86 protein-coding genes, 2 tRNA genes and 1 pseudogene (1 of these 89 only partly in view) are annotated in these 86,816 nt (G+C 68.3%); 49 read left to right on the plus strand and 40 right to left on the minus strand.

Annotated elements, in window-relative coordinates; translation table 11 throughout:
- The 4 genes in view from KBZ19_RS13290 to KBZ19_RS13305 are tightly spaced (at most 13 nt apart) and all read right to left on the minus strand, a layout consistent with a single transcriptional unit that may run on beyond the window.
- On the minus strand, positions 1-440 hold the beginning of the coding sequence (locus tag KBZ19_RS13290) for a YcjF family protein (protein ID WP_255101266.1). The gene continues 1,150 nt to the left of window position 1, outside the view; 440 of the gene's 1,590 nt are visible here — the first part of the coding sequence; the start codon lies at positions 438-440; its stop codon lies off the left edge, out of view.
- Positions 440-2,623, minus strand: coding sequence for a transglycosylase domain-containing protein (locus tag KBZ19_RS13295; protein WP_399220312.1), 2,184 nt, complete (start codon positions 2,621-2,623; stop codon positions 440-442). The genes KBZ19_RS13290 and KBZ19_RS13295 overlap by 1 nt, the downstream gene beginning before the upstream one ends.
- Positions 2,607-3,083, minus strand: a complete 477-nt coding sequence (lspA, locus tag KBZ19_RS13300) for a signal peptidase II (protein WP_255101267.1) — start codon at positions 3,081-3,083, stop codon at positions 2,607-2,609. The genes KBZ19_RS13295 and lspA overlap by 17 nt, the downstream gene beginning before the upstream one ends.
- Before the next feature lie 13 nt (positions 3,084-3,096).
- Positions 3,097-3,672: a biotin transporter BioY gene (locus KBZ19_RS13305; RefSeq protein WP_094513125.1), complete on the minus strand. Its 576-nt coding sequence runs from the start codon at positions 3,670-3,672 to the stop codon at positions 3,097-3,099.
- A 61-nt stretch (positions 3,673-3,733) separates the two neighbouring features.
- Here KBZ19_RS13305 and KBZ19_RS13310 point away from each other — a divergent pair, with 61 nt between their 5' ends.
- Positions 3,734-3,997 (plus strand): NAD(P)H dehydrogenase assembly family protein, encoded by a 264-nt coding sequence (locus tag KBZ19_RS13310; RefSeq protein ID WP_255101268.1) that lies wholly within the window; start codon positions 3,734-3,736, stop codon positions 3,995-3,997.
- Here KBZ19_RS13310 and KBZ19_RS13315 read toward each other — a convergent pair.
- Both KBZ19_RS13315 and KBZ19_RS13320 read right to left on the minus strand, forming a co-directional pair.
- Entirely contained in the window at positions 3,943-5,286 is a 1,344-nt protein-coding gene (locus tag KBZ19_RS13315; protein WP_255101269.1) for a pitrilysin family protein, read from the minus strand. The genes KBZ19_RS13310 and KBZ19_RS13315 overlap by 55 nt on opposite strands.
- Entirely contained in the window at positions 5,283-6,626 is a 1,344-nt protein-coding gene (locus tag KBZ19_RS13320) for a pitrilysin family protein (RefSeq protein WP_255101270.1), read from the minus strand. Before KBZ19_RS13320 ends, KBZ19_RS13315 begins: the two co-directional genes overlap by 4 nt.
- A 52-nt stretch (positions 6,627-6,678) precedes the next feature.
- Between KBZ19_RS13320 and KBZ19_RS13325 the strand changes: the two genes are divergently transcribed.
- From KBZ19_RS13325 to KBZ19_RS13375, 11 genes are all read left to right on the plus strand, one after another.
- Positions 6,679-7,422, plus strand: coding sequence for a phycocyanobilin:ferredoxin oxidoreductase (locus tag KBZ19_RS13325; protein WP_255101271.1), 744 nt, complete (start codon positions 6,679-6,681; stop codon positions 7,420-7,422).
- Positions 7,365-8,330 carry an HlyD family efflux transporter periplasmic adaptor subunit gene (locus tag KBZ19_RS13330; protein ID WP_255101272.1) on the plus strand — a complete coding sequence of 322 codons (966 nt, stop codon included), beginning with the start codon at positions 7,365-7,367 and terminating at the stop codon, positions 8,328-8,330. The genes KBZ19_RS13325 and KBZ19_RS13330 overlap by 58 nt, the downstream gene beginning before the upstream one ends.
- Positions 8,331-8,346: 16 nt before the next feature.
- Positions 8,347-9,531, plus strand: coding sequence for an ABC transporter permease DevC (gene devC / locus KBZ19_RS13335; RefSeq protein ID WP_255101273.1), 1,185 nt, complete (start codon positions 8,347-8,349; stop codon positions 9,529-9,531).
- 86 nt (positions 9,532-9,617) lie between these two features.
- A complete protein-coding gene (locus KBZ19_RS13340) occupies positions 9,618-10,313 on the plus strand; it encodes a DevA family ABC transporter ATP-binding protein (protein WP_255101319.1) in 696 nt (231 codons plus the stop codon).
- Positions 10,314-10,535: 222 nt separating this feature from the next.
- The gene (locus KBZ19_RS13345; RefSeq protein WP_011129965.1) at positions 10,536-10,691 is read left to right on the plus strand and encodes a hypothetical protein; all 156 of its coding nucleotides are present in this window, start codon (positions 10,536-10,538) and stop codon (positions 10,689-10,691) included.
- A 113-nt stretch (positions 10,692-10,804) separates the two neighbouring features.
- Positions 10,805-11,737 carry a glycosyltransferase family 2 protein gene (locus KBZ19_RS13350; protein ID WP_094513120.1) on the plus strand — a complete coding sequence of 311 codons (933 nt, stop codon included), beginning with the start codon at positions 10,805-10,807 and terminating at the stop codon, positions 11,735-11,737.
- 143 nt (positions 11,738-11,880) lie between these two features.
- Positions 11,881-12,594, plus strand: coding sequence for a 30S ribosomal protein S2 (rpsB, locus tag KBZ19_RS13355; protein ID WP_094513119.1), 714 nt, complete (start codon positions 11,881-11,883; stop codon positions 12,592-12,594).
- A gap of 62 nt (positions 12,595-12,656) precedes the next feature.
- The gene (gene tsf, locus KBZ19_RS13360; RefSeq protein WP_094513118.1) at positions 12,657-13,319 is read left to right on the plus strand and encodes a translation elongation factor Ts; all 663 of its coding nucleotides are present in this window, start codon (positions 12,657-12,659) and stop codon (positions 13,317-13,319) included.
- Between the two features lie 31 nt (positions 13,320-13,350).
- Positions 13,351-14,937, plus strand: a complete 1,587-nt coding sequence (locus KBZ19_RS13365; RefSeq protein WP_255101274.1) for a hypothetical protein — start codon at positions 13,351-13,353, stop codon at positions 14,935-14,937.
- Entirely contained in the window at positions 14,934-17,459 is a 2,526-nt protein-coding gene (gene recG / locus KBZ19_RS13370; RefSeq protein ID WP_399220348.1) for an ATP-dependent DNA helicase RecG, read from the plus strand. Before KBZ19_RS13365 ends, recG begins: the two co-directional genes overlap by 4 nt.
- Before the next feature lie 22 nt (positions 17,460-17,481).
- Complete coding sequence (locus KBZ19_RS13375) at positions 17,482-18,231, plus strand: M15 family metallopeptidase (protein WP_255101275.1); 750 nt, start codon at positions 17,482-17,484, stop codon at positions 18,229-18,231.
- Here the strand turns inward: KBZ19_RS13375 and KBZ19_RS13380 are convergent.
- On the minus strand, positions 18,165-18,542 hold the full coding sequence (locus tag KBZ19_RS13380; RefSeq protein WP_255101276.1) for a hypothetical protein: 378 nt from the start codon (positions 18,540-18,542) through the stop codon (positions 18,165-18,167). The two genes, KBZ19_RS13375 and KBZ19_RS13380, sit on opposite strands and share 67 nt — an antisense overlap.
- On the minus strand, positions 18,536-20,299 hold the full coding sequence (locus tag KBZ19_RS13385) for an NADPH-dependent assimilatory sulfite reductase hemoprotein subunit (RefSeq protein WP_255101277.1): 1,764 nt from the start codon (positions 20,297-20,299) through the stop codon (positions 18,536-18,538). Before KBZ19_RS13385 ends, KBZ19_RS13380 begins: the two co-directional genes overlap by 7 nt.
- A 189-nt stretch (positions 20,300-20,488) precedes the next feature.
- On the opposite strand from KBZ19_RS13385, the gene glyS reads away from it, so the two are divergent.
- Positions 20,489-22,657, plus strand: a complete 2,169-nt coding sequence (gene glyS, locus KBZ19_RS13390) for a glycine--tRNA ligase subunit beta (RefSeq protein WP_255101278.1) — start codon at positions 20,489-20,491, stop codon at positions 22,655-22,657.
- An 84-nt stretch (positions 22,658-22,741) separates the two neighbouring features.
- Here glyS and chlP read toward each other — a convergent pair whose 3' ends face one another.
- Positions 22,742-24,142: a geranylgeranyl reductase gene (chlP, locus tag KBZ19_RS13395; protein WP_255101279.1), complete on the minus strand. Its 1,401-nt coding sequence runs from the start codon at positions 24,140-24,142 to the stop codon at positions 22,742-22,744.
- A 128-nt stretch (positions 24,143-24,270) separates the two neighbouring features.
- Here chlP and KBZ19_RS13400 point away from each other — a divergent pair, with 128 nt between their 5' ends.
- From KBZ19_RS13400 to KBZ19_RS13435, 8 genes are all read left to right on the plus strand, one after another.
- A complete protein-coding gene (locus KBZ19_RS13400) occupies positions 24,271-25,014 on the plus strand; it encodes a D-alanyl-D-alanine carboxypeptidase family protein (RefSeq protein WP_255101280.1) in 744 nt (247 codons plus the stop codon).
- A gap of 61 nt (positions 25,015-25,075) precedes the next feature.
- A complete protein-coding gene (gene typA / locus KBZ19_RS13405; RefSeq protein WP_094513110.1) occupies positions 25,076-26,884 on the plus strand; it encodes a translational GTPase TypA in 1,809 nt (602 codons plus the stop codon).
- Positions 26,885-26,892: 8 nt separating this feature from the next.
- On the plus strand, positions 26,893-27,288 hold the full coding sequence (locus KBZ19_RS13410; RefSeq protein ID WP_255101281.1) for a DUF309 domain-containing protein: 396 nt from the start codon (positions 26,893-26,895) through the stop codon (positions 27,286-27,288).
- An 85-nt stretch (positions 27,289-27,373) separates the two neighbouring features.
- Positions 27,374-27,937 (plus strand): LptA/OstA family protein, encoded by a 564-nt coding sequence (locus tag KBZ19_RS13415; RefSeq protein WP_255101282.1) that lies wholly within the window; start codon positions 27,374-27,376, stop codon positions 27,935-27,937.
- A complete protein-coding gene (gene lptB / locus KBZ19_RS13420) occupies positions 27,934-28,662 on the plus strand; it encodes an LPS export ABC transporter ATP-binding protein (RefSeq protein WP_094513108.1) in 729 nt (242 codons plus the stop codon). The genes KBZ19_RS13415 and lptB overlap by 4 nt, the downstream gene beginning before the upstream one ends.
- Positions 28,663-28,682: 20 nt before the next feature.
- Entirely contained in the window at positions 28,683-29,858 is a 1,176-nt protein-coding gene (locus tag KBZ19_RS13425; RefSeq protein WP_094513107.1) for an LptF/LptG family permease, read from the plus strand.
- Positions 29,859-29,912: 54 nt separating this feature from the next.
- Positions 29,913-30,845 carry a c-type cytochrome biogenesis protein CcsB gene (gene ccsB, locus KBZ19_RS13430; RefSeq protein ID WP_094513106.1) on the plus strand — a complete coding sequence of 311 codons (933 nt, stop codon included), beginning with the start codon at positions 29,913-29,915 and terminating at the stop codon, positions 30,843-30,845.
- A 55-nt stretch (positions 30,846-30,900) separates the two neighbouring features.
- Positions 30,901-32,403, plus strand: a complete 1,503-nt coding sequence (locus KBZ19_RS13435; RefSeq protein ID WP_255101283.1) for a glycosyltransferase family 39 protein — start codon at positions 30,901-30,903, stop codon at positions 32,401-32,403.
- Between the two features lie 28 nt (positions 32,404-32,431).
- Here the strand turns inward: KBZ19_RS13435 and rpe are convergent, their stop codons facing one another.
- Positions 32,432-33,115 (minus strand): ribulose-phosphate 3-epimerase, encoded by a 684-nt coding sequence (gene rpe, locus KBZ19_RS13440; RefSeq protein WP_255101284.1) that lies wholly within the window; start codon positions 33,113-33,115, stop codon positions 32,432-32,434.
- Between the two features lie 186 nt (positions 33,116-33,301).
- Between rpe and glpX the strand changes: the two genes are divergently transcribed.
- The 7 genes from glpX (at position 33,302) to KBZ19_RS13475 (ending at position 40,288) form a co-directional block, all read left to right on the plus strand.
- Positions 33,302-34,306 carry a class II fructose-bisphosphatase gene (gene glpX / locus KBZ19_RS13445; RefSeq protein WP_094513103.1) on the plus strand — a complete coding sequence of 335 codons (1,005 nt, stop codon included), beginning with the start codon at positions 33,302-33,304 and terminating at the stop codon, positions 34,304-34,306.
- A gap of 10 nt (positions 34,307-34,316) precedes the next feature.
- Positions 34,317-35,627 carry a glutamyl-tRNA reductase gene (locus tag KBZ19_RS13450; protein ID WP_094513102.1) on the plus strand — a complete coding sequence of 437 codons (1,311 nt, stop codon included), beginning with the start codon at positions 34,317-34,319 and terminating at the stop codon, positions 35,625-35,627.
- Positions 35,628-35,705: 78 nt separating this feature from the next.
- Complete coding sequence (locus tag KBZ19_RS13455; protein ID WP_255101285.1) at positions 35,706-37,001, plus strand: glucose-1-phosphate adenylyltransferase; 1,296 nt, start codon at positions 35,706-35,708, stop codon at positions 36,999-37,001.
- An 86-nt stretch (positions 37,002-37,087) separates the two neighbouring features.
- A complete protein-coding gene (gene gndA, locus KBZ19_RS13460; protein WP_255101286.1) occupies positions 37,088-38,503 on the plus strand; it encodes an NADP-dependent phosphogluconate dehydrogenase in 1,416 nt (471 codons plus the stop codon).
- Complete coding sequence (gene pgl, locus KBZ19_RS13465) at positions 38,503-39,237, plus strand: 6-phosphogluconolactonase (protein WP_255101287.1); 735 nt, start codon at positions 38,503-38,505, stop codon at positions 39,235-39,237. Before gndA ends, pgl begins: the two co-directional genes overlap by 1 nt.
- Positions 39,237-39,815 carry a CIA30 family protein gene (locus tag KBZ19_RS13470; protein WP_255101321.1) on the plus strand — a complete coding sequence of 193 codons (579 nt, stop codon included), beginning with the start codon at positions 39,237-39,239 and terminating at the stop codon, positions 39,813-39,815. Before pgl ends, KBZ19_RS13470 begins: the two co-directional genes overlap by 1 nt.
- Positions 39,812-40,288, plus strand: a complete 477-nt coding sequence (locus tag KBZ19_RS13475) for a hypothetical protein (protein WP_255101288.1) — start codon at positions 39,812-39,814, stop codon at positions 40,286-40,288. The genes KBZ19_RS13470 and KBZ19_RS13475 overlap by 4 nt, the downstream gene beginning before the upstream one ends.
- Here the strand turns inward: KBZ19_RS13475 and ilvD are convergent.
- The 8 genes from ilvD to KBZ19_RS13515 all read right to left on the minus strand — a co-directional run bounded on the left by ilvD (position 40,285) and on the right by KBZ19_RS13515 (position 48,275).
- Positions 40,285-41,955 carry a dihydroxy-acid dehydratase gene (gene ilvD / locus KBZ19_RS13480; protein ID WP_094513096.1) on the minus strand — a complete coding sequence of 557 codons (1,671 nt, stop codon included), beginning with the start codon at positions 41,953-41,955 and terminating at the stop codon, positions 40,285-40,287. The genes KBZ19_RS13475 and ilvD overlap by 4 nt on opposite strands.
- A 169-nt stretch (positions 41,956-42,124) precedes the next feature.
- The gene (locus tag KBZ19_RS13485) at positions 42,125-42,427 is read right to left on the minus strand and encodes a hypothetical protein (protein ID WP_094513448.1); all 303 of its coding nucleotides are present in this window, start codon (positions 42,425-42,427) and stop codon (positions 42,125-42,127) included.
- A gap of 35 nt (positions 42,428-42,462) precedes the next feature.
- The gene (locus KBZ19_RS13490) at positions 42,463-43,977 is read right to left on the minus strand and encodes a GMC oxidoreductase (RefSeq protein WP_255101289.1); all 1,515 of its coding nucleotides are present in this window, start codon (positions 43,975-43,977) and stop codon (positions 42,463-42,465) included.
- Positions 43,974-44,585: a heme-copper oxidase subunit III gene (locus tag KBZ19_RS13495; protein ID WP_255101290.1), complete on the minus strand. Its 612-nt coding sequence runs from the start codon at positions 44,583-44,585 to the stop codon at positions 43,974-43,976. Before KBZ19_RS13495 ends, KBZ19_RS13490 begins: the two co-directional genes overlap by 4 nt.
- 3 nt (positions 44,586-44,588) lie before the next feature.
- A complete protein-coding gene (locus tag KBZ19_RS13500; protein ID WP_255101291.1) occupies positions 44,589-46,277 on the minus strand; it encodes a cbb3-type cytochrome c oxidase subunit I in 1,689 nt (562 codons plus the stop codon).
- A gap of 5 nt (positions 46,278-46,282) precedes the next feature.
- A complete protein-coding gene (locus KBZ19_RS13505; protein WP_255101292.1) occupies positions 46,283-47,206 on the minus strand; it encodes a cytochrome c oxidase subunit II in 924 nt (307 codons plus the stop codon).
- Positions 47,203-47,778, minus strand: a complete 576-nt coding sequence (locus KBZ19_RS13510) for a DUF2231 domain-containing protein (protein ID WP_094513091.1) — start codon at positions 47,776-47,778, stop codon at positions 47,203-47,205. The genes KBZ19_RS13505 and KBZ19_RS13510 overlap by 4 nt, the downstream gene beginning before the upstream one ends.
- On the minus strand, positions 47,778-48,275 hold the full coding sequence (locus tag KBZ19_RS13515; protein ID WP_094513090.1) for a DUF2231 domain-containing protein: 498 nt from the start codon (positions 48,273-48,275) through the stop codon (positions 47,778-47,780). Before KBZ19_RS13515 ends, KBZ19_RS13510 begins: the two co-directional genes overlap by 1 nt.
- Before the next feature lie 180 nt (positions 48,276-48,455).
- Between KBZ19_RS13515 and KBZ19_RS13520 the strand changes: the two genes are divergently transcribed.
- The gene (locus KBZ19_RS13520) at positions 48,456-48,983 is read left to right on the plus strand and encodes an HdeD family acid-resistance protein (RefSeq protein ID WP_255101293.1); all 528 of its coding nucleotides are present in this window, start codon (positions 48,456-48,458) and stop codon (positions 48,981-48,983) included.
- Here KBZ19_RS13520 and KBZ19_RS13525 read toward each other — a convergent pair.
- The 4 genes from KBZ19_RS13525 to KBZ19_RS13540 all read right to left on the minus strand — a co-directional run bounded on the left by KBZ19_RS13525 (position 48,967) and on the right by KBZ19_RS13540 (position 55,446).
- A complete protein-coding gene (locus KBZ19_RS13525) occupies positions 48,967-49,107 on the minus strand; it encodes a hypothetical protein (protein WP_255101294.1) in 141 nt (46 codons plus the stop codon). The genes KBZ19_RS13520 and KBZ19_RS13525 overlap by 17 nt on opposite strands.
- Positions 49,108-49,195: 88 nt before the next feature.
- Positions 49,196-51,064: a gamma-glutamyltransferase gene (gene ggt / locus KBZ19_RS13530; protein WP_255101295.1), complete on the minus strand. Its 1,869-nt coding sequence runs from the start codon at positions 51,062-51,064 to the stop codon at positions 49,196-49,198.
- Positions 51,051-54,926: a hydantoinase B/oxoprolinase family protein gene (locus KBZ19_RS13535; RefSeq protein WP_255101296.1), complete on the minus strand. Its 3,876-nt coding sequence runs from the start codon at positions 54,924-54,926 to the stop codon at positions 51,051-51,053. The genes ggt and KBZ19_RS13535 overlap by 14 nt, the downstream gene beginning before the upstream one ends.
- 28 nt (positions 54,927-54,954) lie before the next feature.
- Complete coding sequence (locus KBZ19_RS13540; RefSeq protein WP_094513087.1) at positions 54,955-55,446, minus strand: YajQ family cyclic di-GMP-binding protein; 492 nt, start codon at positions 55,444-55,446, stop codon at positions 54,955-54,957.
- Between the two features lie 123 nt (positions 55,447-55,569).
- Here KBZ19_RS13540 and KBZ19_RS13545 point away from each other — a divergent pair, with 123 nt between their 5' ends.
- Both KBZ19_RS13545 and KBZ19_RS13550 read left to right on the plus strand, forming a co-directional pair.
- Positions 55,570-56,637 (plus strand): serine hydrolase, encoded by a 1,068-nt coding sequence (locus KBZ19_RS13545; RefSeq protein ID WP_255101297.1) that lies wholly within the window; start codon positions 55,570-55,572, stop codon positions 56,635-56,637.
- A gap of 40 nt (positions 56,638-56,677) precedes the next feature.
- Entirely contained in the window at positions 56,678-57,151 is a 474-nt protein-coding gene (locus tag KBZ19_RS13550; RefSeq protein WP_399220329.1) for an MAPEG family protein, read from the plus strand.
- A 72-nt stretch (positions 57,152-57,223) separates the two neighbouring features.
- Here KBZ19_RS13550 and KBZ19_RS13555 read toward each other — a convergent pair whose 3' ends face one another.
- On the minus strand, positions 57,224-58,141 hold the full coding sequence (locus KBZ19_RS13555) for an SPFH domain-containing protein (RefSeq protein WP_094513085.1): 918 nt from the start codon (positions 58,139-58,141) through the stop codon (positions 57,224-57,226).
- 87 nt (positions 58,142-58,228) lie between these two features.
- On the opposite strand from KBZ19_RS13555, the gene KBZ19_RS13560 reads away from it, so the two are divergent.
- Positions 58,229-58,648 carry an NfeD family protein gene (locus KBZ19_RS13560; protein ID WP_094513084.1) on the plus strand — a complete coding sequence of 140 codons (420 nt, stop codon included), beginning with the start codon at positions 58,229-58,231 and terminating at the stop codon, positions 58,646-58,648.
- 17 nt (positions 58,649-58,665) lie between these two features.
- Here the strand turns inward: KBZ19_RS13560 and KBZ19_RS13565 are convergent, their stop codons facing one another.
- The 3 genes from KBZ19_RS13565 to ebsA are packed head-to-tail and all read right to left on the minus strand — an operon-like array spanning position 58,666 to position 60,732.
- The gene (locus tag KBZ19_RS13565; RefSeq protein ID WP_094513083.1) at positions 58,666-59,178 is read right to left on the minus strand and encodes a DNA recombination-mediator protein A; all 513 of its coding nucleotides are present in this window, start codon (positions 59,176-59,178) and stop codon (positions 58,666-58,668) included.
- A gap of 50 nt (positions 59,179-59,228) precedes the next feature.
- Positions 59,229-60,338 (minus strand): phosphotransacetylase family protein, encoded by a 1,110-nt coding sequence (locus tag KBZ19_RS13570; protein ID WP_255101298.1) that lies wholly within the window; start codon positions 60,336-60,338, stop codon positions 59,229-59,231.
- Between the two features lie 37 nt (positions 60,339-60,375).
- The gene (gene ebsA, locus KBZ19_RS13575; protein ID WP_255101299.1) at positions 60,376-60,732 is read right to left on the minus strand and encodes a type IV pilus biogenesis protein EbsA; all 357 of its coding nucleotides are present in this window, start codon (positions 60,730-60,732) and stop codon (positions 60,376-60,378) included.
- Positions 60,733-60,886: 154 nt separating this feature from the next.
- Here ebsA and KBZ19_RS13580 point away from each other — a divergent pair, with 154 nt between their 5' ends.
- Entirely contained in the window at positions 60,887-61,618 is a 732-nt protein-coding gene (locus KBZ19_RS13580) for an NAD-dependent epimerase/dehydratase family protein (RefSeq protein ID WP_255101300.1), read from the plus strand.
- A gap of 49 nt (positions 61,619-61,667) precedes the next feature.
- Here the strand turns inward: KBZ19_RS13580 and map are convergent, their stop codons facing one another.
- Positions 61,668-62,567, minus strand: coding sequence for a type I methionyl aminopeptidase (gene map / locus KBZ19_RS13585; RefSeq protein ID WP_255101301.1), 900 nt, complete (start codon positions 62,565-62,567; stop codon positions 61,668-61,670).
- 116 nt (positions 62,568-62,683) lie between these two features.
- On the opposite strand from map, the gene KBZ19_RS13590 reads away from it, so the two are divergent.
- The 7 genes from KBZ19_RS13590 to gltX all read left to right on the plus strand — a co-directional run bounded on the left by KBZ19_RS13590 (position 62,684) and on the right by gltX (position 66,051).
- Positions 62,684-62,971 carry a peptidase gene (locus KBZ19_RS13590; protein WP_399220334.1) on the plus strand — a complete coding sequence of 96 codons (288 nt, stop codon included), beginning with the start codon at positions 62,684-62,686 and terminating at the stop codon, positions 62,969-62,971.
- A 42-nt stretch (positions 62,972-63,013) separates the two neighbouring features.
- Entirely contained in the window at positions 63,014-63,463 is a 450-nt protein-coding gene (gene rplS, locus KBZ19_RS13595; RefSeq protein ID WP_094513430.1) for a 50S ribosomal protein L19, read from the plus strand.
- Positions 63,464-63,526: 63 nt separating this feature from the next.
- A tRNA-Trp gene (locus KBZ19_RS13600) sits at positions 63,527-63,599 on the plus strand.
- A gap of 36 nt (positions 63,600-63,635) precedes the next feature.
- Positions 63,636-63,824, plus strand: coding sequence for a hyperconserved protein Hcp (locus KBZ19_RS13605; RefSeq protein WP_006043540.1), 189 nt, complete (start codon positions 63,636-63,638; stop codon positions 63,822-63,824).
- Between the two features lie 48 nt (positions 63,825-63,872).
- Positions 63,873-64,391 (plus strand): NADPH-dependent FMN reductase, encoded by a 519-nt coding sequence (locus KBZ19_RS13610; RefSeq protein ID WP_255101303.1) that lies wholly within the window; start codon positions 63,873-63,875, stop codon positions 64,389-64,391.
- 99 nt (positions 64,392-64,490) lie between these two features.
- A tRNA-Asp gene (locus KBZ19_RS13615) sits at positions 64,491-64,564 on the plus strand.
- A 35-nt stretch (positions 64,565-64,599) separates the two neighbouring features.
- Positions 64,600-66,051, plus strand: a complete 1,452-nt coding sequence (gene gltX / locus KBZ19_RS13620; RefSeq protein WP_255101323.1) for a glutamate--tRNA ligase — start codon at positions 64,600-64,602, stop codon at positions 66,049-66,051.
- 61 nt (positions 66,052-66,112) lie between these two features.
- Here gltX and KBZ19_RS13625 read toward each other — a convergent pair whose 3' ends face one another.
- Both KBZ19_RS13625 and KBZ19_RS13630 read right to left on the minus strand, forming a co-directional pair.
- On the minus strand, positions 66,113-67,285 hold the full coding sequence (locus KBZ19_RS13625) for a cation:proton antiporter (protein WP_255101324.1): 1,173 nt from the start codon (positions 67,283-67,285) through the stop codon (positions 66,113-66,115).
- A gap of 196 nt (positions 67,286-67,481) precedes the next feature.
- Positions 67,482-67,730 carry a hypothetical protein gene (locus KBZ19_RS13630; protein ID WP_094513077.1) on the minus strand — a complete coding sequence of 83 codons (249 nt, stop codon included), beginning with the start codon at positions 67,728-67,730 and terminating at the stop codon, positions 67,482-67,484.
- 313 nt (positions 67,731-68,043) lie between these two features.
- Here KBZ19_RS13630 and polA point away from each other — a divergent pair, with 313 nt between their 5' ends.
- Positions 68,044-71,154, plus strand: a complete 3,111-nt coding sequence (gene polA / locus KBZ19_RS13635; protein ID WP_261346609.1) for a DNA polymerase I — start codon at positions 68,044-68,046, stop codon at positions 71,152-71,154.
- A 105-nt stretch (positions 71,155-71,259) separates the two neighbouring features.
- Positions 71,260-72,756: a cysteine--tRNA ligase gene (gene cysS, locus KBZ19_RS13640; RefSeq protein WP_255101304.1), complete on the plus strand. Its 1,497-nt coding sequence runs from the start codon at positions 71,260-71,262 to the stop codon at positions 72,754-72,756.
- 93 nt (positions 72,757-72,849) lie between these two features.
- Here the strand turns inward: cysS and KBZ19_RS13645 are convergent, their stop codons facing one another.
- The gene (locus KBZ19_RS13645; RefSeq protein WP_094513074.1) at positions 72,850-73,068 is read right to left on the minus strand and encodes a hypothetical protein; all 219 of its coding nucleotides are present in this window, start codon (positions 73,066-73,068) and stop codon (positions 72,850-72,852) included.
- 105 nt (positions 73,069-73,173) lie between these two features.
- On the opposite strand from KBZ19_RS13645, the gene KBZ19_RS13650 reads away from it, so the two are divergent.
- Positions 73,174-74,415, plus strand: coding sequence for a 1-deoxy-D-xylulose-5-phosphate reductoisomerase (locus KBZ19_RS13650; RefSeq protein ID WP_255101305.1), 1,242 nt, complete (start codon positions 73,174-73,176; stop codon positions 74,413-74,415).
- Entirely contained in the window at positions 74,412-74,804 is a 393-nt protein-coding gene (locus tag KBZ19_RS13655) for a ferredoxin (RefSeq protein WP_094513072.1), read from the plus strand. Before KBZ19_RS13650 ends, KBZ19_RS13655 begins: the two co-directional genes overlap by 4 nt.
- Here KBZ19_RS13655 and KBZ19_RS13660 read toward each other — a convergent pair.
- From KBZ19_RS13660 to KBZ19_RS13670, 3 genes are read right to left on the minus strand one after another with little or no spacing between them, the layout of a single operon-like run.
- Positions 74,783-75,826: an alpha/beta fold hydrolase gene (locus tag KBZ19_RS13660; RefSeq protein WP_255101326.1), complete on the minus strand. Its 1,044-nt coding sequence runs from the start codon at positions 75,824-75,826 to the stop codon at positions 74,783-74,785. The genes KBZ19_RS13655 and KBZ19_RS13660 overlap by 22 nt on opposite strands.
- A gap of 14 nt (positions 75,827-75,840) precedes the next feature.
- Complete coding sequence (locus KBZ19_RS13665; protein ID WP_255101306.1) at positions 75,841-76,548, minus strand: SDR family oxidoreductase; 708 nt, start codon at positions 76,546-76,548, stop codon at positions 75,841-75,843.
- On the minus strand, positions 76,548-76,724 hold the full coding sequence (locus KBZ19_RS13670) for a hypothetical protein (protein ID WP_198948295.1): 177 nt from the start codon (positions 76,722-76,724) through the stop codon (positions 76,548-76,550). Before KBZ19_RS13670 ends, KBZ19_RS13665 begins: the two co-directional genes overlap by 1 nt.
- Positions 76,725-76,884: 160 nt before the next feature.
- Between KBZ19_RS13670 and KBZ19_RS13675 the strand changes: the two genes are divergently transcribed.
- Entirely contained in the window at positions 76,885-78,444 is a 1,560-nt protein-coding gene (locus KBZ19_RS13675) for a DEAD/DEAH box helicase family protein (protein WP_255101307.1), read from the plus strand.
- A gap of 39 nt (positions 78,445-78,483) precedes the next feature.
- Here KBZ19_RS13675 and infA read toward each other — a convergent pair whose 3' ends face one another.
- Complete coding sequence (infA, locus tag KBZ19_RS13680) at positions 78,484-78,753, minus strand: translation initiation factor IF-1 (RefSeq protein ID WP_094513069.1); 270 nt, start codon at positions 78,751-78,753, stop codon at positions 78,484-78,486.
- Positions 78,754-79,809: 1,056 nt separating this feature from the next.
- Between infA and KBZ19_RS13685 the strand changes: the two genes are divergently transcribed.
- Positions 79,810-80,490, plus strand: a complete 681-nt coding sequence (locus KBZ19_RS13685) for a pseudouridine synthase (RefSeq protein ID WP_233133030.1) — start codon at positions 79,810-79,812, stop codon at positions 80,488-80,490.
- Positions 80,491-80,512: 22 nt separating this feature from the next.
- Here KBZ19_RS13685 and KBZ19_RS13690 read toward each other — a convergent pair whose 3' ends face one another.
- From KBZ19_RS13690 to KBZ19_RS13705, 4 genes are all read right to left on the minus strand, one after another.
- Positions 80,513-80,728, minus strand: a complete 216-nt coding sequence (locus KBZ19_RS13690; RefSeq protein ID WP_094513068.1) for a hypothetical protein — start codon at positions 80,726-80,728, stop codon at positions 80,513-80,515.
- A 538-nt stretch (positions 80,729-81,266) separates the two neighbouring features.
- A complete protein-coding gene (locus tag KBZ19_RS13695; protein WP_094513067.1) occupies positions 81,267-82,229 on the minus strand; it encodes an NAD(P)H-binding protein in 963 nt (320 codons plus the stop codon).
- Between the two features lie 64 nt (positions 82,230-82,293).
- Positions 82,294-82,392 (minus strand): cytochrome b6-f complex subunit PetM, encoded by a 99-nt coding sequence (gene petM / locus KBZ19_RS13700; protein ID WP_094513066.1) that lies wholly within the window; start codon positions 82,390-82,392, stop codon positions 82,294-82,296.
- Between the two features lie 18 nt (positions 82,393-82,410).
- Positions 82,411-83,445, minus strand: coding sequence for a N2,N2-dimethylguanosine tRNA methyltransferase (locus KBZ19_RS13705; protein WP_399220341.1), 1,035 nt, complete (start codon positions 83,443-83,445; stop codon positions 82,411-82,413).
- A gap of 111 nt (positions 83,446-83,556) precedes the next feature.
- Here KBZ19_RS13705 and KBZ19_RS13710 point away from each other — a divergent pair, with 111 nt between their 5' ends.
- Positions 83,557-84,495 carry an alpha/beta fold hydrolase gene (locus KBZ19_RS13710; protein WP_315856363.1) on the plus strand — a complete coding sequence of 313 codons (939 nt, stop codon included), beginning with the start codon at positions 83,557-83,559 and terminating at the stop codon, positions 84,493-84,495.
- A gap of 71 nt (positions 84,496-84,566) precedes the next feature.
- Entirely contained in the window at positions 84,567-85,097 is a 531-nt protein-coding gene (gene ilvN, locus KBZ19_RS13715) for an acetolactate synthase small subunit (RefSeq protein WP_094513065.1), read from the plus strand.
- A gap of 6 nt (positions 85,098-85,103) precedes the next feature.
- Here the strand turns inward: ilvN and KBZ19_RS13720 are convergent, their stop codons facing one another.
- Positions 85,104-85,814, minus strand: a complete 711-nt coding sequence (locus KBZ19_RS13720; RefSeq protein ID WP_255101328.1) for a peptidylprolyl isomerase — start codon at positions 85,812-85,814, stop codon at positions 85,104-85,106.
- A gap of 5 nt (positions 85,815-85,819) precedes the next feature.
- A complete protein-coding gene (locus KBZ19_RS13725) occupies positions 85,820-86,431 on the minus strand; it encodes a photosystem I assembly protein Ycf4 (RefSeq protein ID WP_255101309.1) in 612 nt (203 codons plus the stop codon).
- A 259-nt stretch (positions 86,432-86,690) separates the two neighbouring features.
- On the opposite strand from KBZ19_RS13725, the pseudogene KBZ19_RS13730 reads away from it, so the two are divergent.
- Positions 86,691-86,816 (plus strand): annotated as a pseudogene (locus KBZ19_RS13730) (photosystem II D2 protein (photosystem q(a) protein)); the annotation flags it as partial.

An 86,816-nucleotide genomic window follows, 5' to 3' on the forward strand; every position in this document is an offset into this window, starting at 1 on the left:
ATCAGGGAGGTCTTGCCGGTGGAGCCGGTGCCGAACACCACCAGCTCGAGATCACCACGGGCCAGCTCCGCCTCCACCCGTTCCCGCTCCTGCCGCAACGCCACGCGCGCCACGTCGTCCCGGACCCGTTCGAGCACCTGATCGATCGCCTGCAGCTGCCGTTCGGCCGCCTCCTGGCGGTTGCCGGGCGCCACGGCCGGCGGTGGCGGCGCTGCCGGCGGGGGGCGGCGGCGCCAGGCCAGCAGCCAGGGGCCGGCAAAGCGGGCCACCAGCAGCACACCACCACCGAGCAACAGCAGGGTGACCGGGCCCACCAGCCAGGCCGGCAGCAGGTAGCTGAGTTGCCAGAGCAGATTGTTGACGGCCTGGATCAGCACGGAGGCCGCCACGACGGCGGCCAGCGCCACCGCCAGCCAGATCCAGAGGTGGAAGCGGGGCATCAGCGCCGGGCGACGGCGGCTGGGGTGCCGCTGGGCGCCGCCCGCATGATGTCGCCCCAGAGGGCAGCGGCCTGGGCGCTGGAGCCACCGGTGGGGCGGTTGTCGTCGTTGCCGAGCCAGATGCCCATCACCATGTGCCGGCGCGGTTCGAAGCCCACGAACACCAGGTCACGCGCCTCGTTGGTGGTGCCGGTCTTGCCACCCTCGTTGCCACCCAGGTAGGCGGCAGTGCCGGTGCCGGAACGCACCACCGCGCGCATCATCCCTTGCATGGCCTTGGCCGTCTGGGGTTTGACCACTTGCCGCCCCGGGCTCACGCTTCTGGCAGTACGGGCCCGCTGCTCGCGACAGCGGGCGCTGTCGAGGCCGGCACAGGTTTCGGCATCGGTGAGGCGGCGGATGGTGCTGGGCGCATGCCACACCCCGTCGTTGACCACAGCCGCGTAAGCGGCGGTGAGCTCGGTCAGCACCACCTCACTCTGGCCAAGGGCCAGCCCGGGAACGGCATGCAGCGGCGAGGTGATGCCGAGGTCTCGGGCCGTCTGCTCGACCGCCTCCAGCCCGACGCGGCGGGCCAGCCGCAGCGCGGCGGTGTTGCTGCTCATCGCGAAGGCCTGCCGCTGGCTGATCGCGCCGCGGCAGGTGCTGGCGAAGGATTGCCCCGCCCAGGTGAGCGGGCCGCAGTCGATGCCATCGCCGGGCTTGGCACCACGCTCCAGCGCCGCCACGTAGGTGAACAGCTTGAAGGTGCTGCCGGGCTGCCTGAGGGCCATGCTGGCCCGGTTGAACTGGCTGCGGCGGTAATCGCGGCCGCCGGCGATCGCCAGCATCCCGCCGCTGCGGCTGTCGAGCACCACCACCGCCCCTTCCGAGGCGCCGCCGCGGGCCAGGGCCCGCCGCAGCTGGCGCTCCACCACCTGCTGCAACGCCGGATCAAAGTGGGTCTCCACCAGGAAGTTGCCCTCCACGGCCACCTCCGCACCCACCAGGGTTTCCAGATCAGCGCGCACCTGATCGGTGTAGAAGGGCGCCGGGCGTCCCTGGCCACTCCGGCAGGCCTTGGGGCCGAGCTGAATCGGCCGGCGGCGGGCCTGGCGGGCCTGATCAGCGCTGATCTTTCCCGTGTCGGCCATCTTGGCGAGCACGGCATTGCGCGCGTCCAGCGCCGCCTGGGGATTGGAGCAGGGATCGTGGCCGTTCGGCGAAGGGAGCAGACCCACCAGCAGGGCCGCTTCATCCAGATCGAGCCTGGCGGTGGGTTTGCCGAAGTAGCTGCGGGCGGCATCCTCGAAGCCCCAGCCCACGCCCAGATACACCCGGTTGAGGTAGCTGAGCAGCAGCTCGCTCTTGCTGAATCGGGCTTCCAGCTGCAGCGCCACCAGCAGCTCGCGCCACTTGCGGGCCAGGGTCTCGCCCTGTCCCACCTGATCGGGGTAGAGGCTGCGGGCCAGCTGCTGGGTGAGTGTGCTGCCCCCCTCCAGCACGCGCCCGCCCAGCAGGTTGGTGACCAGGGCGCGACCGGTGCCGATCGGATCCACCCCCGGATGCCACCAGAAGCGGCTGTCCTCACTGGCCAGCAGCGCATCCCGCAGCACCGGCGGGAAATCGGAGAGGTTCTTGTTCTCGCGGTGTTCGCGCGAATCGGCTGATTGCAGGGGCCGGTTGGCGCGGTCGTAGAGGGCCAGCGGGCCCCGCACCGGCGCCAGGCTGCCGCGCAGCGGCAACTGCAGCACTGACAGACCCAGCAGCAGCAGGCCGGCCCCGGCAGCGCCCGCCAATGCCAAGGTGCCGGCCCGGGCCAGGCGCAGCAGCCGGGGCATGGGTCGCCGCTGGAACACCAGTTCTGGCAACCCCGGCTCCGAGGGCGGGCCGAGCCGCACCACGTCGCCGTCCCGCAGGAGCAGTGCAGTCACCCGGCTGCCGCGCCAATAGAGGCCGTTGGTGGAGTTGTCATCGCGGATCAGCCAGTCACCGCCCACCTGCTCCAGCAACGCGTGCTGCTTGCTCACCGCCGGATGGTCGATGCCGACCTCCAGGCGGTTATCGCGGCCGATGCGATAGAGGCCGCCGTAGAGCGCCAACCGGCGTGAGGGCTGACCGGGGAGGAACACCTCCAGCACAGCGCCTCCCGCTTCGGGCGGCTGCGCCAGGCGCTGCTTCAGGCGCTCAAGTCCCGCGACCACGGCTCTCCTCCAGCAGGTCGAGCGCCAGGCAGATCACGGCCACGTTGATCGCCACATCCGCCAGGTTGAACACCGGAAAGCGCACCGGCACCAGTTCGAGAAAATCCACCACCCAGCCGAGCCGCCAGCGGTCGAGGCCATTCCCGAGCGCGCCACCCAACAGCGCCCCCACCCCCAGCCACTGCCAGCGGCGCAGGCTGCTCTGGCGCTGGATCCACACCCCCAGGCCGATCGCTACCACCAGGCTCACCAGCGCCAGCGCCTTGGTGGAGCCGGTGAACAGGCTGAAGGCGGCGCCGGTGTTGAAGACGAGGCGCAGGCGCAGCAGACCGGGCAGCAAAGGGCTGCTGGAGGTGCCGGAGAGGGCCGACAGGGCCCAGGCCTTGCTGGCCTGATCGAGCACCAGCACCACCAGGGCGGTGATCCAGGCGGCGCGGCGGCGATGGCCGGCGAGGCTCATGACGGCCCCCCGTTCACGAGCTGACCAGCAGCAGCCGGCGCAGCGGCACGGCCAGCACCGCCACGGCGCAGCAGAGCATCAGCTGGGGCAGCAGCGGACCGAGGCTGTAGGCGAGCAGCAGATCGCCCAGGCCCCCTCCCCAGCGGCCCACCAGTCCACCGAGCAGCAGGTAGGCGAGGCCGCACAGCTGGATCACCCCCAGGCCGAACAGCGCCGCCCCCATCAGGCGCAGCAGTTCGCCCATGCCGGGCTGGCTGGCCAGGCGGCCGCTCAGCCAGGCGGCCGGGATGAAACCGGCCAGAAAGCCGAAGCCCGGATCGAGCAGGTAGGCCATGCCGCCACCGGTGTGGAACACCGGCAGCACCAGCAGGCCAAGGCTCAGGTAGGCCACCGCCGCCAGCAGGGCCGGCCGTGGGCCGCACACCAGGGCAGTGAGCAACAGGGCCGGCACCTGTGCGGTGACCGGCAGTTCGCGCAGGGCGTAACCCCCATCCACGAAGGGCATGGCAACGGCGACACGGATCAGGCCGCCGCTGATGATCAGCAGAAGTCCGACGATGGCGCCGCTGCAGTTGGCTAAGGCCCGCAAGCAAGGGAGATCTGGTTGGCTCCATCCTGCTGTAGTGGGGGGCAGCTGCACAGCCTTGCCAATGGACGAACCGCCATTCCCTGCCTATGCCGTCGGTGCCCTGGTGCAGCTGGGCGAGCGGCCGGCCTATCTCAAGACCGCCGACCCGATGCCGATGCTGCGACCGCCCGATCTGGTGGACAGCGGAGAGGTGGGTCAGGTGGTGAGCCTCAGAGCACTGGGACAGCTGGCCGTGCGCTTTCGGCGTGGCACCTTTCTGCTGGAGCCCGATCAGCTCTGCGCCGCCGCTGAAACGGACCCCCCTGCCGAACGCCCCAACGGGTGAGCGGCCCAGGCCCGTTCCGCCATGGCGAGGGCGCCAGCTGGACCGCACAGGCTGAGGCTGGGGGCTGCCAGCAAACTGCGCGCCACTTGCTGCAGAGCGTGGGGGGTGAGCGCTTCGGCGCGGACCACCGCCTCATCGGCGTAGGACCAGGGCAGGCCATGGCCGAGCACCAGCGCCTGGCGATCGGCCACCTGGCCACCAGTCTGGCGGCCAACCGCAGCGGAACCGCGGAACTTCGCGAGGGCGAGCTGCCACTCCGGGAGGGTGAGGGGTTGATCCAGCAGCCGCTGCCATTCGTTCAGCAGCTCGGTGGTGGCCAGCGCCGCCCGCTCGGCTGAACTGGAGAGGTGGCAGACGAACGGGGCGGCCCCGCGGCGAGCCGGCAGGTGCACACCCACGTCGTAGGCAAGGCCGTGCTCTTCGCGCAGGGCCACGAACAGCCGGCTGGACATGCCCACACCGAGATGGCACTGCAGCAGGCGCAGAGCCAGGGAGCGGGGATCGGCCAGGGGCACCGTGGCGGCTCCGAGCATCAGCACCAGCTGCTCGGTGTCCTGCTCCACCGTCACCAGCTCAGGGCCGCCGCAGCCTGCGGGGCCGGCGCCGGGCTGCGGCGCAAAGGTGGTCCAGGGAGAGGGTTCCTGACCCTCATCCGCCACCTCCAGCAGATCCCTCACCGCCTCGGGCGGTTGGCCCGCCATCACCAGCACCGCCCCCTGCGAGCCGAGCCCGGCGGCGGCCTGCGCTAACCGGGGCCGCTCCACGGCGGCGAGCTCATCGTCCACACCCAGGGGGTCATGGCCGTAGCCCCCCTGGCCGTAGAGCTGGCGGCGCAACAGATCGTGGGCCTGCTGGAACGGATCTTCCCGCTGGCGGGCGAGGGTCTGCAGGTTGAGCTGCCGCTCAAGGCTGAGCTGATCCGGCGCCAGCCACGGGCTGCGCACCATGGTGTGCAGCAGCGGCAGCACGGCAGAGGCATCGGCCGTGGCGCACTTGAGGCTGATCACCAGGGCGTCTTCGCTGGCTTCGCAGCGCAGTTCATCGCCGAGGCCCTCCACCAGATCGGCAATCGCCTCGCCACTGAGGTTTCCGCAGCCGCGGGTGAGCAGGCCGGCCAGCAGCTGGGCGCGACCCCGCTGACCGGGCGGGTCGGCAGCGCTGCCGCCCCTGATCCAAAGGCGCGCCGACAGGATCGCCGGGCCAGGGCGCCGGCTCACCCAGACCGGACAGCCGCTGCTCAGGGTGAAGGTGTCAGGCGCCGGCAGGGGGGGGATGGGAGGAATGCTCATGCGGGCAGGGCCAGCACACGGCAGGCGCGCTCAGGGGCGAACAGGGGCAGGATCTCAGCGTGCAGCCGTTGCGGCGTCCAGAGCCGCAGCCGTTCGAGCGGCTCCTGCAGTGGCTCCAGCCGCCCCCAGAGGCTCTGGTTGCCGATCAGCCCCGCCACCGGCGAAGCCGCCTCCAGACCAAAGCGATAGCCGTTCGCCACCAGCCGCTGGGCCCGCTCCCACTCGCTGGTGCTGGGGGGCGTGGCGCTGAGCTCCTGCCAGACCTTGCCGATCTCCGCCTCCACAGCCTCCGCCTGATCGGGTTCGCAGACGGCTTCGAGCAGGGCCAGGCTGCCGGCCTCGAGCACGTTGAGATCGAGGTCAACACTTTCCACCAAGCGCAGATCCTCCCGCAACCGCTGCACCAGACGGCTGCGGCGTCCCTCCGCCAGCAGGGTGGTGAGCAGGTCAGCGCCGGCCGTGGCCTCCAGATCGGCAGCGGCGGGCAGTTGCCACACCATCAGCAGACGGGCCGCCTCCAGGCGAGGGAGCCGGAGGGTGTGGCGGCCGGGCTGCAGCGCGAGGACTGGGGCAGGAGCGGCCGAGGGCGCAGAAGCAGGGGCCGATGGGGTGGCTGGTGTGGTGGTAGCAGGGGGCTCGCCGGGTCCGGCACTGGCGGAGAGGCCTGCAGGATCAGCCAGGTCGGCCAGGGCGCTGCCCGCCACCATGGCCTCGAGATCCAGGCCATCGAGGGCACCGGCCACCGCCAGGCTGCAGGCGCTGGGCCGGTAGCCGCGCCGGTGGAAGGCAGCCATGCGCTCGGGGTTGTGGCGGGTGAGGGCCTCGCGCTCACCGAGAATCGCCAGTCCGTAGGCATGACCTGGGCAGGCCAGCGCCAGCAGCCGCTGGAAGGCCACGTCCTCCGGCTGGTCTTCGCTCTGGGCGAGTTCTTCGAGCACCACCTGACGCTCCATGTCGAAATCGGAGGCCTCCAGGCGCGGGTGCAGCACCAGATCCAGCAGCAGATCGAGGGCTTCCGCCGCCGCCGGCGGTGGAATCAGCACGTGGTAGTGAACGTCATCGAAGCCGGTGGCGGCATTGCTGCTGCCGCCGAGCGCCTCGATGCGCTGATCGAACGCTCCAGGGGCAAGGGTTTCGCTGCCCTTGAACACCATGTGCTCGAGGAAGTGGGCCAGGCCGGATTCGGCCGCCTGCTCGCTGGCGCTGCCGGCGCGGCACCAGAAATCCAGGCAGACCACCGGCGCCTGCTCCTGCCGCACACTCACCACCGGAACGCCGTTCTGGAGATGGAAGGCCTGGGGCGTCGGCAGGGCCTCATGCAGGGCAGGCAGGGAGCTCAACGGTTCAGATCCTGGCCGTGGGAAGATCAGCATTCTGCTGGCTGAGGCTGCATTGGCGAGCGCCACGATCCCAGCCACCGGCGGGGTGCACCCCTTGGTGGACACGCTGGCGGCAGCGATCCGCAGCAGCTGGCAGGCGTTGCCAGAGCTGGAGCCGCTGGCGATCGCCGACGACCTGGAGGCGATCAGCGGCAGCCTCGATGGCGAGCGGCTGTTCATCCACAACGAGCTGCGCCGCTGCCGCGGTCTGCGCAAGCTGCATCTGGAAACCGCCCGGCTGGGGGCCGGCCTGCAGATCCTTCACTGCGTCTACTTCCCTGATCCCCGCGCCGATCTGCCGGTGTTCGGCGCCGACATCGTGGCCGGGCCGGCGGGGGTGTCCGCCGCGATCGCCGATCTCTCCCCCACCCGCGGTGCGCTGCCGGAGGGCATCGCCGGGGCCCTGGCGGCCCTGCCGGTGCACCCCTTCAGCCAGCCACGGGAGCTGCCGCCCTGGGGCACGATCTTCTCGCCCTACGTGCGGTTCGTGCGCCCGGTAACCGCCCAGGAGGAGGGCTGGTTCATTGAAGAAGTGCAGGGCTTTCTGGCGGTGCTCTCGGCCGCAGCCCAGGCCGCCCACTTTCAATCCTGGGACGATCCAGCTACGGTTGCCCGGTATCACGGTCAGCTGTCGTATTGCCAGCAACAGAAACGAAACGACAAGACGCGACGGGTGCTGGAGAAGGCCTTCAGCCCAGCGTGGGCCGACCGGTACATCGAGGAGCTTCTGTTCGACGATCCGCCGGAGCTTCCCTGACTCCCGGCCGTCCCCGCGCCCTGCGCCTCGCGATCGCGGCGCTCGTGGTGGCGGGCGTGGCTGCGGTGGCCTGGCAGTTCCGCCCGAAGCCGGCACCCACGCCGGCACCCGTCGCCAGCAGCCGGCCTGCCGTGGTGGATGCCATTTCGGCGCTGGGCCGGCTCGAACCGGCCGGTGACATCCGCAATCTGGCGGCACCGATGTCGGAGATGGGCGGCAGCCCCCGCATCTCCGAGCTGCTGGTGCAGGAGGGCGACAGCGTGGCGGCGGGGCAGTTGCTGGCGCGCTTCGACAATCGCCCTTCGCTGCTGGCCCGGCGCAGCCTGGAGCGCAGCCGCATCGCCAACTTGAACCGCAGGGTCGCCGTGCTGGAGCGTGAAGTGAACCGCTACCGCCAGCTCGCCCGCAATGGCGCCGTCGCCGCCTCCGAACTGGAAACGCGCGAACTCACGCTGCTGGAGCTGCAGGGCAACCTGCGTGAAGCCCTTGATCAGATCGCACGCACCGAAACCGATCTGGTGAACAGTGAGTTGCGTGCTCCGATCAGCGGCACCGTTCTGAACGTCGAAGCCCGGGCGGGCGAGCGGCCCGGCGACAAGGGCATCCTCCAGATCGGCGCCAGCGACCGCATGGAAGTGGTGGCCGAGGTGTACGAGAGCGACATCCGCCGGGTGAAGCTCGGCCAGACCGCCAGCATCAGCAGCGAGAACGGCGGCTTCGATGGCAGCCTGCGCGCCCGCGTGATCCGGATCAGTCCGCAGGTGCAGCAGCGGGAGGTGCTCGCCACCGATCCCACCGGCGATGCCGACGCGCGGGTGGTGGAGGTGCGGCTCGCGCTGGATCCGGCCGATACCGCGAAGGTGCGCAACCTCACCGGAACCAAGACGATCACCCGCTTCGACCCATGAGCCGGAGCCTGCCGTGATGCGCGTCCCCTTGCTCGGGGATCTCTGGGCCGCCCGGCGCATCCCCCTGGCCTGGCTGCTGCTCACCCGTCAGCCCATGCGGCTCCTGGTGGCGCTGGCGGGGATCAGCTTCGCGGGCATCCTGATGTTCATGCAGCTGGGCTTCCGCGACGGCCTGTTCGACGCCAGCATCACAATCCACCGGCTGTTCGACGCCGACCTGGTGCTGATGAGCCCGCGCACGATGAGCTCGATCAGCATGTCGAGCTTTCCGCGCCGCCGGCTCGTGCAGGCCCTCGGTGACCCTGCGGTGCAGGGGATCACCCCGGTGCACTGGAGCTTCCTGCTGTGGCGCAACCCTGAAACGCTCGCCACCCGTCAGATCCTGGCGCTTGGCTTCGAGCCGAACGATCCCCTGTTCACCGACCCGGGCCTGGCAGCCAAGGCGAAGCTGCTCACCCAGCGCGACAGGGTGCTGTTCGATGAGGCCTCAAGGCCGGAGTTCGGACCGGTGGGTCCGTGGTTCCGCGAAGGGAAGACGGTGGAAACAGAGGTGGATGGCAAACGGGTGCGGGTGGCAGGCCTGGTGGCCCTGGGCCCCTCCTTCGGCGCCGACGGCAACCTGATCACCAGCACCGAAACTCTGCTGCGGCTCAAACCCAACACCCCGCCGGGGGCGATCGAACTGGGCCTGATCCGCCTTCGGCCCGGCGCTTCCCCAGAGGTGGTGCAACAGCGGTTGCGGGAGCGGCTGCCCGCCGACGTGACGGTGTTCACCAAGCAGGAGTTCGAGGAAGCCGAGAAGGACTACTGGCGCACCAGCACCGCGATCGGGTTCATCTTCACGCTCGGTGCCGCCATGGGCTTCGTGGTGGGCTGCGTGATCGTGTACCAGATCCTCTACAGCGACGTCAGCGACCACCTGCCCGAGTACGCCACCTTGATGGCGATGGGCTACCCGCTGGTGACCCTGCTGGGGGTGGTGGCCCGGGAGGGCATCCTGCTGGCCGTGCTCGGCTATGTGCCGGCCTACGCCGCCGGCACCGGCCTTTACCACCTGGTGCGCTCCGCCACGCGCTTGCCGGTGGGGATGGAAGCCAGCCGCTCCCTGTTGATCTTCGGCCTGATCCTGGTGATGTGCATGGGCTCCGCAGCCCTGGCCATGCGCAAGCTCGGCGATGCCGATCCTGCCGAAATCTTCTGAGCCCTGCGCCGATGTCCCCTGTCACCCGCACCGTCACGAGCCCAGCCGACTACGGCAGAGCCGATGCCAGCGCCAACGCCTCGGCCATGGTGGAGATCAGCGGCCTCTGCCATTCCTATGGCAAGGGAACGATGCGCCGGCAGGTGATCCAGAACGTGGGTCTGCGCATCGACCCGGGCGAAGTGGTGCTGCTCACCGGCCCGTCGGGATGCGGGAAAACCACGCTGCTCACGCTGGTGGGGGCGCTGCGCCAGGTGCAGGAGGGCCACGTGCGTGTGCTGGGCCAGGCCTTGGAGAACAGTGGCCGCGGCGAGCGACAGCGATTGCGGCGCCGCATCGGCATGATTTTTCAGGGCCACAACCTGTTGCGTTGCCTGACGGCCGAGCAGAACGTGCAGATGGGGGCGGATCTGCTGCCGGGGCTGGGCTACCGCGCCCGCCGCGACCAGGCCCGCGAATGGCTGCGGGCCGTGGGGCTCGGCGATCACCTGGGCAAGTTGCCCCACGACCTCTCGGGCGGTCAGAAGCAGCGGGTGGCGATCGCCCGGGCCCTGGCCACCCATCCACGCCTGCTGCTGGCGGATGAACCCACCGCCGCCCTCGACAGCCAGAGCGGCCGCGAGGTGGTGGAACTGCTGAAGCGCCTGGCGCGCGAGCAACAGTGCGCCGTTTTGATGGTCACCCACGATCCGCGCATCCTTGATGTAGCCGACCGGCTCGTGAAAATGGAAGACGGTCGCCTGTCGTCCGCGCCACTGGCGATCGCTGCGACAGCGCACTGAGGGGCGGCCCGGAAGCTGCGCTCCAGCGGAGCAGCTGACTACAGCTGTGAGCTGCGGCGGTGAACTGCTGCCATGAGCTTCAGCTGAGCTGCCGCAGTGAAACTGGGCCGTCTGAAACGTCAGCGATCCAGGGCAGTGCGAAAGGGAACCCATGGCGGCTCGCGCTGAAGCCGCTCGGAACCCATTGGCTAGAGTGAACGATCTCCCGTACCCAGGTCGTCCATGGCGAAACGCCGGAACCTCAAAAAGGAAAAGCAGGAACGTAACCGCTCCTACGCCCGCAAATTCAAGAAGCGCAAGCTCCGCAACGACGGTCGCGGTGAAGGTGCCGGCAACGGTGTCACCGGCACCGCCAACAACGGTGGCGCCGCCGACTGAGCCGTCGCGCCACGCCCCTTGATCAATGGAAAGGGATCCTGCGGGGTCCCTTTTTTTGCCTCTCGATTCGCCCTCCCCTCCGGCTTCCCCCGTCCTCCCTTCGTTTCAGGCGCATGTTTCTCAGCGTCGTCATTCCCACCTACAACCGCCGGCCCATCCTCGAGAAGGCACTCACCGCGCTGGAGCAGCAGCGGCTCGGAGCCCCGATCGAGGCCTACGAAGTGGTGGTGGTCGACGATGGCTCCACCGATGACACCCCCGCCTGGCTGCGCCAGGAGGCCGGCCGCTTCCCCCACGTGCGGCTGGTGGAACAGGACCATGGCGGTCCGGCGGAAGGGCGCAATCGGGGCGTCGCCCATGCCCGCGGCGATGTGATCGTGTTCATCGACAGCGATCTGGTGGTGAATGACGGCTTCCTGCTGGCCCATGCCGAGGCCCTGGTCGCCTACTGGGAGCGGCACGGCCACCGCCGTTGCTTCACCTACGGCGCGGTGATCAACACCTCCAACTTCGAGGACCCGCGCAGCGAACCCCACAAGCTCAGCGATCTCTCGTGGGCCTACTTCGCCACCGGCAATGTGGCGATCGACCGGGCACTGCTGGAGCAGGCCGGCCTGTTCGATACCGGCTTCCGGCTCTACGGCTGGGAAGACCTCGAACTGGGCGAACGGCTAAGGCAGCTCGGGGTGGAGCTGGTGCGCTGCCCTGAAGCGGCGGGGTATCACTGGCATCCGGCCCTGCGCCTGGAACAACTGCCCGATCTGGTGCGCATCGAGCAGGAACGGGCGCGCATGGGCCTGGTGTTCTACCGGAAGCACCCCACCCGCAGGGTGCGCTTCATCATCCAGTTCACCTGGTTGCACCGGCTGCTGTGGGAGGTGCTCACCCTGGGCGGGCTGGTCAACGAACGCACGCTGCGGCCCCTGCTGGCCTGGTTGATCCGCCGCGGCCAGCCGGGGCTGGCGATGGAGCTGCTGCGGCTGCCACTCAACCGGCTTGGCGTGCGGGCTCTTTACCGGGAAGCAAGGGCCGCAGGGCTGCGCTGAAGGCCCGTTTGGTAATTTGAGTGGTCCCCACAAACCGCACACCTGTCCGTTTCGGGTGTTCACACGATCAAGGGCGCCTCTTTCTCGAGTCGCTTCGTGCTGAACCCAGGCAGGTGGAGGCGAACCCGAAACCCTCCCCACCCATGGCTGTCGTAACCCTCTCCGAAATGATGGAGGCGGGTGCCCACTTCGGGCACCAAACCCGCCGCTGGAATCCCAAGATGTCGCGCTACATCTATTGCGCGCGCAACGGGGTCCACATCATCGATCTCGTGCAGACCGCCGTCTGCATGAACAACGCCTACAAATGGACCCGCAGCGCCTCGCGCGCTGGCAAGCGGTTCCTGTTCGTGGGCACCAAGAAACAAGCCTCCGAAGTGATTGCCCAGGAGGCTGCCCGCTGCGGCGCCGCCTACGTGAACCAGCGCTGGCTGGGCGGCATGCTCACCAACTGGAGCACGATGCGCGCTCGCATCGATCGCCTCAAGGATCTGGAGCGGATGGAGTCTTCCGGCGCCATCGCCATGCGGCCGAAGAAGGAAGCGGCTGTGCTGCGGCGCGAGCTGGAGCGGCTGCAGAAGTATCTGGGTGGTCTGAAGAACATGCGCCGCCTGCCGGATGTGGTTGTGCTGGTGGACCAGCGCCGCGAAACCAACGCCGTTCTGGAGTGCCGCAAACTCGACATTCCCCTGGTGTCGATGCTTGACACCAACTGCGACCCCGACCTGGCCGACGTGCCGATCCCCTGCAACGACGACGCCGTGCGTTCCGTGCAGCTGGTGCTGGGCCGCCTGGCCGATGCGATCAACGAAGGTCGCCATGGTGCCCAGGAACCCCGCGACGACGATGAGGGCTGAGGCCCTCCTCCGCCTCCCTCAGCCTCTTCACTCTCTCTCCCTTCTCCCCCTCCGTTTCTGTCATGGCTGAGATTTCAGCAAAGCTCGTCAAGGAACTGCGCGAAAAAACCGGCGCAGGGATGATGAACTGCAAGAAGGCACTGGCCGAAAACGCCGGTGACATGACCAAGGCCGCCGAATGGCTGCGCCAGAAGGGCATTGCCACTGCGGAGAAGAAAGCCGGCCGTACAGCAGCGGAAGGGGCGATCGGCAGCTACATCCACACCGGCGCTCGCGTCGGTGTGCTGCTTGAACTCAACTGCGAAACCGACTTCGTCGCCCGCGGTGATGTGTTCCAGGAGCTGCTGCGCAACGTGGCGATGCAGATCGCCGCCTGCCCCAACGCCGAATACGTGAGCACCGAGGAGATCCCCCCGGAAATCGTCGAGCGCGAGAAAAGCATCGAAATGGGCCGCGATGATCTTGCCGGCAAGCCCGACAAGATGAAGGAGAAGATCGTCGAGGGACGCATCGGCAAGCGGCTCAAAGAGCTCGCGCTGCTGGAGCAACCCTTCATCAAGGACAGCGCGATCACTCTGGCCGAACTGGTGAAGCAGGTGGCCGGTCAGGTCGGTGAAAACATCCAGGTGCGGCGCTTCACCCGTTACACCCTGGGTGAGGGCATCCAAGTCGAAGCCAGCGATTTCGCCGCTGAAGTGGCGGCCATGAGCGGCCCGAGCGCTTGAGCGGCTCCGCCGGAGTCCTCCTCTCCGTGGAGTGTCAGCCTTGGAATCCAGCGCCACGGCACTGACGGAAGCCCAGGCCCACCTGCACCAGCTGCGCCAGCGCATGGAGCAGAGCAATCAGGCCCTGTATCGGGATCTGGCCCTCTACCTCCAGGTGCTGAGGGCCGGCTTGCCGCAGGCAGTCCTGCAGGCCACCTTTCACCTGGCCACCCAGGTGGTGCCGGCGCGCTACACGGCGCTCGACACCGCCGAGCGGCTTGGACTGCAGCAGCGCCTGCAGCAACTGGTGCAGCGCTGCAACGCTCTGCTCACGGTGGAGCAGCTGATCGTGCTGGCACGCCAGGTGCGCTCTGAACAGCAGCGCCTGCGGCGGCGGGAGCAGCGGCGTCTGCTGGCCGCCATGGCTGCTGCCGCTGGGGAAGCTACAGAGTCTTCCCATGGCGATGACACCCCTGGCCCATCCGGCGACGGCTCTGGCCAAGACTCCGGCCAGGCGATGGGCTTGCCCCGCGGTTCCGTGCAGCTGGGCATGGATCTGCCGCTCAGTGCCGATCTGTTCGCCGCCGGCCTGCCGGGCCTGAGCGGGCTGTCCGGCCTGGCCGCGCTCACCAGCGGCAGCGAGGAGGAAGGCGGCCGCGCCGCTGCGTACGGCGGCGGCGACACGGAGGACGAGGATGAGGACGACGCGGACGATGACGACGCGCACAGCGGCCACCACGATCCAGACGGCGCCGATGCGGACGACGGGCAGAGCTACGACGCCCAGAGCTACGACGACGCAGACGAAGACGACACCGACGATGACGCTCTCATCGACGCCGACCCCGAAGATGACGACGCCGATCCAGACGGTGTAGGCCGAAACGACGACGTCCGAGACGATGCTGGCCGCAGCCACCGCCGGCACAGAAACCGCTCAGGCGGCAGCCAGGGAGATCGTGCCGCCACTCAGGCCGCCAGTGGTTTCGACGCCGGCGGCGAACCCGCCCATGTGTTCCAGGCGCTGTTCGCGATGGCCAGCGAGGCGATGGGGCGCCTGCCTGCTCCGGCCAGGGACACCGACAACGACGGCGATCAGGATCTCGATGACGACAGCGAGGGGAGCGCCGTATCAGCGTCCGCCTCGCCTACCGGCCCAGACGACTGCAGCGAGGCGCCCTATCTGTTGCCGCGCCAGCCGCTGGAGCTGCTGCACTGGTGGGGCGCCTTCGACCTCGCCCTGCAGCGGCGCCTGCGCAATCTCTCGCACGCGATCAACCTCGAATTGCTGCGCCTGGGCCTCACGCGCAGCCTGCTGCCGGCGAGCCTGCTGGATGCGGTGCTGCGCGGGCAGATCGAAGCACTGCCAGCTCCCGCCAACCTGCTGCGTCTGTCTCTGCCCTTCAGCACCGATGGCATGGCCGCGCCGATGGAAGCGTTCGGTCTGCTGCTGCGCGGCCCTGATCTCGAGGCTGAGCAGCCGCGGCTGCGCACCAGCCGGCGCCGGCTGGAAGAGCGGCGCAGCGAACTGCGCACGGTCGCCCGGAACTACCGACACTGGCAGCGGCGCACCCTCGCCCTGGAGGCGGAGCAGCAGTGGTTGCAGGACAGTCGGATGGCAGGTCCGGGTCAGCCCTGACCCCAGGCTCGCCAGCGGGCGATTGGCTGGCCACCCTGCAACAGGCCCTGAGGGTGGAGGCGGAACGCGGTTTCGGCGACCTGCAGGGCCGCCACGAGTGCTTCAGCGCCTTCCTGGCCCGCAGCTTCCGCCAACCACCGGACGGCCTGACCCAGCGACCGGAGGATCAACGCGCCCTGGCCGAGCTGGCTGCCGGCTTTGAGGGCTACAGCGGCCTCAGCCCCGCCCGCCGGCAGACCCTGGTGCGCCAATGCCGCGAGCGGCTGCATGCCCTGCGCCGCTCCTTCGACCCGCCGACCACCGTGGCGCCGCCGCGGCTGCCGCGGCGCGAGGCGCCCGCGCCTGCGGCAGGCAGCAGAGGTGCAACCAGCGGCGATGCACGCACCAGCGGCGTAAGCAAGGGCCAGGCGGCCATCGAACCCGACACGCCGCTGGGGGCGATCCGTGGCATCGGCGCCAAGACCGCCACCCAGCTCGCCGCCATGGGGTTGCTGCTGGCCCGTGATCTGGTGCGCCACTACCCCCGCGACTACGTCGATTACGCGAACCTGGCGCGGATCGGTGCCCTGCGCGCCGGCGAGACGGCCACCGTGGTCGCCACGGTGAAGCGCTGCCATGCCTTTGCCAGCCCGCGCAATCCCAACCTCTCGATCCTGGAGCTGCAGCTGCAGGACATCACGGGCCGGCTGCGGGTGAGCCGGTTTCTGATCGGCAAGCGCTTCAGCACGCCGGGTTGGCTGAAGGGCCAGCAACGCCAGTTCCCGCCCGGCTGCACGGTGGTGGCCAGCGGCCTGGTCAAGGACTCGCCCTACGGCCCCTGCTTCCAGGATCCGCTGATGGAGGTGCTGGAGCGCCCGGATGCGCCGCTGCGCTCCGATCGCATCGGCCGGCTGCTGCCGGTCTACGCGCTCACCGAAGGCCTGAACGCCGAGCGCTTGCGGCAGGCCCTGCGCGTCGTGCTGGAGGCGGCGGTGCGTTGGCCCGATCCCCTGCCGGCCGGTCTGCGCCAGCGGGAAGCACTGATGGGCCGTGGGGAGGCGCTGCAGGGGTTGCACGATCCCCGCGACCGGGATCATCTGCAGGCCAGCCGTCACCGGCTGGTGTTCGATGAGTTTCTGCTGCTGCAGTTGCGGCTGCTGCAGCGACGCCTGCAGCAGAGCCGCCGGCCCTCCACGCCGCTCTCGGTGAACACGGGCGCCGGCAGCCTGGTGGGCGGCTTCCTGGCGCTGCTGCCCTTTCCCCTCACCGCCGCCCAGCAGCGGGTGCTGGCGGAGATCCGCGCCGACATGGCCCGGGGCCAGCCGATGGCACGTCTGGTGCAGGGGGATGTGGGCAGCGGCAAGACCGTGGTGGCCATTGCCGCCCTGCTCACGGCGATCGAAGCCGGTTGCCAGGGGGCCTTGATGGCTCCCACCGAAGTGCTGGCCGAGCAGCATGCCCGCAAACTCGGCGACTGGCTGCCCCAGCTGCATGTGCGCGCGGCGCTGCTGACCGGCTCCACTCCGCAGCGGCGGCGCCGTGAGCTGCTGCAGGACCTGGCGAACGGCCAGCTGCAGCTGCTGGTGGGCACCCACGCCCTGCTGGAGGATCCGGTGCAGTTCGCCCGGCTCGGTCTGGTGGTGGTCGATGAGCAGCACCGCTTCGGGGTGCGGCAGCGCGACAGGCTGTTGGGGAAGGATGTCCAGCCCCACCTGCTCACCATGACCGCCACCCCGATCCCCCGCACCCTGGCGCTTTCGGTGCACGGAGATCTTGAGGTGAGCCAGATCGATGCGTTGCCTCCCGGCCGCACCCCCATCCGCACGCGGCTGCTGCGCAGCGGGGAGCGCCAGGAGGCCTACAGGCTGATCGCCGAGCAGGTGGCACTGGGGCAGCGGGCCTATGTGGTGCTGCCGCTGGTGGAGGAATCCGAGAAGCTCGACCTGCGCTCGGCGGTGGAGGTGCACCGCCAGCTGAGCGAGGAGGTGTTCCCGCAGCTGCGGGTGGGGCTGCTGCACGGCCGCATGGCCAGCAGTGAGAAGCAGGAGGCGATCACTGCCTTCGCCAGCGGCGCCTGCGATGTGCTGGTGGCCACCACGGTGGTGGAGGTGGGTGTCGACGTGCCGGACGCGAGCGTGATGGTGATCGAGCACGCCGAGCGCTTCGGCCTGGCCCAGCTGCATCAGCTGCGGGGGCGGGTGGGCCGCGGTGCCGCCGCCTCCCACTGCCTGCTGATCAATGACAGCCGCAACGCCGAAGCCCGTCAGCGGCTGGAGGTGCTGGTGCGCAGCAGCGACGGCTTCGAGATCGCCGAAATGGACCTGCAACTGCGGGGCCCCGGGCAGGTGCTCGGCACGCGCCAATCGGGGCTGCCCGATCTGGCCCTGGCCAGCCTCACGGAGGATGGCGCCGTGCTGGAACAGGCACGGGCCGTGGCGCAGGGGCTGCTGGCGGCGGATCCGGAGCTGCAGCGGCACCCGGGCCTGGCCCTGGCCCTGGCCGAACAGCGCCAGCGGCACGCGGAAGCGGCTCGCTTGAATTGAGCCTGTCCCCTGGTCTGCCGCCGTGCCGCGTCCCTGGAGCTCGGTCCCGATCGAAGACAACGGCGAACCGCTGATCCCACTCCCCCCCGAGCTGCTCCGGCTCGAGCCTCACCCTTATGCGGCTCTCGGGGCCCCCTATGGCCAGGCCGGCTGCCCCTTCCGCCTGCGCCAGGGGGTGGTGGAGCGTCTGCTGCAGGCTCAGGACGCCCTGCAGCAGCAGCAGAATGGCTGGCGGCTGGCCGTGTTTGATGCCTGGCGGCCGCTGGCGGTGCAGGCCTTCATGGTGGAGCACGCACTGCGGGAGGAATGCCGAGCCCGTGGGGTGGATCCCGAGCGGCCGGGGCCGGAGCGCGAGGCCGTGGCCGCAGAGGTGGGCCGCTTCTGGGCCCCGCCCAGTGCCGATCCAGCCACACCGCCGCCGCACAGCACAGGGGCAGCCGTGGATCTCACCCTGGCCGGGCCGGCAGGCGCGCTGCTGGGAATGGGCGGGGACATCGATGCGATCGGCGCGGTCTCAGAGCCTGGGCACTACGCCGACGCTGCCGCAGAGGATCCCACCGGCCCAGCGGCGAGCTGGCACCAGCGACGGCTGCTGCTGCAGGCGGTGATGGCGGCAGCTGGGTTCAGTCAGCACCCCAACGAGTGGTGGCACTTCAGCCATGGTGATCAGCTGTGGGCCTGGCGCAGCGGCGCTGCGCAGGCCTGCTACGGGCGCTGGACAGGCGCTGGGTCTGGAGAGGGCACGGTGGCGGTGGGCAGCGGCATCAGCTGAAACTCGCGCCAGATCTGCTCCGCCTCCGGCCGGCTGAGATGGCCGAGAGCGGCGCAGCGTTTCAAGGTGGCCTCGCCCATCTCCAGTTGCACCTCCCGCAGGCGGGCCAGCACCTTCGGAGGTTGGCTGGCGAACTGGTTGAGCTGGCGCCGGTAGGCGGCCAGCAGGTTGTCGCTCTTGCAGGTGAGGGGATCCGGCTCGAACGTCTGCACCGGGACGGCAGGTGTGCGTCGGTCCTGGCTGAGGGCTGCGGGCCCGGCCATGGACAGGGCGGCGAGCACAAGAGCGAGCCGCAGCGGTCGGATCAACATCCGACCAGGGCCTCACGCACGGCCACATCACCCAGCTGGGCCACGTGCTCACCGAAGCTGCGCCTCCCACCGGCCGCCTTCCAGCCCCGCAGCAGGGGTTCAAGGGTGCTCTCCAGTTCCGCCAAGGGCATCCGCTCCAGGTAGGGACTGGCCAGACGGGTGAGGTTGGGGGTGCCCCCCAGCCAGAGCTGGTACTGCTCCACGCCGCTGCCCACTAGACCGATCTCCGCCATGTAGGGGCGGGCGCAACCATTGGGACAGCCGGTCATGCGCACGAGCACGGGTTTCTCGATCTCCAGGCGCCGCAGCAGGGCATCGAGGCGATCGAGCACCTCAGGAAGGATGCGTTCCGATTCGGTGATGGCCAGACCACAGGTGGGCAGGGCCGGGCAGGCGATCGCATGGCGGGCCAGCAGATCGGGAGCTTCGGGGGCCTGGAAGCCGAGCTCCGCCAGGGCGGAGCGCACCGAACTGCGCTGGGGGGTGCCGATGTTGCAGAGCAGCAGGTCCTGGTTGGGAGTGAGCCGCACCTCCAGCTGGTAGGTCTCCACCAGCTTTCGCAGCCCCTGCTTGCGCTCGCCTTCGAGGCGGCCACAGAGCAGGGGCAGGCCCACGAACCAGAGATTGGCGCTCTGGCGATGCCAGCCCAGGTAGTCGGCGAGGCGGGGGGTGGGCTCGTTCTGCAGGCCGCGGATCGGATGGGGGAAATAGCGCTTGAGCTCCTGCTTGAACCAGGCGATGCCCCGGTCGTGGATCAGGTACTTCATGCGGGCGTGGCGCCGCACCTGGCGGTCGCCGTGGTCGCGCTGCAGGGCAGCGATCGCCTGGACGAGATCGAGCACATGCTCGGCAGCCACGTAGCCGAGCGGATCGGCAGTGCGCGCAAAGGTTTCGTCCTTGTTATGGGTGCGGCCCATGCCCCCACCCACGTAGGCGTTGCAGCCCCTGAGGCGCCCACTCGGATCGGTGAACACCACCAGGCCGATGTCCTGGGTGAGCAGATCCACGGAGTTGTCGCCCGGCACCGTGACGGCCACCTTGAACTTGCGCGGCAGGTAGGTGCCGCCGTAAAGGGGCTCGGAGGCATCACCGCTGAACAGGGCTCCTTCGCGCTGGCGCTCGCGTGCCTCACGCACCGGCTTGTCGGGCTTGAAGCGGTAGCTGTGATCCCCTTCCACCCAGAGGTCGAGATAGGAGCCCTCGGCGGCCTCCGGCGACAGCAGATCGGCGATCTGATCCGCCAACCGACGCGCGGCGGGGTAGCCCCCCTTCTCGAAGGGGGCAGCGGGGGCCATCACGTTGCGGTTGATGTCACCGCAGGCCGCCAGCGTGGAACCCAGCGCGCGCACAATCGTGCCGATCACCTCGCGCAGATCGGCCTTGGCGATGCCGTGCATCTGGAAGGCCTGGCGGGTGGTCACCCGCAGCGTGCCGTTGCCGAGGTTGTTGGACAGGTCGTCCATGGCCAGATAGAGCGGCACCGGGATGCGCCCGGCGGGGCTGCGTAGCCGCAGCATCATTTGCCAGTCCTTTTCACGGCCCTTCTGGCGGTTGTCGCGGTTGTCCTGCTGATAACTGCCGTGAAACTTGAGGATCTGGACGGCGCCGTCCGTGAAGAACGGCTTGTCGTTCTCCAGTTCGGTGGCCAGCGGCTCCTTGAGATGGCCGCTGGCCGCCTTGAGCAGCTCGAACTTGGTGGGTGGCAGGTCGTTGGCAGTCGCTGGTTGCCCAGCCGTTGATTGCCCAGTGGCAGCCAACGGTTGCCCTGCTGCAGGCTTGGTGGATCCACCCTCTGAAGGGCCGCCCTCAGCCTCCCGTTCCCCCACGGACTTGCGAACACGGTTGGGGGTCACGGTCACGTTGGTGCTACCAGGTTGTTTGAAGGTAGCGAAGCAGCCGCGTCGTCACTGGCGTTCAATACAGTCGGTGGCTGTTGAGACACTTGCGTGGCCACGTTCCTGCTGGAGATCGGCACCGAGGAACTGCCGGCGGATTTCGCCCGGATGGCCCTCCCTCAATTGGAGCAGCAGGTGCGCCAGGCACTGAGCGCGCACAAGCTGCCGCTGGAGTCGCTGTGGTGCAGCAGCACGCCCCGCCGCCTCGCCGTGTGCGTGAGTGGCCTGCCGGAGCGCCAGGCCGATCAGGAAGAGGAGCGCAAGGGCCCACCGGCGGAGCAGGCCTTCGTGAACGGGGAGCCGGCTCCCGCCGCCATCGGCTTCGCCCGGCGCTGCGGCGTGGCCGCCAGCGAACTTGAAGTCCGCCAGACCCCGAAAGGGCCGTTCGTCTTCGCCCGCCTGCGGCAGCAGGGGCAGCCCACCTTCGAGCTGCTGAGCGGCCTGATTCCCGGCTGGATCGATGCCCTGCAGGGAAGGCGCTTCATGCGCTGGGGCCAGGGAGACAGTCGCTTCAGCCGGCCGGTGCGCTGGCTGGTGGCCCTGCTTGATGAGCGGGTGATTCCCGTGCAGTTGCCGGCTACCGATCCCTGCATCCGGAGCGGCCGCCTCAGCCGCGGCCACCGACTCGTGCAGTCGGAGGTGTCGATCACGGCGGCGTGCACCTACAGGCAGGAGCTGGCCGCCGCCGGGGTACAGGTCGACCGCCAGCTGCGCGCCCAGTGGATCCGTCAGCAGCTGGAGGCGGCAGCCACCGCCGCCGGCGCCCGGCCCGATCTGCCGGAGGCGCTCTTCGAGGAGCTGGTCGATCTGGTGGAGAGCCCCTCGCTGATTGAAGGCAGCATCGATGCGCACTTCCTTGCCCTGCCCCCCGAGGTGCTGAGCACGGTGATGCGTTCCCACCAGCGCTATGTGCCACTGGAGCCTGTGGGCGCCCAGGCGGATGTTCTGGCGCTCTCGGCCCGGTCCTTACTGCTGCCCAGGTTTCTCTGCATCGGCAACGGCCTGGAGGCGGCGGCCTCAACAGTGCGCCGGGGGAACGAACGGGTGCTGCGGGCGCGGCTGGCCGATGCCGCCTTCTTCCTGGACGCAGACCGCCGGGTGAGCAGTCACAGCCGCCTCAGTCAGTTGGAGCGGGTCACGTTTGCTGAAGGCCTGGGCAGCCTGAAACAGCGCGCCGAACGAATCTGCTGGCTCACCAACACCCTGTTGGAGGCACTGGCGTTAGCGGACGACGACGCCGAAACCGCCCGCTGCGCCGCCGAACTCTGCAAGCACGATCTGGTCAGCCAGATGGTGGGCGAATTCCCGGAACTGCAGGGGGTGATCGGGGCGAAGTACGTGCTGGAGGAAGGCGAATCGCGCGGCGTGGCCCTGGCTGTGCTGGAGCACTACCTGCCGCGTGGTGCCGGCGATCGCCTGCCCAGCTCCGCTGCCGGAGCGGTGGTGGCGATGGCGGAGCGCCTGGAGCTGCTGCTCAGCATCTACGCCAAAGGGGAGCGGCCGAGCGGGTCTTCCGATCCCTACGGGCTGCGGCGGGCCGCCAACGGGCTGCTGCAGGTGCTCCACGCCCAGGGTTGGCGCCTTGATCTGAACGCGCTGCTGCAGGGCGCCACGGCGCACTGGCAGGCGCTGCTGCCAGGCCTTGGGGTGGATTCCGTCGCCCTGTCACTGGAGCTGCAGGAGTTTCTGCGCCAGCGGCTGGTGGCCCAGCTGGAGGAGGAAGGCTTCGATGCTGACCTGGTAAGGGCGGTGGCGGGTGCCACGGTCCAAGGGGAACGCCTGCTGCGCCAACCCATCGACGCCTGGGAGCGGACCCAGGTGTTGGCGGACCTTCGGGCGAGCGGCGCCCTCAAGGAGGTTCAGGCCGTGGTGCAGCGTGCGGCGCGGCTGGCGCAGCACAGCGAGCTCAGCGGCCAGGTGCTACGGGCTGATGGCGTGGTGGAGCCAGCCCGCTTCACTGCCAGCAGCGAAGCGCAACTGCTGGCAGTGGTGCAGGACATTGAGCCGCTGGCCTGCGGAGAGGCAGGCAGCATCGACTACAGCGGTCTCGCCGCAGCCCTCGGCCAGGGTGCGGGAGCGCTGGCGGCCTTCTTCGATGGCGAAACGAGCGTGATGGTGATGTGCGACGACATGGCCGTGCGCACCAACCGGCTGAATCTGCTGGCGGTCCTCACCAATCAGTCAGAGGTGCTCGCCGATTTCAGTGCCCTTGATGGGTGATCGGCGCTGCCTGTCAACGACAAAAGACCGCCAAGACTCCCCCTGGATTTGGGCAGAGCCCCAGTGAGGCGCTGAGGAGTCAGTTCAGTGACCCATCAGGGCAGGTTCCCGTTCCTCGGCTTCGGTCACGACGGACCCTGCCGCTGACGGGGTGGGGGCGATGTCGGCGGCCAGCCCCTCAGCCTGACGGGGCTGCAGGGAACCGGTGGCGGCGAAGAGCTCCATCTCTGCCTGGGTGCGGACAGCGCTCTTCACCGGCTGGTAGCCGGCGGGGGCCAGCGCCTGGCCGCGAAGCACGGAGCCGAGGGTGAGCAGGGTGAGCTTGATCTGCTGCCACGGGTTCATCATCACCACCCGCTTGTAGAGGTAGCTGTCGAAGGTGAGACGCTGCACATCTTTGTCATCGCACATTTCAACGAAGGCCTCGCGGGCAGCGTCGTTGCGATAGAAGATGTTTTGCAGAAGCTCAAGAACTTTGTAGGTGGCACCGTATTTGCGGTCCCACTTCTTGATGTAGACCTTGAGATCTTTTTCGGTGGGAATCGTTGCTCCAGAGCTGCTGGCTGCCACGATCTGTTCGGCGCACATGCGGCCACTCTTGGCGGCGAAATAGATTCCTTCACCGGAACTCTTGGTCACGTAGCCGGCGGCATCGCCCACCAAGGCCATGCGACCCACCACCCGACGCGGGCGGGGATGCTCAGGGATCGGGTGAGCTTCCACCTTGATCACCTCACCATTGAGCAGGCGGGCGGAGGCCCGTTCCCGAATGCCCTTCTGGAGCCCCTTGATCAAGGCCTGGTTGACCTGCATGGTGCCGGTTCCAACGGCCACGTGGTCGAACTTGGGGAAGACCCAGGCGTAGAAGTCCGGGGACACATCGGTGCCCACATACATTTCTGCGAGGTCTTCGTAGTAGGACATCTCCTCCTTGGGAAGACGGATGCGCTCCTGAAAGGCAATGGCAACGTTGTAGTCGCCGGCATCCATCGCCTTGGCAACGCGGCTGTTGGCCCCATCGGCGCCGACGATCAGATCCACTTCGAGAGTCTTGATCTCACCGGTAGGGCCACCGGAGGAATAATCGGCATACTTGAGGGTATAAGGGCCCTGGCGGTTCTTGCCGGTGTCGATGCTCTGAACCAGCCCGTTGACGAGGTGGGTGCCAAGCTCGGCGGCCCGATTGCGCAGGAAGCCATCAAGCACTTCGCGGCGGCACATGCCGATGTATTCATCGGCGTTGTCCAGATGGATATCCACCTCACGATTGGAGGGCGAGATCATCTTCATGTTGCGCACCTTGCGGTCGATGATCGACTCCGGCAGGTCGAATTCATCAACCATGCAGAGCGGAATCGCACCACCGCAGGGCTTGGCATTATCAAGCTTTCGCTCAAACAACCAGGTTTCGATGCCCGCCTTGGCGAGGACCTCCGCAGCACAGGAACCGCTTGGGCCGCCACCCACCACTGCGACTCGCAACATCTTGAAACCTGCTCCGCTGGAACGATCCTGGGCTGGAAGCTAACACTCCTGTTCCGGCTTTTGAGGCGCCGAAGGGCCTGGCCCCTACGATTGTTTCAAGCTTGTAGCCCCGTCCTTTGCCCCCGCGAATGTCCGCGCGTCATCAGGGCGACGACATCCCGGTGGCTCAGCGCTCTCTGCGCCCCGGACCACCCCGGGGACGATCGCTGCGCGCGGTGCTCGGCACCGTGATGGTGCTGGTGGTGGGCGGTGGCGCGCTGGGTTTTCGCTTCCGCGAGCCGCTGGTCCAGTTGCTCACCCCTCCCCCCGTCCCCGGGATCGATGCACGGCTGGGCAGCGATGGGCGGCTGCTGGGCCACTTCCCCTATGCGGAAGCGCCGACGGACCAGCTCACCAACGTGGCGCCGGGCCTGATGCTGCATACAGAGGCTGCCGTCGAGCTGCTCGCCATGCAGCGGGAAGCGGCCGCCGATGGGGTGGATCTGCGCTTGCTGAGCGGTTTCCGCTCAGTGGATCTGCAGCAGCAGATTTTCTTTGGTGTCAAATCGGAGCGCAACCAGAGCGCCGAGGAGCGCGCCCAGGTGAGCGCCCCACCGGGTTTTTCCGAGCACAGCACCGGCTACGCCGTCGATCTCGGCGATGGCGGCCGGCCCGCCGCCAACCTGAGTGTCGACTTCGAGCGCACTCCCGCCTTCCGCTGGCTGCAGGAGAATGCCAACCGCTACCACTTCAAACTCTCGTTTCCGCGCGGCAATGCCCAGGGCGTGACCTACGAGCCATGGCACTGGCGCTTCGAGGGATCAGCGGAGGCGCTGCGGATGTTCGAACCGGCCCGACAGCTGCAGGGATCTGAGCGGAGCGGGCTGGGATAGGGTGAAGGTTCATTGCAACCGGTAGTGGTTGCGTCAGAAAGGATTGAAGGAGAGATCACGCATGAGCGCCGCTTCCCAGAGCGCACCGATTCGCAATATCGCGATCATCGCCCACGTTGACCACGGCAAGACCACGCTCGTGGATGCCCTGCTTCAGCAGTCGGGGATCTTCCGGGACGGCGAGGCTGTGCCCACCTGCGTGATGGACTCGAACGACCTGGAGCGCGAGCGCGGCATCACGATCCTCTCCAAGAACACCGCGGTTGATTACGCCGGCGTACGCATCAACATCGTCGATACACCCGGACACGCCGATTTCGGCGGCGAGGTGGAGCGGGTGCTCGGCATGGTGGATGGTGCCCTGCTGATCGTGGACGCCAACGAGGGGCCCATGCCCCAGACCCGCTTCGTGCTCAAGAAGGCGCTCGAGCAGGGCCTGCGTCCGATCGTGTTCGTCAACAAGATTGACCGCGCCCGCGTCGACCCGGAACAGGCGGTCGACAAGGTGCTGGATCTGTTCCTGGAGCTCGGCGCCGACGACGACCAGTGCGACTTCACCTACCTGTTCGGCAGCGGCATGGGGGGCTACGCCAAGCCCGACATGGCCACCGAGAGCGAAACGATGAAGCCGCTCTTCGACGCCATCCTGCGCCATGTGCCGCCGCCGGTCGGAGACCCTGAAAAGCCCCTGCAGATGCAGGTCACCACGCTCGACTACTCCGACTTCCTGGGTCGGATCATGATCGGCCGCATCCACAACGGCACCATCAAGGCCGGCCAGAGCGCCGCACTGATCCGCGACGACGGCAGCATCAAGCGCGGCCGGATCAGCAAGCTGCTCGGCTTCCAGGGCCTGCAGCGGGTGGAGATTGAGCAGGCCAGCGCCGGCGATCTGGTGGCCGTGGCGGGCTTCGATGAAGTGAACATCGGCGAAACGATCGCCTGCCCCGATCACCCCGAAGCGCTGCCCTTGATCCGGGTGGATGAACCCACCCTCCAGATGACCTTCGTGGTCAACGATTCCCCCTTTGCCGGCAAGGAAGGCAAGTTCGTCACCAGCCGTCAGCTGCGTGACCGCCTTCAGAAGGAGCTGCTCACCAACGTGGCGCTGCGGGTGGAGGACACCGACTCCCCTGATCGCTTCTCCGTGAGCGGCCGTGGTGAGCTGCACCTGGGCATCCTGATCGAAACCATGCGCCGCGAAGGCTATGAGTTCCAGGTGTCCCAGCCGCAGGTGATTTTCCGCACGATCGACGGCACACCATGCGAGCCGGTGGAAACCCTGGTGATGGACGTTCCCGAAGATGCGGTGGGCTCCTGCATCGAGAAGCTCGGCACCCGCAAGGGCGAGATGCAGAACATGGAAACCGGCAACGACGGCCGCACCCAGCTGGAATTCGTGGTGCCGGCCCGCGGCCTGATCGGTTTCCGTGGTGAGTTCGTGCGCGCCACCCGCGGCGAAGGAATCATGAGCCACTCCTTCTTCGAATACCGCCCCATGCAGGGGGATTTCGATGCCCGCCGGAACGGCGTACTGGTGGCTTTCGAAGAAGGCACCGCCACCTTCTACGCGCTCAAGGGCGCGGAGGATCGGGGCCAGTTCTTCATCACGCCTGGCACCAAGGTCTACAAGGGCATGATCGTGGGCGAACACAACCGGCCGCCCGATCTTGAGCTGAACGTCTGCAAGGCCAAGCAGGTCACCAACATCCGCTCGGCAGGCGCTGAAGTGCTCGACACGCTTCAATCCCCGATCCAGATGACGCTTGAGCGCGCGCTTGAGTACATCGGGCCGGACGAAATGCTGGAAGTGACCCCGGAATCGATCCGGCTGCGCAAGCTGCCGGTGAAGAAGGCCGCCAAGCGATGAGCCAGGGGATGGCGTCCCGCCACCCCGGCCCAGTGCCCCCCGCCGACGACCTGACCGCAGACCCCCGTCTGCAGATGGCCGCAGGGCTGTTCAACGCGGGTGAGTGGTACGCCTGCCACGACGTGTTCGAGGAGATCTGGCACGAAACCCAGGGGCCCGACCGAGCCGCGCTTCAGGGATTTCTGCAGATCGCTGTGGCCCACCTGCATCTGCAGCGCGGCAACCAGCGTGGAGCCACGCTGCTGCTGGGTGAAGGGCTGGGCCGGCTGGCACCGTTTCCGGCCGACGCCCTCGGCTTCAACCTCACCCTGCTGCGCGCCCGGGTGGCTGACCGGCTGAACTGTCTGCAACAGGGGAATGACCCAGGGGCCCTCCCCCTGCCAGTGTTGACGCCAGCTGCCTGACCCGCAGACCCCCTGCCGCGAAGCTCGCTCCCTGAGCCGGATGCGGGACTCCCACGCCCGCCCCCTTCCTGCCCCTGCCGGAACCATGCCTGAGATGCACCGACGCCGTCGCCCCCCCCTCGCTACCGCAGGGGCGGCACTAATGCTCGCGCTCTGGAGCCTCCATTCCCCCCTGGCGCGGGCGCTGCCGCTGGGGTCGCAGGTGCCCGAAGCGCCCCAGTTGCCGCGGCCGGCGGGCGCCGCACCGGGGGCCCCGATGCCCACCTCGACGTCAGCCCCTGAAGGAACGGTGCTCACGCCGCAGGCACCGATCACGCCCACCGGCCTGGTGACGATCGAATCGGACACGCAGCGCGCTGACAACAGCACCGGCATCGTGACCGCCACCGGCAACGTGAGGATTCTTTACCCCGATCGGCGCCTGGCCGCCACCGCCCGCCAGGCCCAGTACTTCACCCGGGAGGGGCGCATCGTGCTCACCGGCGATGTGGACGTGGTGCAGGAAGGCGGCAACCTGCTGCGCGCCGAACGGGTGGTCTACCTGGTGGACACCGAACGGGTGCTGGCCCAACCCACCGATGGCAAGCAGGTGTTCAGCCAGCTAAGGATCCAGCAGAACGCTCAGCCTGCTGGGCCAGCAGTGCCATGAGCCTTGTGTTGGAAGGGGTGGCCCTGAGCATCGGAGGCCGCCCTCTGGTCAAGGGGGTGACCCTCGCCCTGGAGCCCGGCGAAGTGGTCGGCCTGCTGGGCCCCAACGGCGCCGGCAAGACCACCACCTTCAACCTCGTCACCGGCTTGCTCAAACCGGATCGGGGCCGGGTCGTGCTCGATGGGAAGCGGGTGGAGCGGCTGGCCATGCCGGAGCGAGCCCGTCTGGGCATCGGCTACCTGCCCCAGGAGCCGAGCGTTTTCCGGCAGCTGAGCGTGCGCCAGAACCTGCAGCTCGCCCTGCAACAGAGCGGCGCTCCGGTAGCGGGGCGGCGGGAGCGCGTCGAGCAGTTGGTAGAGGAGTTCCACCTGACCAACTTTCAGCACCGCCGTGGCTTCCAGCTGTCTGGAGGAGAGCGGCGCCGCTGCGAAGTGGCGCGCGCCCTGGCGGTGGGCGAAGCGGGCCCGCGCTACCTGCTGCTGGATGAACCCTTCGCCGGCGTCGATCCGCTCGCCGTTGCCGACCTCCAGACCCTGATCGGCACCCTGCGGGATCGCAACATGGGTCTGCTGATCACCGATCACAACGTCCGGGAGACCCTCTCCATCACCGACCGCGCCTACATCCTCACGGAAGGCAGCCTGCTGGCCTCCGGGCCTTCGGCTGAGGTGGCCAGCAACCCGCTTGTGCGCCAGCACTACCTGGGGGAGGGCTTCCAGCTGTGACACTTGCTCATGAACCCGTGATGGCGCCCAAGCGGCTGCTGCGCCCCGTACTGCTGCTCTGGGAGCGCCTGCCGCTGATGGACCGTTGGCTGAGCGGTGAACTGCTCGGCCCGCTGCTGTTCGGCGTGGCGGCCTTCACCACGGTGTCCCTGTCGGTGGGGGTGGTGTTCGAGCTGGTGCGCCGGGTGGCGGAATCAGGCTTGCCGGTGACGGCGGCGATGCAGGTGCTGGGCCTGCGCCTGCCGGGATTCCTGGTGCTGTCGTTTCCGATGGCCACCTTGATGGCCACACTGCTGGCCTACAGCAGGCTGTCGGGCAACAGTGAGCTCACGGCTCTGCGCAGCATCGGCGTGAGCACCAGCCGCATGGTGATGCCGGCCCTGGGCGTGGCACTGCTGATGAGCCTGCTCACCTTCACGTTCAACGACCTGATCGTGCCCGCTGCCAACCTCCAGGCGGCCGACACACTCAACGAGGCCCTGGGCAGGTCGGTGGCCACGGAGAAGGGCAGCAACATCATTTACTCACGCTTCAGCCTGCGGCCCGCCAAGGATGATTCCGGCGCCGACCGCTACCTCTCTCAGCTCTTCTATGCGCGCAGATTCGAGAAAGGGGAGATGCAGGATGTGACGGTGCTCGATTTCACCCGCGAGAACGGCACCCAGATCCTGCAGGCCAAGCAGGGAATCTGGAATGCGGAGCAGGGCATGTGGGAATTCAGGGACGGCCAGGTGGTGCTGGTGGGAGGGGCGGAGGGCTCCACCACATCCGCCAGGTTCGACCGCTACCTCTATCCGCTCGATCAGGGGCCGCTGAAACTGGCTGCCCTGCCCAAGGATGCCGCCAGCATGTCCGTGGCCGAAGCCCTGCGCGCCGAGCAGTTGCTCAGAGAGGCCGGCGACCAGAAGGAGGCCCGCCGGATGCGGGTGCGCATTCAGGAGAAATTCGCCTTCCCCACCATCTGCCTGGTGTTCGGGCTGATCGGCAGCAGCCTGGGCGTGCGCCCGGATGCCCGCACCAGCCGCAGCCAGGGGTTCGGCATCAGCGTCCTGCTGATTTTCTCCTACTACCTGATGTCCTTCATCTTCAGTTCGCTGGGGGTGAAGGGCACCCTGGCCCCCTTCCTGGCAGCCTGGATGCCCGTGTTCATCGGTCTGGCGGGTGGCCTTGTGCTGCTCCGACAGGCCAGCCGCTGATCTCCCTGCCCGCCAGGCAGACTGACCCAACCGCTTCTGGGAATCGTGCTTTCTGTGACCGATCCGGTTCTGACCCTCGCCCTGATCGCCTTCGGCCTGCTGCTGGTCGCTCTGCCGCTGGCCTTCTGGAGTTTGAGCGGCGGCCGTTCGAGCACGGTGGTGCGCCTGCTGGTGGCCGGCGCCAACGTGAGCCTCACCGCCCAACTCACACTGCGCTGGTGGGAATCGGGACACTTCCCGATCAGCAATCTCTACGAATCGCTCTGCTTCCTGGCCTGGGCCTGCACGCTCACCCAGCTGCTGGTGGAGCGCTCCTGGGCTTCCCCGCTGGTGGCGGCGGCAGCGACACCAATGGGTCTTGGCTGTGTGGCCTTTGCCAGCTTCGCCCTGCCCGACCGCCTGCAGGCGGCCTCCCCACTGGTGCCGGCCCTCCGCTCCAGCTGGTTGGTGATGCATGTGAGCGTGATCATGGTGAGCTACGCCGCCTTGCTGGTGGGTTCACTCCTATCGGTGGCCGTGCTGTTCACCGAGCGGGGCCGCCAGCTGGAGCTGCGCAGCAGTTCGATCGGCAGCGGCGGCTTCCGCCGCGCCCAGCTGGCCGCGGTGCCGGGGGGCGGCGAGGCCAGCAGCGGCCAGGGCCTGGAGCTGAGCAGCGTGGCCATCGGCGTGAGCGAACAGCTCGACAGCCTCAGCTACCGCACGATCACGGTGGGCTTCCTGCTGCTCTCGGTCGGTCTGGTGAGCGGCGCCGTGTGGGCCAATGAGGCCTGGGGCAGCTGGTGGAGCTGGGACCCGAAGGAAACCTGGGCCCTGATCTGCTGGCTCGTCTATGCCGCCTATCTGCACACCCGGCTAAGCCGCGGCTGGCAGGGCAGGCGACCGGCCCTGGTGGCCTCTGCCGGGCTGGTGGTGATCGTCGTCTGCTACATCGGCGTGAACCTGCTGGGCATCGGCCTGCACAGCTACGGCTGGTTCCTCGGTGACTGAGTCTCAGCCTTTTCGGCGGCCAAGAACGCTCCCCCCAGCGCTCCTGCTGCCCCTGGTGCTGCTCGGCGGGTTGGTGGTTCGGCTGGCACTGGCCATGGTGCTGCCGCCCGGCTACGACGAGGCCTATTACCTCTTCTACGGCCGCCATCCGGCCCTGAGCTACTTCGACCATCCCGCCGCGGTGGGGCTATGGGCCTGGGTGGGAACCCGGCTCGGCGGTTCAATTCTGGCTCTGCGGCTGCCTTCCCTGCTGAGCTACACCCTTGCACTCGCCCTGCTAATCGGCGCGACCGAGCGCTGGTTCGGCCGGCGCGCGGCCCTGCTCAGCGCCGTGCTGGGCAGCGTCGCTCCGGTCCTGTTCCTCTGCGGCGGCCTGCTGTTGCTGCCGGACAGCCCCCTGGTGCTGGCCCTCGCGGCCCTGCTCTGGTGGCTGTCACGACACCCCCGGGTGGTGCCCGTTTCACCCCGGGAGGCGATCGTCCTCGGTGTTCTGCTGGGGTTGGTCACCCTTGGCAAGTACCAAGGCCTGCTGTTGTTGCTCTCCCTGCTGGCCTGGTGCCTGGCCAACGGGGAACGCCGGCGCCACTTCCGCAGCTTCTGGCCCGGCCTGGCCCTGCTGGTCTGGCTGCTGGTGTCGACGCCGCTTTGGCTCTGGAACCTCAACAACGGCTGGGTCACCTTCCTGTTCCAGGGTGGCCGGATCGGCGCAGGGGGGGGCTATGACCTGGCGGCCCCGCCCCTGTTTCTCCTCTCCCAACTGGTGCTGCTCTTCCCCACGATCGGGGTGGTGCTGCTGGTGGCGTTGCGGCCCCGATCCCGCCGTGATGGCGCCGCCGTTTACCGGCAGCTTCTGCGCTGGCTGGTGGTGCCGCAACTGGTGGTCTTCCTTTTGCTTGCTGGTCGCATGCAGGTGCTCTCCAGCTGGTTGGTGCCGGCCTGGTGGCTGCTGCTGCCGCTGGCAGGAGACTGGCTGGCCGGGCCCCACGATCGGCGGTGGCGGGGCTGGATCGTGGCGGGAGCCTGGGGCACGGCCCTGATCTTGCCAGCGCTGCTGCTCACCCTGGCCCTACAGGTGCGCTGGGGGGTGCTCGACGCCTGGTTGCCCCCGGGGCTCGACCCCTCGACCCAGTTGATGCCTGCAGACAGCCTGCGGAGGGACCTCCGCCGCAACCCCGTCGTCTGGAAGGCCCTGCAAGAAGCCAGCCTGATCGCCGGCAACCGCTACGACCTGCCGGGCTTTCTGGCTCTGGCGCTGGGATCGCAGCTGAATGCCGACTACACCACCTTCAACAACGATTCCAGGGGATTCGCCTGGTGGCAACCGCCCACTGGCTACCGGGGTGCCAGTGGGGTGCTGTTCGGCATCGTGGATCCCGGCAATCCCCTGGTGCGAGAAGCTTGGCTGCCTCAGCTGGGGAAGGTGGAGCCCCTGGGGACCGTTGAGATTCACCGCGCTGGCCGCCCGGCTTTGCAGTTGGAATTCAGCCGTTTTGGCCCCTTGCCCAGCCCCTGGCCCCGTCGTTACGGTCCCAATTCGGCACCGGAGAGGCTCCCGTAACGGCTTCCATACCGGCCCTCAATAAACGTCAGACCAGCACGGTCTCGGTCCGGCGGCTATGGCGAATAGCGGCGATCGCTTCGCAGTAATCAGGCGCGTTGAACACGGCCGAACCGGCCACGATCGCGTTGGCACCGGCTTCCACCACCTGCCAGGTGTTGTTGGCCTTGAGACCGCCATCCACTTCGATCCAGGGATCGAGGCCCCGTTCGTCGCACATACGTCGCAGGCGGCGTACCTTTTCCACGGCTGAGGGGATGAAGCTCTGGCCGCCGAAGCCGGGGTTCACGCTCATGATCAGCACCAGGTCACAGAGCTCGAGGCAGTACTCGAGGGTTTCCAGCGGTGTGCCGGGGTTGAGCACCGCACCGGCCTTCTTGCCCAGATCCTTGATCTGGCCGAGGTTGCGGTGGAGGTGAGGGCAGGCTTCCACCTGTACATAGATGTGATCGGCGCCCGCCTTGGCGAAATCGCCCACATAACGCTCGGGCTCCACGATCATCAGGTGCACATCGAGCGGTTTCTGCGTGACGGGGCGCAGGGCTTCGACGATCAGTGGGCCGATGGTGATGTTGGGGACGAAGCGTCCGTCCATCACATCCACATGGATCCAATCGGCCCCCGCCTCGTCAACGGCCCGCACTTCGTCGCCGAGACGGGCAAAATCTGCAGACAGGATCGACGGGGCGATCACCAGAGGCTTGGTGCTCATGGCTGGGGCCACCGGGGCAAGAGATCCACACCATTGTAGGAAGAGGCCGGTACCGGCCCCCCAGCCGCTGGCCGCCCCATGGGGCGCTGATACAGTCGCCACGGCCAGAGACCGAAACAAACCTGCTGCAGCTGGTCTGCCGGTTCTTGCTTCGGCACCGCCGCTCCCTCCCCCTGCCGGACTTTTGTGGATCGCACCCTCATTCAGGAACTGCTTGAAGTCGTCGAGCAGGCCGCCATCGCCTCTGCGCACCTGACCGGCCTCGGCAAGAAAGATGAAGCCGACGCTGCTGCCGTGGAGGCCATGCGCCTGCGGATGGGCAGCATCGCCATGCAGGGCCGGATCGTGATCGGCGAAGGGGAGCGCGACGAAGCCCCGATGCTCTACATCGGTGAGGAAGTGGGCAGCGGCACCGGTCCCGGCGTGGATTTCGCCGTCGACCCCTGCGAAGGCACCAACCTCTGCGCCAACGCCCAAGACGGCTCGATGGCCGTGCTGGCCGCTTCCGACCGCGGTGGCCTTTTCAATGCGCCCGACTTCTACATGAAGAAGCTGGCGGCACCGCCGGCCGCCAAAGGCAAGGTGGACATCCGCAAGAGCGCCACGGAAAACATCGCCATCCTCAGCGAGTGCCTCGGCCTGCCCGCCAATGAGCTAGTGATCGTGGTGATGGACCGCGCCCGCCACAAGGATCTGATTGCCGAGATCCGCGCCACCGGCGCCCGGGTGAAGCCCATCAGCGACGGTGACGTGCAGGCGGCCATCGCCTGTGGCTTCTCCGGCACCGGCACCCATTGCCTGATGGGCATCGGCGCTGCTCCGGAAGGGGTGATCTCCGCTGCAGCCCTGCGCTGCCTGGGTGGCCACTTCCAGGGTCAGCTCGTGTATGACCCCGCGGTCGCCCAGACCTCCGAGTGGGCCGATTACACCAAGGAAGGCAACATCGCTCGCCTCAATGAAATGGGCATCACCGACATCGACAAGGTGTACGAGGCCGAGGAGCTGGCCTCCGGCGAGAACGTGGTCTTCGCAGGCAGCGGCATCACCGATGGCCTGCTGTTCAAGGGCGTCAAGTTCGAGCGCGACTGCACCCGCACCAGCAGCCTGATCATTTCCTCGCTCGATTCCAGCGCCCGCTTCACGGACACCATCCACATCAAGCCCGGCGCTCAAAGCGTCGCGCTGCGCTGAGTCCCACCCCATGCACATCGCCGTCGTCGGGCTCAGCCATCGCACGGCTCCAGTCGAAATCCGGGAGCGCCTCAGCATCCCGGAGCAGACGATGGAGGAATCCCTCCAGATCCTGCGCGGCGATGCCCAGGTGCTCGAGGCCTCCATCCTCAGCACCTGCAACCGGCTTGAGATCTACACGCTGCTGCGCCATCCGGAGCAGGGCATCACGGCCGTTGGCTCCTTCCTGAGCCAGCACTCGGGCCTTGATTTCGGCGAACTCACCCCCCACCTCTTCACGTATCACCATGAAGAGGCGGTGGGTCATCTGCTGCGGGTGGCGGCAGGGCTCGACAGCCTAGTGCTTGGGGAAGGGCAGATCCTCTCCCAGGTGAAGAAGATGGTGCGGCTGGGCCAGGAGCATGGCTCGATCGGCCCGATCCTCAACCGGCTGCTCACCCAAGCGGTGAGCACCGGCAAGCGGGTACGTACCGAAACCAATCTCGGCACTGGCGCCGTGTCGATCAGCTCGGCGGCGGTGGAGCTGGCCCAGCTCAAGGTGGGCCAGAGCCGCGGCGTCGACGACCTCGTGTCGCTCGAGGGCGAGCAGGTGGCGGTGGTGGGAGCGGGGCGCATGTCCCGGTTGCTGCTGCAGCACCTGCAGGCCAAGGGCTGCCGCGCTCTGGTGCTGCTCAATCGCACCGTGTCACGGGCGGAGGCCCTGGCGGCTGATTTTCCCGAGCTGCCGGTGCAATGCCGGCCGCTCGAAGACCTGGACCATTGCCTCAGCACCTGCTCGCTGGTGTTCACCAGCACGGCAGCCGATGAGCCGATCATCGACGCCGCCCGGCTGCAGGGTCTCAACCGCCGCTCCTCGCTGAAGCTGATCGACATCGGCGTGCCCCGCAACATCAGCTCCGACGTCGCTGCCCTGGGTGGGGTGGAGGCCTTCGATGTGGACGATCTGCAGGAGGTGGTGGCCCGCAATCAGGAGGCCCGCCGTGAGATCGCCGCCGAAGCCGAAGGGCTGCTGCAGGAGGAAGCTCGCCAGTTCCTCGACTGGTGGGACGGCCTGGAAGCCGTGCCCACCCTCAACCGGCTCCGCCAGCAGCTGGAGCTGATCCGCGAACAGGAACTGCAGAAAGCGCTCAGCCGCATGGGCCCCGACCTTTCAGCGCGGGAGCGCAAGGTGGTGGAAGCCCTCACCAAAGGCATCGTCAACAAGATCCTGCACAGCCCGGTCACCCACCTGCGGGCGCCCCAGCCACGCCAGCAACGCCATCAATCCATGAAAGTGCTCCATGAACTTTTCGCGCTCGATGAGTCCAGCGGTGAGGGCTGAATTCCAGACCACCGACCGGGGGTCACGTGCTCCGGTACGGTGCTCGAATGCTGACAACAGCAGTCCTTGGGGGCAGTGATGAAGCGGGTTCTGGCGATCATCCTCGGCGGCGGAGCGGGCACCCGGCTCTACCCGCTCACAAAGATGCGGGCCAAGCCGGCGGTGCCGCTGGCCGGTAAATACCGGCTCATCGACATCCCGGTGAGCAACTGCATCAACTCCGGGGTCAACAAGATCTACGTGCTGACGCAGTTCAACAGCGCGTCGCTCAACCGCCACCTCACCCAGACCTACAACCTCTCCGCCGGCTTCGGGCAGGGGTTCGTGGAGGTGCTCGCGGCTCAGCAGACCCCTGACAGCCCCAGCTGGTTTGAAGGCACTGCGGACGCCGTGCGCAAATACCAGTGGCTGTTCCACGAATGGGACGTGGACCACTACCTGATTCTCTCCGGCGACCAGCTCTACCGGATGGATTACAGCAGCTTCGTGCGCCACCACATCGACACCGGCTCCGACCTGAGCGTGGCGGCGCTGCCGGTGGATGCAGCCCAGGCCGAGGGCTTCGGCCTGATGCGTACCGATCCCCAGGGGTGGATCCGCGAGTTCAGCGAGAAGCCGAAGGGCGCCGCCCTGGAAGCGATGGCGGTCGACACCTCCCGCCACGGCCTCTCGGCCGACGAGGCCCTCAAGCGCCCCTACCTGGCGTCGATGGGCATCTATGTGTTCAGCCGCGACACCCTGTTCGACCTGCTGGTGAGCAATCCCGAAGCCACCGACTTCGGCAAGGAGATCATCCCCACCTCCCTGGCGCGGGGCGACAAGCTCAGCAGCTTCGTCTTCAACGACTACTGGGAGGACATCGGCACGATCGGGGCGTTCTACGAGGCCAACCTGGCGCTCACCGACCAACCCAGCCCGGCCTTCTCCTTCTACGACGAGAAATTCCCCATCTACACACGGCCCCGTTACCTGCCCCCCAGCAAGTTGCTGGACACCCAGGTCACGCAGTCGATCATCGGTGAAGGCTCGCTGCTGCAGGCCTGCAGCATCCACCACTGCGTGCTCGGCGTGCGCTCGCGCATCGAGGCCGAAGTGGTGCTTCAGGACACCCTGGTGATGGGCGCCGACTACTTCGAATCGGCGGAAGAGCGGGCCGTGCTGCGCGAGCGGGGCGGCATCCCGCTGGGCGTGGGCAATGGCACCACCGTGCGGCGCTCGATCCTCGACAAGAACGTGCGCATCGGCCGCAACGTCACGATCGTGAACAAGGACCACATCGAGGAAGCCGACCGGCCGGAGCTGGGCTTTTACATCCGCAACGGCATCGTGGTGGTGGAGAAGAACGCCACCATCGCTGACGGCACCGTGATCTGAGCGGTTGCTGACACAGCCGCGCAGGCGGCGGCGTCGGGCGGGCCGCAGGGGCACACTGGCTCAGAAAGGTTTGCAGCCCAACCCACATGAGCAAAGCGCACTTCGGCCTGATCGGCCTGGGCGTGATGGGCGAAAACCTGGTCCTCAACGCTGAGCGCAACGGCTTCTCCAGCGTCGTCTACAACCGCACCTGGGCCAAGACGGAAGAGTTCCTCAACGGCCGCGGCGCCGGCCTTCAGATCATCGGCGCCCACTCCCTTGAGGAGTTCGTGGCCAGCCTGGAGCGCCCCCGCCGCATCCTGATGATGATCAAGGCGGGCCAGCCGATCGACGACACCATCGCCGCCATCTCCCCGTACCTGGAGGATGGCGATCTGCTGATCGACGGCGGCAACTCTCTCTACACCGACACCGAGCGGCGGGTGAAGGAGCTGGAGAGCAAGAGCTTCGGCTACATCGGCATGGGGGTGTCCGGTGGCGCCAAGGGCGCCCTAGAGGGGCCGAGCATGATGCCCGGCGGCACCAAGGCGGCCTACGACGCCATTGAGAGCCTGGTGACCAAGATGGCCGCCCAGGTGGAGGACGGCCCCTGCGTCACCTACATCGGCCCCGGTGGCGCCGGCCATTTCGTCAAGACGGTGCACAACGGCATCGAGTACGGGATCGAGCAGATCCTTGTGGAGGCCTACGACCTGATGAAGCGCGGCGCCGGCCTCGATGGCATCGCCATGGCCGATGTGTTCGACGGCTGGAACCAGCTGGAGGAGCTCTCCTCCTATCTGGTGGAGATCACCGAGGTGTGCCTGCGCACCCGCGATCCCGAGGATGGCGGCGACCTGGTCGAAAAGATCCTCGACGTGGCCGGCCAGAAAGGCACCGGCCTCTGGACCGTGATCAGCGCGCTGGAAATGGGAGTGCCCGTGCCCACCATCTACGCCTCCCTGAACGGGCGGGTGATGAGCTCGATGAAATCCGAGCGGGTGGCCGCTGAATCGGTGCTGCCGGGTCCGGCGCCCCACCCCGTGCAGCTCGGCGAGCCCACCGAAGGCCTGCCGCCGCTGCGCGATGCGGTGATCCTTGCCTGCATCGCCAGCTACGCCCAAGGCATGGCCCTGCTGGTGGAAGCCTCCAAGCTGCACGACTACAACCTCCACCTGTCCGCGATCGCCCAGATCTGGAAGGGGGGCTGCATCATCCGCGCCCGCCTGCTGCAGCGCATCCAGGACGCCTACGACGCCAATCCGGGTCTGGCGAACCTGATGGTGGACCCCTGGTTCGCCGAACAGATCAACCGCCGGCTGCCCGGCCTGCGCCAGGTGGTGGCAGATGCGGCCCAGGCCGGCATTCCCGTGCCCTGCCTGAGCAGCACGCTCGATTACATCGACAGCTACCGCACCGCCCGCCTGCCCCAGAACCTGCTGCAGGCCATGCGCGATTGCTTCGGCGCCCACACCTATCAACGGGTGGACCGCGACGGTGCCTTCCACACCGAGTGGCTCTGATGGAGCACACCCCATCGCCCACCTATCAGCTGAAGGTGGTAGCCGGGGGGCAGGAGCAGCTGGCCGAGTGCGCCGCCACCACGATCGCCACTGCCATCGACCTGGGGCTGGCGGAGCGGGAGCGGGCCCAGATCGCCCTCGCCGGTGGCACCACCCCGGAGGCCGCCTATCGCCATCTCGGCGCGGCCCATCTGCCCTGGAACCGGGTGGACGTGCTGCTCGGGGATGAGCGCTGGGTGCCGGCCGACGACCCCTCCAGCAATGCGCTGCTGCTGAGCCGCTCCCTGCTGGCCGCCGGCCCCGGCCGGGAGGCCTGCTTTCATCCCGTCCCCACCGATCAGGACACGCCGGAAGCCAGCGCCGCCGCCTTCGCGGCCATGCTGGCTCGCCTCTGCGCCGGCGATCCGCCTGTGCTGGATGTGGTGCTGCTGGGTCTGGGGGAAGACGGCCACACCGCCTCGCTGTTTCCAGGCACGGCGGCCACCACGGTGGTGGATCGCCCGGTGACGATCAGCGAGGGCAAGGGCCTGCCCCGCGTGACCCTCACCGCACCGGTGCTGAGTGCCGCGCGCCAGGTGGTGTTTCTGGTGAGCGGGGCAGGCAAGCGCCAGGCCCTGCAACGCCTGCTTGATCCGAACGAGCCGGCCGTGCGCACCCCGGCCCGGCTGGTGAAGCCCCTCACTCCGGTGCTGATCCTCGCCGATCCCGCCGCTGCGGCAGGCTTGGAGCCTTGATGGAGCCGGCTGGCATGGTGGCACCGCTGGTGGTGGTGAGCGGCGACGGGTTCAGCGGCTGGCTGGCCCTGAACGACACGATCATGGGAGGACGCAGCAGCGGCGTCTGCCGCATCGGCCCGGAGGGGCTGGTGCTGGAGGCCGATGTGGTGGAGCAGGGCGGTGGCTTCGTGAGTTGCCGCTCGCCGCTGTTCTCCCCGCCGCTGAACCTGGGCGACTACCGCGCCCTGCAGCTGGAGTTGCGTGGCGACGGCCGCCGCTACAAGCTGGCCGTGGCCTGCGCAGATGGCGTCGCCGGGCTCACCGAGCTGATCCCCGGCGGGCTGCGCTGGGTGGCGGAGTTCGACACCAGCGTCAGCGCGCCTGACCAGCCGCCCCAACGGGTGGAGATTCCCTTCGCTCAGCTGCGGCCCTCGGTGCGGGCCCGCCCGCTGAACCTGCCGCTGCGCTTCGATCCCGGCCGGGTCACGCGGCTGCAGGTGCTGCATTCCAAGTTCGGCGACGACGGCCAGCTGAACGCAGGCTTCCGGGCCGGCCCGCTGCAGTTGTCTCTGGTGGCGGTGCGAGCGGTGCCGTGAGCGCCGCCGATGAGCTCAGCCGGCGGATCGCCGCCGCGGCCGATCTCTGCCTCAAACCGCACCGCCATGCGGTGGTGGGAGCCATGGACAGCGGGGCCTCCGGCTGTGAAGGCTCCGCCAGCGAAAGCTCGGGCGGGCCTGGCGACTGCTGCCTGCGCCTGCAGCCACGGGGGATCGACGGGGAGCGGCTGCCGCAGCAGGACATCGAGCTGGAGCTCTACCGCAGCGGCAACGACCTCCACATGATGCTCAGCTGGCCGGAGCAACCGGAGCAACCGATGCTCTGGCACGGCCAGCACCCCGTCTGGATGGATGGGGAGACGGGGCTGCGCACCGAGCGGCCGCCGGCCGGTGCCCCGCTGGAAGCCCTGGCCCGGCGTCTGCGCGCCTTGCTCAGCCTCCCCTCCGATGCACACGGAGAGGACCCTGCACAGGCTGCAGGCCCTGCGGGCGAGCCCCCCTGGCAGGCCTAGACCGGATCGGTGACGGCCCCCAGACTGCTGCTGCTCACCAGGCGGGCGTACTTGCCCAGCACGCCGGTGCGGTAGCGGGGGGCGGGGGCCACCCAGGCAGCGCGCCGGCGCTCCAGCTCGGCCGCGTCAACGTTCAGCTGAATCAGCAGCTGGTGGGCGTCCACGGTGATGCTGTCGCCTTCTTCCACCAGCGCGATGGTGCCGCCCACGGCTGCCTCCGGTGCCACGTGTCCCACGACCATGCCGTAGGAGCCACCACTGAAGCGGCCATCGGTGATCAACGCCACCGATTCGCCCAGCCCCTGGCCCACGATCGCGGCGGTGGGGGAGAGCATCTCGCGCATGCCGGGGCCACCCACGGGACCCTCGTAACGCACCACCACCACATCGCCGGCCCCCACAGCTCCGGCCAGGATCGCCTCCAGGGCACTTTCCTCGCTCTCGAACACGCGGGCCGGGCCGGTGATCACGGGGGTCTTGACGCCGCTGATCTTGGCCACCGCCCCCTCTTCCGCCAGGTTGCCCTTGAGGATGGCCAGGTGCCCCTTGGCATAGAGCGGATTGGAGAGCGGCCGGATCACGTCCTGACCGGCCGGGGGCTCGCTGGGCACATCGGCAAGCACCTCACGCAGGGTGCGACCCTCGATCGTGCCGCAGTCGCCGTGCAGCAGGCCCGCATCGAGCAGCAGCTTCATCACCTGCGGGATGCCGCCGGCCCGGTGCAGATCCACCGTCACGTAGCGGCCGCTGGGCTTGAGGTCACAGATCACCGGCACCCGCTGGCGGATGGTTTCGAAATCGTCGATGGTGAGCGGCACCTCGGCGGTGCGGGCGATCGCCAGCAGGTGCAGCACCGAGTTGGTGGAGCCGCCGACGGCCATGATCACGCTGATCGCGTTTTCGATCGCCTCGCGGGTGATCAGGTCGCGGGGGCGGATGTTCGCCTCGATGGCACGCACCAGCACCTCCGCCGAACGGGCGGCGCTCTCCGCCTTCTCCGGATCTTCCGCCGCCATGGTGGAACTGCCCGGCAGGCTGAGCCCCATCGCTTCGAAGGCCGAGCTCATCGTGTTGGCGGTGAACATGCCGCCGCAGCTGCCGGCACCGGGGCAGGCGTTCTTCTCGATCGCCAGCAGCTCCGCCTCATCGATGCGACCCCCCGAAAACTGACCCACCGCCTCGAAGGCGCTCACCACGGTGAGATCACAGGGACCAAGCCGGCCGGGCTTGATCGTGCCGCCATAGACGAAGATCGCCGGGATGTTCATGCGGGCCATGGCGAGCATGGCGCCGGGCATGTTCTTGTCGCAGCCGCCGATCGCCAGCAGGCCGTCCATGCTCTGGGCGTTGCAGGCGGTTTCGATCGAATCGGCGATCACCTCCCGCGACACGAGCGAATACTTCATTCCCTCGGTGCCCATCGAGATGCCGTCGCTGACGGTGATGGTGCCGAACATCTGGGGCATGGCACCGGCGCTGTGGGCGGACTGCTCAGCGCGCCGGGCCAGGTCGTTCAGGCCGATGTTGCAGGGCGTGATCGTGCTGTAGCCGTTGGCGATGCCGATGATCGGCTTGTCGAAGTCGCCGTCGCCGAAGCCCACCGCCCGCAACATGGCGCGGTTGGGGGAACGCTGGACACCTGCGGTGATGGCGGCGGAGCGGAGCATGGAAGGCAGGGGAACACCGGAGATCAACCTACCGATCCGCAGGAAAAGCCTCCGCGTCAGGAGAGTCCGCAGAACACAGCGTGCGGCGGGAAGGGTTCCAAGCCGGAGGAGCCGTGAGGCGGGCCTTTGGCTTGCGCCTGGGCTGAAGGCTGTTGGGCCAGCGGGGGGATCAGTTGTCCGGGGTTAGGCACTCCAGCTGGCGGCGCACATCCTCGATGGCCTGGTTGAGCTCCTGAACCTTGTGCTGCAGCTCCTTTTCGAGCAGCGGGCGACGGATGTAGCCCTCTCCCTCGCTGGGGCCATCCTGAAAGCGCGACAGGGTGAGGCGACGGCGCTGGCGCTCGGCCAGCCGGCGGCGCTCAGCGGCGTCGAGCAGCCACCAGGCCAGCCCGGCCGCTCCCACCACGGCCCCGGCGATAGCGCTGGCCAGGATGGTGCTGCCGCCGCGCGTTGACCCGTTGTGTCCTGCCATCAGGTGGCTCCGATCCAAAAGCCCAGTGACACAGCCTAGAAGGCGTGCATCAAGGCATCCGCCACGCGCAGGGCATTGGCGATCACCGTGAGGCCGGGCGACACCGATGGACAGCTGGGGAAGACGCTGGCATCGGCGATCCAGAGGTTGGCCACTTCATGGCTACGCCCCGCCAGATCCACCACGGAGCTGGCCGGATCACTGCCCATGCGGCAGGTGCCGCAGGCGTAGCCCATCACCGCCAGCGGTGCTTCGCCGCGGGGATGCACCGGCGAGGGACGCACCACCTGGGTAAGGGGGTCCTTTTCGGTGCGCCGCAGGGTGTCGATCCAGCGGTAGACGAGCCGGTCGTGGGCTTCGAGATTGTTGGGCAGGTAGTGGATGCGGATGCGGTCACGCCGCAGGGTGATCGCATTGTCCGGATCGGGCAGCACCGCACTCATCGCCCACCAGCACACCGAGCGGGCCGCCAGCTGCCGCAACGCCGCGTTGGGGAGCAGCCGGGTCACCAGCGAAAGCACCGGCGGGGATTCGGCGAACAGGGCGTCCTGCAGCACGCCGCCGCCGCTCTCGATGTGGCCGAGCGGGAAGCTCACGTTCTTGTCACCCCAGTAGTAGTCGTTGACGCCGAGGCTGCGGGGGTAAGCGCCGGAGTTGGCCCGGGCCGCCAGCTGCAGGATCGCCGTGAGCTGGGGCCGCATCAGGTTGCGGCCCACCTGGCCGGAGCCGTTGGCCAGGCCGGCGGGATGGGGATCTGAGACAGAGCGCAGCAGAATCACCGCCGTGTTCACGGCTCCAGCGGCCAGCACCACCTGATCACCACGAAAGAGCCAGTTCTGGCCGTCGATCTCCGCCTCCACTCCGCGCACCTCCGTGCCGCCGGGATTCACATGCAGGCGGTTGACCCTGGCGTTGGTGCGCAGGCAGGTGCCGGCGCCTGCAAGCGCCGGGGTGACACCGAACAGCTCCGCATCGCCGCTTGGGTCTGCCGGATCCTCCGACCAGCTGAGCGGCAGGTCGTAGGGATGGCACGACTGGCGACGGAGGCCTTCACGCAGCTCCTCCAGCAAGGGATCAAGCGGCCGCGGCGACCGGGCGTAGGCGGCGAAACGGCTGGGCTCGGTGGGATCCACCCCCTGGCGGCCATGCACGCGGTAGAGGGCTTCAGCCCGGTCGTACCAGGGGGCGAAGTGGTTGTAGGGGAGACCCCAGGAGGGTGCGGTGGCTTCCTGATAGCGCAACGGGCCGAACTCCTGCTCCCGCATCCGCTCCAGCACCGCCCCCCAGATCTTGGTGTTGCCGCCGAGGGCATACACCGCCTGGGGGGAGAAGGGATCGCCATCGGTGCCGAACCACTGCTCGCCAGGGTGGTAGCGGTCTTTGCGGAACAGGTCCACATCCGCGACGTTCTGGTCTTCTCGGGGCAAGGCGGCGCCCCGCTCCAGCAGCAGCACCGAGCGGCCCTTCGCCGCCAGATCGCTGGCCAGGGTGGCGCCTCCGGCGCCGCTGCCGACGACGATCACGTCGTAGTGGGTGTCATCAATGATCATGCTTGCCAGGCGTAGAGAAGCAGAAAGAGCAGCACCCAGATCACATCCACGAAGTGCCAGAACAGGGAAACAGCGATGACACCCTGTTCACCGTTGTCGTAGTTGCCTGGATAGAACGAGCGCCCCAGCATCAGGCCCATCAGCAGGATGCCGGTGGCCACATGCAGGCCGTGAAAGCCGGTGAGCAGATAGAAAAGACCGCCGAAGGTGCCGCTGGTGAAGCCAAACGAAAGGCCGCTCCATTCACTCGCCTGGCCATAAAGAAAGACGGAGCCCATCGCCATCGTGAGCAGCAGGAAGGCGCGGAAGGCCCACAGGCGTTTCTGGCCGAGGAAGTGCTCCGCCACGGCGATCGTGCCGCTGCTCGACACAAGCACCACTGTGAACTGCAGCGGGGTGCGCCACTCCAGCCCCTCCACCCCCGGCGGCAACCAGCTGGTGGCGGTGGATTTCAGCAGCGCATAGGCGGCGAAGAACGCCAGAAAGATGACGCTCTCGGAGCAGAGAAAAATGATGAAGCCGGTGAGTGTGTAGCTGGGATGGCTGGCGTGGCCTTCGCCATGGGCCGGGCTGGGGCCGGTGGGCGCCGCCGTGGGAAGGGTGGTCATGCTTCAGGCCTCCTGCAGGGCACGTTCATAGGCCTCCTGGTGCTCCACCAGGGGTTTGCCCGTGCCGTAGCCGTAGGGGCCGCTGATCACGGTGGGAACGTTGTCTTCAAAGTTCTCGGCCGGAGGAGGGGAGGGGAGCAGCCATTCCAGGCCGATGGCTTTCCAGGGATTGGCCGGCGCCTTGGGCCCCCACACCCAGGAGCTCACCAGGTTGAGCAGGAAGGGAATGATCGACACCCCCAGCAGAAAGCCGCCGAGGCTGGCGATCACGTTCCAGAAGGCGAATTCCGGGTCGTACGACGACACGCGCCGGGGCATGCCCATCAACCCGAGCGGATGCATCGGGAAGAAGTTGAGATTGGTGCCTACAAAGGTGAGCAAAAAATGGAGCTTGCCCAGCCCTTCGAAATACATATGGCCAGTGAATTTAGGGAACCAGTGATAGATCGCCGCATACACCCCCATGGTGGCAGCGCCGTAGATCACGTAGTGAAAATGGCCCACCACGAAGTAGGTGTTGTTGACGTGGATGTCAACCGGCACCGTGGCCAGCATGATGCCGGTCACACCGGCGAACACGAAGTTGAACAGGCCACCGAGGGAAAACAGCATCGGTGTGTTCAGCTGGATCTTGCCCCCCCACAGGGTGCCCAGCCAGGCGAACACCTTGATGCCGGTGGGTACCGCGATCAGCATCGTGGACACCATGAACAGATCCCGCATCCACTGGGGCACCCCGCTGGGGAACATGTGGTGCACCCACACCACCAGGCTGAGGCCCACGATCACCAGCGAAGCCATCGCCACGAACACGTAGCCGAACAGGGGCTTGCGGGCGTGCACGGGAAACAGTTCGGAGAAGATGCCGAACACCGGCAGGATGATCACATACACCGCCGGGTGGGAATAGAACCAGAAGAAGTGCTGATAGAGCACAGGGTCGCCGCCCCCTTCCGGGCGATAGAAGGACGTGCCCACCACCAGATCGAACAGCAGCATCACAGCGCCGCCGGTGAGAGCGGGCAGGCCGATCAGCTGAATCGTCTGGGCGCAGAGGGCGGTCCAGCAGAAGATCGGCATCCGGAAGAACGTCATGCCGGGAGCGCGCATGCGCAGGATCGTGGTCACGAAGTTCACCGCTCCCATGATCGACGACACGCCGGAAAGGGCCACCGCCGTGATCCACAGCGCTTCGCCATTGATCAGATGGCCCAGGGGGTTCTGCAGGCTCACCGGTGGATACGACCACCAGCCGGAGGCCGCCGGACCACCGGGCACCAGGAAGCTGGCCATCAGGATCACGCCGAACACAGGCACAAGCCAGAAGGCGGCGGCATTGAGGCGCGGAAAGGCCATGTCAGGGGCGCCGATCATGCAGGGGATCAACAGGTTGTTGAGGCCGTTGAGAACCGGAAAAATGAACAGAAACAGCATGATCGTGCCGTGCATCGTGTAGAGCGCGTTGTACACGGTGCGATCCACCAGATCCGCCTCAGGCGTGATCAGCTCGCCACGCATGATCATCGCCAGCAGCCCTCCCACCAACAGGAAGAACAGCGAGGTCACGATGTATTGGATGCCGATCACCTTGGCATCGGTGTTGAAGCTGAAAAAGCGCTTCCAGTTGTTCGGTGCCCCCGGCACCGGGTGGGCGGCCTTGAGGATGCCGGGATCAAGAGAGGTGAGGGTCATGGGGGTCAACCTGCGTGGGGAAGGGTGTTCGAGCCGGGCACGTTGACCATTGGGGGGGGAGCCGGGGGCACAGTGGGATAGCCGGAGGCGCGCAGCCGGGATTGCTGCTGGGCGTATTCCCGGGAGGCATCGCTGATGCCGGGCCGCAGGGGCTGGGCCGCCGCCCGGGTGAGCCAGTCCTGGTAGGCCTCCTCGCTCTGCACCACCACATCCACCTGGTTGGCGGCGAACCAGGTGCCGCTGTATTCGGAATCGCGCAGGCGGTAGCGACCCTCGCGGGTGGGGGTGATGAAGAAGGCGATCGAGCGGCCGGGGATCACCTGCTGCTTGAGGCGGAAGGCGGGCACGTAGAAGCCGTGGATCACATCGGCGCTCTCCAGCTGCAGGCTCACGCGACGACCCACCGGCAGGTGCAGCTCGGTGCTCGACGCAGCCGCATCCGGGTAGCGGAACTCCCACGACCACTGACGGGCGATCACCTGGATCTCGGCGGTGGGGGCGCCGGCCATCGCCTCGGCGGTGTCGCCGTGGCTGTGGTCCATGGGGCCGATGGCGCCGATCTCACGGTTGACGCCGATGGTCGTCCAGGCGATCGCCATCACCAGCACCAGGGGAATCGCCGTCCAGATGATCTCCAGCACGGTGTTGCCCTCCACCGGAGCGGCATCGTCCATGTCGTATTTCTCGGCCCGGTTGAACAGCAGCACGTACGCCATCACCGACACCACACCGGCGAACACGAAGCAGGCGATCGCAGTTTCGAGGCTGAAGAGGTCGTCGACCAGTGGGGCGGCGCTGGAGGCCTGCACTGGCAGCCAGCGGTAGGCCTGCTGCCCCAGCCAGTGCGACAGCAGCACCAGCAGCCCCACCCAGACGCTGACGGCGGCCACCGCGGCCCGATTGACAGAGGCGGGCGGTGAGCTGGTCATGGCAGAGCCTCACGGAGATCGGCGCCGGCGGCCAGCAACTGGTTGGCGGTGACGTGCACGCCGAATTCGACAGCCAGCTGGGCGCCGATGGTGCCGTGCACCCCCAGCAGGGCGAACATCACGATGCCGAGGGCCAGGTAGCTCCACTGCACCTGCCGCCCCATCTCGCGGCGCCAGGCATAGCGCTGAAAGCCCCGCCACACGGTCATCAGCACGATCACCAGCAGCAGCAGCAGACCACCGGCGCCGTGCCAGAGCATGCTGCCGGTGCTGCTGAGGCCGAAGCTGCTGGTGATGCCGGGCAGAGGCACGGCCAGCTGCATCTCGAAAAAGCCGGCGGTGACGGTGAAGAAGCTCACCACGCTGCAGGCCAGCAGGTTGTACCAGCCCACATCGTGCAGGGCGGAGCGGGTCACCGGCAGCGCCAGAAAGCGGAACACACGCCGCTCCAGCGGGAACAGGGCCCCGGCGATATCAAAGGCGATGGCGATGATGAACAGGCCGATGGTGAGATGCACCAGGTTCGGGTGAATCGGCAGGCTGTAGGGGAGGCCGTTCGGACCGAGGGCCATCACACCAATCCCTCGCGCATCGCTTCCACCACCTTGACGGTGTGAAGGCCGTAGATCCAGACCAGCTCGCTACCCAGCAGCACCTGCACCACCACCAGCACGCTCAGCACCGAGCCGGCGCCGAGGAAGGCCAGCGGCAGGCGGCGCGGATCCTTGCTGCGGATCACGTAACGCCAGGCCGTGAGCACCGAGAGGATGCCGGCCAGCGCCCAGCCGATCGTGCTGTGCAGGTTGAGGATCTCGCGCGATTCGCCATAGGGGTTGGCCAGGCCCGCTTCCACCTGGCCGAAGATGATCGCCACGAAGATCGCCGCAGTGGCGAACAGCAGGTTCCAGAAGCTCACCTCATAGAGCTCAGGCTTGCCGGCCAGGCGCCCGATCACGTCGAACAGGAACGCGATCAGGGCCATGGCGATCACGAAGTGGACGACGATCGGATGGATCGTGTCCATCCAGGGAAGGTTGCGATCGTTGAGCTGGGGCAACAGCTCGAGCATGGCCGCAGAGGGGAATGGCTGGCCCCACCTTGAAGCTTGGCTTCGGGCGGGTGCGTCATTATCAAGAAATAAAGCTAGTGCGTTTGTGCAACCCGACACATCGGAGCGTGCGGGTCATCCAGGGGGAAAAGGCCAGTCCCGGTTCTGCCTTTAGCGTTGGCTTTCGCGAGACCGTGCCCGATGTCGATTCCTGCGTCCAAGCCGTTGCGCTGGCTGGCTGCCGCCCTGGTCTTCGCTGCTGCCGGCCTGTCGATCGCCCTGCCGTTCGTGTCAGCCACGCTGCTGACGATCGTGCTGGGCGGGGTGGCGGTGGCAGGCGGGATCTCCCAGCTGCTGCGTCTCACCGGCGGCGGCGACCTCAGCACCAAGCTGTTTCGCGGCCTCAGCGGGCTGCTGTATGTGGGCGGTGGCCTCTGGATTCTGGTGTTTCCGGTGAGCAGTGAGGTGAGCCTCACCCTGTTCGTCGGCCTGCTCATGGCCTTCGAAGGGGTGATGGAACTGGCCGCCGGCGCCGCTGCCGATGGCCAGGCCAGGGGCCTGGTGATCGCCGACGGTCTGGTGACCGCGATCCTGGGCGGTCTGCTGATCGCGGAATGGCCCAGCGACAGTCTCTGGGTGATCGGCACCCTGTTCGGCATGGCGCTGGCCTTCTCCGGCGTCAACCTGCTCACCGCGCCTGATCCCGGCGCCGTCAGCGGGAACGTTTGACGAACCAGGCAGCCACCAGAAACGCCGCCATCACCAGGGACAGCTCGATCAGCCCGCCACTCCAGAGCCAGTCGCGGAAGGTGAACACTGCGGGAGCAAGCGGAACCGGAAGCAACGGAGCCATGGGGGTTCACCGGCTTCAGCCGGTCAGTGGCGGTCGGGCCTGATTGTGAGGCTTCGGCGCCCGTTCTGCCGTGGCGCAGGGCGCGGGCTCACTCCCCGGCGGCGAGGGCGTCGGGGCGGCGCGGATCGGCGACCCCCAGGCTGCCTCCGCCCGGCAGAGCCTCCACCGACTGGGCCGAGCCCATCGCCCGGGCTGGCCGGAGCCGGTGGCCCATCGCCTCCAGCAGGGCGAGCGTGTCGGAGCTGAAGCCCTGCTCGATCGCCACTTCATCCGGCCAGAGCTGGCTGTGAAAGCGCGGTGCACTCACGGCCGTGGCCAGGTTGAGGCCGTGTTCCAGCCGGTTGAGCAGCACCTGCAGCACGGTGGTGATGATGCGGCTCCCGCCCGGGCTGCCGGTGGCCAGCAGTGGGCCGCCGCTGCGATCAAGCACCAGGGTGGGGCTCATCGAACTGAGCGGCTGCTTGCCCGGAGCGATGGCGTTGGCTTCCCCCTGCACCAACCCGTAGGCATTCGGCACACCCGGCTTGGCGGTGAAATCGTCCATCTCGTTGTTGAGCAGGAAGCCGGCAGCCGGCACGCTCACACCGTTGCCGTAGGCAAAGTTGAGCGTGGTGGTGGTGGCCACCATCAGGCCGTCGCGGTCGATCATTGAGAGGTGGGTGGTGTTGGGGCCCTCCGGCCGGCCCGGCGGTGGCGGCGCCAGTTCGGCGGCGGGCGTGTGGCGGTCGGTGCGGAGGCGGCGGCGCTGGGCGGCCGCATAGGCCGGGCTGAGCAGACGCTGCAGCGGCATCGTCACGAAGCGAGGGTCGCCCAGATAGGTGTTCCGATCCCGGTAGGCCAGGTTCATGGCCTCGGTCATCACGTGGATCGTGGCGGCGCTGTTCAGCCCCATGGCCGCCAGCGGGAACCCCTCCAGCATCCCGAGCAGCTGAATCAGCGTGACCCCGCCGGAGCTGGGCGGCGGCATGGTGATCACCGGTTGCCCCCGCCAGCTGCCGATCAATGGCGGCAGCGCCTGGGCGCGGTAGGCGGCCAGGTCGGCAAGGGTGATCAGCCCGCCCTGGCGGCCCATCAGCGCGGCCAGACTCTCGGCCACCGGCCCCTGGTAGAAGCCCGCCTCGCCGCGCCGGGCGATGCCGGTGAGCGTGGCGGCCAGCTGGGGCTGACGCCAGAGTTCGCCGGGGCGATAGGGCTGCCCGTCCGGGCGGAAGAACAGCGCCGCGGAGGTGGGATCGGCGCGCAGCAGGGGGGCGGCGCTCTCCAGGGAGCGGGACAGATCCCGACTCACCGGGAACCCCTCTGCCGCCAGGCGGATCGCCGGCGCCATCACCCGCGCCAGCGGCCAGCGGCCGTAGCGGCGCTGGACCAGAAGCAGGCCCGCCACCGTGCCGGGCACGCCCGTGCTCTGCAGGCTGCGGGTGGCCCGTTGGCGATCCACCTGGCCGCTGGCATCGAGGAAGAGGTCGGCCCGGGCGGCGGCGGGTGCGGTTTCGCGGAAGTTGATCGTGACCGCCCGGCCTCGGCCCACCCGCCGCTCTCCCTCCAGCAGCGGCGTGCCCGCCCTGGCCGGTTCCGGGCGCCAGAGCACGAGGAAGCCACCACCGCCGAGGTTGCCGGCCTGGGGCAGGGTCACCGCCAGGGCGAAGGAGGCCGCCACCGCCGCATCCACCGCGTTGCCGCCGTCCCGCAACACGTCACGGCCTACCCGGCTGGCGTGCGCCTCCTGGGTGGCCACCATGCCCCCTGCCGACACGACGGGGTGAAAGCGCTGGCCGGCCTCCTGCAACACATTGGCGGGCACCGCCGCTGCCGCCGCACCAACCGGCAACCCCTGGGCCCGCCCCGACAACTGCAACGGAAAGGGCAGTGCTAACGACAGCGTCAGCGGCCAGAACGGCACCAGCAACGGCGCGCCGGCCGCCAGCAGCCGCAACAGCCGCTGCTCAGCTCTCGCCATAGCCGCCGCCCCCCGGGGTGCAGATCTCCAGCAGGTCACCCTCCTGCACCTGCAACTGCGCGGCCCCCTCCAGCAGCAAGGCAGGCTGGCCCGCCCGCTCCAGGCTGTTGCGACCGAGCGCGCCCGGTCCGCCGCCGGCCAGGCCAAAGGGGGGCACCCGTCGCGATCCCGTCAGCAGCGACACCGTCATCGGTTGCAGAAAGCGAAGGCGCCGCTCCACCCCCTCCCCGCCGCGCCAGCGGCCCGTCCCGCCGCTGCCCTGCCGCACGCGAAAGCTCTCCAGCTGCACCGGAAAGCGCTGCTCCAGCACTTCTGGATCGGTGAGGCGGGAGTTGGTCATGTGGCTCTGCACCGCATCGGCACCCGCGAATCCCAGGCCGGCGCCGCTGCCACCGCAGATCGTTTCGTAGTACTGGCAAGCGGCATCGCCGAAGGTGAGATTGTTCATCGTGCCCTGCGCCGCCGCCATCACCCCGAGGGCCCCGAACAGGGCATTGGCCACCGCCTGGGACGTTTCCACGTTGCCCGCCACCACCGCCGCCGGCGGCCTTGGCCGCAGCAGGCAGCCCTCGGGGACCACCAGCTGCAGCGGCCGGAAACAGCCGGCATTGAGGGGGATCGGCTCCGCCACCAGGCAGCGAAACACGTAGAGCACCACGGCCTTGGTGATGGCCAGGGGGGCGTTGAGGTTGCCGGGTTGCTGGGGGGAGGTGCCGCTGAAGTCGATGCAGGCCGTGCGGGCACTGCCATCGATCGTCACCGCCACGGCGATGCGGGCGCCGCCGTCGAGCTCCACACTCCATTGGCCACCCTTCAGCGTGCCGATCACGCGCCGCACGGCCGCCGCGGCGTTGTCCTGAACATGGGCCATGTAGGCCGTGACCTGCGCCACCCCCTCGCGGCGGCAGAGGCGCTCCAACTCCGCAGCCCCGAGCTGGTTGGCCGCGATCTGCGCCTGCAGGTCGGCGAGAAACTGGTCGGGATTGCGCACCGGCCACAGACCGGCCTGCAGGCGCTGCTGCCAGGCCGTCGCATCGAACACCCCCTCACGCAGCAACGGCACGTTGGTGAGCAGCAGGCCTTCCTCGTCGATCAAGCGGCTGTGGGGCGGCATGGAGCCGGGGGTGAGGCCGCCCACATCGGCGTGGTGGCCGCGGCAGGCCACGAAGAAGCAGGGTCGATCAGCACCGGCGAACACCGGGCTGATCACGGTGATGTCGGGCAGATGGGTGCCGCCGTTGTAAGGATCGTTGGTGGCGATCACATCGCCGGGGCGCAGCGGTGGCCGTTCCCCGCGCCCCACCATCTCCAGCAGGCTGGCAAGGCTTTCACCCATGGAGCCGAGGTGCACCGGGATGTGGGGCGCATTGGCCACCAGGGCGCCATCGGCATCGAAGAGCGCACAGGAAAAATCCAGCCGCTCGCGGATGTTCACGGAGCGGGCGCTTTGGCGCAGCCGTTCCCCCATCTGCTCGGCGATCGCGGCGAAGCGGTGATGGAACAGCTCCAGACGCACCGGGTCGACGGCGGCTGCAGCCGCGGAAGCGGCGCTACTCACACGGGTGACAGCCACAGCAGCGCCTGAGGTGGCTGTTGTGATGGTGCAGGTGGTGGCAGCTGGGGCAACAGCCGCGGGCTCGCCAGAGGCGGGGCGCTGGAGCAGCAACTCGCCTTGCGGCAGCACCTCGGCCCGCCAACCCGCCGCCAGCACAAGGGTGCCGATCGACTCCAGCACCAGAGCCGGTCCCTGCAGCGTCTGGCCGACCGCCAGCCACTCCCGGCGCACCAGCGGCACGGTGTGCCAGCAGCCCCCTGCATACAACGACACCGTGGGGACAGTGGGGGGCGTGGCTCCATCCGTCAACAGCAATGGCACAGCACCGGCCGCTGCTGCCGGCCAGACCAGTTCCACCTCCAGCCGCTCCACCACGAGAGCTGGGGCGGCCCCGTGCCGTGCCTCCTGCGCGTGGCCGAAGTGGCGGCGATGGCTGGCGTCGAAGGCAGCCTCCATCCCCTCGATCTCTCCGAGAGGCACGATCAGGCTCACCTCGCTCGCGGGGTAACGCAAGGCCACCCGCACCTCCCGCCGCAGGGTTGAGGCCGGGCCAGCAGGTTCCCCTTCGCGAGCAGGTTCCCCTCCGACACCGGCACCGGCACCGGCAGTCCAGCGACCATCGGGCGCAGCGCCGAGGGCCAGCGCGCCGGCGGCGGTGAGCGCCTCAGCCCAGGCCATCAGGCGCGGCAGCAGCGACGCCGTGAGCGGCTCGCGCACCACCTGCTCGCGCAGCAGCCGTTGATCGGCCTGACCCAGGCCGTAGGCGGAGAGCACACCGGCCAGGGGGTGCAGAAGGATGGTGTCGATCTCCAGGGCTTCGGCGAGCGCGCAGGCGTGCTGGCCACCGGCCCCGCCGAAGCACACCAGCGTGGCGCCGCGGATGTCGTGGCCCTGCTGAATCGAGATGCGCCGGATCGCCGCGGCCATATGGTCGATGGCGATCGCCACGGCACCTTCCGCCAGGGCTTCCGGCTGTTGCGGCTGCCCCACGGCGGCGCCGATGCGGGCGGCCAGGGCCTCGAAGCCAGCGCTAACGGGCTCCAGATCGAGCGGCTGGTCGCCGGTGGCACCGAACAGGGCCGGGTAGCCATCGGGTTGCAGCCGGCCCAGCAGCAGGTTGGCATCGGTGATGGTGAGCGGGCCGCCGCGGCCGTAGCAGGCCGGACCCGGCTGGGCACCGGCGGACGCGGGGCCCACCTGCAGCCGCTCGCCGTCAAAATGGAGCACGGAACCACCACCGGCGGCCACGGTGTGGATCGGCAGCATCGCCGCCTCCAGTTGCAACCCGGCGATCACGGCCTGTTCGCTGCGTTCCCAGCGCTCGGCAACCGCGTCGTGCTCCGAGCCCGTGGGGGAAGGTTCGCTTGCCACCACATGGAAGACATCCGTGGAGGTGCCGCCCATGTCGAAGCCCACGATCGCCCTGGCATCGATGGGCCCGGCGCGAGCCGCTGCCGCCGCCTTCAGCGCGCCCACCATGCCACCCGCCGGCCCGGAGAGGATCGTGTCCTTGGCGCGGATCAGCTCGGGAGCCAGCAAGCCGCCGCTCGACTGCATCACCTGCAGCGGCGTGCCGGCACCGAGGGCCCGCCGCAACCCCGCCAGATAGGCCTGCAGCGCCGGCCCCACATAGGCCTCCACCACAGCGGTCTGGGCGCGGCTGACCAGCCGCGGCCGCGGAGCCACCGCGTGGGACAGCGCCACCTGCTCGAACCCGAAGCGCTCCAGCCAGGCGCCCAGCTGCTGTTCATGGCGGGGATGGCGGGCGGCATGCAGCAGGGCCACGGCGCAACTGCGCAGGCCATCGGCGCGCGCCTGGGTCAGGGACCGGGCCAGGGCGTCATCCAGCACCAGCGGCTCAAGCTCGCGGCCATCGGCCGCCAGGCGGCCCGCCACCTCCAGCACCCGGGTGTGCAGCGGCTCAGGCCGACGGATCTCGAGCGCAAACAGATCCGGGCGATGCTGATCGCCGATGCGCAGCGCGTCGCCGAAACCGCGGCTGAGCAGCAGCAGGGTGGGAGCACCACGCCGCTCCAGCAGGGCGTTGGTGGCCACCGTGGTGCCCACCCGCACGTCGGCAATCAGGCCGGCGGGGATCGGTTGATCCGGCGCCACCTCCAGCAGCGCGCGGATGGCGACCACGGCAGGATCTGGGCCGGCGCCGGCGGCGCTCTGCGCCGGGTGTGAGGGCAGCTTGCGCACGCTGCAGACGCCGCTGGGGCTGAGCGCCACCAGGTCGGTGAAGGTGCCGCCGCGGTCGATCCAGAAACGCCAGCCGGGAGGGTCGCTGCGGGGGTTGCCGCTCACCGGCGGCCGCTCCTGTTGCACCGCCCGTTCAGCGGTAATTCTCGAACTGCAGCGGCAGCTCGAGATCTTCAGCGCGGAGCAGCTGGATCACCTGCTGCAGATCGTCCTTGTTCTTGCCCGTGACCCGCAGGCTCTCGCCCTGAATCGCCACGGTGACCTTCTTGACCTGATCGCGCACCGTTTTGCTGAGCCGCTTGGCCAGCTCCTGGCTGAGGCCTTTGCGCAGCTTCACCACCTGCTGCACGCGGTTGCCGCCCACCGGCTCCGCCGGCTGGAAATCGAAGATCTTGAGCGAGAGCTCACGCTTGACGGCCTTCTGGCGCAGCACATCGGCCACGGCTTCCAGGGTCATGTCGCTGGCGGTGGTGATCGTGAGGCTGTTCTCCTCCAGATCGATCTCGGTCTTGGAGTCCTTGAGGTCGTAGCGCTGACCCACCTCACGGCGCACCTGGTCCAGCGCATTCACCAGCTCCTGCCGATCGAAATCCGACACCACGTCGAAAGAAAAGGTGTCGGCCATGGGCAGGTGCTCGGAGCTGAAGACCTGACTTTAGGAAAGTGCTTCCGGGCGTCCCATGGCCAGGGTGAGGATGGACCGGGGAGGAGGGCTGCGCCCCTCCCCGAACCCCCTGAGCTGATGGTGATGTCTACGTCCCGGCGCCGCGTGCTGGATTCCATCGGGGGAGTGGCCCTGGGCTCCACCCTGTCGTTGTTCCTCCAGAGCGGACGCTCCCGGGCTGCAACGGCCCCTTCCCCACCGCGCAGCCTTGACGCTCTGAATCAGACCATTCGTTCCTCCTTCAGCGCCCTGAGAGGAGAGAAGGCGTTCCTGATGCGTTCGCCGGCATTCAGCGCCTCGGCATCGGGAGCCTCGGCATCGGGAGCCCAGACGAAGGCTGCCTGGCAACAGGGGCTGAATCCAAGCCAGCCCCTGTTCTGCGGCAGCAGCTTCAAGGTGTACGTGCTGGCTGAATTCCTGCGGCAGCTGGAGAGCGGCAAGGTCAGCCTGCAGGAACAGTTACCAGTGAATGATTCGGTGCGGTTTCTCAGCAGCCTGGTGCTGGAGAACGTCAGCGGCACGATTCCGGCTTCGGTGGCCCTGGAAGCCATGATCATGCACAGCGACAACACCGCCACCGACATGGTGCTCAAGCGGATCGGCGCGGACAACGTGCGGGGCTTGATCGCCTCTCTCGGCCTGCCTGATACCCGGATCCCCACCAGCACGCGTCAGTTCTTCTCCTACCTGCTGGGAGCCCCCGCCGGCGTGGATCTGGGCTGGCAAGGGGTCAACAAAGCCCTGGAGGCCAGCGGAACGCAGACGCGGCCAATCATCAACGACCAGGAGACGATGGTGGGGTCTCCCGCGGATTTCGTCCGCTTCTATTCCAGGGCCTTGCAGGGAGAGCTGTTCCGCACCAGCAGTTCCCTGAAGGAGTTCAGGCGCATCCTGGGGTTGCCGCCAGCGATCACCGTGCTGGATCTGCCCCGCGCCCATCTGTTCCTCAAGGGGGGAAGCCTGGATTTCGCCCCCGACTATGTGATGTCGCTGGCCGGCGGCATGCGGCTGTGCAACGGCCGCTGGATCACGTTCTCCTTCCAGCAGAACTGGAAGGACACCGATCCTGCGGCCGCCAAGGCCACCATTCAAACCTTCATCGACACGATCGCGGGCATCTTTCGGGCTGCGGCAGGGTTCTTCTCAGGCTGAGCCGCCCGGTAGAACAGAACCTCCCCCATGCGCCCCTCCCATGGACCTGCCACTGCTGTTCATGGACCTGCCGTTGCTGCTGACGGGCGAACCGAAGGCCCCCCTGGCCTGGTCTCTGGTGCTGTCGGGGGCGGTGGTGATCCTCAGCCTGGTGCCACTGGGGGCCGGGCGGGCCAACGCGGATTTCACCCCCGCCGATCTGGCCGCCCCGCGGGCCATGTTCGAGCGGCTGCCGGCCTGGGGTCAAAGGGCCAGCTGGGCCCACCAGAACTGTTTCGAGGCCTTCACGCTGCATGCGCCCGCCTGCCTGCTCTGCCTGCTGGCGGCGCCGGCGATGCTGGCAGCGTCGCCGCTGCTGGCCCTGGCGGCCCTGCTGCACCCGGCGCTGCGGCTGGCCTACATCGGCGCCTACCTGGCCAACCAGCCGCTGCTGCGCAGCCTGAGCTGGGTCGGTGCCCTGCTCTGCACCGCCCTGCTCTACACGGAAGGGCTCAAGGCACTGCTGCACGCCTGAAGTCCGGGATGCTCGCCTGAAGTCCGTCCGGGCTGGTCGCCTGAAGTGCGCGCTGCCAGCCCGGGCCAGCGCTCAGCTGCCGCCCTTCTCCTGCAGCCCCTTGAGCGCGGCCAGCAGGGAGGCGGGGCTCTGGGGATCCACCATCAGCACCGATCCCCCCTTGCTCGCTGCCATCGCCTGGCCCATCGCCATCCAGTCCTTGGCGAGCAGCAGCCTCAGGCTCTCAGCGGCAGCGGGATGGGAGTCGATCACGGCGGCAAGCTGGGCGGCTGATTCGGCCCTGGCCCTGGCCAGCAGCAACTGCTGCTTGGCCTGGGCATCGGCATCGAGCAGCACCGCCTCCTGCTTGGCCTTGGCATCAAGCACCAGCGCTTCGGCCCGCCCCTTGGCGGCATTCACCTGGGCCTCTCGCTCCCCCTCGGAACGAAGAACGGCCGCCCGCTTCTCCCGCTCCGCACTCATCTGCATCTCCATCGCCTGCTGCACCCCCTTGGAGGGCTGAATGTCGCGCAGTTCCACGCGGGTCACCTTCACGCCCCAGGGATCGGTGGCCTGATCAAGCTCGCGCAGCAGCACCTCGTTCACCTCGGAGCGGGTGGAGAAGGTCTGGTCGAGGTCGAGCTTGCCCATCTCCGAGCGAATCTGGGTGAGCACCAGGTTCACCATCGCCGACTTGAGGTTGTCGAGGGCGTAGTAGGCCTTGGCATGCTCAAGCAGTTGCCAGTACACCACCGCATCCACCTCGATCGAGACGTTGTCGCGGGTGATGCACTGCTGCGGGGGAATGTCCAGCACCCGCTCCTTCAGTGACTCGTTGCTGACGATGCGCTCCACCACCGGCAGCACCAGCGACATGCCGGGGGTGAGCTGGCGGTCGTACTTGCCGAGGCGCTCCACCAGCATCGAGCGGCCGCCATTGGTGATCTTGACGCTGCTCACTCCGAGCACCGCAAGCAGCGCCAGCGCGGGCAAGGAAAACAGGACCTCCATGAAGGCGGCAGAGAACGGGGTGCCATCACAGTACGCAGCCCGCCCGGGCCCAGCCAGCAGACTGGGGCCGATTCGAGACTCCCCGTCATGGCATCCCTGATCTGGCTGGCGGTGGCGGCGGTGCTGTTCCTGGTGGAGGTGAGCGTGCCGGGCTTCGGCGGCTTTCTGATCGCCGCCATGGCGGCGTTGGTGGTCTCGTCGCTCACGGCGCTGCTGGGGCTGGCCCTGCCGCTGCAGCTGGGGCTGTTCGCGCTGCTCACCGTGGCGGGGAGCGCGGCGATCTGGGCCTGGTCGAAGCGGCAACGGCCGGCCCGCGATCGGATCGAAACGAGCGACCGGGCCGTGGTGATCGATGGCTTCGATGCCCAGGGGCGCGGCCGCGTGCGCTGGCAGGGGCAGAGCTGGGCCGCGGAAAGTCTGGAAGGGGAACGGTTGCTGCCGGGCGCCGCGGTGGTGGTGATGCGCCGCGTGGGAACCAAGCTGGAAGTGCTGGCCGATGGGCGCTGAGAGGTGCTCCCCAGCGCTCAGTCGAAGAACAGCAGGGTGACCACCTTGCCCATGTCTTCGGCGGTGCGGCAGCTGGCCAGCAGGGTTTCGCTGTCGTGGAAGGCGAAGCAGATCAGCTGGTCGCAGCGGCCGATGATCTCCTGGTTGCAGAGGGTGCTGGCCATCGGCAGGGTCAGATCGTCGTGGTCGGGCTTCTCCACCAGGTGCAGCACCTTCTCCAGCTGCTGGCGCGATTCCAGCGGCTGACGCTCGAGGCTCTGGGGCAGCAGCACGGTGAGGCGCGAGGGGTCGACGCCGAGCACGCCGCGGATCACGGCGGCGTTGACCCCCTGGGAGCCGGAGGTGACGAGGCTGTGCCCCTCCTGGGCCAGGGAGCGGGCCACCAGCTCCACCAGATGGATCGACACCACCGGCACGTGGCGGCTGCCGAGGATGGCGATGCGTCGCTTGCCCGTGTCCTGCAGCAGGGCCAGTTCCTGAGCCAGGGTGTCAATCCGGTCCAGAGGGGGCAGATCAAGGGACCGGGTCACCGAGCACGTGCAGCCGATGGCACGAAACTAGCAGCGCCCCTGCAGGAGCTTCAGGCGCTGATCGGCAGCCGCAGGCGATCGAACAGGCGGTCGAAGCGGCAGTGTTCCTCCACCAGCCGGATGGCGTAGGTGGCTTTGACGGATTCGTGCAAACGCACGTTGCCGAAGGCCCGCTCGATCACCTCCACGGTGGTGAGTGTGTCGTGCTCCACCTTGAGCAGGGGCACGTCGAGTTCTTCGGCGCGATTGATGAGCTGGGAGAGCGGATCGCCTGCGCCGGTGAGGATCAGGCACTGGGTGGAGGCCTCCAGGGCCGCCAGCTGGATGTCGGTGCGGTCGGCACCGGTGACCACGGCCATGTTGCGCCGGCGACGGAAGAATTCCATCGCGGAGTTGACGTTCATCGCCCCGATCGAGAGTGTTTCCACCAGCAGATCGAGCCGCTCGGGGCAACAGAGCACCTTCGCGCCCAGCCGCTCGGCCAGCTCTTCCACGGTGACGCTGCGCAGCAGTGGGCTGCGGGGCAGCACGCCGAAGACCTGCAGCCCCAGACGCTCCATGGCGGGCACTTCCTCCTGCAGGAGGGTCTCGACGGCATCGGGATCCACAGCGTTCAGCACCACGCCGGCCAGGCGCTCGCCGAGCAAGTCGCGGGCCTGCAGCAGGGGATCAATGCTGCAGCTGTCGAGCCAGTGGTGCACCAGGACCACCGGGGCTTCCAGCCCGTGCGCCAGCTGCACCAGGCTCAGCCCATAGAGCAGACCTTCGCTGAGGCTGCCGGAGGCCTCCAGCAGCGTGAGCCCATCATTGGGGGCACTGAGGTGGTCGCGCAGGGCCCCGAATCCATCACCGGCGCCCAGTTCGCCCTGCAGGAGTCGCTGCCGCGCCGTGGCCGGCTCCAGCAGCTGCAGCGAAGGCACCAGGCAGTCTGGCGCCAGGCCGAGGATGCCGCCGACGAAACGCACGTCGTCATCGATCAGCGGGGCCGATGGACCATCGCCACCGGGTAAGGGCCTGCGATCCAGCCGCAGACTGGTGGCCAGGGGTTTGCCGAAACGCACCGGCACACCCATGCGGGCGGCCTGCCTTGCCAGGCCGAGCACCAGCGCTGATTTTCCGCTGAAGGGGTGGCACGAACCGATCAGCAGAGTGCTGCTCATGGGGATGGGTTCGCCGGGGCCAGGGTCAGGCAGCAGCCTACGAGGAGACCGGTGGCGGGGCCTCGCCGAGGATCAGCCAGCGCCAGAACGATTCGGGAAGGTCGCCACCACCGCTCACGGCGCGGTCTTCCAGCAGATCCATCAACCAGCACACCAGGTGGTGGGTGGGCACCGTGAAGCTGTAGCGGATGTCCGGTTGGTCAGGGAAGGCGAGCTCACACTGGCTCGGCTGTTGCGGGGCTACACCGGAGGTCCAGCTGAGCTCGAAGCGATGGGCCCCGTTCGGATGCAGCGGGCGCAGCCCACTCACCCGCCGGAGGGCGAGCTGATCGAGACCGCGTTGCAACCAGCCTTCACGGCTCAGTCCACCGCAATAGGGGGCGAACAAGGCCACCTGTGCAGCTTCCTGGGACAGGGTGGATGATCCTTGTGCTGGGCCCTCACTAAACACGTTGGATGTTGCCTGTCCTTAGAACAAAAAGAATGTCCTCACCTGATCGTACCGGCTGTAACAGTGGTTCGCCCACCACCGCGCAGCGATGAATGCCATGAGGTCCGCCTTGCTGCCACTGCAGGGCCGGCATGTGGCGGTCACCGGCGCCGGTGGCGCTTTCGGCAGCGCCCTGCTCCGCCGCCTCCATGGCCAGGGGGCCAGGCTGCTGGCGCTCACCTCCCGGCCCACCGCCGTAGAACTCAGCGATGCCAGCGGGCAACCGATTCCGTTGTCCAGTCTCTGCTGGGGCTGCGGCGGAGAGGCGGCGCTGCGTGATCAGCTGCTGGATGTGGACATCCTGGTGATCAACCATGGCGTGAACGTGCATGGGGATCGCAGTCCCGCCGCCGTGGAGCGCAGCCTCGAGGTGAACGCGCTGAGCAGCTGGCGTCTGGTGGAGCTGTTTCTGTCTCTGCCCGAGCCTGCGGCTGATCGCCCCCGCCGCGAGCTGTGGGTGAACACGTCGGAAGCCGAACTGATGCCGGCGGTGAGCCCGCTCTATGAGATCAGCAAGCGCCTGCTGGGTCAGCTGCTCAGCCTGCGCAGCCTCGATCAGCAGGGGCCCCGGGCCTGCCGGATCCGGCGCCTGGTGCTCGGCCCCTTCCGCTCCGCCCTCAATCCGATCGGTGTGATGAGTGCCGACTTCGTGGCCGGTCAGGTGATCGCCCAGGTACGCAGAGGCATGGGGCTGGTGATCGTGACCCCCAACCCACTCACCTATCTGCTGTTCCCGCTGGCGGTGCTGATGCGACGGCTCTACTTCGGGCTCACAAGCCGCATCATCTGAGTGGCCGGAGCGCACCGCGGCTGCGTGGCCTGGCGCATGGCGATGCCGCTCAGAAGTCGCGGTCGGTGAGGATCTCGCAACCGTCGGAGGTGACGGCGATCGTGTGCTCCCACTGGGCCGAAAGGCTTCCGTCCACCGTCACGACCGTCCAGCGGTCGCGCAGGGTGCGGCAGTGCTTGCTGCCGCCGTTGAGGATCGGCTCCACGGCGAGGGTCATGCCGGGGCGGAGCTTCACGTTGGGCAGATCCTTGGTGCGGAAGTTGAACACCGAGGGCTCTTCGTGCAGGTTGCGGCCCACGCCGTGGCCCGTGTAGTCCTCCACCACGCTGTAGCCATGGGCTTCGACGTGGTCCTGGACGGCGCCGGCGATGTCGAGCAGGGTGTTGCCGGCCTTCACCTTGGCCAGGCCCTGCATCAGCGACTCCTGGGCCACGCGGCTGAGTCGGCAGGCGTCGTCGCTGCTGGCACCCACGCAAAGGGACACACAGCTGTCGCCGTGGTAGCCCTCGAAGTAGGCGCCGGTGTCGATCTTGAGCAAATCGCCCTCGCGGATTACCCGCTTGCTGCTGGGGATGCCGTGCACCACTTCGTTGTTGATGCTCGCGCAGATGCTGGCGGGGAAGCCGTGGTAGCCCTTGAAGCTGGGGGTGGCGCCCAGTTCACGGATGCGCCGTTCGGCGTGGCGATCGAGGTCGGCGGTGGTCATGCCGGGGGCGGCCAGTTCCAGCAGTTCGCGCAGCACGGTGGCCACGATCCGGCTGGAGCGCCGCATGATGCCGATCTCGCGCGCCGACTTGATCTCCACGCCGCGACGGCTTTTCTGAATGCGGGGACCGGCCTGGGTGACCACAGAAGAGGGCGACGCCGCCGCCATTCCCACGGCCGCCCCTCCGCCGCCCTGTGCGCTCGATCCTTGGGTGGCGGCCAGCAGATCGGCGAACAGATTCATCGACGGATCCTTGACATCTCAGACTCCAAGCTACCAATTTCAACCCGGCACCTATGCAAACCCTGGCGGCGTTGCGGCGCTGGCATGCGCAGGCAGCTCCGTTCGTGCTCGCCCCCATGCTTCTCACAGCGACCACCGGCATGGGGTACCGGCTGCTGCGTGACTGGGGCGGCCTGGGCCGCGATCAGGCCCACCTCTTGATGGTGCTTCATGAAGGCGAATGGTTGGGCAGCACCGGCAAGACCTTTTATGTGGCCCTCAACGGCCTGGGATTGCTGTGGATGCTGGTCAGCGGAGGCGCCATGGTGGCCGGCAAATGGCAGCGCGCCACTGCCGCCCGGCGCCCCGCCGGGCCCGCTGCCACCAACCGCACCGGCGGCGACGCTTCCGAGGGGGGCGGATGACCCGGTAAAGTCGCTGTTTGCTCAGGCGTGAAGGAAGCCGGGATGGCAGCGGAACTCATCGAAGACAGCACCAGCGAGACGAGCACTCCCGAAGCGGGCACCGCTGCGGCAGCGCCTGCGGTCCGCACCGGCAAGCTCAGCGCCTACGAGCTGATGCGCACATTCGAGGCGGAGCAGCTCAAGAGCGACCTTCCCGAGATCTACGTGGGCGACACCGTCCGTGTGGGCGTGCGCATCAGCGAGGGCAACAAGGAGCGCATCCAGCCCTACGAGGGTGTGGTGATCGCCAAGCGCCACGGCGGCCTCAACGAAACCATCACCGTGCGCCGGATCTTCCAGGGCATCGGCGTGGAGCGTGTGTTCATGCTGCACAGCCCTCAGGTGGCCACGATCAAGGTGGAACGCCGGGGTAAGGTGCGTCGTGCCAAGCTCTTTTACCTGCGCGATCGGGTGGGCAAGGCCACCAGGGTCAAGCAACGCTTCGACCGCTGATCCCGCGATTCCCATCGTCTATCCAGGTGTCGCCCTGCGGCACCTTCTGAGGGTCATCGCCTTGCGCCGTTAGTTCAGTTGGTAGAACGCAGGTCTCCAAAACCTGATGTCGGGGGTTCAAGTCCTCCACGGCGCGCTCGATGACCCTTCCTGCACTTTTCTGGTTCCGGACATGGAGTTGGATCTACAACCCGGTGATGTGGTCAAGGTTCTTGAGTCGGCCGCACTGGGCTGGGTACGAGCTCGGGTGATCCGGGTCAAATCCGGAGGCCGTGTGGTGGTTCAGAGCGACCAAGGTCGGGAATTCACCGCCCGTGGCAACCAGGTCCGTCTCATTGAACCTGCTGGCTTTCGCCCCTGAGCGCGCGGATCTTTTTCGTGCGCCGCTGATTGCTTCAAGCCGCCGGCCATGCTGATTCTTGCGGCCAGCAATGGCCACAATCTCACTCTCGCTACACGTGTGGCCCAGGAAGCAGAGCTTCAGGGCCACGCTTTTCATGTGATGGATCTGGTCGATCTCGGCCTGCCGCTCTACAGCCCAGCGGCCGAGGTGGCCGGCGGCGGCGCCCACCCTGGGCTAGATGCGCTGGCCCACCAGCTGCGCTCCCTGGGGCGGCTGTGGGTGTGCGCGCCCGAATACAACGGCTCCCTGCCGCCCACGCTCAACAACGCCCTCGCCTGGCTGTCACGCAGCAGCGATGATTTTCGCGAGCTGTTCAACGGCCTTCCTGTGGCTCTGGCCACCCACAGCGGCGGTGGCGGTCAGAAGGTGCTGAGCGCCATGCGCCTGCAGTTCGCCCATCTCGGCTGCTCAGTGCTGGGGCGGGAGCTGCTGAGCACCGGCCAGAAGCCCGCCAACCCTGCCTCCATCAGCGCGATGGTTGCAGAGTTGCACCGTCTGGCGCCTGCCATCGCATCGGCTGGTTGACGACGGGACCGGCGGCAACTGATACTGCCGAGGTCGCCGACGCGACAGCGCACCCCGCACGGGAGCCCGGCCCAGCCGAGCCACCAGTACGGATGAACTGGGACTGTAGTTCAATCGGTTAGAGCACCGCCCTGTCACGGCGGAAGTTGCGGGTTCGAGCCCCGTCAGTCCCGTTTTCAATTCATCCCATCCACCAGGAGTGAACGCATTGACGGTGAGGGTTCGTCTCGCTCCCAGCCCTACCGGCACGCTTCACATCGGCACAGCCCGCACGGCGGTGTTCAACTGGCTCTTCGCGCGCCACCTCGGCGGTGCCTTCCTGCTCCGCATCGAGGACACCGATCGCGAGCGCTCCAGGCCCGAATACACCGCCAACATCCTCGACGGCCTGCGCTGGCTGGGCCTGGACTGGGACGAGGAGCCGGTGATCCAGAGCGAGCGCATCGAGGCGCATCGCGCCGCGATCCAGCAGCTACTCGCCAGCGGGCACGCCTACCGCTGCTACGCCAGCGAGGCGGAGCTGGCGGAGATGCGGGAGGCTCAGGCCGCCGCCAAGGAGGCCCCCCGCTACGACAACCGCCACCGCCACCTCAGCCCGGAGCAGGAGCAGGCCTTCATCGCCGAAGGGCGTGAAGCGGTGGTCCGTTTCCGCATCGATGACGGCGCCACGATCGTCTGGAACGATCTGGTGCGCGGCGAGATGCGCTGGAGCGGCAGCGACCTGGGCGGCGACATGGTGATCGCCCGGCGCGCCCCGGCTGATGGCATCGGCGATCCCCTCTACAACCTGGTGGTGGTCGTCGACGACGCCGCCATGGCGATCAGCCACGTGATCCGCGGCGAAGACCACATCGCCAACACCGCCAAGCAGTTGCTGCTCTACGACGCGCTGGGCCTGGCCGCACCGGAGTTTGCCCACACGCCCCTGATCCTCAACGGCGAAGGCCGCAAGCTCTCCAAGCGCGATGGGGTCACGTCGCTGAGCGAGTTCCGAGAGCTGGGCTACACCGCCGATGCGCTGGCCAACTACATGACCCTGCTCGGCTGGTCGCCGCCGGAGGGCATGGGGGAGCGCTTCAGCCTGGCCGAGGCGGCACCGGTCTTCGGCTTCGAGCGGGTCAATCGCGCCGGCGCCCGCTTCGACTGGGACAAGCTCAACTGGCTGAACGCCCAGGTGCTGCATGGCTTGCCGGCCGAGCAGCTGCTGGCTCTGCTGGCGCCGCGCTGGCGGGCCCAGGGGTGGAGCGCCCCCTCAGGGGAGGCCGGCTGGGAGCTGGAGCTAGCCGCCTTGCTGGGCCCCTCCCTGGTCACGCTGCAGGACGGCGTCGAGCAGGCCCGGCCCTTCTTCGAGCGTCCCAGCCTCAACGACGAAGCCCGCCAGCAGATCGAGAGCGAAGGGGCCAGGGCGGCCCTGGCGGCAGTGCTGCAGGCACTGGAGCCTGCGGATCCCGCCCAGCTGGCCCACCAAGCACTTGATGCCGATCAGGCCAAGACCCTGCTGGGGGAGGCCGCCAAGACAGCCAGCGTGAAGAAGGGCGTGGTGATGAAGAGCCTGCGGGCAGCCCTGCTCGGCAGCCTTCAGGGCCCCGATCTCGTGGCCACCCTGCTGCTGCTCCAGCCCGGCGGCGAGGCCGTCGCTCGACTGCAGCGCAGCCTCTGAAATTGGCCAGCAGCGGCGCTCACGACCAGGCCCGCTCAGACCGAGGGGCCAGCCAGCGCCGTCAGCCTCCGGCTCCACCCAGATCACGTGCCGGCTCCACCAGGCCCAGCCGCCGGGCCAGGGCTGCGGCGGTGAACCCCTGAATCCCCACCGTGAGGAGGATCGTGAGGAACACGAGGCCCTTGAGAGCGCCGCCGCCCGGAACTCCGGCTTCGTCGAGCCGGAGGGCGAACAGGCTGGCCACGGCGGCGGTGACGATCCCGCGCGGGGCGATCCAGCTGAGCATGAGCTTTTCGCGCCAGCCGAGCCCGGGCAACCCCAGGCCCGCCACCTGGATCACCGGCCAGCGGCAGAGCATCAGCACCAGCACGCAGGCCACGCCACCCAGCCCCAGCGGGCTCAACTCCGACCAGGACAGATCGGCGGCCAGCAGCGGGAACAGCACGGTGATGGCCAGCAAGGCGAGTTGCCGGATCAGCTCATCGAGCTGACTGGCCCCACCCTCGAGCCTCAGCCCCACCACCACCCCGGCACTCACGGCAGCCGGTAATCCGGATTCGGGCAACAGGGTTTCGCAGCCTCCCACCAGCAGGAACAGCACGCCGAGGCTGAGCTGCAGCGCCAGGGCATCGAGCACCTCGGAGCCTTGCAGCAGACGGCGCAGCAGCTCAGAGAGCAGCCACCCCGCCAGGCTGCCGATCAGCACACCGCCACCCAGCCGCAGCACCAGCCGACTGGCCACCTCCTGCCAGCTGCCGAGATCACCGATGGCGAGCTGCAGCAGCAGCAGCGCCAGCACGGCGCCCAGCGGTTCGAGCGCGAGCCCTTCGGCTTCGAGCACATTGGCGAGCGAGGGCAACAGGCGCATCTGCTGCACCATCGGTGTGACCACGGTGGGGCCGGTGGCGAGCGCGATCGCCCCGAACACCAGAGCCAGCGGCCAGGACAGACCGGCCAGCAGGTGGGCCAGCAGCACCGCCGCCAGGAAGCCCAGCACGGCCCGCACCAGCACCACCTGCACAACGGTGCGCTGCAGGTCGCGGCCCGCCAGCCTCAGATTGAGGCCGCCATCGAACAGGATCAGGCCCACCAACAGGCTGACCAGTGGCTCCAGCACCGGCCCCAGCGCCTCGGTGTCCACCAGGTCGAAGCCGGCCCTGCCGATCACCAGGCCCACCGCCAGCAGCAGCACCACCGCCGGCAAACGGCTGAGCTGTGCCAGCAACTGGGCCATCGCCCCGGCGAAGAAGGCCTCACCCCAGATCAGCTCCAGCCTGCTCAAGCGGCCCCGGACAGAAGGAGAGCGATGGCCTTGGGCGGCGTGATCACAGTGGCTCTGCGCGGCGTGAGCACGGTGGCGACTGCAGACCTCCGGTGCGGGAGGCCCCGGGCCTGTTCAGGCGGGCTGGGACGCGCTGCAACCATGGGGATCATCGGGAAGCGAATTCCGGCACGATGCGGATCCCCACCACAGAGCTGGGACGCAGCACCAGGTATTCCCCTTCAAGGTCGTTGATCGGCACATTCACGAAGGCATCGCCGTTGCTGCCGTTGAGCACGCCGCCGTACCACTGCTGGAACGCGTCGAGCGTGGCGAAATGGATGATCTGCTGGTGACCGCCGAGCAGCAGCAGATGAATGGTGTAGCGGCGGGGTTGGCGTTGGGATTGGGAGTCCATGGCGTGCGCGTGCGGGAAGCGACCGGTGGCTCCGCAGGAGACGGCCGTGGGCCACAGCCCCGGGGGCTGGCGGAAATCTAAAGCGCCCGACGAAGCATCACTCCTGGATGCATCGCACGTGCAGACGACGGGTCACCGCAAGCGGTGGGCGATTGGGAGGATCAAGTCCGGCAGGCCGCCCTGTGGTGGTTCCAGATGGCAGGCTGAGGCGCAGCTGAGGGTGGGGCAGGACGTGGCCAAGGCAACGAAGAATTCGGCTGAGAGTGGTCCGGCTGAAGCAGGTTTGCCTGGGAGTGGTTCACCAGAGAATGGTTTGCCTGGGGCCGGCCCAGCCCCCAACGCTCCGGCCGATCACCGGTCGGTGGGGGAGCAGCGGCCCCTGCTGCTGCTCGTGGACGGCCACTCGCTGGCCTTCCGCAGCTTCTATGCCTTCGCCAAAGGCGGTGAAGGGGGCCTGGCCACCCGCGATGGTGTGCCCACCAGCGTCACCTATGGCTTTCTCAAGGCTCTGCTCGACAACGTGAAGGGCCTCACCCCCCAGGGCGTTGTGATCGCCTTCGACACCGCTGAGCCCACCTTCCGCCACAACGCAGACGCCGCCTACAAGGCACACCGCGACGAAGCGCCCGAGCACTTCTTCACCGACCTGGCCAACCTGCAGGAGATCCTTGCCGGCGCCATGGATCTGCCGCTGTGTATGGCGCCCGGCTACGAAGCCGATGATGTCCTCGGCACCCTCGCCAACCGGGCCGCAAACGACGGCTGGCGGGTGAGGATCCTGAGTGGCGATCGCGATCTGTTTCAGCTGGTGGATGACGAGCGGGACATCGCCATCCTTTACATGGGGGGAGGACCTTACGCCCGCAACGCCGGCCCGCAGGTGATCCGCCGGGAGGGGGTGATCAGCAAGCTCGGGGTGACGCCGGAGGAGGTGGTGGATCTCAAAGCGCTCACCGGCGACGCCAGCGACAACATCCCCGGCGTCAAGGGTGTGGGCCCCAAGACAGCCATCGTGTTGCTGCAGGCACATAACACCCTCGATGGCATCTATGCCGCCCTCGACCAGCAGAAGGGAGCGCTCAGAGCCAAGCTGGAGGCCGACCGGGACAACGCTTTCCGCTCGCGCATGCTGGCCGAGATCCTCGTGGACATCCCGCTGCCGAGCGAACCACGCCTGGCCCTCGGGTCCCTCGACCGGGACGCCCTGGCCCAGCGGCTCGAAGAGCTGGAGCTGCACAGCCTGGCCCGCCAGCTGGAGGCCTTCGAACGGGTGTTCTCCGGAGCTGCAGCCAGCGGCCGCGCGAAGGCTCAGACCACAACACCCAGCAGCAAAGCCAGCGGAACGGCCAGCGCAGAACCCGCCGCGGCCACCCCCTCAGCATTCGCCGGTGAACCAGCGGAAAGAGGCGGCCACGGCCAGGAGCCACGGAGCAGCAGCTCGGCTTCAGGCGACCACCCGCCTGCCGGCGCCGGGGGGCCTGAATCTCTCGCTGGCTCCCTCCTGCCGGTGCTGGAGCCCCAGCTGATCGCCACCACCAGCGCGCTGGCGGCCCTGGTGGAGCGGCTTCTGGCAGCCACAGATCCAACGGCACCGATCGCGCTCGACACCGAAACCACCGCACTCAACCCCTTTCAGGCGGAGCTCGTTGGGGTGGGGCTGTGCTGGGGAGACGGGCCTGCCGATCTGGCCTACATCCCGATCGGACACCAGCCCGCAGTGGCCGAACCCGCCGCCGATCTGCTCACGGCAGCGGAACCAGCGACCGACGCCCCTGCCCAGCTGCCGCTGGCGGCGGTGCTCACCGCGCTGGCTCCCTGGCTGGCCAGCACGGCCCATCCCAAGGCCCTGCAGAACGCCAAGTACGACCGGCTGGTGCTGATGCGCCACGGGCTGGAGCTGGGCGGCGTGGTGATGGACACCCTGCTGGCCGATTACCTGCGCGACGCCAACGCCAAACATGGCCTGGAGGCGATGGCCCTGCGCGAGTTCGGCTTCAGCCCCACCGGCTACACCGACCTGGTGGCGAAGGGGCAGACCTTCGCCTCGGTGCCGATCGCCGCAGCCGCGCTGTATTGCGGCATGGACGTGCACCTCACCTGGCGCCTGGGCCGGCTGCTGCACGAGCGGCTGCAGGCCATGGGGCCCCGGTTGCTGCCGCTGCTCGCCCAGGTGGAGCTGCCGCTGGAACCTGTGCTGGCCCAGATGGAAGCCACCGGCATCCGCATCGACACCGCCTACCTGGCCGAACTCAGTGCGGAGCTGGGGGAGCAGTTGCACCGCCTCGATGGTGAGGCCAAGGCAGCGGCCGGCGTTGATTTCAACCTGGCCTCCCCCAAGCAGCTGGGGGAACTGCTGTTCGACACGCTCGGGCTCGATCGGAAGAAATCCCGAAAAACCAAGACCGGCTGGAGCACCGACGCCGCCGTGCTCGAGAAGCTCGAAGACGACCATGCGGTGGTGCCGCTGGTGCTGGAGCACCGCACGCTCAGCAAGCTCAAGAGCACCTACGTGGATGCCCTGCCCCTGTTGGTGGAGGCGGAAACGGGCCGTGTGCACACCGATTTCAACCAGGCTGTAACCGCCACCGGCCGCCTGTCGAGCAGCAACCCCAACCTGCAGAACATCCCGATCCGCACCGAGTACAGCCGACGGATCCGCAAGGCCTTCCTGCCCCAGGAGGGCTGGCACTTGATCAGCGCCGATTACTCCCAGATCGAGCTGCGCATCCTCACCCACCTCTCCGGTGAGGAGGTGCTGGTGGAGGCCTTCCGCAACGGCGATGACGTGCATGCCCTCACCGCCCGCCTGTTGCTGGACACCACCGAGGTGAGTGCCGCAGAGCGGCGACTGGGCAAGACGATCAACTTCGGCGTGATCTACGGCATGGGTTCCCAGCGGCTGGCCCGGGAGACCGAACTCAGCCCCAGCCAGGCCAAGGAGTTTCTCGGCAAGTACAAGCAGCGCTATCCGAAGGTGTTCGCTTTCCTGGAGCTTCAGGAGCGGCTCGCCCTCAGCCAGGGATACGTGGAAACGATCCTGGGACGGCGGCGGCCCTTCCCGTTCGATCGCAATGGGCTGGGCCGCTTGCTGGGCAAGGATCCCTTCGAGATCGATCTGGAGGTGGCGCGGCGGGGCGGCATGGAGGCCCAGCAGTTGCGAGCCGCGGCCAATGCGCCGATCCAGGGCTCCAGCGCCGACATCATCAAGCTGGCGATGGTGACGCTGCAGCGCACCTTGGAGCAGCAGGCACTGCCGGCCCGGCTGCTGTTGCAGGTGCATGACGAACTGGTGCTCGAAGCGGCCCCTGACGCACGCGAGCAGGTGATCGCCACCGTGAAGGCCACGATGGAGCAGGCGATTCAACTGAGCGTGCCCCTGGTGGTGGACACCGGCTGGGGTCCGAACTGGATGGAAGCGAAGTAGGCGAGGGCGGGGTGACCAGCTCCACACAGTCGGCGGCCTAGGTTCGCGCACACGGCCCCTGGCCAACCTCTGCCTTTCTCCTCCGGCCCCGGGCCGGCATGCCTCTTGACCCTGCGGCTCACCAACACCCTCACCCGCCGCCTCGAGGCCTTCGAGCCCCTGGTGCCGGGTCAGGTGTCGATCTACTGCTGCGGAGTCACGGTCTACGACCTCTGCCACCTGGGGCACGCCCGCAGCTATATCGCCTGGGATGTGCTGCGCCGCTATCTGCAGTGGCGGGGTTATGCGGTCACCTTCGTGCAGAACGTGACCGACATTGACGACAAGATCCTGGCCCGCGCCGCCGCCGAAGGCAGCTCGATGGAGGCGGTGAGCGAGCGCAACATCCGCGAGTTTCAGACGGACATGGCCGCCCTCGGGATCCTGCCGCCCGACCGTCTGCCCCGGGCCACCCGCTGCCTTGACGGCATCCGCCGGATGATCGCGGAGCTGGAGGCCAGCGGCGCGGCCTATTCCGCCGATGGCGACGTGTATTTCTCGGTGCTGAAGAAGGCCGACTACGGCAAGCTCAGTGGCCGCAGCCTCGACGAGCAGCAGGAGGGGGCCAGCGGCCGCATGGGCGAAGCGGAAGAGGCCCGCAAGCAGCACCCCTTCGACTTCGCCCTCTGGAAAGGAGCCAAGCCGGACGAGCCCAGCTTCCCTTCCCCCTGGGGGCCGGGGCGGCCCGGCTGGCACATCGAATGCTCCGCGATGGTGCGCCAGGAGCTGGGCGACACGATCGACATCCATCTGGGCGGAGCCGATCTGATCTTTCCCCACCACGAAAACGAAATTGCCCAGTCGGAAGTGGCCACCGGCCAGGCGCTGGCGCGCTTCTGGCTGCACAACGGCATGGTGAACGTGGGCGGCGAGAAGATGAGCAAGTCGCTCGGCAACTTCACCACGATCCGGGCCCTGCTGGACGGCGGCACCACACCGATGACCCTGCGCCTGTTCGTGCTGCAGGCCCACTACCGCAAGCCGCTCGATTTCACCGCCGCCGCGCTGGAAGCGGCGGCCACCGGCTGGAAGGGGCTCAATGCGGCCCTGCTGGTGGGGGATCAGCACGCTGCCTCGCTCGGCTGGGCTGCCGCCGCCCCGGCAACCGCTGCCACGGTGATGGCCCCCCAAGCCGACGCCGACCCTGCCGCTCCGCTGGGAGAGGCCCGCCAGCGCTTCATCGACGCGATGGACGACGACCTGAACACGTCCGCCGCCCTGGCGGTGCTGTTCGAGCTGGCGCGGCCCCTGCGCTCGCTCGCCAATCGGCTGGAGCGAGGGGATGCCGCCGCCGCCCCGGACGACCTGCGAGAGCGTTGGCTGCTGCTGCAGGAGCTCAGCACCGTGCTGGGCCTGGTGGCGGAGCGGCCCGCCGCAGGGGCGACAGCACCCGGCGCGGACGGACCCAGCGAAACCGAAATCCAGGCGGTGATCGAGGCCCGTCGGCTGGCCAAGGCCAGTAAGGATTACGCCACCGCCGACGGCCTGCGCGACCAGTTGCGCCGTGCCGGCATCGAGCTGATCGACCGCCCCACCGGCCTCACCGAGTGGATCCGGAAGTAAGCGGCCCCGAACGCCTACGGCATCGGAATCGGCAGGCTTGAAATGGGCCCGCTTGGGATCGGCTGGCCCGGCTCCATGGTCAGCTGGAGCGGCTCAGGAATCAGCTGGCGGTGTGGGCCCTTTGCCCACCATCAGCTTCTCGATCTTGCGGATCCGCCCCAGGGTGGTCTGCCACACCTCCTGACGGAAGGGGTCGTCGGCCGGGCAGGCGGCCACCAGCGCCTCGATGTCCTCCTGGCGCTCGAAGGCGTCCCAGAGCTCCCGCTCCAGGCGGGCCCGCTCGATGAAGTTCCAGCGCTTGAGCCAGAGCACGGAACACCGCGGCAAGTGCGTTCAGTGTGACGCGCTGCAGACCCAGGCCGTCTGCCCTGCAGCCGGCAATGGGAGACTGGCGCCCTGCAGCGTCGGGCCGTTCTGATGAAAGCGATCAGCGTGCTGGGCTCCACCGGCTCGATCGGCACCCAGACCCTGGAGCTGGCCGAGGAATTCCCCGATCGCTTCAAGGTGGTGGGGCTCACCGCCGGACGCAACCTACCCTTGCTGGTGGAGCAGATCGTGCGCCACAGCCCCGAAGTGGTGGCGTTGGCCGAGGGGGAGCTGCTGGCTGAGCTGAGCGCACGGCTCGATGCCCTGCCGAAGGAGCAGCAACCGCTGCGGCGCCCTGAGCTGCTGGGCGGCAACGAAGGGCTCTGCGCCGTTGCCGCCTGGGCCAGCGCCGATCTGGTGGTGACCGGCATCGTGGGCTGCGCCGGGCTGCTGCCGACCCTGGCGGCGGTGGAGGCGGGCAAGGATCTGGCCCTTGCCAACAAGGAAACCCTGATCGCCGCAGGGCCGGTCGTGCTGCCGGCGCTGAAGCGCAGCGGCAGTCGCCTGCTGCCGGCCGATTCGGAGCATTCCGCCATCTTCCAGTGCCTGCAGGGCACCCCCTGGGCCGACACCGCCCGCCTCTCCACCGGCGTTCCCACCCCGGGGCTGCGCCGCCTCCAGCTCACCGCCTCGGGCGGTGCCTTCCGCGACTGGCCGGCCGCCGATCTGGCCAAGGCCACCGTGGCCGATGCCACCAGCCACCCCAACTGGAGCATGGGGCGGAAGATCACGGTGGATTCCGCCACCTTGATGAACAAGGGGCTGGAGGTGATCGAAGCCCACTACCTCTTCGGCCTCGATTTCGACCACATCGAGATCGTGATCCATCCCCAGAGCATCATCCACTCGATGGTGGAGCTGGTGGATTCGTCGGTGCTGGCGCAGCTGGGCTGGCCCGACATGAAGCTGCCGATTCTCTACTGCCTCAGCTGGCCGGAGCGGCTGGAAACCCCCTGGCGCCGCCTCGATCTCACCGAGGTGGGCACGCTCAGCTTCCGCGCCCCCGACGGCGCCAAGTATCCGTGCATGGCCCTGGCCTACGCGGCCGGCCGCGCCGGCGGCACGATGCCGGCGGTGATGAATGCCGCCAACGAGCAGGCGGTGGCCCTGTTCCTGGAGGAACGGGTGCACTTCCTCGACATTCCGACACTGATCGAACAGGTCTGCGACCGCCACCGGGCCGACCTCAGCGCCGCCCCCTCGCTCGCTGACGTGCTGGCCGTTGATGCCTGGGCGCGCCAGGCCGTGCGGGAGGCCGCCGCGGCCACCGGCCGCACCCTGCTGACCGCATGAGCAGCGGCATCCTGCCGGCGTCAGCCGGCGTCGAGCGCCACCTGCTGCTCTGCGCCACCCCCACCAAGGCCCTGTGCGGTGATCCGGCGGTGGGAGCCGCCAGTTGGGCCCTGCTCAAGCGCCTGCTGCGCGAGCGCGGCCTGGAGGACCCGGGGCGCCCCCAGGGGGTGGTGCTGCGCTCCAAAGCCGACTGCCTGCGCGTGTGCGAAGGCGGGCCGATCCTGCTGATCTGGCCGGAAGGCCTCTGGTACGGCGGTGTGACCCCGGAGCGGATCGAGCGGATCGTGGACGACCACCTGATCGCCGGCCGTCCCATCGACGACTGGGTGATTCGCCGCACGCCGTTCGCCCCCACCGCCACCGGCGTTCAGGGGCTCCCCTGCACCTGATCCAGCAGCCAGCGCGTCACCAGCAGATCAGACCAGCTGCCCCCCGGGCCGTGGAAGCCGTTGTGGCCGCCCGCCTGACTGAGCACGATCTGCAGCGGTGAGGCCGGCGTGAGCCGCTCCTGCAACGCCACCGCGGGGGCAGCGGGCACCCATGGATCGTCGAGGGCATGCACCATCAGCAGAGGGGGCAAAGGCCGCGCTGGAGGTTCTCCCGCCAGGCAGCCCTGCAGCAGCCAGAGCGGACTGGCGCCCGCGTAGTAGGCCTCCACAGACTCGAATCCCCAGCGCGGCGCGGTGATCAGGGCGTCGAAGGCGCGGATCGACTCCACCGCCTGCAGCTGGCTGCGCTGCCCGTCCTGCAGGCCACCGGGATCGGCCAGGGTCTGCTGGCGCAGGCGCTGCAGCAGCCAGCGCTCGTACAGGCGGTTGCGGGGCCGGCCGATGGCGGCCGAACTGCTGGCCAGATCGATCGGGGAACTCACGACCACCAGGCCGTCCAGCAATCCCGGGGCGGAGGCGTCGAGCAGGCCATTGAGCAGCACGGTGCCGCCGAGCGACAGCCCCACCCCCAGCAGAGGGCGGCCGGCGGCGAGGCTGCGGGCCTGCCGCAGCGCCGGGATCAGATCGCGGTTGCAGTGGGCGGCGTAGGTGCCCCGCGCCAGGCTCCGGCCCGCTCCCGCGCCGCGCAGGTTCAGCCGCAGCACGGCAAACCCCGCCTGCCGCAGGACATGCGCCAGCCGCAGCAGGCCGATGCTGCGGCTGGAGCCGCCCAGCCCATGCAGCAGCAGCACGAGGGCGTGGGGGCGGGCGGCGGAGCCGTCGGGGCCAGCAGCGGGGGCATCGAGGCAGCCGAGCAGGGCTTCGCCTCCGGGCAGCGCCAGCGGCACCGCCTGGGCCGACTCCGCCGGTAAGCGCTCTGGACGCAGCGTGTCGCGCAGGGTCTGGAGATCGGCGCCCCACCAGGGCGCCCGGGGCTGGAAGGGCGGCACGCCCAGGTGATCCAGCAAAGCCGCAGCAGTCAACGTCAACGGAGCGATCAGGCGCGCGCGGGGCTGGCGCCGGCCGCCCCCTCCAGCCACTGGGCCAGGGAGCTGGGCGGCAGGTCCTGGCTGCTGGTGATTTCGATCAGACGACCGATGGAGGCGGGCGCTTCGACGGCATCGAGGCAGACGCGCGCCACCAAGCGGCGGGGAATGCTGTTGCTCTCCTGCTGATCCGGACCGCTGAAGCGCAGCCCTTCGCGCTCGAGACCCTCCTCGCTTTCGCGCAGCCCACCGGGGCGGATCACGGTCCAATCCAGGCCGCTGCTCTCCAGCCAACGCTCGCCGACGCGCTTCCAGATCAGGATCAGGCCGAACAGGTTGAGCGGGTGAAACAGCCGGCCGCTGCAGAGCGAGCTCACCAGCACCACGCGCTTGACCCCGGCGGCACGGCAGGCGGCGATCTGGCTGCGGATCGCCAGCGCATCCACCTGCAGGGGACCGGTCAGGTCGATCGACGGGCGCGCGCCGGTGGCGATCACCAGCGCCTCCACGCCGGCGAGCGCCTGCTGCAGGGCGCTCTGGTCGGACAGTTCCAGCCGGATCAGCTCCGCCCCTTCCAGTCCTTCGGGGACGTTCGAGCCCGGCCGCAGGATCGCCCGCACCGAATAACCACGGCGGCGCGCTTCCTGTACAACCCGCCAGCCGGTCTTGCCGGAGGCACCAGTGACGGCCAGCAGTGCCGGAGTGGAAGGGAAGGGCATCAGAACAACGGCAGCAATTCCTGTTCCAGGCAGCGGGCCTGTACCACCGAGCCGAGATGGCGCAGCAGACGGACCCGCAGGATCACGGGGTCGATGTCGCACTCCTGCTGGAAACAACCCTCAAGGTGCTCACGGAGGAGGGGTTCCGGCAGACCGGACTCGGGGAACTCTCTCATCGGTGCCTCAACGGCGCGGAGAACAGCGGGGGCTGCAGGTCCTGGGGGGATGGCCTGAACGTAGGGGCGGAAGCGGGAAAAACCCTGGGAACAAACCCCCATTCTTTCCGCTCAGGCAGCCACAGCGAGGGGCGGCACAATGGCGCCACCGCAGGGAACCGTGGCCGCACCCTCCTTCGATCTTGGCAGGCGTGCCCCAGGCACCGCCACAGCCGCATCCGGAGCGGCGGCGGAAGCGGCGTCCGGCCCGGCCACCGGCGGCGGGCTCAGGCCGCGCCAGTGGCAACGCCAGCTGATCGACCTGATGCGGCGGCGGCTGGTGCGCGCCGGGCCGCAGGGCGAAGACGTGCTGGTGCATGCCGGGCCCGGAGCCGGCAAGACCCTGGGGGCGCTGCTGGGGTTCCAGCGCCTGCTGGCGGAAGGGCGGCTGAGCCATTTCCTGGTGTTCTGCCATCGCCAGTCGATCGCCAGCCAATGGCGCTCCTCCGCCGCACGCCTGGGCCTGGAGCTGGGGGAGCTCGATCTCGAAGCGAGCGCTGCAGGCGAAGGCAGTGGCAGTAGCGGCTGGAGTGGGATGGTCCCCGGCCAGGGGCTGCTGATCAGCTACCAGAGCGCGGCCCGGCACCGGCTGCAATTGGAGCGCGAGCTGGCGGGCCTTCAGGCCGGCAAGGTGCTGGCGATCGCCGATGAGGTGCACCACCTCGGCCTCGATCCCGACGATCCGGAAGCCACCGCCTGGAGCCATGCCTTCGGCCGCCTCAGCCGGAACTGCGTGATGCGCCTGGGGCTGAGCGGCACTCCGTTCCGCGCCGACAACCTCGGTTTCAGCGCCTCCCGCCGCATCGCCCGGCGGCAGGAGGGCGTGATCGTCGAGGAGATCGCCCCCGACCTGAGCGTGGAACCGCGCCAGTTGATTGATCAGGGGGACGTGCGGCCGCTGGAGTTCCGCTTCCAGGACGGTTGGGTCGACCACGGCCAGGCCAGCGCCGATGGGGCGCTGGCGGCAATTGAACTGGAGCGTTCGCCCCTTTCCGCCGAGCACCGGGAGAGCTGGCGCGCCCGCAACCTGCGTCGGGCGATCCGCCTGGGGGATCCCAGCAGCATTGCCCTGCGGGTGCTGCTTCAGGCGAGGCGCAAGCTCGAAACACTTCGCAACACCGACCATCCCGAGGCCGGCGGCCTGGTGATCGCCCGCGACATCGCCCATGCCCGCAGCCTCTCCGGACTGCTGGAGGAACAGGGCGACCAGGTGCTGCTGGTGCATTCGCAGGATCCGGAGGCGGCCCAGCGGCTGGCGGACTTTCGCGCCGGTGGCGCCGACTGGCTGGTGAGCATCGACATGTGCGCCGAAGGTTTCGATGCCCCCCGCGTGCGGGTGGTGGCCTACCTGACCACCGTGGTCACCCGCAGCCGCTTCGTGCAGGCGATTACGCGGGCCGTCCGCGTCGATGGCCAGCGGGCGGAACAGGAAACGATCCCAAGGCACCCCTCCTATGTGTATGCGCCCGCCGACCCTTTGCTGGTCAGCTATGCGCGCACCTGGTCGGTGGCAGAGCCCTATCTGATCCAGCCGAAGCCCATGCCGGAGGAGCCCGGGGCCGCGGCGGGTGGACGCGCGCCTGGGTTGCCACTGGAGGCCCTGCGCGATGAAGCCGGCGAGGTGATCCGGCTGCGCGGGCCCCAGCTGCCCGGCTTCCTGCACACCCGTCAGCGCGCCTGAAGCGGTGGGCACGCAGGGTGGCGTGTCAGCGCAGGGGTTTCAGCGGCGGCGCGGGCCGCCCGGACGGTTGCCACCCGGGCGCGGGCCCGTGGCACCGGCGTTGCGTTCCCGGTAGGTGATGCGGCCACGGGTGAGGTCATAAGGGCTGATCTCGACCAGCACCTTGTCACCGGCCAGCAGCTTGATGCGGAACTTGGTGAGCTTGCCTGCAGCACGGCACAGGCACTGGTGGCCAGCGGGCTGATCGAGGGTCACCAGGTAGAAACCATTGCCCTGTTCCTTCTCGATCACGCCCGAGGTTTCGATCATGCGGAGCGGGTGCTCAATCTGTAGGAGAAGGCACAGCTTAAATTGGCGCCTCTCCCCCCCCTCCAGGCCGGCCCCTCTCCACACCGGTAAGCAGCGCAACTCCTGAACCACAAGCTGAGCATCACGCCTGAGCCAGCAGAGTGCCCGCCCTGCGCCAGCTGAGCAGTGCCCCCGAGCAAGCCACACCGGCAACAGGCCCTACCCCCAGCAGCATCAGACCCAAACCTCAGTGGCACGCAGGCCGAAACCCCGCCGACCTGCCACCACAACGCTGTCGCCCCCCAACCCCTAGGGTCTGCGATCGCTCCGGGGCCAAGCCTTGATCGTTCCTTCCCTGTCCCTCGATCTGGGCTTGCTGCTGATTTCCATCGGCGCAGTGAACCTTTGGCGCGCACGCCGCAGCGCCAGCTGAGTGGCGATGAGCCTGCCTGCGCAATCCAGCTTGCTGCCTGGATCTGCCTCAGGCCAATGACTGGGCTGGTTCCGCATCGGAAGGCTGGCTGAACGGGGTGGAGCCACATGGGACTGGGCTCCTCTGGGTGAATCACAGCCGCCGGGGCCCGGTCAGGGTTTGGCTCGCGGGCCCGATCTGATTGAGTTCCGAAACCAGAAATGAACTCCGGCAGGTTGCCCCAGATGGGGGCCAGTGCCATGGCTTGCCTGGCGGCATCAGCCAGCTGGTTCAAGCCAGCTCAGGAGCCTGTGAGGCACTGCCTACCGGCTTTGAGCTTCCGTCTGCTGCCCGCAAGCCTTGGAGCTGAAGACTGGAAGCTGTCTCCATCAAGCTGTCGCCTTCCTGCAGTGGCCATCAAGCAGTTGTCATCAAGCAGAGGGCTCCAAACTGTCCCCTACCAGCTTTGATCTGCAAGCCATGGCCTTCCTGCGGAGGTCCATGGCAATGGACTCCATGCTGTGGCCGTTCTGCTGTGGCCGATCAGCTGTGGCCGATCAGCTGTGGCCTTCGTGCGGTGGGCTCCATGCTGGTGCCTGAGGCCAGAGGGCGACGCACACCATTCCACTCCAACCACCGCCACCAACAGCTAACGAGCAACGACCGTGCCCACCCTGCTGTTCCACAAGCCCTACGGCGTGCTCAGCCAGTTCACGGCAGAACCGGGCAGCCCATGGGTGCACCTGGCAGAGTTCATCCCGGTGCGGGAGGTCTACGCCGCCGGACGGCTGGATGCCGACAGTGAGGGACTGCTGCTGCTCACGAGCGTGGGCCGCCTGCAGCAACGGCTCACCGATCCCCGCTGGGGACACTGGCGCCGCTACTGGGTACAGGTGGAAGGGGAGCCCACCCCGGCCGGGCTGGCCGCCCTGCAAGCGGGGGTGACCATCCAGGGCCAGCGCACCCTGCCCGCCCGGGCCCGGCTGCTGGCGGATCCCGGCCTGCCGCCACGGGATCCACCGATCCGTGAGCGGCGCGCCATTCCCACCAGCTGGCTGGAACTGGAGCTGCGCGAGGGGCGCAATCGGCAGGTGCGCCGCATGACCGCGGCAGTGGGATGGCCCACCCTGCGGCTGATCCGCACCGCCATCGACCTGATGGACGGTCAGCCGCCGCTTGATCTGATCGACCTGCCGGCCGGCCAGTGGCGCCCGGTGAGCCAGGCGGAGGAGGAACGCTTGCAGCGGCTGCTCCTGCTTGCTTCCGCCCAGAGCGACGGTCCCGTCCGAGGGCGAGGCGGACGGGCCGGTGGCGGGAAATCCGGGCGCAACGGCGGTGGCGGATAGGGAGGCTTGGCATCCATGCCGCTCAGCCGATCACCTGTTGCAGCTCCCGCACCGTTTGCAGTTGGCCGTAGTAGTAGTTCGCTCTGGATCGCCGATCGGGATCCTCCAGCGCGTCGAGGGCATCAAATCCCAGGCTCTGCCACAGCTCATGGCCGCAGGCACGGTTCAACTCCTGCACCGATTCCTGCTCCAGGTTGGCGAGACGCCGCTGCAGGTTCTTGATCTGAGCAATCGACATGGGGCGAACAGGGCCGGGGGGTGAAAGAGGCAGGAAGCGGGGGAGAGACCCAGCAGGGGGGCCGGAGAGGCGCGGCAGGAACTGAGAAGTGACGAGGGAGAGGCTGGGGAGGAGGTGCCCAGTGGACAGGGAGCAGCCTTGCAGCGGATGGGCAGCAGGGAAGCGACTGGGGGAAAAGACGCAGGAAGTGAAAGGGGGCGAACTGGAGCCGGCGTCAGCGGACCAGCCCCCTCAGCCAATGTCCGCCCCATCAGCCACTGCGCCGCCTCACTCCACCACTGGCCCACTCACACAACCACTGGGCCGCCTGATTCAGCCACTGGGGCTCCTCCAGCCCTTCAAACGCCCACCATTCCCCTGCCATAGTACAGATGAACTTACCCCAGCTGTATCACCCAGCCAGGCTTCCGGGTCTGCGATGTGGCCAAAGCCTGGGAACAATTCCAACCGCAGCCATGGACGGCCATGGACAGACAGGACAGACAGGAAAGTCAGAAAGACGCGGCCAGACAGTCAGGTGCGGCCAATCGCCTGAAGCTCAGAAGGGAAGCTTCTTCTTGGCGCTCTTGTCGAGATCGGCCTCCATCTCGCGCAGACGCCGCAGGATCGTGTCGTAATACTCCTTGAGGTAGTCCTCCAGGCGGGTGGTAGCGGCCGGGTCCAGCCCGAAGGCGGCATAGCTCTCCTCCATCGGTGCCTCCAGGCTCTGGCCACCCCCTGTCACGTCGGCGAAAGCCAGCCGTTCAGCCACCTGCACCCCGGGCTCGAAGAACGACGCCAGACCCTGCATCAGACGGATCAGGAAGGGCCGCACACGGAACACGCGAGCCGATCGCCCGCTGTAGCGCTCGCACAGCTGGGTGACTTCCCCGGTGTTCCAGGCCTTCGGCCCCACCACAGGAAAGGACTGGCGGATCGTTTCGTCATGGCTCAGGGCCGCCACCGAAAATCGGGCTACGTCCTGGGTGTTCATGTAGGCGATCGGCGTGGGCGTTCCGCTCACCCACACCGTCTGGCTTTCGAGCACCGGGATGGCGAACTGACCGATCACCCCCTGCATGAAGGCCACGCAGCGCAGGATCGTGTAATCCAGTTGGGAGGCCGCCAGCAACTGCTCGGTGCAGTACTTGATATCCATCAGTGGCACGTTGCGGTGCTGCGCCGCCTCCAGCAGCGACACGAACACGAAGCGCTTCACGTTGGCCGCTTCGCAGGCCCGCACCAGATTGAGCTTTCCCTGCCAGTCGATCGTGTAGATGCCGGCACTGTCGGTGGGGCGGGCGGTGGCAGCATCGATCACCGCTTCCTGGCCCTCAAGGGCGTAGGCGAGGCTGTCGGGTTCCAGCAGGTCACCACGGGTGAGCTCGCAGCCCCATTCCTGCAGGAACGAGGCCTTGCGAGGGGAGCGCACCATGCAACGCACCTGATGCCCCTGCTCCAGCGCGTGCCGGGCGATCTGGCGGCCGAGAGTTCCTGTGGCGCCGACGACCAGAACCTGCATGAACCACCGGTGGATAGGGCGCTGAGCCTAAAGCTGAGGCAGGGGGCGACGCGCCGCAGGCGGCTCAGTCTTTCTGCAGCTTGAGCAGCAGGGCACCGCCGGCCAGACCCACGGGGATGAGCACCCAGAAGATCGCCGCGATGCCGAAGATTTCAGAGGCCATGGCCCATTGGGAAAACGGCTACCTATTTAGCGCCCCGGCCCGTTCGAGCACCAGTGGCCAGGGGGCATCGGTGCGGAACTGGCCGGGCATCACCCCACTGGCGCAGGCCTCCCATCCCTGGTTGTGCAGGTCTGCGAGCAGTTCCTGCAACCGCGGCGGACCGCCCCCCAGGCGCCGGCCTAGCTCGGCCAGGGGCCAGCAGCGCGCGGGCAGGCCCGCGTCGGCGGCGAGGCTGCCCAGCAGGCGGGCGGCAGCACGGCAGAGCGAAGCATCCTCCGCCGCAGTGGCAGCACGGATCGCCGTGAGCGTGGCGGGATCCTGCAGCGGACCGATCCAGAGCGGGCCACTCACCGCCAGCGCGGCCGCAGGCTCGCAGCACACCTGCCACTGGCGCAGGCGCAGCAGGCTCTGCACCTGCTGCTCACCGCAGTGGTGGCAGTGCGCCAGCAGGCCGAGCTGCCGTTCCTCGCCCGCCAAGGGCCGGCGCAGGATCCGCACCGCCGTGCGGAACGTGCGGCCCTCACTGAAGCTGAACACCGGCTGCAGGCCGCGCCCCATGGCCCAGGCCGTGCGGGCGACCACGCCCAGCTGCAGGCGCAGCGCCAGCTCCCAGCTGGCCGGGTGGGCCCGCGCCGCAGCCCCCAGGGTGCGCACGGCGGCAGAACGGTCGTGGCCGGTGGGGGAGCGGCCATCAGTGCTGGCCACGTAGAGCACACCGCCGAAAGCCACCGCCTCCAGCGCCAGCGGCAACAGGGGAGTGGGACAGCCGAAGGCGTCGAGATCGACGAGCTCGAAGCGCTCCTGCCGCTGCAGGCAACCCGCCAGCAGCTGCTGGGCGGTGAGGGCGGAGCAGCGCAACTCCAGCCCCGGGCGATCCGCCAGGGGGGCAAGGTTGGCGTGCAGCAGCGGCTGACGGTCCGGGTCAGCGTCGTTGGCCCACACCAGCTGAGCCGGGCTCTCCTGGCCGTAGCGCAACGCCCGGATGCCGCAGCCGGTCATGAGGTCGAGCACCCGCAGGGGGCCCGCCAGGCTGAGCTGGCGCGCCAGCAGCACCCCCAGATCACGGGAGGGCCGGGATTCCGGCCGGAAGAACCCCTGACCCGTGCACAGCGCTGCTGAAGCTTCGCAATAGTGAGAGGTGTCTTGCGTGAACCCGCTCCGTTGGTGACATCCCTGGGCCAGCCTGTCGCAACGGCCGGACCCGACTGGGGCCGCGCGGCGGTGTGGCGATGGCGCGGGCTCGACTGCCACTGGCGCGTGCTGGGCGATCCGGACGGGCCACCACTGCTGCTACTGCATGGCTTCGCCGCCGGCAGCGGCCACTGGCGGGCCACCGCCGGCCCACTGGCAGCCGCCGGCTGGTGCGTCTATGGCCTCGATCTGATCGGCTTCGGCGCCTCGGCCCAGCCGGCAATGCGCCTCGACAACCGGCTCTGGGCCCGTCAGGCCCAGGGGTTTCTTGAACAGGTGGTGCAACAGCCGGCCGTGCTGATCGGGCACTCGCTGGGGGGGCTGGTGGCACTCAGCTGCGGGGTGTTCTTTCCCGCCTGGGTGCGGGGGGTGGTGGCCGCACCGCTGCCGGATCCCACTTTGCTGATGCCAGTGCCGGCGCGGCGGGCGCCATGGCAGCGCTGGCTGCAACGCCGGGCGGTGGTGTGGCTCTGCCGGCTGCTGCCGCTGGAGCTGCTGGTGCCCCTGATCGCCCGCACGCCGCTGCTGGATCTGGGCATCCAGTCGGCCTACAACTCGCCGGTGATCGGCGACAGCGCCCTGCACCAGCTCATCGCCCGTCCGGCACGTCGCCCCACCGCCGCCTGGGCCCTACGCGGCATGAGCATCGGCATGGCGCTGCGCCCCCGTGGAGCCACCGCAGCGGTGCTGCTGCAGCGCCTGCGCCGGCCGCTGCTGGTGCTGTGGGGGGAAGCCGATCGGTTGGTGCCGATCGAGGTGGCCGCCGAGCTGCGGAAGCTCCAGCCCGACCTCGAACTGCACAAGTTGGAGGGGGTGGGCCATTGCCCACACGACGAAGATCCAGCCACGGTCGGTCGCCTGCTGCAGGCCTGGCTGCGCCGTCTGCCACCCCGGCCCGAGGATCCCCTCTGAGCGCCCGGTCCTGAGGGCCGTGAGGCCAACGCGTAATTTGGGAAGCTGATCGCCTGCTGTGCCCGCCGGGAATGAAGCACACCCTCTCGGTGCTGGTGGAGGACCAATCCGGTGCCCTCAGCCGGATTTCTGGATTGTTCGCCCGCCGCGGCTTCAACATCGAGAGCCTGGCGGTGGGCCCGGCCGAGCAGCGGGGCGTATCGCGCCTCACCATGGTGGTGGAGGGCGACGATCGCACGCTCGAGCAGATGACCAAGCACCTCAACAAGCTGGTCAACGTGCTCAACGTGATCGACCTCTCCACGATTCCTGCGGTGGAGCGCGAACTGATGCTGCTGAAGGTGGCGGCGCCGGCCGAAAGCCGAGCCGCCATCCTGGATCTGGTGCAGGTGTTCCGCGCCAACGTGGTGGACGTGGCCGACAACGCCCTGATCCTTGAGGTGGTGGGCGACCCGGGCAAGCTGGTGGCCCTCGAGCAGATCCTCGAGAGCTACGGAATCCTCGAAATCGTGCGCACCGGAAAAGTGGCCCTGGAGCGGGCCTCCGGTGTGAACACCGCCTACCTCAAGACCACCGCCTCAGAGAAACGGGTGCCGGCCTGAGGCGCCTCAGGACTGACCCTTCACCAGGGTGCCGCCCTCGATCACGCTGGCCTTCACCAGCTTGTCTCCCTGCTGGATGCGGTCCACCACGTCCATGCCCTTCACCACGCGGCCGAACACGGCGTAGCGGCCGTCGAGCTCGGGAAGCGGGCGCAGAGCCACGTAGAACTGCGCACTGGCGGAGTTGGGGTCCTCGGAGCGGGCCATGGCGATGGCACCGCGCTCGTGCACGAGCCGCAGCTGCGCTGCATCCGCCGGATCGGTGAGCTGCTCGCCGTAGCGGGGAGTGGCCTTGCCCTTCATGCCCAGTTCCAGCGGGATGAAGCGGGGCTGACCGGTGCTGGGGTCCACGAAGCTGCCGGTGCCGAACAGCTCGGGACTCACGCCGGGGGTGGCGCTCTGGGGGTCACCGCCCTGCACCACGAACGGTGTGGGCTGGTTCACCACCCGGTGAAAGACAGTGTTGTTGTAGGTACCGCGGCGCACCAGGTCGACGAAATTGCCGGCGGTGAGGGGGGCATCGGCGCCATTGAGCTCCACGACCACATCGCCGCGGCTGGTCTGGAGCGACACCACGGCCTTGCCGCTCAGGCAGGGGCTGGCGGCAGAGGCGCAACCGAGAGCGGCCTGGCTCTGATCGCTGCCGCAAGCGCTGAGGCCGAAGGGTGTGAACAGGAGCAGGCTCACCAGAAGGGTGCGGGTGAGCGAGAACGCCATCGTGTTCATACGCCCTCCAGAGGCACCTTGAGGAAGCGGGCGAGTTCCGCGCCGCTCTGCTCCAGCTCGGCCAGAGGCAGCGGTTCGCCCACCCGGGTGAGGGGCAGATCGCGGCGCCCCTGCACACGCAGGGCAAGACGACGGCGCGGGTTAAGGCCGTCGCGCACGTCCACCTTGACGGCCTGAATCTCGCGCAGGGGCAGCTCGAAGCTGATCAGGCTGCGGAAGCCGCGGCGGCTGATCGTGGCCGTGCCGCTGCTGCGATCGAAGCGGTTGGCACCGGCGCCCACGTCGATGCTGATCACGCTCCAGAGATAGAGGGCAAGCAACAGGGCTGCCACGCCATAGGCCCCCATCACCAAGCCCTGTGGAACCCAGGCAAGGCTGGCGGGGTGCCCGATCGGCAGCAGATCGATCCCCAGCCGGCTCGAGAGGCTGGTGAGCAGGAAGCCAGCGCCTCCAGCACTCACCGCCGAGGCCACCAGCAGGTTGGAGAGGCGCCGGGATCCCTGCACCGACTGCTCAAGCACATCGGCGGGATCGCTGGCGCGGGGAGCTGGACTGGCGGCCGGGTCGGGGCGCGGCGGAGTGCCGGCGGAGGAAGAAGCCGGGGGCATGGGAGCGGGGGTGGTGGCGGAAGACTTGCCATCCTCGCCTCCGTGCCGCGAGGCTGTGGAAAAGCGAACACGGGACCAGCGAAAAGGTTGCTGGATTCGGCAACATGCCGCCGCCGCTGGGCAATCAGAAGAATTGCTTAAGAACGCTGGCTGCGGCAAGGGTGTCAGCCCATTTCGGGCTTCCTCGCAGCGGTGGGTTTCGTTGTTACGATCCTGCGGTATCCCTCAGCTTGGCGGGATTTCCGCACTTTTTCTTCCCATGACGATTGCTGTAGGGCGCGCGCCTTCGGCTCGGGGATGGTTCGACGTCCTCGATGACTGGCTCAAGCGCGACCGCTTCGTGTTTGTCGGCTGGTCCGGTCTGCTGCTGTTCCCCACGGCCTAT

The organism is Synechococcus sp. L2F (assembly GCF_024345695.1).
Taxonomy (GTDB): Bacteria; Cyanobacteriota; Cyanobacteriia; order PCC-6307; family Cyanobiaceae; genus MW101C3.

What these genes read in the sequence shown, in the direction of transcription:
- KBZ19_RS13500 (WP_255101291.1), bottom strand. Translation starts at nt 46,277, where the DNA reads ATGACCCTCACCTCTCTTGATCCCGGCATCCTCAAGGCCGCCCACCCG.
- KBZ19_RS13485 (WP_094513448.1), bottom strand. Translation starts at nt 42,427, where the DNA reads ATGGCAGGACACAACGGGTCAACGCGCGGCGGCAGCACCATCCTGGCC.
- KBZ19_RS13555 (WP_094513085.1), bottom strand. Translation starts at nt 58,141, where the DNA reads ATGGAGGTCCTGTTTTCCTTGCCCGCGCTGGCGCTGCTTGCGGTGCTC.
- tsf (WP_094513118.1), top strand. Translation starts at nt 12,657, where the DNA reads ATGGCTGAGATTTCAGCAAAGCTCGTCAAGGAACTGCGCGAAAAAACC.
- ilvN (WP_094513065.1), top strand. Translation starts at nt 84,567, where the DNA reads ATGAAGCACACCCTCTCGGTGCTGGTGGAGGACCAATCCGGTGCCCTC.
- KBZ19_RS13340 (WP_255101319.1), top strand. Translation starts at nt 9,618, where the DNA reads ATGGTGGAGATCAGCGGCCTCTGCCATTCCTATGGCAAGGGAACGATG.
- KBZ19_RS13570 (WP_255101298.1), bottom strand. Translation starts at nt 60,338, where the DNA reads ATGAGCAGCACTCTGCTGATCGGTTCGTGCCACCCCTTCAGCGGAAAA.
- pgl (WP_255101287.1), top strand. Translation starts at nt 38,503, where the DNA reads ATGGAGCACACCCCATCGCCCACCTATCAGCTGAAGGTGGTAGCCGGG.
- KBZ19_RS13650 (WP_255101305.1), top strand. Translation starts at nt 73,174, where the DNA reads ATGAAAGCGATCAGCGTGCTGGGCTCCACCGGCTCGATCGGCACCCAG.
- KBZ19_RS13410 (WP_255101281.1), top strand. Translation starts at nt 26,893, where the DNA reads ATGGCGTCCCGCCACCCCGGCCCAGTGCCCCCCGCCGACGACCTGACC.
- KBZ19_RS13525 (WP_255101294.1), bottom strand. Translation starts at nt 49,107, where the DNA reads ATGGCTCCGTTGCTTCCGGTTCCGCTTGCTCCCGCAGTGTTCACCTTC.
- KBZ19_RS13350 (WP_094513120.1), top strand. Translation starts at nt 10,805, where the DNA reads ATGTTTCTCAGCGTCGTCATTCCCACCTACAACCGCCGGCCCATCCTC.
- KBZ19_RS13625 (WP_255101324.1), bottom strand. Translation starts at nt 67,285, where the DNA reads ATGGCCCAGTTGCTGGCACAGCTCAGCCGTTTGCCGGCGGTGGTGCTG.
- KBZ19_RS13455 (WP_255101285.1), top strand. Translation starts at nt 35,706, where the DNA reads ATGAAGCGGGTTCTGGCGATCATCCTCGGCGGCGGAGCGGGCACCCGG.
- KBZ19_RS13550 (WP_399220329.1), top strand. Translation starts at nt 56,678, where the DNA reads ATGGACCTGCCACTGCTGTTCATGGACCTGCCGTTGCTGCTGACGGGC.
- rpe (WP_255101284.1), bottom strand. Translation starts at nt 33,115, where the DNA reads ATGAGCACCAAGCCTCTGGTGATCGCCCCGTCGATCCTGTCTGCAGAT.
- KBZ19_RS13725 (WP_255101309.1), bottom strand. Translation starts at nt 86,431, where the DNA reads ATGCCCCCGGCTTCTTCCTCCGCCGGCACTCCGCCGCGCCCCGACCCG.
- KBZ19_RS13490 (WP_255101289.1), bottom strand. Translation starts at nt 43,977, where the DNA reads ATGATCATTGATGACACCCACTACGACGTGATCGTCGTCGGCAGCGGC.
- KBZ19_RS13450 (WP_094513102.1), top strand. Translation starts at nt 34,317, where the DNA reads ATGCACATCGCCGTCGTCGGGCTCAGCCATCGCACGGCTCCAGTCGAA.
- KBZ19_RS13470 (WP_255101321.1), top strand. Translation starts at nt 39,237, where the DNA reads ATGGAGCCGGCTGGCATGGTGGCACCGCTGGTGGTGGTGAGCGGCGAC.
- KBZ19_RS13580 (WP_255101300.1), top strand. Translation starts at nt 60,887, where the DNA reads ATGAGGTCCGCCTTGCTGCCACTGCAGGGCCGGCATGTGGCGGTCACC.
- KBZ19_RS13590 (WP_399220334.1), top strand. Translation starts at nt 62,684, where the DNA reads ATGCTTCTCACAGCGACCACCGGCATGGGGTACCGGCTGCTGCGTGAC.
- KBZ19_RS13415 (WP_255101282.1), top strand. Translation starts at nt 27,374, where the DNA reads ATGCCTGAGATGCACCGACGCCGTCGCCCCCCCCTCGCTACCGCAGGG.
- lspA (WP_255101267.1), bottom strand. Translation starts at nt 3,083, where the DNA reads ATGAGCCTCGCCGGCCATCGCCGCCGCGCCGCCTGGATCACCGCCCTG.
- KBZ19_RS13610 (WP_255101303.1), top strand. Translation starts at nt 63,873, where the DNA reads ATGCTGATTCTTGCGGCCAGCAATGGCCACAATCTCACTCTCGCTACA.
- KBZ19_RS13400 (WP_255101280.1), top strand. Translation starts at nt 24,271, where the DNA reads ATGTCCGCGCGTCATCAGGGCGACGACATCCCGGTGGCTCAGCGCTCT.
- KBZ19_RS13695 (WP_094513067.1), bottom strand. Translation starts at nt 82,229, where the DNA reads ATGCAGGTTCTGGTCGTCGGCGCCACAGGAACTCTCGGCCGCCAGATC.
- KBZ19_RS13540 (WP_094513087.1), bottom strand. Translation starts at nt 55,446, where the DNA reads ATGGCCGACACCTTTTCTTTCGACGTGGTGTCGGATTTCGATCGGCAG.
- chlP (WP_255101279.1), bottom strand. Translation starts at nt 24,142, where the DNA reads ATGTTGCGAGTCGCAGTGGTGGGTGGCGGCCCAAGCGGTTCCTGTGCT.
- KBZ19_RS13505 (WP_255101292.1), bottom strand. Translation starts at nt 47,206, where the DNA reads ATGACCAGCTCACCGCCCGCCTCTGTCAATCGGGCCGCGGTGGCCGCC.
- KBZ19_RS13310 (WP_255101268.1), top strand. Translation starts at nt 3,734, where the DNA reads ATGGACGAACCGCCATTCCCTGCCTATGCCGTCGGTGCCCTGGTGCAG.
- petM (WP_094513066.1), bottom strand. Translation starts at nt 82,392, where the DNA reads ATGGCCTCTGAAATCTTCGGCATCGCGGCGATCTTCTGGGTGCTCATC.
- KBZ19_RS13380 (WP_255101276.1), bottom strand. Translation starts at nt 18,542, where the DNA reads ATGTTGATCCGACCGCTGCGGCTCGCTCTTGTGCTCGCCGCCCTGTCC.
- ilvD (WP_094513096.1), bottom strand. Translation starts at nt 41,955, where the DNA reads ATGCTCCGCTCCGCCGCCATCACCGCAGGTGTCCAGCGTTCCCCCAAC.
- infA (WP_094513069.1), bottom strand. Translation starts at nt 78,753, where the DNA reads ATGATCGAAACCTCGGGCGTGATCGAGAAGGAACAGGGCAATGGTTTC.
- KBZ19_RS13545 (WP_255101297.1), top strand. Translation starts at nt 55,570, where the DNA reads ATGTCTACGTCCCGGCGCCGCGTGCTGGATTCCATCGGGGGAGTGGCC.
- KBZ19_RS13495 (WP_255101290.1), bottom strand. Translation starts at nt 44,585, where the DNA reads ATGACCACCCTTCCCACGGCGGCGCCCACCGGCCCCAGCCCGGCCCAT.
- KBZ19_RS13670 (WP_198948295.1), bottom strand. Translation starts at nt 76,724, where the DNA reads ATGAGAGAGTTCCCCGAGTCCGGTCTGCCGGAACCCCTCCTCCGTGAG.
- ggt (WP_255101295.1), bottom strand. Translation starts at nt 51,064, where the DNA reads ATGGCGAGAGCTGAGCAGCGGCTGTTGCGGCTGCTGGCGGCCGGCGCG.
- gndA (WP_255101286.1), top strand. Translation starts at nt 37,088, where the DNA reads ATGAGCAAAGCGCACTTCGGCCTGATCGGCCTGGGCGTGATGGGCGAA.
- lptB (WP_094513108.1), top strand. Translation starts at nt 27,934, where the DNA reads ATGAGCCTTGTGTTGGAAGGGGTGGCCCTGAGCATCGGAGGCCGCCCT.
- KBZ19_RS13665 (WP_255101306.1), bottom strand. Translation starts at nt 76,548, where the DNA reads ATGCCCTTCCCTTCCACTCCGGCACTGCTGGCCGTCACTGGTGCCTCC.
- KBZ19_RS13605 (WP_006043540.1), top strand. Translation starts at nt 63,636, where the DNA reads ATGGAGTTGGATCTACAACCCGGTGATGTGGTCAAGGTTCTTGAGTCG.
- rplS (WP_094513430.1), top strand. Translation starts at nt 63,014, where the DNA reads ATGGCAGCGGAACTCATCGAAGACAGCACCAGCGAGACGAGCACTCCC.
- devC (WP_255101273.1), top strand. Translation starts at nt 8,347, where the DNA reads ATGCGCGTCCCCTTGCTCGGGGATCTCTGGGCCGCCCGGCGCATCCCC.
- rpsB (WP_094513119.1), top strand. Translation starts at nt 11,881, where the DNA reads ATGGCTGTCGTAACCCTCTCCGAAATGATGGAGGCGGGTGCCCACTTC.
- typA (WP_094513110.1), top strand. Translation starts at nt 25,076, where the DNA reads ATGAGCGCCGCTTCCCAGAGCGCACCGATTCGCAATATCGCGATCATC.
- KBZ19_RS13425 (WP_094513107.1), top strand. Translation starts at nt 28,683, where the DNA reads ATGGCGCCCAAGCGGCTGCTGCGCCCCGTACTGCTGCTCTGGGAGCGC.
- KBZ19_RS13560 (WP_094513084.1), top strand. Translation starts at nt 58,229, where the DNA reads ATGGCATCCCTGATCTGGCTGGCGGTGGCGGCGGTGCTGTTCCTGGTG.
- KBZ19_RS13510 (WP_094513091.1), bottom strand. Translation starts at nt 47,778, where the DNA reads ATGGCCCTCGGTCCGAACGGCCTCCCCTACAGCCTGCCGATTCACCCG.
- KBZ19_RS13515 (WP_094513090.1), bottom strand. Translation starts at nt 48,275, where the DNA reads ATGCTCGAGCTGTTGCCCCAGCTCAACGATCGCAACCTTCCCTGGATG.
- KBZ19_RS13345 (WP_011129965.1), top strand. Translation starts at nt 10,536, where the DNA reads ATGGCGAAACGCCGGAACCTCAAAAAGGAAAAGCAGGAACGTAACCGC.
- map (WP_255101301.1), bottom strand. Translation starts at nt 62,567, where the DNA reads ATGAATCTGTTCGCCGATCTGCTGGCCGCCACCCAAGGATCGAGCGCA.
- KBZ19_RS13630 (WP_094513077.1), bottom strand. Translation starts at nt 67,730, where the DNA reads ATGGACTCCCAATCCCAACGCCAACCCCGCCGCTACACCATTCATCTG.
- KBZ19_RS13655 (WP_094513072.1), top strand. Translation starts at nt 74,412, where the DNA reads ATGAGCAGCGGCATCCTGCCGGCGTCAGCCGGCGTCGAGCGCCACCTG.
- KBZ19_RS13690 (WP_094513068.1), bottom strand. Translation starts at nt 80,728, where the DNA reads ATGTCGATTGCTCAGATCAAGAACCTGCAGCGGCGTCTCGCCAACCTG.
- KBZ19_RS13520 (WP_255101293.1), top strand. Translation starts at nt 48,456, where the DNA reads ATGTCGATTCCTGCGTCCAAGCCGTTGCGCTGGCTGGCTGCCGCCCTG.
- KBZ19_RS13720 (WP_255101328.1), bottom strand. Translation starts at nt 85,814, where the DNA reads ATGGCGTTCTCGCTCACCCGCACCCTTCTGGTGAGCCTGCTCCTGTTC.
- KBZ19_RS13315 (WP_255101269.1), bottom strand. Translation starts at nt 5,286, where the DNA reads ATGAGCATTCCTCCCATCCCCCCCCTGCCGGCGCCTGACACCTTCACC.